Here is a 115343-nt window from a genome sequence, read left to right as displayed (position 1 = left end):
TCACTTGTTGCAATAACGCTTGCTTATTATGCACCGAATTGGGTTGAGATCTGGGGGTAAGAAGACCTTCATCGGTATAAAGTCTATCTGCAAATGCTTCAAACATCAGATCTATCCCAATTTTATGTGCCAACTCTCTATGTTTATCTTGCTCAGCGGTCGCAAGTATCATCACTTTTAATGATCGAGAGTAACGCGCAACGGCTTGCAAGACCCATTTCAATAACTGCGGGTTATTCATCATATCGTTATATAACGCACCATGAGGTTTCACATAACTCACCGATAGCTGCTGCACGTTGGCCATACCCTCTAACGCAGCAATTTGATAATGCAATGTGTTGGTAAGTGACTGTTCACTCATTTGCATCGAGCGACGTCCGAATCCTTGCTTGTCTGGGTAACTAGGGTGCGCACCTAAGGTCACTTGGTGTTGTTTCACTAATGACAAAGTGTGGGCTAACACATCAGGATCACCAGCGTGAAAACCACAAGCCACATTGGCAAGATCAATGTGTGGCATGACTTGCTCATCTAGGCCCATTTTCCAAGCGCCAAAGCTTTCTCCCAGATCGCAATTTAGCAACATGTTATGTCCCCTTGATTACTGGTTGGTTTTTACAGTCACAGGTAATGTACCTTCGGCTCGGGCATATCCAAGTAGTACCTTTGCTAAAGCGGTATAAGCTGGGCCTGAGACTTCGTGTTCATTACTGACATCTACATTATACGCATAGCTTGCGAGTACCGCGTCACTGAAGGGAGAAAAATCAGTTATCTCATACGGTGCCCTTAAGCTGATAAAAACACTCGGCTTGTTGAGTGCCTTTGCGCTTGCTAACAACTTCTTAAGAGCATTGGGTTGTTGGTTTTTATCTACCGCAAAATCCGTGAGCTTTTTAACGTCTTCCATACCGCCGATTTCAACCGCACTCTGCGGCGGGGAAGCATGTGCCCCAATCACCATGTCTGCTTGATTAATGGCTTGCTCAGCAAGTGTTGGTTCGAAGGCTTGTAAGCTAGTGCAGCTAACATTGAGTTGCGAGTTGAGCTTGACCAAAGCTTGAGATAGCGCTTCGCACTTTTGTTTATCCGGCATGATTAAATGGACACGTTTTATGCCCTTATTAAGGGGTAACGTACCTTGGTTTTTTACTTCCGTTATAGCGGCAAGTGCGAGCTCTGCTTCAAGTTTGCGATGGGCTGGATTGCCAAGTAAAGACTGGGCAATAGCAACACTAGTCGTGGTTTTGTTTTGTAATTGATTTGATTTAAGCGCAAGTATTCGCTGACTCGATTCCTTGAGTTGTTGAACATCAAGCTTTTTCGTAGCAACGGCTTGTTCAAGGCCCTCCATAAACTTGGCGAATTTTTCAATGTCTTTTTCAGTTCGTATTGCCATTGGCATTAATGCAATATCAACACCTGCATTGAACGTTTCAATGGTGGCATCAAGTGATGAAAAAAAGTCGCTGATCCCTGCCATATCTAGCGCGTCTGTAATAGTGACACCCTTAAAGCCCAATTGTTCACGTAGTAATTCGGTCATGATTTTATATGACATGGTAGCTGGGCGGAGCATTGTTTCACCCTGCGAGTTGATGACTTGGCTATTATCTAACGCAGGATACTGGATATGTGCCGTCATCACCATTGTCACTTCCGTCGCTTTGATGATTTCGCTAAATGGTAATAGATCTTGCTGTTGAATTTGTGACAACGAATGGTCAACGCGTGGCAAACCCGTGTGGCTATCGACATGGGTATCGCCGTGTCCAGGGAAATGTTTAAGCGCAGGGATAACGCCGTTTTGAGTAAATGCTCGCACTTGTGCTTCACCAAGCTTAGTGACTACTTTTGGATCTTCAGAAAACGAACGTACATTGATCACAGGGTTTTCAGGGTTGCTATTCACATCAACCGTGGGTGCAAAGTTGACATTGATCCCCAATGCCTCAAGTTCTTTTGCAATCACAGCGGCACTTTGAGCCGCGTATTTAACACCATGTTTGGGGTAAGTGGCGCCAATACTCATATTACCCGTAAACGAGGTGGCTTGTTCCCGATTAATACGCGCAACACGACCCCCTTCTTGGTCAATCGCAATGAACAACGGCAGTTTGCTAGCGCTTTGACTCACGGCATTCTGTAATTCATTGGTTAAACTCACTATTTGTTCGATATGTTGGACGTTTTCAGAAAATAAGATCACGCCACCGATGTTGTATCGTTGGATTAATGACTTGAGTGGAGCTGGTAGCCTAGTTACGGGTGTACGACACTGTTGGCTGTTGTCGTCTTCACAAAAGTAACGTAGGTCGAGCATGAGCTTTTGACCGAGCAGTTGTTTGATAGTTAACTCAGTGTTGTTATTTGCTTGAGACGCATTTGCTAGGCTCATAATGGCAGTTGCCCCGACGGTAAGAAGAGTAAATAATAAACGCACAATTCAATACAATTAATAGTGAAGTTGGTGGTACTTTACCACCTCATAGATATAAGTTAAATCAGCTTAAAATCATATAAATTTAGGAAAACTCATGGAAAATAATAAAATCAATTATGTTGAACTGGCTGCACACGACTTAGCTGCAAGCCAAGCATTTTTTGAAGCGGCGTTTGACTGGCAGTTTGAATCGTATGGCCCAGATTATCTGGCGTTCTTAAATGCAGGTTTAGACGGTGGTTTTTATCGTGCAGATTTACACTCATCACAAGCTACTGGCGGTGCGTTAGTGGTGTTGTATAGCTCGCAACTTGAAGCGACTCAGGAAAAGGTAGAAGCCGCAGGTGGTGTTATTAACAAAGCAATTTTCAGCTTTCCGGGCGGTCGTCGATTCCACTTTATTGAGCCCAGTGGCAATGAACTCGCTGTTTGGTCGGACCGATAAAATCAGTAACTACGAGATTAAGCGAGCTTTTTGCGTTTGTCAGTGAGCCATTGTTGGGTTCGTTTCCCGACCACTGAAATAAACAAACCCAGCAATATCGTCAGTCCCCCAACCGCTTCGAGTAAAGTCAATTGCTCACCAAGCATAAAGCTTGCGCTAGCTAACCCAACGACAGGAATAAGCAGGGCAAATGGTGTTACTTGTGCTGCGTTGTTACTGCGTAGCAACCAGCCCCACACGGCGAACGCAAGCAAAGTAGAAACGTAGCCGACATAAGCTAAAGCAAGCCAAGTTTGCGAAGAAGCTGATAGTAACAAACCGAGTGGATCGGGTGATTCAAGCAGCAACGATAACATTAACAACGGTAGTGGAGGAATTAAGCTAACCCACACTATAAAATGCAGTAAATTTACTCCCGACAGTCGTTTCATTATCAGATTAGATATGGACCAAAAAATAGCAGCAGATAGCAATAATATCAGGCCCCAAATTGAAGTGCCTCCTCCGGTGTTTAGGAAAAATAGGCCAAAACCAACAATGGCAATAATAATTCCAATACCTTGGTAACGGTCTAGCGACTCTTTAAAGAAAACCATACTGAGAATTATGGTAAATAGCACTTGTGCCTGTAACAACAAAGAAGATAGCCCTGCCGATACTTCTGATTGCATTGCGACGAATAGAAAACTAAACTTTAGAACCCCAAGAAATAGACCAACTCCTAATACATTCCAAAATGATGTTTTTGGTCGTGGAATAAATAAAACCGCGGGAATAGCAACGATTAAAAATCGCATCGCGGAGAATAAAATAGGTGGGAGCTCAACTAAACCTATTTTAATAATGGGGAAGTTTACTCCCCAAACAAACACAACCAGTAGCACCAATAAAACACTTTTCTTATCCATGGGTTTACCTTCTCGATTCGGTGCGTTGTAATGTAGTAATACAGTGAGCCAGCGTACTCTACTGGCTCAGTGTGTGTTGCTTTTAACCGGCGATAAACCGTAACCTAGCAATCACCACATCCCCTAAGAGCCTGTTTGGATCTGTTCAAGTTGGGTGACTTGAAAACCAGCGAATGCAGCCAAAAGAATACTTAAGAGAATGATGGCTAGTAACTGAGAGAATGTGACACACAGTACTATAAGGGCACCATCTTTAATTGAACTCCCATTGCTCTTTCTCAGTAGTAAACTCATCCATGTCGTGAAAAAAAGCGTTATCGCAATCGAAACAAAAGAGAAGATTTGAGTAAAGTGTAATTCTGCAAAATAAAAAGGAGCACTTACTATTGCCAACTGTGTAGACAGCAATAAATGAGCAATATAGAGTTCCGCTACATTAAAGGTCTTCTTTCTTAAAGCAAGTTTTGCTCCCAAGGCGCTAAAAAAAGGCAGCAAAAAGCTCTGATAAAGCAAGGTTGAAGATAAGTATTCATTAAATATGGACTGAAATTGTTGATCATTGTCTGAGTCAAGTAACGCCTCAGGTGGGATAAAGGTAATATCAAATAGAGCCAGTAAAATGAGTAAAGCTGTGAATATGAGAAAGGCATATTTTATCGGGTTAAAATACTTGGTACGTTCACCATTTAAATAGCCTTTTATAGTGGCAATTGGTTGAGTGGTCATGCCCCACATCAACTGTAAAAAAGGAGAGCGTAGCTCCAATATCCCTTCTTGAATTAGTCTAAATAACTCAGAAAACTGAATACGGCGGACCTTTTCTTGACTGCATTGTCCGCAAAAGGGCGTGTCCAATGGGGCTTGGCAATTCAAACAATGAGTCTGTCTCTCAAAATCCATCTTTAGTTTGTTCTTGTATTTATAGTGTTGCGTATTTAACCATAAAGATCCGATTTTGGTAACGGATATCTCGTATTCTTATCTATGGTTTTTTAACCTGTTTGAACGTTTAACTCGTTCTGCATTTGAGAGCTCTGAAAATGTGACTTTGGATGACTAGATTACCGATTTGGATACATGTTTGAACATGTATTTAAGGTGAACTTTTATGTTGAATAATACAGCAATGGTGATCGCTTACTAGTGACAGTATGCTTTATGTTGCAATGATCTTTCAGTTTTGTCTCAAGTGTGAGACAAAAATTTGGCTTACATTTAGTGTAAATTTGTTCAGATTTCTCTATAAAATGTATTGACATTCAGTGGCTGTACAAAGATAAATTGCGGCTCAAAAGTGTAAAAAAAGCAATGTTTTCATAATTCATTAATATCTGTGTTTTTTTACTGTGTTATTTATAAATTATTTTTACTTATCATATTGTTATATATAAAACACTTTTATGTTGATTGTTCTTTAATGTTAACTAAATAACAAGTTACAATCAAAATAGTGACATAGTGAAGTTTATATTTAATATATGTATCAAAATCATTAATTATCAGGTAGAAATTATGCAATCAAAATGGGTTAAAGGCATTTTTCCATTGGCTATTATCGCGGTATCAATACTTGCGTTTGCAGGGATCAATGCTTCTGCAAGTGATGAAGAGGAAAAGGTTCCGGTAGATTATCGTCCAACAGTATCTGTGGAAGTGATGAGTGCTAAGGATCATCAGGTTATGATCACGGCTCACGGAGAAGTAACTCCGTTGGAAAGTATCAAATTAGCTGCTCAGGTTTCCGGTGAAGTAACTTACTGGCATCCTCATTTTGTTGAAGGGGGAATCGTCGCTGAAGGTGAAGTGCTCTTCAATATTGAAAAAGATAATTTTGAAGCAAACTTGCTAGAGGCGGAAGCTGAGCTTGCAAGTGCAAAATCCAATCTGATAGAAGAGCGAGCAAAAGCTGCCGTTGCAGAGCAAGAAGCAAAGAGCGCAGACCCAAGCAAAATTACGGATCTTTATTTGCGAAAACCTCAATTGCTGAGCGCCAAAGCTAGAGTGAAGTCGGCAGAAGCAAAAATAAAACGCGCGATGCGAGATCTAGACAACTGTGTCGTCAGGGCGCCTTATAATGCGCTAGTAGTATCAAGAAAAGTTGGTCAAGGGCAATTTGTTAGTCAAGGTCAAGAAGTTGCTGTATTACACAACATTGAGGTCGCTGAAATCAAGGTTCCGATTGCAGGTTTTGACAGTACGTTTTTGCCTAATGAAATTCAGGGACTTCCTGCTGTAGTTAAAACAAAAGAACTGAATAGTGTTACAAGGCAGGGCAAAGTCGATCGAGAGCTGGGGATCATAGATTCAGAAACACGTATGCGTCATTTAGTCATTCGAGTGACCAACCCATATGGTTTGAGTTCAGAAGCGCCGCCAATTCAATTCGGTCACTATGTCGAAGTTAATTTTGCAGGAAAATCCTTAAAAAATATTTACCGATTACCTCAAGAATTGGTACAAAATCGAACAGTGTGGATAGTCAATGACGATGGCTTATTAGAACCTAAAAAAGTCAATGTGCTCAGAAGTGAAGGCGAGTACTTTCTGGTAAGTGAAGGGCTAAGTGATGATGACAGGTTAGTGAAAACGTTACCTGAATATCCTTCAAAAGGGATGGCAGTCAAAGTAGCAAAAACTGATACAGATAGTCAGTTATAGGCGATAAATTATGACCCACAGTATGCAGACACAACATAAAGAAGAAACGGGATTAATAGCCTGGTTTGCCAATAACTCGGTGGCAGCTAACCTTTTAATGTTTTTTATTATCATCATGGGACTTATTAGTTACTTTACGATCCCACGTCAGATGTTTCCCAACGTTGAGATTAACTATATCCATATTGACGTTGCTTATCCCGGAGCCTCTCCACAGGAAATTGAACAAAGTATTCTGATAAAGATCGAGGAGTCACTCAAGGGCATCACAGAAATTAAAGAAAGTATCACTGAGTCAAATCGAGGCAGCGGGCGGATCATGCTCGAAGTGGATCCAGGAGCAAGCGTGCCTGAAGTGCTCGATAAAGTAAAATTGAAAGCTGATGGAATAGCTACTTTTCCAGCCGCGATGGAGCCGCTCACAGTCTATCAAGTTGAGTTCCGTCAAGATGTTGTGGAGTTAGCATTAGCCGGAAACTATGAATTATCAGAATTAAAGCCGATCGCGAAGCAAATTGAGGATGAGCTATTGCACCTTGATAATATCTCGCTGGTAGATTTGAGCTCGCCCAAGGATGAGATTTCTATTGAAATTCAACCAGAAATATTACGTCAGTATAATTTAACAATAGCGGACGTTTCTCGAGCAATCAGGTTGTATTCTGCGAATATATCAGCGGGGCAAGTTAAAACTGACGCCGGTATAATCTCTGTCAGGGTAGAAAATCAATTTTATAGTGGTGATGAGTTTAGAGAAATTCCTGTGAAGGTAAGCGCAAGTGGTGCGAAAGTACTACTTCAAGATATCGCAACTATCAAAGATGAATTTGTCGAAGGTGAACGCTATTTCAAATATTCTGGGGAAAACGCGTTACTGCTGGCTGTAAAGGCAACCAGTGAGCAAAGTATTGTTCCTGTTGCACAGTCAGTAAAAAGCTATATAGAACAAAAAAACAAAACCCTACCTCAGGGTATGCAAATGAAAGTATTGGTGGATTTCACCTACTATTTGGACGAGCGTTTGAATATGATGCTGACTAACTTATTTCAGGGAGCCATTTTGGTTGCCTTAATGTTGGCCGTCTTTTTACGTATTAAGCTTGCCTTATGGGTAATGATAGGTTTACCTGTTTGTTTTTTAGGTGTAATCATGATGATGCCCGTGATGGGAGTAACAATAAATGTTCTGTCTTTGTTTGCATTTATCATGGTACTGGGAATTGTGGTGGATGATGCTATCGTCATTGGCGAAAGTGCAAGTACTGAGATTGAAAATCATGGTGGTGGCGTACAGAGTGTAGTAAGAGGAGCAAAACGAGTTGCTACGCCTGCAACTTTTGGAGTGTTGACGACCATCGCTGTATTTGCGCCCTCTCTGTTTTCTTCTGGCCCTGAACGTGCGATTTTTTATTCTATCGCGATGGTTGTGATTCTGTGTCTTGTATTTAGTTTGATTGAGTCAAAGCTGATCTTACCAGCCCACCTAGCGCATACTAAATTTACACCAATAAAAGAAGGAGGTTGGCGAGACCGCTTTAATCGTTCTTTCTTTGGTTTTGTTAATGGTTCATACAAGCGTTTCGTCACAAAGTGCGTTGAATGGCGATGGAGTGTACTTAGTGCTTTTGTCGGCTTTCTTATTGTAAGTTTTGCGCTGGTCAGCGCAAATTATGTGCGCGTAGTGATGGAAGCAAAAGTACCGCATGATTTTCCAACTATTCAAATAGAAATGAATGATACGGCATCCGATAAGCAAACCATAGCTGCGCTTAAATCAATCGAAGCGGTGGTTTTAAACATTGAAAAAGAGACTGAAGCTGAGTTCGGACAAGGTATGATGAAGGATATGCTGTCATTTAATCAAGGACGTACCAACGCGCGCATGGTTATTCCTCTGGTCGATGAAGCACTACGTCCATATGATACTTTTGAGCTAGCGCGACGCTGGCGAGCTGCAATGCCAACCATCCCTGGTATGAAGTCCATCACTATCCATGATAGCTTAGGTGGCGGCGGCAGTGATGGTGAGTTTGGTTACTTGTTATATGGGTCTGACATAGATACGTTAACCAGCGCTGGGCGGGCACTTATCGGGAAATTACAACAGGAAAAAGGGTTATATGATATTAGTTCCACTATTGACCCGGCTAGCATAGAAGTACAGATGGTGATGAAGCCTGTGGCTTATAACCTAGGACTCAATTTATCTGATATTGCAAGTCAGGTGGGTAACAGTTTCTACGGTGGAGAAGCTCAGCGAGTGCTGAGAAATGGTGAAGAAATTCGGGTGATGGTTAAATATCCAAGGCTTACTCGCGAGGCATTTTCTTCTCTTAAATATACGGTCATTACCGCGCCTAACGGAAAAGAAGTTATGCTCGGAGACGTAGTGGAGTTGACGGAAAAACCAGGAGTCAGCTTTATTCGACGTCAAGAGGGGTATCGCACCGTGTATGTTTGGGGCGCCATTGATGAAGAGCTGGTTGAACCAAACGAAATAATTGAAAAGGTTGATGACGAGCTACTCCCTCAACTATTAACGGAGTTTCCCTCCGTTAAGACCAAACTTGGCGGCAATATTGAGGAGCAACAAGCGCAGACTAATGAACAAATGTTGTTTTTCATCGCGGGTATGATTATTGTTTACATGCTGCTTGCGATTCCATTAAAAAGTTATGGTCAGCCAGCCCTTATTATGTCTGTTATTCCTTTTGGGTTTGCGGGGGCGATTTGGGGTCATTTACTGTTTGGTATAGATTTAAGCATGATGTCAATTTTTGGTCTGATAGCCGCTGCTGGTGTGGTCATTAATGATTCATTGGTGATGACAGACTATGTAAATCAAAGACGTAGAGCTGGGGTAGCTACTTGCGATGCTGTAGTTGAAGCGGGCTGTGCTAGATTTCGTGCCATTTTCTTGACTTCAATTACTACATTTGTCGGGATCTTACCCATTATGTTTGAAACCAGTCTGCAAGCCAAAATGGTAGTGCCAATGGCTGTTTCGCTAGGTTTCGCGGTGTTATTTACGACTTTAATCACACTTATTCTGGTGCCCTGCCTTTATCTAATTATGGAAGATATGTCTCTTCCTTTTAAAAAGTTAAGACAAAAAGTATTTGGGAAATCAGGAACTGATAGCAGTACATCTATAGTTTAACCTTTCCAGCGTAAGAAAATCACGCTATTAACTATTTAAAGAACGAATCATTTAGATACTATTAGAAGCCTGCGATCGCAGGCTTTTGCTTATCTAAAATCATATTACAACCTATAAGCTGCAAAGTTTTATCACATTGAGTGAGTCTAGAGGAGGCATTTAAGCATTTTCAGAGAAGTTAGAGTCGCTCAATCGTTACTTGCGAATTGTACTTTGATGAGAGAAGGGTCGTTAACTAGAAATACGTCAAAAGAGCTGTGCTGTAGCATGTCGCTTATCCCGTATATGGACTCCACCTGTTTAGCAACAGTTTTTTGTAAGTAAGTGAGATGCGCGCGTATATACGGTTTTTAAATGAAGGAGCTACCTTCTAACGTTTGATGTTTTCGCACCTCCTGTCCTTTTCGAAATAATAGCTTTATCAGCTGTCGGGATAAACAGGGTTTCAGAAGGTCGGTCTTACCTATTTACTTTGCATTGTTGCTGAACAATTCTTGTTATTTTTATTGATTATTGGCCTAAACTGCTTGAGGCTTATAACTTGTACTGTGATACAACAAAGCTCAAGCTGTACGAACGGTTTTATTGATTAAAGCAACACAGGCGCATTTAATTCCTACCCGTTTTACCAGTGTAATAAGCCATCGTTGCTTGTGTGTTTTAGGCTCTGCGAGTAGCCGAGATATTACTGCCAATGCACCTTGGTATAACACGCTTCTTAAGGCTCTATCTCCACCAAATTTATCTGTTCCCAATATAACAACTTTGCCCCGCTACTATGCTGTTTTGGAGTAGCACCAACATAAATAGCTGCATGGCGACCATTCTTAAAACTTTTTCCATCCCCTAAACAAGACACTAATCCTGCTGCACCAATATGACTAAACCCTTCCAGTTCCATTAACCTCTTGCAGGACTATAAGTTCGGCCTGTTTGCGAGTAATTATACGGCCTAGATGTCAATCGCGCATATTGTGTTTATCAGGTTACCGGTATCTTATTGCCCCCTGAACTCCGCAGGTTTTCAATATACCGGTTTTACCTGTTATGTCATCTACTCACTTACCTCCGTAATTCGCTGTAGAGTAGCCTTTAGAGAAAACCTCTGTAAGTGTGTTGGATTTAAGTGTTTTTTGTAAAAAAAATGATAATCGTGTTTGGGCGGTTATATTGTTCAGCATTTGCATTGTGTCTAAAAATTAAACATTTCTAGCGCTTTATCTATGAACATGCATTTATTTCAGAGGGTAATATCATTATTTTTTACCTCAAAGTTGCATCTTGGAAATTAAAGTTAGCTTTCTATTGTAGTAATTATTTAAAGTAGCTGTCGTCACATTGAAACATAAATTTACAAAAAGTTTAAGAATTCTTTATTGGTTTCTTTGGTTTTTTTTGTTTTTTAATATTTTTGTAACCTTTCGTCCTTGCTTTCGTCTTGCAATTGTTTTGATTTTTATTTTGATCAAGCTGTTGTTTTTATAGCTTATTTTTGTCTTTTCTTGTGATGAGTAATTCATAACTCTGCTTTAGCTCAAGAAAATTAACTAGCGCTTTTTCATTCTTTTTTATATTGCCAAAGTTAATTTGTGTGTATTTGTGTATCTTTTTTGTAACTTTTCTGCGTTTTCGGCTGCGTGGTTAGACCAGTTGTTTTTATTCTGTCATTTTTTTGTTATTAATTATTTTTATTTTGGGTATTATTATTTACATCTATTGGTGTATTATGAATATTGTGTGCTTTAGGTTTCCTGTTGTTTGCTGGTTTGTTTATTTTAATTATTTCAATATTGCTAAAAGTTAAACCGAGGTGTGCAGCAGGGGGCTTTTAAATTAGGTTTGTTTTTTCATAAATTTTATCGGCTCAAACTTAGTGATCCGATGCTAGATGTTTGGTTATTCGAAAAAAATAGGAAGTTCGAAAATGATTTATAGTTTGTATAAGCGCCATTCGTTACGAATTTTTGTGGCGACGCTGCTTAGTATAGTTTGTGCGCTGGCAAGTGTAGGTATTATTTCCTTAATTGATTCAGAAATTAGTAATATGTCTGGAAAAGAGGAGGCCACCTCTAGTTTATCTATGCTTGGTCAATTACTTGAGCCCTTTGTCAGTTTGCAACCATATCAAATTTTTATAGCTGCTATTCTTGTAGTCTTTTTCCTCGGTATTTTTTCTCAATACTTACTGGCTAGATTAAGTAACGGTGTTGTTTACGACCTACGTAAGACAATGGTGAGAAGAATTCTTGGAACACCTTATGAGCAGATTGAAAAAGTTGGCGGCCACCGCGTTTACGCAACGATAACAGATGATGTAAATAGTATCTCCGAAGGTCTGATGTTACTGCCTGTGGTGGTTTACAACGCAACGCTCATATTGTTGTACTTGGTGTATATGTTCATATCCTCATGGCAATTATCTTTGGTTGTTATCGGTGGCTTGGTGGCACTTATGCTGGTAGCGGCTGTCATGATTATGTTTGGAACTAAATACCAAAAAATTGAGAGGAATAATGAAGATGACCTGTTTGCTGGATTTAAGGGCCTAGTAGACGGTGGTAAAGAGCTCAATGTAAATTCAAGTCGAAAATGGTTTTTCTACAATAAAAACTTGTTACCTACCTTTGAAGCGATTAGACAAATCAACACAACAGTAACCATGATCTACGTCACACTTAGTAAATGGGTTGACTGTTTGTTGTTCTGTATTATGGCCATTATATTATTTGGAGCGCAACACTTTATTGAAAACATCGCATTATCAACGATTGTTTCTTTTATGCTTATCGTATTACTACTTATGCCACCTCTGGCTGCGCTAGCGAGTAGTTTGGGTAGTGTTGGTAAGCTTTTCGTTGCTTACAAGAAGCTTAATTCACTTGAGTTATCAGAGCCAGACAATTTCATTCAATCGAAGAAAGAATCGAGCGAAGAGTTTAAAGACTGGAAGAGTCTTTATATTTCTGGAATATCTTATCAATACCCTCTAAAAGAAAATGAAGAATACGGCTTTGGTATCGGCCCAATTGATTTAAAAATTAATCGAGGCGATTTAGTATTTTTAACTGGTGGTAATGGTAGTGGTAAAACGACGTTTGCTAAAATACTATGCGGATTGTATACCCAGAATGAAGGTACTATTAAAGTCGATGAGAAAGAAATATCACCTGATATAAATAAAGAATCTTATTGTGATTTGTTCTCTACAATATTTTCTGACTTTTATTTATTTGACCAAACGCTGGATAAAGACGGTAACCCAGGGCGTGATGATGTAATTGAGCAATATATTGATAAGTTGAGACTAAATGAAAAAGTTAGTTCTAAAGATGGTGTTTTAACAACCACAGATCTATCACAAGGGCAAAAAAAGCGTTTAGCGCTGTTACTTACCTACATTGAAGATTCATCGATCTTATTATTTGATGAATGGGCTGCTGATCAAGACCCTTACTTCAGAGACTTCTTCTATACCTCTTTGCTCTCTGATTTAAAAGAGCAAGGAAAAACTGTCATCGTTATTTCTCATGATGATCGCTATTTCCACTTAGCCGACCGCCGCTTTAATTTTGAACAAGGAATGATTGTTTCACCCCAAGACTTTGAACCAACAACGGTTAATAAGTCGGATGGTCAAAGCTTTGAACCTTTGAAATCTTAATTAAAAAATCCAGTAATCTTAGTAGTGGCTTTTAATTAATTTAAATTAAAAGCCTTAATGCAGTGCTTATAATCTCTAAAGCTTTTTGATTATAACGTGCTGGGTTAATTATGGTCTTGGTCATTAACTAAATAAATAGAATCTATATGCCATATTATGCTTATGTCGCTCCATCAAATGAGAGAGAAGTCGAACTGTGTCGGGTCTGGCAACTTGTACTTGAGCTTGAACAGGTTGGGGTAAATGACAATTTTTTTCAGATAGGCGGTAACGCCAATAACGCTATCAAACTCATCAACACAATTCGAGTCGAAATGTCAATGGCTGTGCCGTTGGCCGTTCTGTTTGAGCATAGTACAGTCGCAAAAATGGCTGCTTTTTTAAACCACCCAAAAGAATTTGTTGATGTGACGTCGGTACAACAACAAGAGTACTGGGCAAGCCAGCTATCAGGGGTTGAAACCTTAGAGTTGCCTACGGACTGTGTCCGCCCTTTAAATTTCGATGACCGAGGCCAATACGTCGAATTTGAATTAGATGAGGCATTATCGACTCAACTTAGCGCTTTGGCACAGTCTCAGTACACGACCTTGTATACGGTGTTGTTAAGTGGGTTCTATGTGACACTTACCGCGTTATCGGGTCAGAGCGATATTGTGATTGGTACACCTTCGGATAGCCGATTTGATCAGCAGAGGCAATCTACGAACGAATTTTTCGTTAACTCATTAGCGCTACGCGCTGATGTGCAAGGTAAGCAGTCACTGCAAGCGTTAATCTCACATGTTAAACATGTCGTGAATCAAGCGAGAGTACATCAAGGATTATCGTTTGAAAAAGTGCCTGAGCTGCTGGGCGTTGAGCGCGACACGTCACGTCACCCAATTTTTCAAGTGATGTTCGATCTAGCTAGCGTTGATAGTGGAGCGATTGACCTACCAGCTCTGCCCATAGAAGGATCTGAAGCTAGCACGACGCAAAGTTCAACAGATCTTGATTTAAGCCTGTCGTTAATTGATAGCGGCAAGGTAATCCGAGGTAGTTTTAACTATGCGGTGAGTCTGTTTGAAGCATCGAGCATCGAACGTATGCGTGATATGTATTTCAGAGTACTACAGGCGTTGGTCAATGATGTCACGCAAACCGTTGCTCAAGTGGATGTGTTATCAGAGCAAGAGCGTCATCAGTTGTTGTACCAGTGGAATGACACGGATGCCGCTTACCCGCAGGATAAAACTCTGCAAGCCTTATTTGAAGAGCAAGCGGTACAGACGCCAGAACAAGTTGCAGTGGTGTTTGCAGGAGAAGCACTGAGCTATGGCGAATTAAATGAACGAGCGAATCAATTAGCCCATGCGATACGAGCCGAGTATGAGGTCTCGACTGGAAAAGCACTCAGCGCAGATACCTTTATAGGTTTGTATGTTGCACGCAGTGTAGAGATGGTGGTGAGTATCTTAGCGGTACTGAAAGCTGGAGCTGCGTATGTACCGATTTCACCTGAATATCCGAGTGAGCGAGTCGAGTTTATTTTATCGGATACACAAGCGAGCTTGGTGCTGACACAATCACAGTATCAACAAACGCTGAGTGCACTGACAACAGCGAGTTTGATGTGTGTTGATGATAGAGATACCTATGCAGCTCATAGTACGGCGGTTCCAGCAGCGATAAATGACGCTAGCGACTTGGCGTATGTAATTTACACCTCAGGCACCACGGGTAAGCCGAAAGGGGTGATGATTGAGCATCGCTCGGTGGTCAATCTGATAGACAATCAGTATCGCGAATTAGACTTTACAGCAGATGAAGTGGTTATCTGGCTAGCCAATTATATTTTCGATGCATCAGTTGAGCAGTTCTTTTTACCACTTCTGAATGGCAGTCGACTGGTTGTACCAAGTGACGATGAAATCACACAACCGGAAAAAATCATCCAACACCTAATCACTCATCAAGTGACACACCTAGATGGCACGCCGAGTTATCTACAAGCGTTAGGCCACCCGGGTTCAAAGAGCGCTATTCGTAGAGTGATTGCCGGTGGCGAAAGTTTGATTAGTGAATTACGTTCACTTTGGGGTGATTTACTCATTAATGAATATGGGCCGACAGAAGTTACGGTGACATCGATTCAATGTCTAGATTCAAGCAATGCCAAGTCCCTTAACACGATAGGAACCCCGATATCGAATACACGAGCTTATGTGGTCAATGACGCAGGTCAGTTGGCAGCGATGAATACGCCAGGAGAGTTGTATTTAGGTGGTGTGGGCGTAGCGAGAGGGTACCTCAATAGAGACGACTTAACGGGGGCGAGCTTTATAGACAATCCATTTGCCAGTGAAGCAGATAAAGCTAAGGGTTATACCCGCTTGTACAAGACAGGGGACTTAGTTCGTTGGCAGGAGAATGGTCAATTAGAATATTTAGGTCGTAATGACAGTCAGGTAAAAATCAGAGGTTATCGAATAGAGCTGGGCGAGATAGAAAGCGCACTCAATGAGGTTGCGGACATAGCTCAAGCGGTGGTGATAGACAAAGTCACAGGCAGCAATAAATATCTAGCGGCTTATGTTGTCGTTCAGGCAGGAAAAACCTTATCAATTGACAGTGTACGTGAGCAGCTATCGGGACGATTACCGGACTATATGGTCCCCAGTACGTTTACAGAATTAGAGCAGCTCCCATTAACAATCAATGGCAAGCTAGACAAACGGGCGTTACCAGAGCCCGCTTTAGTCGATGGTCGTAATTATGTAGCACCTCGTAACACGCTAGAAACGCAATTATGTGAGCTGTGGCAAGCAGTGTTGGAGCTTGAGCAGGTTGGTGTACATGACAACTTTTTCCGTATTGGTGGCAACTCGATTAATGCCATTAAACTCACAGCAAGGATTAGAGAAGCATTATCTATGGATGTGCCTCTGGCCTTGTTATTGACTCATAAAACCGTTGCTGGCATTGCCGCTCATTTAAATGATCAAAACGAAATGTTGGTCATCCCACACCGTACCTTAGAGCAGGCGCCACTGTCGTTTGCTCAGGAAAGCTTGTTATTTATCGAGCGCTTCGAACAGGGCAGCCATATTTATCATATTCCAAGCCTCGTGCAATTGAGTGCTGATGCAGATATAGACAAGTTGGTTGAAGCGATAAATGTGGTTGCCACTCGTCACCCAGTGATGAAGAGTGTTTATCGCACTGATGAAGCTGGCGCAGACTACCAGCTTGTACTGGCTCAAGACATTGAACTTGAACGTCACGTACTAGACAGTGAAAGTGCGTTGTTGGCCAGTTTATCAGAGGCGGTAGCCACACCATTCGACTTAACGACAGAAATGAGTTTGAAGCTCCATCACTTTGTTGTTGAGGAAGATAATACGTCGAAGGGATATTTGCTGATGCTGTGGCATCACATTGGTTTTGATGGTTGGTCGATAGATATCTTCATGTCAGAATTGAATGAAACCTACGATGCGTTAATAGCCGACAGAAACCCAGAACTACCAGAATTAGAGATCAGTTATGCAGACTATGCGAGCTGGCAGAGAGACCATTTATCTGGTGAAGTGCTTGTTCAGCAGCAAGATTACTGGCAAACGCAACTGTCTGGGTTTGAAACGCTAGTTTTACCAACAGATCATAGTCGTCCCCCGCATATTGATTATCGTGGTCAGGATGTTGCCTTTGAATTAGATAAGGCATTATCAGAGCAGCTTAGAGCGGTGGCGCAATCACAAGAAACGACCTTGTACACTGTCTTATTGAGTGGCTTCTATGTGACGTTGGCTGCGCTGTCTGGTCAAGATGATATTGTCATTGGTACACCTTCGGATAACCGTCATCATGCGCAAACACAATCCTTAATCGGGTTCTTTGTTAACTCACTGGTGCTGCGCGCAGGTGTAAATGGCGCACAGTCACTGAGTGCGTTGATTGCGCAAGTACATGGTGTGGTGACGCAAGCGAAAGTACATCAAGAGTTACCGTTTGAGAAATTGGTTGATTTGTTGGATGTTGAACGAGACCCGTCGCGCCATCCGGTTTATCAGGTGATGTTCTCGGTTCAAGATTTTGACTATGACAAATCACAGTTCTCTACTTTACCTTTCGACACGACAACGCTGTTGAATGAACATAAACTATTTACCCCAGCTAACTATGATTTACGCTTGTTTTTGAGTGATAAGCATGAACAAATCAGCGGCTATGTTAACTATGCCGTGAGCTTATTTGAGGCGGCGAGCATCGAGCGGATGCTAGAGATGTATCGTAAAGTGCTTCAGGCGTTGGTCAGCGATGTCACGCAAACCGTTGCACAAGTAGATTTATTATCGTCCGAAGAGCGTCACCAGCTATTACATAGGTGGAATGATACGGATAAGCCTTATCCACAAGATAAAACCTTATCGGCTTTATTTGAAGCACAAGCAGCGAAGACACCAGAGCAAGTGGCATTGGTGTTTGAAAATGAAACTCTGAGTTATGGTGAGTTGAACGAGCGTGCCAATCAGTTAGCACACGCGATCCGTGCTAGGTATGAGTCTGCCAATGGACAAGCGCTGAGTGCTGATACGTTTATCGGCTTGTATATGGACCGCAGTTTAGCAATGGTAGTCAGTATCCTCGCGGTACTGAAAGCCGGCGCTGCGTATGTGCCAGTTTCACCAGAATATCCGCAAGAGCGCGTCGAGTTTATTTTATCGGATACGCAAACCGATTTAGTGCTGACGCAAACCCAGTATCAAGCGGAACTCTCGACACTGACCACTGCGAGTTTACTGCTGGTTGATGATGCCGAGGTATTTAGTGGTCAAAGTTCAGCGACCCCTGAAGCGATAAGTGATGCCAACGACTTGGCTTATGTGATTTACACTTCGGGCACCACAGGTAAACCGAAAGGGGTCATGATTGAGCATCGCAATGTCGCTCACTTGGTGACGGCACAGCGTCAGCACTTTGAGTGTGATGCTTACCAAAATGCATTATGGTTTGCGGATTATGTCTTTGACGCCAGTGTGTCTGAATTATTTGTCAGTTTACTGTCGGGTCATACGTTATTTATCAGCAGCACAGAAACGCGTAAAGATCCAAGCAAGTTAGCAGCGCTGTTATCGAAAGAAAACATTCAGTTAGCGACGTTGCCGCCTGCAATTTTACATCAGTTAGATGCCGGGTGTTTTGCGTCATTTGAGTGCTTGGTGATGGCGGGTGAAGCGCCAACCATTGAGTTGTATGAGAAATTTAACGCTATCCCACGATTGCTAAATGCTTATGGTCCAACAGAGAGCACGGTTTGTGCGAGCGTTAACCGTTATCAGCAGGGAGATAGCGCGACGAATATCGGTCATGCAATTCCGAATAGTCGTTTATATGTCTTATCAGATTCAGGCAATCTAGCCCCAATTAATGTTGTTGGAGAGTTGTACATCAGTGGTGCGGGCTTAGCGAGAGGTTACCTCAATCGAGACGACCTAACGGCAGAGAGTTTCATAAATAACCCATTCGCGAGCGAAGCAGATAAAGCCAAAGGGTATACCCGCTTGTACAAGACTGGAGACTTAGTGCGCCGTCTGGCGGATGGTCGACTGGAATTCTTAGGTCGAAATGACAGTCAGGTAAAAATACGAGGTTATCGTGTTGAATTGGGTGAGATTGAAAGTGCACTTAATGGGCTTGCAGATGTTGCCCAAGCGGTAGTGGTCGATAAAGTCAAAGGCGGGAATAAATACTTGGCCGCTTATGTTGTTGCAGAAGCAGGACACACATTGTCTCTTGATGGGGTAAGAGCGCAGCTATCTACACAATTACCGGATTATATGGTCCCAGCTGCGTTTACTGAGCTTGAACATATTCCGTTAACAATCAATGGCAAAGTAGACAAACGCGCATTACCAGCGCCAAGCTTTGTTAGCGAAGATGAATATGTAGCACCACGCAATGAGTTAGAAGCGCAATTATGTGAATTATGGCAAGACGTTTTAGGTGTAGAGCAAGTTGGTGTGCACGACAACTTCTTCCGCATTGGCGGCAATTCCATCAATGCGATTAAGCTGACTGCGGCGATTAGAGATGTGCTATCTGTAGATGTCCCGCTGGCCTTGTTGTTTGAATATAAAACGGTAGCAGGGCTTGCGGCGCAGTTGGGTGAACAAGACGAACTATTAGTTATTCCACGCAGCACCTTAGCGCAAGCGCCGTTGTCATTTGCGCAGGAACGCTTGTTGTTTATCGAGCGTTTTGAACAAGGCAGTGACGTTTATCATATTCCAAGTCTCGTAAAGTTAAACTCTGACGCTGAGCTAGATAAGTTGTTAACAGCGATAAATGTGGTTGCCACTCGTCACCCAGTGATGAAGAGTGTGTATCACACCAATGATGCCGGAGAAGATTATCAAGTTGTACTGGCTCAAGACATTGAACTTGAACGTCACGTACTAGACAGTGAAAGTACGTTGTTGGCCAGTTTATCAGAGGCGGTAGCCACACCATTCGACTTAACGACTGAAATGAGTTTGAAGCTCCATCACTTTGTTGTTGAGGGAGATAATACGTCGAAGGGTTATTTATTGATGCTATGGCATCACATTGGTTTCGATGGTTGGTCGATAGATATCTTCATGTCTGAACTGGATGAAGCGTATGACGCGTTAATAGCCGACAGAAACCCAGAACTACCAGAATTAGAGATCAGCTATACAGATTATGCCAGTTGGCAGCGTGATTACTTAACAGGTGAAGTACTTGAGCAACAACAAGGCTATTGGCAAACGCAACTGTCTGGGTTTGAAACGCTAGTTTTACCAACAGATCATAGTCGTCCAGCACATATTGATTATCGTGGTCAGGATATTGCCTTTGAATTAGATGAGGCATTATCAGAGCAGCTTAGAGCGTTGGCGCAATCACAAGAAACGACCTTGTACACTGTCTTATTGAGTGGCTTCTATGTGACGTTAGCAGCGCTGTCTGGCCAAGATGATATCGTTATCGGCACACCTTCGGATAACCGTCATCATGCGCAAACACAATCCTTAATCGGGTTCTTTGTTAACTCACTGGCGCTACGCGCAGGTGTAAATGGCGCACAGTCACTGAGTGCGTTGATTGCGCAAGTACACGGTGTGGTGACGCAAGCGAAAGTACATCAAGAGTTACCGTTTGAGAAATTGGTTGATTTGTTGGATGTTGAACGAGATTCGTCACGCCATCCGATTTATCAGGTACTGTTCGATTTGGCGAGTGTAGGTACTGGCGATAATAGCGCATCCAACTTACCGTTTGCTGCGCCTCCACTGGATTCTGAACAAAGCTTATACAGTCCAGCGAAATTTGACTTGAGTTTATCTTTGGTTGATAGCGTCGACGCTATACACGGAAATTTCAACTATGCCGTGAGCTTATTTGAGGCGGCGAGCATCGAGCGGATGCTTGAGATGTATCGTAAAGTGCTTCAGGCGTTGGTCAGCGATGTCACGCAAACAGTTGCACAAGTAGATTTGTTATCGTCCGAAGAACGTCACCAGTTATTACATACGTGGAATGACACCAAAGTGGATTATCCACAGAGTGCGACAATCAATACGCTGGTAGAAGCACAATCAGGACAAACACCTGACAATATAGCTCTGGTATTTGGCGACAACGAACTCACATATCGAGCCCTAAATGAGCGGGCTAACCAACTTGCACATCATCTAGTTGAACTCGGGGTTGGTGCAGACACCTATGTTGCAGTTTGCATCGAACGCTCTTTGGATATGGTGATTGGCATGCTGGCTATCTTGAAAGCTGGCGGTGCATATGTTCCCTTAGATTTGGGGGCACCTCTTGAGCGCCTTGAGTATATGCTTGAGGATAGCGGCGCTAGTTTTGTATTAACGACTTCAGAAATCGCAGCGGTAATAGAATTTCCTGTGAAGGTCGGTGTGGTTTGTATTGATATGCAGGACACATGGGTAGCAAACCCTGTATCTAACCTGAGATCACGCGATGGAATTACGCCGCAGAATTTAGCCTATATTATTTATACCTCGGGTTCTACTGGTAAGCCTAAGGGCGTAATGGTCGAACACCGCAACGTTGTTAACTTTTTTACGGGGCTAGATTCAAGTATTGGCAGTGAGCGTGCTCAAGAAACCTGGTTGGCGGTGACGAGTATCAGCTTTGATATATCTGTATTAGAACTGTTTTGGACATTGTCTCGAGGTCAGAAAGTGGTGCTCCAGCCTGGTCGTCCAGTGACGTTGAGTGATGGTACAACACCTGAGATCCAGCGTATTTTGGCACGACGTACTCAACACGGTCTCACGTCTCAAGAGTTGATTTTACAACATGGCGTTACACACCTTCAGTGCACGCCATCATTTATGCAAGAGTTAATATCGGATAGCTCAGCCCACAGTGCCTTAACGCAATTGGAAAAAGTGTTGCTCGGGGGGGAAGCGCTTTCACCTGAGTTAGCAAATGCGGTAATAGGCAGAATAAGTGGTTCGCTTTACAACATGTATGGACCGACAGAAACAACCATCTGGTCTTCTGTTGAGAAAGTTACTTCAAGCCATATCACGATCGGATATCCAATTGCGAATACACAACTGTATGTGATTGGCACTGAAGGTCAACTTTTGCCGGCAGGTGCTCAAGGAGAGCTTTACATTGGTGGGGAAGGTGTCTCACGCCGTTATCTAAATCGCCCAGACTTAACTGCAGATAAGTTTATTGATTCACCATTTACGGCAGAACAAGGTGCGCGCCTTTATAAAACGGGAGACTTGGTTCGTCGACTGAAAGATGGCAGGTTGGAATACCTTGGGCGCAACGACAGCCAAGTCAAAATTCGTGGTTACCGTATTGAGCTTGGCGAAGTTGAAAGTGCTTTAGTTGCGCTATCAAACGTGAAACAAGCAGTTGTTGTTGATAAACAACAGGCAGGTCAAAAATTTCTCGCCGCGTATATTGTGCCGGAGCAAGGTGAAGTTGTTGATATAGAGCAAATTAGAGAAGAAATATCTGTATCTCTACCTGAATATATGGTCCCAAGTGCTTTTGCCTTGATTGCCTCAGTTCCGCTAAACGTCAATGGGAAAACAGACCGCCGGGCTTTACCAGAACCTAATTTCGTTGACGCAGGTGGGTATGTTGCACCACGCAATGAGTTAGAAGCGCAATTATGTGAATTATGGCAAAACGTATTAGAGCTTGAGCAAGTCGGAGTCAATGACAACTTTTTCCGCATCGGTGGCAATTCAATTCGCGCTATTAGATTGACGGCGGCGATTAGAGATGTGTTATCTGTAGATGTACCACTGGCCTTGTTGTTTGAATATAAAACGGTCGCAGGACTTGCCACTCAGCTGGTTAAGCAAGATGAGATGTTGGTCATTCCACAAAGTAACCTTGAACAGGCACCATTGTCGTTTGCTCAGGAACGTTTGTTGTTTATCGAGCGTTTTGAACAAGGCAGTGACGTTTATCATATTCCAAGTCTTGTAAAGTTAAATTCTGACGCTGATCTAGATAAGTTGTTAACAGCGATAAATGTGGTTGCCACTCGTCACCCAGTGATGAAGAGTGTTTATCGCACTGATGAAGCCGGCGCAGACTACCAACTTGTACTGGCTCAAGACATTGAACTTGAACGTCACGTACTAGACGGTGAAAGTACGTTGTTGGCTAGCTTATCAGAGGCGATAGCCACACCATTCGATTTAACGACTGAAATGAGTTTGAGACTCCATCACTTTGTTGTTGAGGGTGATAATACGTCGAAGGGCTACTTGTTGATGCTTTGGCATCATATCGGTTTCGACGGCTGGTCAGCAGATATTTTTATGTCCGAGTTGGAAGAAGCTTACCATGCTTTGCTTGCAGATAGAGCTGCCGAACTACCAGCGTTGGAGATCAGCTATGCTGATTATGCCAGTTGGCAGCGTGATTACTTAACTGGCGAAGTGCTTGAGAAACAACAGGGCTATTGGCAAACACAGCTATCTGGATTTGAGCACCTCACTTTACCGACAGATTACGCTCGTCCGGCAACCATTGACTATCGTGGTAAAGACATAGAATTTGAACTGGATGTGGCTTTATCAGAACAGCTTAGGGCGTTGGCACAATCTCAAGACACGACGCTGTACACCATATTGTTGAGCGGCTTCTACGTGACGTTAGCGGCGTTGTCTGGCCAAGATGATATTGTAATTGGTACACCTTCGGATAACCGCCATCACGCGCAGACACAATCGCTAATTGGGTTCTTTGTTAACTCGCTGGCACTGCGTGCTGAGATAAATGGCGAACAATCACTTAAGACGTTAATCAAGCATGTGCACAATGTTGTGACTCAAGCGAAAGTGCATCAAGAATTACCGTTTGAGAAACTCGTTGATTTACTGGATGTAGAACGAGATCCATCACGTCATCCGATTTATCAGGTGATGTTCTCAATGGAGCAATTCAATGAGCTTGATATGGCAGCGAAGTCATTGCCGTTTATGGATACCGATCTTGGTTTAGAAAGACATGTTTATAATCCCGCGAAGTTTGACCTCAGCCTATCCTTGGTCGATGGCGACAGGACAATACAGGGTAATTTCAATTACGCATTGAGCTTGTTTGAAGCGGCGAGTATCGAACGAGTATTAACTGTATATCGTAAAGTGTTACAAGCATTCGCCAGTGATGTAACGCAAGCAGTTGTTCAGGTGGATGTACTTTCAGTAGAAGAACGTTATCAGTTACTGCACCAATGGAATGATACGGATTCGGATTATCCAGAAGATGAAATGGTGCACACTCTGTTTGAAGCACAAGCAGCGAAAACGCCTGGGCAAGTGGCGTTGGTTTTTGAAGATGAAGCGCTGAGTTATGCCGAGCTGAATGAGCGTGCTAATCAGTTAGCTCATGCGATCCGATCGGAGTATGAATCAGCAACTGGCAAAGTATTAAGCGCGGATACCTTTGTTGGCGTATACATGAAGCGTAGTGCCGAGATGGTGGTGAGTATCTTAGCTGTGCTTAAAGCGGGCGGTGCTTATGTGCCAATTTCACCAGATTATCCAAAAGAGCGGGTCGAGTTTATTTTGTCTGACACGCAAGCTGATTTGGTGCTGACGCAATCACAATATCAACCTGAGCTAGAGACGCTAACGACAGCAAGTTTGATACGCGTAGATGAAGCGCAAGTGTATAGCGGTTACAGCAAGAATAACCTAGCAACGAGAAACCAAGCGAGCGACCTGGCCTATGTTATTTATACCTCAGGGACAACGGGTAAGCCAAAAGGAGTATTAGCTCCACATCAAGGCGTAGTGTCATTAGTTCAAGACACAAACTACGTTGAATTGTCCAGCTCGGATGTGTTTTTGCATTTATCCGATCCTTGTTTTGATGCGGCAACGTTTGAAATCTGGGGCGCGTTAACACTAGGTGCTAAAGTGGTTATCTACCCAGGAACTGAGAGTATTACCCCAGATGAAGTGAATCGCTTATTGAAAACGCAAGCGGTTTCCGTGCTTTTTCTAACAAGAACGTTATTTGATAACCTTTATTTGCAGAACGACACTATGTTCGGCAAGTTACGTTATCTACTGACAGGTGGTGAAGCGTTAACGCCAAGTTTAATAAGAAAATTGGTAAATCAGTCATCTCGTCCGAAACATATATTGAACGTCTATGGCCCGACTGAAAGTACCACGTTTACAACGGCTTACCAGTGTGGGAGTTTCTCAGGTAGTGTGCCATTAGGAAGAGCAATAAACACGAGAAAAGTTTATGTCCTGACTAAGCACAAGACATTAGCGCCAGTTAATGTTGTTGGTGAACTTTATATCAGTGGTGCGGGGTTAGCCCGTGGTTATCTCAATCGGCCTGAATTGACAAATGATTGCTTTATAGACAACCCGTTTGCAAGCGAAGCAGATAAAGCCAAAGGTTATACCAAACTCTATAAGACAGGGGATTTGATGCGCTGGTTGCCTGATGGCAATTTGGAATACATTGGCCGTAATGATGATCAAATTAAAATTCGTGGTTATCGTATTGAACTGGGTGAAATTGAGAATGCATTAAACCGACTTCCAGGTATTGCTCAGTCGGTAGTGATAGATAAAGTCAAAGGTGACAGTAAGTATTTGGCGGCTTATTTGGTGGCAAATAGTGGACAGACTTTGTCACTTGATGGGTTAAGAGAGCAGTTATCTGAACAGTTACCGGATTATATGGTCCCAGACGCGTTTACAGAGCTTGAACATATTCCGTTAACACTAAACGGTAAGCTAGATAAACGCGCGTTACCGGAGCCTAACTTTGTCAGAGCAGATGAATACGTTGCACCACGTAACGAGCTAGAAGCTCAATTATGTATGTTGTGGCAAACGGTGTTAGAGCTTGATCAAGTTGGCGTGCATGACAATTTCTTCCGCATTGGTGGCAACTCCATTAATGCAATTAAGCTGACTGCGGCGATCAGAGAAGCGTTATCGATAGACGTGCCATTGGCCTTGTTGTTTGAATATAAAACGGTAGCAGGGCTTGCGGCGCAATTGAGTAAGCAAGGTGAGATGCTGGTGATCCCAAGGAACACCCGTGCACATGCGCCGTTGTCATTTGCTCAGGAGCGCTTGTTGTTTATCGAGCGTTTTGAGCAAGGCAGCGACGTATATCATATTCCAAGTCTCGTAAAGTTAAATTCTGACGCTGATCTAGATAAGTTGTTAACAGCGATAAATGTGGTTGCCACTCGTCACTCAGTGATAAAGAGTGTTTATCGCACTAATGATACGGGACAAGACTGTCAAGTCGTATTGACACGGGACATTGAGCTTGAGCGACATGTACTAGACAGTGAAAGTACGTTGCTATCTAAGATATCTGAGACGATAGCCTCACCGTTTGACCTCACTTCAGAAGTAAGTCTGAAGCTCCATCATTTTGTTGTTGAGGGAGACAATACGTCCAAGGGTCACTTATTGATGCTGTGGCATCACATTGGTTTTGACGGCTGGTCGTCAGATATCTTCATGTCTGAACTGGATGAAGCGTATTACGCGTTAATAGCCAACAGAACCCCAGAACTGCCAGAATTAGAGATCAGCTATGCAGATTATGCCAGCTGGCAGCGTGACTACTTAACTGGCGAAGTACTCGAGCAACAACAAAGCTATTGGCAAACGCAGTTATCTGGAGTCGAAACTTTGGTGCTACCGACGGACCGTGCGCGTCCTGCTCGTATTGATCACCGAGGTCAGAACGTTGCGCTAGAACTTGACGTGACGCTTTCAAACAAACTCAGAGCGTTGGCGCAATCACAAGAAACCACACTGAACACAGTGTTGTTGAGTGGCTTTTATGTGACGCTGGCAGCGTTATCGGGCCAAGATGATATCGTTATCGGCACACCTTCAGATAACCGTCATCATGCACAAACACAATCCTTAATCGGGTTCTTTGTTAACTCACTAGCGCTACGCGCAGGTGTAAATGGCGCACAGTCACTGAGTGCGTTGATTGCGCATGTACATGGTGTAGTGACGCAAGCGAAAGTACATCAAGAGCTACCATTTGAGAGAGTGGTCGATCTGTTGGATGTTGAACGTGACCAGTCACGTCATCCGATTTATCAAGTGATGTTCTCCTTCGAACGATTTGGTGAGCAAAAAGTAATAAACAATGCATTACCATTTCAGCCAACAGCGTTTGATAACGAGGAGAACTTGTACAAGGTTGCGAAGTTTGATCTTAGTCTCTCTTTGGCTGATAACGATAGCGTGATAAGAGGGTACTTTAACTACGCAGTGAGCTTGTTCGAGGTGTCGAGCATCGAACGTATACGAGATATGTACTGTAAAGTGCTTCAGGCGTTGGTTAGCGATGTCACGCAAACGGTTGCACAAGTAGATGTGTTGTCGGCCCAAGAACGTCACCAGTTATTACATACGTGGAATGATACGGAAGCAGCGTATCCGCAAGATACAACGCTACACGCTTTGTTTGAAGCACAGGCAGCGAAAACACCAGAGCAAGTGGCATTGGTGTTTGAAGGTGAGAGTCTGAGCTATGGCGAATTAAATGAACGTGCGAACCAGCTAGCCCATGCGATACGAGCCGAGTATGAGGTCTCGACTGGAAAAGCACTCAGCGCAGATAGCTTCATTGGGTTGTATGTTGCACGCAGTGTCGAAATGGTGGTGAGTATTCTTGCGGTACTGAAATCAGGCGCGGCGTATGTACCGATTTCACCGGACTATCCAAGTGAACGAGTCGAATTTATTTTATCGGATACACAGGCGAGCGTGGTGCTGACGCAATCGCAGTATCAAGAGAAGCTCTCAGCACTGACATCGGCGAGGGTGGTGCGAGTTGATGATGGTGAGGTTTATGGCGGTCAGTGCAAGGCGAATCCAGAAGCGGTGAGTCATGCCAGCGATTTGGCTTATGTAATTTACACCTCAGGGACAACGGGTAAGCCGAAAGGGGTGATGATTGAACATAGAAGCATCGTCAACACCTTGTTCTCAATGTCGAATGTATACAACATCAGTGAACAGTATCGTAGGTCATCATGCTTTAGTAACTATGTTTTCGATGTATCAGTCTCGGAAATCTTTAACAGCCTGTGTTTTGGTGGCGAGCTGCATATTTTCTCGGAAGCAGTACGGACCAATGTAACAGCACTGCAAACTTACATGATAGAGAAGGCACTGAACTTTGTGTTCTTACCGCCGGCGATTTTGTCAGTGTTGCCACGTTGTAATTATCCAAGTCTACAAGCGCTGATTTTCGCAGGAGAGCCATGCGATAAAGAAGCGGGCCAGTATTGGTCGAGTCATTATGCATTGCATAACTACTATGGCCCAACGGAAGCGACGGTATACGCGTCGGGTAAACAGGCACAAGCGCGGAATGTGAATGAGATAGGGCGTCCGTTGTCGAATATGCGATTGTATGTGCTGGATAAAGCGGGTGCGATAGTACCAGTCAATGCACCAGGGGAGTTGTATATCAGCGGCATAGGCTTGGCGAGAGGATATCTGAATCGTGATGAGCTGACGGCGTCCAGTTTCATTGAGAATCCATTTGCGAGTGAAGCAGAGAAAGCGCAAGGATATGACCGTTTGTATAAAACGGGAGATTTAGTGCGTTGGTTAGCGGATGGTCACCTTGAATACTTAGGTAGAAATGACAATCAAGTAAAAATTCGTGGCTACCGTATCGAATTGGGAGAGATAGAAAGCGCCTTAACGGGGTTACCAGAAGTAGCTCAGGCGGTTGTTCTGGTGCGCGAGCATGAAGGTAAAAAGCAACTGGCGGCATATTTGGTGGGCAGTGAAGGAGTGGTTTTAGATGTTGAGGCATGTAGAGCGAAGCTAGGTGGGGTATTGCCTGCATATATGCAGCCGAATAGTTTCACGGTATTGGCAGCGATGCCATTGACGGTGAACGGAAAAGTAGATAAGCGAGCGCTGCCAGAGCCACAGTTTGTAAATGAAGACGAATACGTGGCGCCACGTAATGCGCTTGAAGCACAGCTATGCGAAATCTGGCAGGAAGTGTTAGGCCTAAAACGCGTTGGCGTGAATGATAACTTCTTCCGTATTGGCGGTGACTCTATTGTGAGTATCCAGCTGGTCACAAAATTGCGAAAACTGGGTTTTGATATTCAGGTAAAGGCAATTTTTGATGCACCGGATGTTGCACGATTGGCATTACTACTGAGCAAAAGCACGGAAAAGGTTGAAACTAGAACTGAGCAAGGCTTGTTGGAAGGGGAGTTTGGATTACTTCCTATACAAGAGTGGTTTTTTGATAAGGCATTACCAAAAGCTGGACATTGGAACCAAGCTTTCATGGTGAAGCTGCCGAGCAATATCACACAACAGCAAGTCGAAGTTGCTGTGCGTCAGCTGGCTGCTCATCACGATATGTTGCGATGCGAGTTCAAGCTGCAACATGACAAAATGATTCAGCGTTATTCTAGTGATGTATGTGCAACGATGGCACCGTTACGAGCACTAGATGTTTCAAATCTTGATGAGCTGTCAATTAGTCAAGTTTTGACGTCTTGGCAAAGCAACTTTAACGTTGTTGAGGGGCCTCTTTGGCAAGCTGGATATTTGACAGGTTATGCAGATGGTAGTGCGAGGCTATTTTTCGCATTCCATCACCTTATTATTGATGCTTATTCCTGGAGAATAATTGCTGAAGATATCAAGCAGCTATTGCAAGGAAAAAGCTTGGACAAAAAAGGATCAAGCTATCGTCAATGGGTTGAAACGGTGAAGTTCTATTCAAGGACCCATCAGCATGAAGTCGCGTATTGGAATCGCGTTGCTGATTGTCAGACAAAATCACTACCGCATCATGAACTTCGAATTAATGAAGTTGTGTTACCAGAATCATCAACAGACGTTTTGTTGCATCAAGCAAACCTTGGTTTCAATACAGAGATCAATGACCTGCTGCTCAGCGCTTTGGCGGTTGCCTTAGCAAAAACTTTTAAGCGCAATGATAACAGCATCATGTTGGAAGGCCATGGACGTGAAATGATCGATGAATCCATCGATATTTCACAAACCGTAGGATGGTTTACTACAGCCTATCCGATAAAGCTTGTGAGTGAGCTCAACTTGAAAGAAACCATTGTCAAGACAAAGGAAATGCTGCGAGACATTCCTAATAAAGGTCTGGGCTATGGTGCACTTGTACAGTCTGGCTCGTTATCAAGTGAACTTCCAAAAATTATTTTCAATTACCTTGGGCAATTCAATTCAGGTTCTAAATCTGGGCTCCCAGAAGATTGGAGTTTAGTGAGTGAAGACTGTGGAGAAATGATCTCGCGTGAAAACACGGAAGAAGTTCTACTCAACATTAATGGTTCAGTGTCGAATGGGAGTCTTGGATTTCAGATACAAAGCCAGTTAGATGCTACCCAAACAGAGCTATTCATTCAGAATTTTGAAAGCGCGTTATTGATGATTACTCAAGAAGCTGCGGAGCAGGCGCTTAAGGGTGGGATCAAAACGCAAAGTGACTTTGGTTTTAAAACTGCTTCAGACCGACAGTTACAAAGCTTGTATAAGAATAATGTATCAAATACCAAAAAAGTCGTTAAGCAAAAGATGAAGATTTAGAGGTTATCCAAAATGTTAGAAGTATTTAAGGAATTGAAAACGAGTCAAATGGCGGTTTGGAAAGATGGTGAGGATATCGAACTGTCTTTTGTGAGCGAACCAGATATGAAGCTCATTGAGGTCATTAAGGAACAAAAAGCAGAGATTTTAGCGTTTCTGCAGGATAACTGTATTTTTTCAGAGTCTGATTTTGAACAGTTTGTGTCAGGTGATGATAATGATTTGAAGGAAATCGAAACATATTGCTTAGCGACGAGTTTGCAACAGGGCTTTGTTTATCATTATTTAAGCCAGCCTCACGATGATGCATATCGTGTACAACTTTTAATGGATTACCAGAGAGGCTTTGATGTTGAACTTTACCAACAAGCTTGGCGTCTTGCTTCAGCGCGTTATCCAATCCTAAGAACCTCTTTTAACTGGGATGGTGACATACTTCAGGTGGTTTCAAAGTCACCGAGCATCGGGCCTGAAAACTTTACTTTCAAAGATATCAGCATGTTGCCTTTGGAAGTAAGAGAGCAAGCGATTTTGGAAATCCAGCGCGAAGATCGCCAGATACCGTTCGATCTTTCTCGGCCAGGGTTGATCCGCTTTACCCTAATCAAACAAAGTGAAAACTTAATCACCGTATTAAAAACCGAGCATCATAGTATTGGCGATGGCTGGAGTGCGATGGTACTTATGGATACGGTGCATGATTTTTACGATGCGCTTGCTCGAGGTGAGTCACCAAAAATTGAAGCGGAGACGGCATACCTTGAAGCACAAGCTTATTACCTGAAGCACCAAGATGACATTCAACACTATTGGGATTCCAAAAAACCTCGGCTAAATCATGTTAACGATTTAAACCCATTACTTAGTGTAACCACTGATTTAGAAAGAGAAAAAGTGCTTGATAAGCCGAATGAGCAGATCCTGACGATCCAAGGAACACAACTGGAACGACTCAAATCGATGTGCCAACATCAGGGGGTGACATTAAATGTTTCACTGCAGTTTGCGTGGCACAAGTTAATTCAAACCTACACTCAAGACGCACAAACCATTGTAGGCGTTACAGTATCTGGTAGAGATATTCCTGTTCGGGATATTGAGTCAAGCGTGGGTCTATACATCAATACTCTGCCTTTGTCTGTTGATTGGGAAAAAGAGGCCAGTGTAAAAGAGGTGCTTACTGCGATACAGCAGGGCATCTCTGAGCTGAACACCTATAGTAGTGCATCACTGGCAGAAATTCAGGGTAGCGCAAGCCGCCTATTCCACAGTTTATTTGTGTTTGAAAACTACCCCAGCAGCGATGCCTGCGATGATGCAGGCATCGCTTCGACGGCTGAATTCCGTCATGCGGTTGAAAAAGTGGATTATCCTCTTTCAATCAAAGCATATGAGCAGCAAGGTAGTTTGCTAGTAGGGTTAAACTATAGTGAGTCTTTACTTACATTGGAGCGGGCAAATCAATTACTCAGCCAGTTTGAGATGATATTGGCAGAGATCAGTGACGACCCTAATCAGAACCATCAATCGATTTCATTATTAACGGATCAAGAGCGTCACCAGTTATTACATAGGTGGAATGATACGGATAAGCCTTATCCACAAGATAAAACCTTATCGGCTTTATTTGAAGCACAAGCAGCGAAGACACCAGAGCAAGTGGCATTGGTGTTTGAAAATGAAACTCTGAGTTATGGTGAGTTGAACGAGCGTGCCAATCAGTTAGCACACGCGATCCGTGCTAGGTATGAGTCTGCCAATGGACAAGCGCTGAGTGCTGATACGTTTATCGGCTTGTATATGGACCGCAGTTTAGCAATGGTAGTCAGTATCCTCGCGGTACTGAAAGCCGGCGCTGCGTATGTGCCAGTTTCACCAGAATATCCGCAAGAGCGCGTCGAGTTTATTTTATCGGATACGCAAACCGATTTAGTGCTGACGCAAACCCAGTATCAAGCGGAACTCTCGACACTGACCACTGCGAGTTTACTGCTGGTTGATGATGCCGAGGTATTTAGTGGTCAAAGTTCAGCGACCCCTGAAGCGATAAGTGATGCCAACGACTTGGCTTATGTGATTTACACTTCGGGCACCACAGGTAAACCGAAAGGGGTCATGATTGAGCATCGCAATGTCGCTCACTTGGTGACGGCACAGCGTCAGCACTTTGAGTGTGATGCTTACCAAAATGCATTATGGTTTGCGGATTATGTCTTTGACGCCAGTGTGTCTGAATTATTTGTCAGTTTACTGTCGGGTCATACGTTATTTATCAGCAGCACAGAAACGCGTAAAGATCCAAGCAAGTTAGCAGCGCTGTTATCGAAAGAAAACATTCAGTTAGCGACGTTGCCGCCTGCAATTTTACATCAGTTAGATGCCGGGTGTTTTGCGTCATTTGAGTGCTTGGTGATGGCGGGTGAAGCGCCAACCATTGAGTTGTATGAGAAATTTAACGCTATCCCACGATTGCTAAATGCTTATGGTCCAACAGAGAGCACGGTTTGTGCGAGCGTTAACCGTTATCAGCAGGGAGATAGCGCGACGAATATCGGTCATGCAATTCCGAATAGTCGTTTATATGTCTTATCAGATTCAGGCAATCTAGCCCCAATTAATGTTGTTGGAGAGTTGTACATCAGTGGTGCGGGCTTAGCGAGAGGTTACCTCAATCGAGACGACCTAACGGCAGAGAGTTTCATAAATAACCCATTCGCGAGCGAAGCAGATAAAGCCAAAGGGTATACCCGCTTGTACAAGACTGGAGACTTAGTGCGCCGTCTGGCGGATGGTCGACTGGAATTCTTAGGTCGAAATGACAGTCAGGTAAAAATACGAGGTTATCGTGTTGAATTGGGTGAGATTGAAAGTGCACTTAATGGGCTTGCAGATGTTGCCCAAGCGGTAGTGGTCGATAAAGTCAAAGGCGGGAATAAATACTTGGCCGCTTATGTTGTTGCAGAAGCAGGACACACATTGTCTCTTGATGGGGTAAGAGCGCAGCTATCTACACAATTACCGGATTATATGGTCCCAGCTGCGTTTACTGAGCTTGAACATATTCCGTTAACAATCAATGGCAAAGTAGACAAACGCGCATTACCAGCGCCAAGCTTTGTTAGCGAAGATGAATATGTAGCACCACGCAATGAGTTAGAAGCGCAATTATGTGAATTATGGCAAGACGTTTTAGGTGTAGAGCAAGTTGGTGTGCACGACAACTTCTTCCGCATTGGCGGCAATTCCATCAATGCGATTAAGCTGACTGCGGCGATTAGAGATGTGCTATCTGTAGATGTCCCGCTGGCCTTGTTGTTTGAATATAAAACGGTAGCAGGGCTTGCGGCGCAGTTGGGTGAACAAGACGAACTATTAGTTATTCCACGCAGCACCTTAGCGCAAGCGCCGTTGTCATTTGCGCAGGAACGCTTGTTGTTTATCGAGCGTTTTGAACAAGGCAGTGACGTTTATCATATTCCAAGTCTCGTAAAGTTAAACTCTGACGCTGAGCTAGATAAGTTGTTAACAGCGATAAATGTGGTTGCCACTCGTCACCCAGTGATGAAGAGTGTGTATCACACCAATGATGCCGGAGAAGATTATCAAGTTGTACTGGCTCAAGACATTGAACTTGAACGTCACGTACTAGACAGTGAAAGTACGTTGTTGGCCAGTTTATCAGAGGCGGTAGCCACACCATTCGACTTAACGACTGAAATGAGTTTGAGACTCCATCACTTTGTTGTTGAGGGTGACAATACGTCGAAGGGTTATTTATTGATGTTATGGCATCACATTGGTTTCGATGGTTGGTCGGCAGATATTTTTATGTCTGAGTTGGATGAAGTATATGGTGCGTTGCTTTCGGAAAGAAAAATCGAATTACCCGTACTGGAGATAAGTTACGCAGATTATGCGAGTTGGCAGCGTGATTATTTAAGTGGCGAAGTCCTAGAGCAACAACAAGGCTACTGGCAAACACAACTATCTGGGTTTGAAACGCTCGTTTTACCAACAGATCATAGTCGTCCAGCACATATTGATTATCGCGGTCAGGATGTTGCCTTTGAATTAGATGAGGCATTATCAGAGCAGCTTAGAGCGTTGGCGCAGTCACAAGAAACGACCTTGTACACAGTCTTATTGAGTGGCTTCTATGTGACGTTAGCAGCGCTGTCTGGTCAAGATGATATTGTTATTGGTACACCTTCGGATAACCGTCATCATGCGCAAACACAATCCTTAATCGGGTTCTTTGTTAACTCACTGGCGCTACGCGCAGGTGTAAATGGCGCACAGTCACTGAGTGCGTTGATTGCGCAAGTACACGGTGTGGTGACGCAAGCGAAAGTACATCAAGAGTTACCGTTTGAGAAATTGGTTGATTTGTTGGATGTTGAACGAGACCCGTCACGCCATCCAATTTTTCAAGTAATGTTTGATGTTGTCCATTTCAGTGAAGAGTCAGATAAAACTAATGACCTACCTTTTAACGCGCCAGAATTTGCATCTGAACAAAGCCTATATAGTGCAGCAAAAACGGATTTAAGCCTTTCGTTAATTGATAACGGCAAGGTAATCCGAGGTAGTTTTAACTATGCGGTGAGTCTGTTTGAAGCATCGAGCATCGAACGTATGCGTGATATGTATCTCAGAGTACTACAGGCGTTGGTCAATGATGTCACGCAAACCGTTGCTCAAGTGGATGTGTTATCAGAGCAAGAGCGTCATCAGTTGTTGTACCAGTGGAATGACACGGATGCCGCTTACCCGCAGGATAAAACTCTGCAAGCCTTATTTGAAGAGCAAGCGGTACAGACGCCAGAGCAAGTTGCAGTGGTGTTTGCAGGAGAAGCACTGAGCTATGGCGAATTAAATGAACGAGCGAATCAATTAGCCCATGCGATACGAGCCGAGTATGAGGTCTCGACTGGAAAAGCACTCAGCGCAGATACCTTTATAGGTTTGTATGTTGCACGCAGTGTAGAGATGGTGGTGAGTATCTTAGCGGTACTGAAAGCTGGAGCTGCGTATGTACCGATTTCACCTGAATATCCGAGTGAGCGAGTCGAGTTTATTTTATCGGATACACAAGCGAGCTTGGTGCTGACACAATCACAGTATCAACAAACGCTGAGTGCACTGACAACAGCGAGTTTGATGTGTGTTGATGATAGAGATACCTATGCAGCTCATAGTACGGCGGTTCCAGCAGCGATAAATGACGCTAGCGACTTGGCGTATGTAATTTACACCTCAGGCACCACGGGTAAGCCGAAAGGGGTGATGATTGAGCATCGCTCGGTGGTCAATCTGATAGACAATCAGTATCGCGAATTAGACTTTACAGCAGATGAAGTGGTTATCTGGCTAGCCAATTATATTTTCGATGCATCAGTTGAGCAGTTCTTTTTACCACTTCTGAATGGCAGTCGACTGGTTGTACCAAGTGACGATGAAATCACACAACCGGAAAAAATCATCCAACACCTAATCACTCATCAAGTGACACACCTAGATGGCACGCCGAGTTATCTACAAGCGTTAGGCCACCCGGGTTCAAAGAGCGCTATTCGTAGAGTGATTGCCGGTGGCGAAAGTTTGATTAGTGAATTACGTTCACTTTGGGGTGATTTACTCATTAATGAATATGGGCCGACAGAAGTTACGGTGACATCGATTCAATGTCTAGATTCAAGCAATGCCAAGTCCCTTAACACGATAGGAACCCCGATATCGAATACACGAGCTTATGTGGTCAATGACGCAGGTCAGTTGGCAGCGATGAATACGCCAGGAGAGTTGTATTTAGGTGGTGTGGGCGTAGCGAGAGGGTACCTCAATAGAGACGACTTAACGGGGGCGAGCTTTATAGACAATCCATTTGCCAGTGAAGCAGATAAAGCTAAGGGTTATACCCGCTTGTACAAGACAGGGGACTTAGTTCGTTGGCAGGAGAATGGTCAATTAGAATATTTAGGTCGTAATGACAGTCAGGTAAAAATCAGAGGTTATCGAATAGAGCTGGGCGAGATAGAAAGCGCACTCAATGAGGTTGCGGACATAGCTCAAGCGGTGGTGATAGACAAAGTCACAGGCAGCAATAAATATCTAGCGGCTTATGTTGTCGTTCAGGCAGGAAAAACCTTATCAATTGACAGTGTACGTGAGCAGCTATCGGGACGATTACCGGACTATATGGTCCCCAGTACGTTTACAGAATTAGAGCAGCTCCCATTAACAATCAATGGCAAGCTAGACAAACGGGCGTTACCAGAGCCCGCTTTAGTCGATGGTCGTAATTATGTAGCACCTCGTAACACGCTAGAAACGCAATTATGCCAAATCTGGCAAAGTATTCTGGGTCTGGAGAAAGTTGGCATCCATGACAATTTTTTCCGTATTGGCGGTGACTCTATTGTCAGTATCCAGTTAGTTTCAGAGTTGAGAAAACATCACTTTAATTTGCAAGTCAAAACCATTTTCGATGCACCTACTGTAGCTAAATTGGCGCAGCAACTCAGCCAAAATCAAACTGCGGCGGAAATACAAACCGAACAAGGTACGTTAGAGGGCAAGTTCGAATTGCTTCCCGTTCAGCAAGCATTTTTCGAACAGCCATTAGCCAAGCCGGAGCACTGGAATCAGGCATTTATGCTGAAGATCCCAGGTGAGATCACAGAAGCAGAGGTTAGTAGCGCAATTAATAGGCTAGCGTTGCAGCATGATATGTTGAGATGTCGGTTTGAGAAAGGTTCATCAGGTTATGAGCAATGCTATTACAGTGAAGTTTCTATTGCACAAGGACCATTTAGAACATTAGATGTCTCTACGTTGAATACTGATGAGCTTGACGAAGTATTAACCGCATGGCAAAGCAGTTTTGACTATGAAAATGGCCCTTTGTGGATGGCAGGGTTTTTAACCGGTTATGACGATGGCAGTGCGCGCGTGTTTTTTGCATTTCACCATTTGATCATTGATACCGTTTCGTGGCGAATAATTGCTGACGACATGCAGCAACTATTGACGGGTAAGCAACTATCGGCGAAAGGCAGTAGCTATCGTCAGTGGGTTAAAGCGTTACAACTGCACGCAGAATCAATCGAGCTTGAAGTTCCATATTGGCAAGATGTGATGGATGGCTACGAAACTTTAGCCGATGAGCAACGGAGCCATTTCTGTAAAGTTAGTATATCTAAAGCTTTGACTACCAGTTTACTGTATAAAGCAAATTCAGCATTTAATACCGACATCAACGAGCTGTTGCTAAGTGCACTTGCGGTCGCTTTGAAGGACACGTTTGGACGTCAGTCCAACCACATAATATTGGAAGGTCATGGTCGTGAATCGATCGATGATTCGTTAGATATTTCTCATACGGTTGGTTGGTTTACTAGCTTATACCCAGTTAAATTGAGCTGCCATTCAGCCTTAGCCGATACCATCATTAATACAAAAGAAGGAGTTCGTCGAATTCCTGATAAAGGCATTGGCTTTGGCGTGTTGTGTCAAGCGGATAAATTGGCGAAACACTTGCCATCAATTTGCTTTAACTACTTGGGGCAAATGGATCAACCTGAGCAGCAGGACGAAGGTTATTGGCAAATCGCATATGACAGCTGTGGAGAGACGATCTCTCGTGAAAATGCAGATGACTTAGTGCTTAATATAAACGGTGCGGTTCGTGGTGGACAGTTGCAGTTTGGGATCAACAGCTTGCTAACCGAAGCGCAAACAGCCGCTTTTTGTAATCACTTTGAGTCTGCGTTGGCATTGGTGATCCAAGAATGTGAACGAACAGCGCTGAAAGGCGGAATCAAGACACCGAGTGATTATCAAGCGAAGTCATTGACCGTAGCTCAATTGCAGGGGCTGGCAATTCAGAATATAGAAGAAATTTATCCAGCGACGAGTTTACAGCAAGGGTTTATTTTCCATTATTTGAATCAGCCGCAGGATGATGCCTACAGAGTTCAGCTTTTACTTGATTATCATCAGCAACTAGACCTTGAGCTATATCAGCAAGCCTGGCGGCTTGCTTCGATTAAGTTTCCCATATTGCGAACGGCATTTGATTGGAACGGAGAAGTCATTCAGGTTATTTCTTCTGATCCAAGTATTGATGAGGGTAACTTTGACTACATCGATATCAGCGGGCTTGCGCCAGAGCAAAGAGAAGAAGCCATACAATCAATCCAACAACAAGATCGTGAAAAAGGCTTTGATTTAAGCAAGCCGGGATTGATTCGCTTTACCCTTATTAAACAAGAGGCGTCTTTATTTACTCTTCTAGAAACTGAACATCACAGCATTGCTGATGGATGGAGTGGCGCGATCTTACTGAACGCGGTTCATGATTATTATGACGCGTTGGTTCGCGGTGAGACGCCGGAAGTACAAGTCGAAACGGCGTACACTGAGGCACAAACCTACTATCAGGCACAGCGGGGCGAAACCGAAGCCTACTGGGATAAAGCCAAAAAGGGATTTGCTGAACCAAATGATATTAATTCGTTATTAAGTGCACGTGTTGACCTGACAAAAAGCCGGGAGCTTCAAGAACCAGATGAACTTAAGCTAGTTATTACCGGTGAAGAATATCAGCAGCTTAAAAATGTCTGTCAGCAACAAGGTTTGACTGTGAATGTTGCCTTGCAATTTGCTTGGCATAAGCTGATGCAAGTCTACACTCGTGATGAACAAACGATAGTCGGTACAACGGTTTCTGGTCGAGATATTCCAATTGACGGGATTGAGTCCAGCGTCGGGTTATACATTAATACCTTACCGTTAACGGTTAATTGGCGAAAAAATGCAACCGTTTTGGAAGTTTTACAGGAAATTCAATCGGATATCGCTGCACTAAATAGTTATAGCAGTGTGTCATTAGCTAAGTTACAGTCGAATGGAGAGCGGTTGTTCCATAGTTTATTCGTTTTTGAGAACTTCCCTTCTTTTGCTGGGGAAGCACTAACGGGAGTTGCTGGTAGCGTTGAATTCCGTCAGTCGGTCGAAAAAAATGATTACCCGTTATCGATAAAAGCTTATGAATTAGATGGCAGCCTGGTTCTGGGATTAAACTACTGCAAAACTTGGCTACGCAGTGACAAAGCTAATCAATTGCTGAGTCAAATCAAGCAGATCCTCGAAGTTGTCTCACAACAGCCTCTGATTGCCCATGAGCAAATTAGTTTGCTGTCGAAAGATGAAAGTCAGCAGTTGCTAAACACGCTACAGCATACAGAAGTGGCGTATCCGAAAGATCAGATGATACATCAATTGTTTGAAGAACAAGCGAAACAATCACCTGACAACATCGCATTAATATTTGAACAGACAGAATTGACATACGCAGAAGTGAACCGCAGAGCAAACCAGTTGGCGAATGCTATTCGTAATAACTATGAGCAGTTGCACAATGCTCCCCTTGCTCCAGATACCTTAATTGCGTTGTATCTCGATCGCAGCCTAGAAATGGTGATTAGTATTCTAGCGATACTCAAGGCCGGGGGCGCGTATGTGCCAATGTCTCCGGATCACCCTAACGATCGGGTTCAGTTTATGCTGGAAGATACACAGGCCTCAATCGTGTTGAGTCAGCGCCATCAATTAACTGATTTAACCGAGTTAACTCAACATCTAGATGCAATACCTATGCTATTAGCAGTCGATGATGCGAGTGATTTTGAGTGCTTTGACGAAGCAAACCTAGAGACGATAAATCAGCCATCAGATCTTGCTTATGTCATTTACACCTCAGGGACAACGGGTAAGCCGAAAGGAGTGATGGTGCCACATACGGGAGCTGTTAACCGTATAGACTGGATGCAAGCACAATATCCATTAGCTGAGACCGATAGAGTTTTACAAAAAACACCTTACATCTTTGACGTTTCTGTATGGGAGCTACTTTGGGCGAATTGGGTTGGGGCGGCTATCGTCATTGCGTCACCGAATATTCATCAAGATCCTGAGTTGTTAAATGCACTGATCAAGAATAGTGGTATTACCACACTACACTTCGTACCTACAATGCTTACGGAGTATTGTAAATACATACAGCAGGATTCGGAAGGTTTACCATCTTCTGTAAATCGCGTTTTCTGTAGTGGTGAAGCACTGACTATGGCACATGTACGTGACTTTGAAAAAATCAGCCCACGGTTAGAAAAATTGATAAACCTATATGGTCCGACGGAAGCATCTATCGACGTCAGCTACTTTGATTGCTGCGATATTCAGAATGACATCGTACCTATCGGAAAAGCGATTCAGAACACAACTTTACTGATTTTAGATGAACAGCTTCAGTTAGTTCCCATCGGTGTTCCTGGAGAATTGTATATTGGTGGTGTTGGCCTAGCACGGGGCTATTTAAATCGTGATGAGTTGACCAAAGAGCGCTTTATTCGTAATCCATTTACGGACGCTAACGCGCGCGGAAATGCACACGATCGTTTGTATAAAACCGGCGATGTGGTTCGCTGGTTACCTGATGGAAATATAGAATATTTGGGCCGCAATGACAGTCAAGTGAAAATCCGTGGCTTTAGGGTTGAGCTTGGTGAAATTGAAGCCAGATTAAGTGCGCAAGAAGAAATTAAGCAGGCTGTTGTCGTTGTTCACAAGCGTGACAACATGAGTTTGCTCGCAGCGTATCTAGTCGCTGAAGGTGAGCAACAAATAGATTGGGAGGTGTTTAGAAACCGCCTTGCAGGGGTGTTGCCAAACTACATGATCCCAAGTTCATACACGCTAATCGACTCTGTACCTTTCACTATCAATGGCAAGCTAGATATTCGTGCGCTACCTGAGCCTGAACTAGCGCAAAAAGCGGATTATCAAGCGCCAACAAATGCCCTTGAGACTCAGCTCTGTAAGATTTGGCAGGCACTATTGGGGTTAGACAAAGTTGGTATTGATGAGAACTTTTTTCGTATCGGGGGCGACTCCATCATCAGTATCCAGTTGGTCGCGAAGTTACGCCAAGCTGGTTTTAGCCTACACGTAAAAGCCATTTATGATGCACCGACTATCCAAGAGTTAGCTGTGCTATTGAGTCAATCCGAACGAGCTGAACTTAAGACTGAGCAAGGTATCTTGTTGGGGGATTTCCCACTGTTACCCATTCAGCAAGACTTTTTTAATAAGTCATTAGCAGTGCCCAATCATTGGAACCAGTCGTTCATGGTTAAGATTCCAGCGTCGATTACGTCTGAGTTTATCGAACTGGCAATCGCTAAGTTGGCATTACAGCACGATATTTTACGATGCACCTTTAGTCATAATGAACAAGGGTACTGCCAGCGTTATCACGACGAAGGTTTTGAGTTAGCACCGTTAAAAGCATTGGATGTCTCGACACTCGCAGCGTCAGAAATTTTCGATCGATTAAGCCAGTGGCAAAGTCACTTTGACATTAATCGTGGTCCGCTATGGCAAGTTGCTCACTTAACAGGGTATGCGGATCAATCAGCTAGATTATTCTTCTCTTTCCATCACTTGATTATCGATGCCGTTTCTTGGCGTATTGTCGCAGATGATATGCGTCAATTACTTACAGGTGCAGAGTTACCACCTAAAGGTAGTAGCTACCGTCAGTGGGTTGAAGCCGTGTCTGACTACGCAAATGATCACCAAAACGAAATAGCTTACTGGCAGGATATTGAGCGTAACCAAGTCAGTTTACCGACACCGAGCATGCCAAGGTTTAGCTCGATAAGTTTGTCTGCTGAGAAAACCCATGTGTTATTACATCAGGCAAACTCAGGTTATAACACTGAGATCAACGACCTTTTGCTAAGTGCGTTGGCCATCGCATTACAAGCCACATTCGGTCACGTATCAAATTCCATCACTTTAGAAGGACACGGACGAGAAGTCATTAATGAGCAACTTGATGTGTCTCAAACATTGGGTTGGTTTACGACCAAATATCCCGTACAGCTCAACTGCAAAGAAGTTCTTGGGGATACGATTGTCAGTACCAAAGAAATGCTACGCAAAATCCCGTGTAAGGGGCTTGGATATGGTGCATTAGTTCAACAGGGGGCGCTATCAGGCAAGTTACCCCCCATCATATTCAATTATTTGGGACAACTGGACGCCAACCATGGGGCGGGCGACGTTGAAGATTGGCAAATAGTAGATGATGCGTGTGGAATGGAAATATCCCCAGAAAATAATGAAGAGTTGCTCCTCAATATCAATGGTGTCATCCAAAGCGGCGTATTGGAGTTTACGATTCAGAGCCAGTTATCAGAACAGCAACTAGCCCTTTTTACAGAGCAATTTAACGCTGCACTACTTTCGGTGATTCAACAAAGTGAAGACGCTGAAATAAGTGGCGGTGTGATGACTCCGAGTGATTTCGCTGTGGACGATTTGTCGCTTAACCGCCTGCGTAATTTAGAGTCTCAATTTGAACAAGATAACAATGCACCAGCATCAGCAGAAAATAAGACAATTTTAGAGATATAAATCATGATGACCCTAATTAGTAAATTAAAAAGTTGTAATATCGCAGTTTGGGCAGAGCATGACAAAATTAAGATGTCATATGGTGAGACCGCGCCAGATGCCAGCTTAATTGAAATGATAAAAAGTGAAAAAGCGTCACTATTAGCATTTTTACGAGATAATCAAATTGATTCAGAAAGCGCATTTGAACAGCTGACGAAAAATAAAAAAGAGCCATCAGGGATCCAAGGAATCTATCCGGCAACGAGCTTGCAGCAGGGTTTTGTTGCACATTACTTGAATCACCCGAATGATGATGCTTATCGGGTTCAAGTATTATTAGACTATCATTCGGCGCTGAATGTGGACCTATACAAACAAGCTTGGCGATTCGCTTCAATGCGTTACCCAATCTTAAGAACGGCTTTCGATTGGCAAGGCGATATATTACAGGTTGTAGGTAGAGCGCCAAGTATTGGCGACGACCATTTTTCAATGGTAGATATTAGCCATTTGTCGGAGGCTTTGCGTGAAGAGGAAATAGAAAAGATCCAACGCGAAGATAGAAAAAAGCCTTTTGATTTAAGTAAACCTGGTCTCGTTCGTTTCACGTTAGTAAAGCATCATGCCCAGCTATTTACCGTGTTGAAAACAGAGCACCATAGTATTGGTGATGGTTGGAGTGGCTCTGTCTTATTACAAACTGTGCATGAATACTACAATACTTTGGTACAAGGAAAGACCCCTAAAATTGAGGAAGAAACTGCATATCTGCAAGCTCAAGGTTACTATGCGAAGCACAAGCAGCAAATTGAGTCATATTGGCACAAGGTAAAACAAGGGTTTGGAGAGGCAAATGACATCAATCGACTGTTAGATAGTCGACTTGATCTCGCTAAGCCGGCTGAAGTTCAATCATCTAAAGAGTTAGGGATACTGATTGAAAGTGAATCGGTAAGCAAGCTTAAAGCACGCTGCAAAGAGTTAGGGATCACTTTGAATGTCGCGGTGCAGTTCGCTTGGCATAAGCTGTTACATATTTACACTAAGGACGACCAAACCATTGTCGGCACGACGGTTTCTGGTCGTGATATTCCTATTCCTGATATTGAATCAAGTGTTGGTTTGTACATTAATACATTACCAATGGCTATCGACTGGCCGAATGCAGCAACGATCAGTGAAATGTTGCAGGCGGTGCAGCAGTCGGTAGCTGCGATAAATAGTTATAGCAGCGTCTCTTTAGCAAGCCTTCAATCTCATGGAGAACGACTGTTTCACACTCTATTTGTGTATGAAAACTTTCCTGTACCAGTTAATGACGATGAGGGAGTTGTAGGTATTGAAGCCGGTGTGAAATTCCGTCAGTCGGTTGAAAAAGTTGATTATCCACTCTCTGCGGTAGCCTATGAACAAGGCGATGAATTATCTATAAATATTAAATATGACGAACAATCTATCAGTGATGAGCACGTAAATCATCTGCTATTGCAACTAAAGCTTATACTCCATGCGGTTCAAGCAGATCCAAATGCAAAGCACCTAGAAATCGACCTGATAAGTGATAAAGAGCGGACACAGATATTAACCCAGTGGAATGGTAAGAACCTGTCTTATCCGCAGAATAAAACCATGTATCAGCTATTTGAGGAGCAAGTAGCACGAACGCCTGAACACATTGCCTTAGTTTACGAAGGACAGCAACTTAGCTATCGTGAGCTAAATGAGCAAGCAAATCAGTTGGCTTATGTAATAAGAGATTGTTATCAAAGCGAATTGGGTAAGGCGCTATGTGCTGATACTTTAGTCGCGTTGTATTTGGATCGTAGCTTAGAGATGGTCGTGAGTATCCTCGCAGTGTTAAAAGCAGGGGCTGCGTACGTTCCTATTTCGCCGAACTATCCAAAAGAACGTGTGGAGTTCATTTTATCAGATACACAAGCTGCGCTAGTTTTGACACACCAAGCGTATCAAACAGAGTTGGCGAATTTATCAAATGTACCGCAACTGTATATTGATGGAGACATGAGCAACTACGCAGACGTTTCTAATTTATCACCTATCAGTTCAGCGTCAGACTTGGCTTACGTCATTTATACATCAGGCACCACTGGCCAGCCTAAAGGCGTAATGATCGAACACCGTGGGGTAGCGCATTTAACAGCTGTCCAGCAACACATCATCGGTTCCGGTTCATATCAAAGAACACTGTTGTTTGCTGATTATGTGTTTGATGCCAGCGTATTTGATCTATTTGTCAGCTTGTTTACTGGGGAAACGGTATATGTTTGTAGCGATATTGAGCGAAAGGACCCTCGAAAGCTAGCGTCATTACTGACGAAAGAAAAAATCCAACTAGCGACGTTGCCGCCGGCGATTTTGCATCAGTTAGAAGCAGCAGATTTAGCCTCTTTCGAATGTTTATTGATGGCGGGGGAAGCACCGACTATAGAGTTGTATGAGAAGTTCTCGGCTATTCCTAACATCTTTAATGGTTATGGTCCAACAGAAAATACGGTATGTGCGAGTCTTAACCGCTATCAAAAAGGTGACGGCGCAACCAATATTGGACAAGCCATTCCGAACAGCCGTTTGTATGTCTTAACCGAAGTCGGAAGTTTAGCGCCTGTTAATGTCGCTGGTGAACTGTATATCAGTGGAGCAGGGTTGGCTAGAGGTTATCTCAATAGAGACGAACTTACAGCTGAGCGTTTTATCGACAACCCATTCGCGAGTGAAGCAGATAAAGCAAAAGGGTATACCCGATTATACAAAACGGGGGATTTGGTTCGTTGGTCTGCTGATGGTCGACTGGAGTTCTTAGGACGTAATGATAGTCAAGTGAAAATCCGGGGTTATCGCATCGAGTTGGGTGAAATTGAAAGTGCATTAAATGGACTTTCAGAAGTTGAGCAAGCGGTGGTGGTCGACAAAGTCAAGGGTGGAAATAAATATTTGGCGGCCTATGTTGTGGCGGAGGCCGGACAAGCGCTATCTCTAGAAAGAATACGAGAGCAGTTGTCTGTGCAGTTACCTGAGTATATGGTCCCTAGTGCCTTTACTGAGCTTGAGCATATTCCTTTAACAATAAATGGCAAAGTAGACAAGCGTGCACTCCCAGAGCCCAGCTTTGTCAGCGATGGCGAATATGTCGCGCCGCGTAACGAGCTAGAAACCCAATTATGTGAACTATGGCAGTCGGTGTTGGGGCTTCAACAAGTTGGTATTAATGACAACTTTTTCCGTATCGGTGGTAACTCAATTAATGCTATTAAGTTGACCGCAGCGATAAGAGAAGCGTTGTCAGTAGATGTACCACTTGCCTTATTATTTGAACGTAAAACAGTTTCTGGGCTTGCCGCAGAATTGAGTGAGCAAGAGGACATGCTGGTTATACCTCGCTGCACTTTTGAACACGCACCGCTGTCATTTGCTCAAGAGCGCTTGTTGTTTATTGAGCGATTTGAGCAAGGTAGCAATGTTTATCACATTCCAACTTTAGTGCAGTTACGCGCAGATGCCGATGTCGACAAGTTGGTTGCAGCAATTAATGTGGTGGCAGCGCGTCATCCTGTGATGAAAAGCGTGTATCTCATGGATGAGTCAGGTGAAAACTACCAAGTTGCACTGGCGCAGGATATTGTACTTAAGCGTCATGTTATGGATAGTGACAGCGCCATGTTATCGAGCTTATCGGATGTGCTGAGCACACCATTTGATCTGACTTCAGAGATGAGCCTGAGATTGCATCACTTTAGTGTGGAAGATCGACAGTACTTATTAATGCTTTGGCATCATATTGGTTTTGATGGTTGGTCGGTTGACATTTTTATGTCGGAGCTGGATAAAGTTTATGGTGCATTGCTTGAGGGAAGAGTTGCGGAACTTCCTGTGCTGGATATCAGTTATGCTGATTATGCAAGCTGGCAACGAGGTTACTTGACAGGTGAAGTGCTGGCACAGCAACAAGGCTATTGGGAAAACCAGCTATCTGGTTTTGACACTCTGGTACTGCCTATAGATCACCCTCGTCCGTCGCATATTGATTATCGTGGCCGAGACGTGTTGTTTGAACTTGATGTAAAACTATCAGAACAGCTTAGGACGTTAGCGCAATCACAAGAAACGACGCTCTACACCGTGCTATTGAGCGGTTTTTATGTGGCGTTAGCCGCGTTATCGGGCCAGGGTGATATTGTTATTGGTACGCCATCGGATAATCGTCACCATGCACAAACGCAATCTTTGATCGGATTCTTTGTTAATTCATTAGCCCTACGCGCTAAAGTGCAAGGTGACCACTCGTTGAAAGCGTTGATCACACAAGTCCACGATGTCGTGACTCAAGCGAAAGTGCACCAAGAATTACCATTCGAGAAGTTAGTCGATTTGTTGGAAGTTGAGCGAGATCCATCACGCCACCCGATCTATCAGGTGATGTTCTCATTCGAACGATTCGGTGAGCAAAAGGCTACGGATAGTTCGCTGCCATTTATGCCTGCAACGTTTGAAAATGAGCAAAATCAATACAGCACTGCGAAGTTTGATCTTAGCCTGTCTTTAGTGGACAGCGAAAAAGCGATACAAGGTAGCTTCAACTACGCTGTGAGTTTGTTTGACGCTTCCAGCATTGAACGTATGCTAGCAGTATATCGCAGAGTGCTACAGGCACTAGCGAATGACGTAACACAAACAGTTGCCGATGTGGATGTATTGTCTGCTGAAGAGCGTCATCAATTATTGCACCAATGGAATGATACGGATGCGGCGTACCCACAAGATAAAACGCTGCACACTTTGTTTGAAGCGCAAGCCAACAAAACGCCAGAGCAGGTTGCTTTGGTGTTTGACGGTGAGACACTGAGCTACGCTAAGTTGAATGAACGCGCGAATCAGTTAGCCCACGCGATACGAGCGGAGTATGAAGCATCAACAGGTAAGGTACTAAGTGCAGATACCTTTGTTGGCGTATACATGAAACGTAGCGCCGAGATGGTGGTGAGCATCTTAGCAGTACTCAAGGCGGGCGGTGCATATGTGCCTATTTCGCCAGATTATCCAAAAGAGCGAGTCGAGTTTATTTTGTCTGACACGCAAGCTGACTTGGTGCTGACTCAGTCGCAGTATCAAGCGGATCTAGATGAGCTAACATCTGCAAGTTTAATGTACGTGGATGAAGCGCACTTATACAGTGCTCAAAGCTCCGCTAACCCGGAAGTAATAACTACTGCCGACGATTTGGCCTATGTGATTTATACCTCTGGGACAACGGGTAAGCCTAAAGGCGTATTAACACCACATCGTGGTGTAGTGTCATTGGTCCAAAACACAAACTACATTGAACTGTCCGATTCAGATGTGTTTTTACACCTATCCGATCCTTGTTTCGATGCCGCTACATTTGAGATGTGGGGAGCCTTAACGCAGGGGGCAAAGCTGGTTATCTACCCTGGCACACAGCGAATTACTCCAGATGAAATGGATAGTCTACTGAAAGCACATGAGATCTCTGTGCTTTGGCTAACTCGAACGCTATTTGATAACTTTTACCTGCAGAACAATACAATGTTCGGTAACTTACGCTATTTGCTGATTGGTGGTGAAGCGTTAACGCCAAGTTTAATTAGAAAACTGGCACAACAGTCATCTCGTCCTAAGCACATATTAAACGGTTATGGACCGACGGAAAGCACTACGTTTACAACAACCTATCTGTGTGAGAATTTCTCCAGTAGTGTGCCGTTAGGTAAGCCAATCAACACGCGTAAAGTCTATGTTCTAACTAAACGTAAAGAGTTAGCACCAATAAATGTTGTTGGCGAGCTTTATATTGGTGGAGCAGGCTTAGCCCGTGGTTATCTCAATCGCCCAGAACTGACACGTGACTGCTTTATAGAAAACCCATTTGCGAGCGAAGAGGACCAAGCTAAAGGTTATACCAAGCTCTATAAAACGGGAGACTTGGTGCGTTGGTTACCTGATGGCAATTTGGAATACATTGGCCGTAATGATGATCAAGTTAAAATTCGTGGCTTCCGCATAGAGCTTGGTGAAATTGAAAATGCGCTTACTCAACATGCTGGAGTGAAACAAGCGGTTGTGATTGTCAAAGAACATAATGGCAACAAGCAACTGACAGCATATTTAGTGCCAGAAAAAGGGGTGGCACTTGAGACTGAAGACGTTATGGAAAGCTTACGCAATAAACTACCGTCTTACATGCAGCCACATACGTTTACGCTATTAGAGTCAATTCCTTTGACTGCTAATGGCAAGCTAAATACGCGAGCTTTGCCTGAGCCAAAATTAACCAACCTAGAAAATCATGAAAAGCCAACTACGCCTATGGAGCAAAAGGTTTGTAGCATCTGGCAAGAAGTACTTGGACTAAGTGCAATTGGTATTCATGACAACTTCTTCCGTATTGGCGGGGATTCAATAGTCAGTATCCAATTAGTTAATAAACTTCGTAAGGCAGGGTTTGCATTACAGGTGAAAGATATTTTTGATGCGCCTACAATATCGAAATTGGCTCAGCTATTGAATCGAGCTCATGCATCTGTCGAGATTGCGACAGAGCAAGGCAAATTACATGGTGCATTTCCGCTATTGCCAATCCAAAACTGGTTTTTTGATAAGGACTTAGCAAGCCCAAATCATTGGAACCAATCATTTATGTTAAAAATTCCTGGGGGTTTTACCGAAAATGAAATCACCAGTGCGCTTGAAAAACTGGCCTTGCAGCATGACATGTTGCGGTGTTTATATTCCCAAGGTGACTCAGGGATCCAACAAGTGTATATGGATAACGTTGAGAACTGCATGGCTTCTCTTAAAACGTTGGATGTCAGGCTAACTACTGAAACAGAGCGCCACGAAATATTAACACAGTGGCAGTCTCAATTCGATTTACTTCAAGGTCCATTGTGGCAGGTTGCACATTTAGAAGGATATTCTGACAATAGCGCTCGTTTATGTTTTTCATTCCACCACTTAGTGATAGACGCGGTATCGTGGCGGATCATCGCAGAAGATATACGTCAGCTATTGGAAGGTAAAAGCCTGCCAGCCAAAGGCAGTAGCTATCGACAGTGGGTCAACGCTATCCAGCAGTATCCATCCTCACACTCTCACGAGTTAGCGTACTGGCAGCAGGTTGTAGGACAAGGTGAGGCACTAGTTGCAGTCCAACCGGCAAAGTTTACTCACTTTGGATTATCAGAGCAGCTAACAGATCAACTGCTTCATCACGCGAATAAGGGTTTCAATACCGAAATTAATGATTTGTTGCTTAGCGCCCTATCTATAGCACTAAAAAATACCTTTGCTCGTGAAAGCAATCATATTGTACTAGAAGGTCACGGTCGTGAGACGATAAGTGAAAAATTAGATGTTTCGCAAACCGTTGGCTGGTTTACCAGTATATATCCAGTAAGGCTGGATTGTATGTGTTCAACCAGTGAAACAATTATCAATATTAAAGAAATGTTACGAAACATTCCGAATAAAGGCGTTGGCTTTGGTGCCTTTGCGCAAACAGGTAAAGTTTCGCGTGAGCTATCTGGAATATCTTTTAATTATCTAGGACAACTCAGTCACCAAAGTGAAACTCAGCCAGCTAAGGATTGGGACATTGTTAGCGAGGACTGTGGCGATGAGATGGCAGCAGACAATGAAGATGATTTGTTATTGAACATTAATGGTTCTGTGCAAAATGGCGTTTTGAGCTTTGGTATGTTAAGCAAATTAGCGGATATGGAAACGGACCGCTTTGTTCAGCACTTTAACGCTGCTTTGGCCGATGTTATTCAAGAATGTCTGTTGGCCGCGCAAGATGGCGGAATAAAAACGCCTAGTGACTATGGTTTACCGTCTTTGTCGATTGAGCGTTTGAATAATTTGGCGTATGACAAAATTGAAGAAATATTCCCAGCTACCAGTTTACAAGAAGGCTTTGTGTATCATCATTTGAGCCAGCCTCACGATGACGCTTATCGTGTACAAGTGTTATTCGACTATCATACAGCACTGGATTTGAACTTGTATCAACAAGCGTGGCGGTTAGCCTCGGTGCGTTACCCTATTCTTCGTACAGCGTTTGACTGGCAAGGTGATGTCTTACAAATCGTCACTGCGCAACCAAGCATCAATCAAAACAGCTTTGCATTCTTTGACATTTCTCATTTGCCAGAAGAAGAACGTGTGCAAGCTATTGATAACATTCAGCTTGAAGATCGTCGAGTTGGGTTTGATTTAAGTCAGCCAGGACTCATCCGTTTTATCATCATAAAGCAGAATGATGACCTGTACACGGTGTTAAAAACTGTACACCACAGTATTACAGATGGTTGGAGTGAAAGTATTTTACTGCAAACGGTCCATCAATATTACAATGAGCTTTCGCAAGGAAAAGAGCCTGAAGTTGAAATTGAACGTGGCTACATCGAGACGCAAAAATATTATAAAGAACAAAAAGGCAAGCACAAAGCTTATTGGGATGACGTTAAGCAGCGTCTAGTCGGAGCAAATGATATCACACCGTTGTTAAGTCAATCAGTTGATTTAACGAAAAATACTCTTGTTAGTAATCCAGTAGAAAAAAGTGTTGTAATTGAAGGTGAATACTTCCGGTCGTTGAAAGCCATGTGTCAGAACTTGGGTATTACACTAAATGTCACGTCACTGTTTGCATGGCACAAGTTGATACAAGTTTACACTCAGGATGAGCAAACCATAGTTGGTGTTACTGTTTCTGGTAGAGATATACCGGTCACTGGTGTTGATACAAGCGTCGGATTGTTTATTAATACACTGCCGATGACCGTTGGTTGGAGTGAAAACGGGACAATTGAAGAAACTTTACTTGAGGTCCAACGTACAATTGCTGCGCTGAACAGTTACAGCAGTGTTTCTCTGACTGAACTTCAGCCTACCGGTACCAGTTTATTTCATAGCTTATATGTTTATGAGAACTATCCAGTTGCTGAAACCGATGAGCAAAGTGTAAATAGAATTGAAAATAGTCTCGCGTTCAGAAAGGCCGTTGAGAAAGTGGATTATCCGCTTGCGTTAAAGGTTCATGAACAAGAGGAAGCGTTAGTTATTGCATTAAATTTTGATGAGTCCAGTTTGTCATCAGAAAAAGCAGAGACATTGCTAATGCAAATGGCGCGTATTGTAGAAATGCTCGCGTCTAATACGCAACATCCACATCAATCCATCGAGCTAGTGAGTGACGAAGAGCGTCACCAGCTATTACATACGTGGAATGATACGGATAAGCCTTATCCACAAGATAAAACCTTATCGGCTCTGTTTGAAGCACAAGCAGCGAAGACGCCAGAGCAAGTGGCATTGGTGTTTGAAGGTGAAACACTGAGTTATGGTGAGTTGAACGAACGTGCCAATCAGTTAGCACACGCGATCCGTGCTAGGTATGAGTCTGCCAATGGACAAGCGCTGAGTGCTGATACGTTTATCGGCTTGTATATGGACCGCAGTTTAGCAATGGTAGTCAGTATCCTCGCGGTACTGAAAGCCGGCGCTGCGTATGTGCCAGTTTCACCAGAATATCCGCAAGAGCGCGTCGAGTTTATTTTATCGGATACGCAAACCGATTTAGTGCTGACGCAAACCCAGTATCAAGCGGAACTCTCGACACTGACCACTGCGAGTTTACTGCTGGTTGATGATGCCGAGGTATTTAGTGGTCAAAGTTCAGCGACCCCTGAAGCGATAAGTGATGCCAACGACTTGGCTTATGTGATTTACACTTCGGGCACCACAGGTAAACCGAAAGGGGTCATGATTGAGCATCGCAATGTCGCTCACTTGGTGACGGCACAGCGTCAGCACTTTGAGTGTGATGCTTACCAAAATGCATTATGGTTTGCGGATTATGTCTTTGACGCCAGTGTGTCTGAATTATTTGTCAGTTTACTGTCGGGTCATACGTTATTTATCAGCAGCACAGAAACGCGTAAAGATCCAAGCAAGTTAGCAGCGCTGTTATCGAAAGAAAACATTCAGTTAGCGACGTTGCCGCCTGCAATTTTACATCAGTTAGATGCCGGGTGTTTTGCGTCATTTGAGTGCTTGGTGATGGCGGGTGAAGCGCCAACCATTGAGTTGTATGAGAAATTTAACGCTATCCCACGATTGCTAAATGCTTATGGTCCAACAGAGAGCACGGTTTGTGCGAGCGTTAACCGTTATCAGCAGGGAGATAGCGCGACGAATATCGGTCATGCAATTCCGAATAGTCGTTTATATGTCTTATCAGATTCAGGCAATCTAGCCCCAATTAATGTTGTTGGAGAGTTGTACATCAGTGGTGCGGGCTTAGCGAGAGGTTACCTCAATCGAGACGACCTAACGGCAGAGAGTTTCATAAATAACCCATTCGCGAGCGAAGCAGATAAAGCCAAAGGGTATACCCGCTTGTACAAGACTGGAGACTTAGTGCGCCGTCTGGCGGATGGTCGACTGGAATTCTTAGGTCGAAATGACAGTCAGGTAAAAATACGAGGTTATCGTGTTGAATTGGGTGAGATTGAAAGTGCACTTAATGGGCTTGCAGATGTTGCCCAAGCGGTAGTGGTCGATAAAGTCAAAGGCGGGAATAAATACTTGGCCGCTTATGTTGTTGCAGAAGCAGGACACACATTGTCTCTTGATGGGGTAAGAGCGCAGCTATCTACACAATTACCGGATTATATGGTCCCAGCTGCGTTTACTGAGCTTGAACATATTCCGTTAACAATCAATGGCAAAGTAGACAAACGCGCATTACCAGCGCCAAGCTTTGTTAGCGAAGATGAATATGTAGCACCACGCAATGAGTTAGAAGCGCAATTATGTGAATTATGGCAAGACGTTTTAGGTGTAGAGCAAGTTGGTGTGCACGACAACTTCTTCCGCATTGGCGGCAATTCCATCAATGCGATTAAGCTGACTGCGGCGATTAGAGATGTGCTATCTGTAGATGTCCCGCTGGCCTTGTTGTTTGAATATAAAACGGTAGCAGGGCTTGCGGCGCAGTTGGGTGAACAAGACGAACTATTAGTTATTCCACGCAGCACCTTAGCGCAAGCGCCGTTGTCATTTGCGCAGGAACGCTTGTTGTTTATCGAGCGTTTTGAACAAGGCAGTGACGTTTATCATATTCCAAGTCTCGTAAAGTTAAACTCTGACGCTGAGCTAGATAAGTTGTTAACAGCGATAAATGTGGTTGCCACTCGTCACCCAGTGATGAAGAGTGTGTATCACACCAATGATGCCGGAGAAGATTATCAAGTTGTACTGGCTCAAGACATTGAACTTGAACGTCACGTACTAGACAGTGAAAGTACGTTGTTGGCCAGTTTATCAGAGGCGGTAGCCACACCATTCGACTTAACGACTGAAATGAGTTTGAGACTCCATCACTTTGTTGTTGAGGGTGACAATACGTCGAAGGGTTATTTATTGATGTTATGGCATCACATTGGTTTCGATGGTTGGTCGGCAGATATTTTTATGTCTGAGTTGGATGAAGTATATGGTGCGTTGCTTTCGGAAAGAAAAATCGAATTACCCGTACTGGAGATAAGTTACGCAGATTATGCGAGTTGGCAGCGTGATTATTTAAGTGGCGAAGTCCTAGAGCAACAACAAGGCTACTGGCAAACACAACTATCTGGGTTTGAAACGCTCGTTTTACCAACAGATCATAGTCGTCCAGCACATATTGATTATCGCGGTCAGGATGTTGCCTTTGAATTAGATGAGGCATTATCAGAGCAGCTTAGAGCGTTGGCGCAGTCACAAGAAACGACCTTGTACACAGTCTTATTGAGTGGCTTCTATGTGACGTTAGCAGCGCTGTCTGGTCAAGATGATATTGTTATTGGTACACCTTCGGATAACCGTCATCATGCGCAAACACAATCCTTAATCGGGTTCTTTGTTAACTCACTGGCGCTACGCGCAGGTGTAAATGGCGCACAGTCACTGAGTGCGTTGATTGCGCAAGTACACGGTGTGGTGACGCAAGCGAAAGTACATCAAGAGTTACCGTTTGAGAAATTGGTTGATTTGTTGGATGTTGAACGAGATTCGTCACGCCATCCGATTTATCAGGTACTGTTCGATTTGGCGAGTGTAGGTACTGGCGATAATAGCGCATCCAACTTACCGTTTGCTGCGCCTCCACTGGATTCTGAACAAAGCTTATACAGTCCAGCGAAATTTGACTTGAGTTTATCTTTGGTTGATAGCGTCGACGCTATACACGGAAATTTCAACTATGCCGTGAGCTTATTTGAGGCGGCGAGCATCGAGCGGATGCTTGAGATGTATCGTAAAGTGCTTCAGGCGTTGGTCAGCGATGTCACGCAAACCGTTGCACAAGTAGATGTGTTGTCGTCCGAAGAACGTCACCAGTTATTACATAGGTGGAATGATACGGATAAGCCTTATCCACAAGATAAAACCTTATCGGCTTTATTTGAAGCACAAGCAGCGAAGACGCCAGAGCAAGTGGCATTGGTGTTTGAAAATGAAACACTGAGTTATGGTGAGTTGAACGAACGTGCCAATCAGTTAGCACACGCGATCCGTGCTAGGTACGAGTCTGCCAATGGACAAGCGCTGATACGTTTATCGGCTTGTATATGGACCGCAGTTTAGCAATGGTAGTCAGTATCCTCGCGGTACTGAAAGCCGGCGCTGCGTATGTGCCAGTTTCACCAGAATATCCGCAAGAGCGCGTCGAGTTTATTTTATCGGATACGCAAACCGATTTAGTGCTGACGCAAACCCAGTATCAAGCGGAACTCTCGACACGGTCCACTGCGAGTTTACTGCTGGTTGATGATGCCGAGGTATTTAGTGGTCAAAGTTCAGCGACCCCTGAAGCGATAAGTGATGCCAACGACTTGGCTTATGTGATTTACACTTCGGGCACCACAGGTAAACCGAAAGGGGTCATGATTGAGCATCGCAATGTCGCTCACTTGGTGACGGCACAGCGTCAGCACTTTGAGTGTGATGCTTACCAAAATGCATTATGGTTTGCGGATTATGTCTTTGACGCCAGTGTGTCTGAATTATTTGTCAGTTTACTGTCGGGTCATACGTTATTTATCAGCAGCACAGAAACGCGTAAAGATCCAAGCAAGTTAGCAGCGCTGTTATCGAAAGAAAACATTCAGTTAGCGACGTTGCCGCCTGCAATTTTACATCAGTTAGATGCCGGGTGTTTTGCGTCATTTGAGTGCTTGGTGATGGCGGGTGAAGCGCCAACCATTGAGTTGTATGAGAAATTTAACGCTATCCCACGATTGCTAAATGCTTATGGTCCAACAGAGAGCACGGTTTGTGCGAGCGTTAACCGTTATCAGCAGGGAGATAGCGCGACGAATATCGGTCATGCAATTCCGAATAGTCGTTTATATGTCTTATCAGATTCAGGCAATCTAGCCCCAATTAATGTTGTTGGAGAGTTGTACATCAGTGGTGCGGGCTTAGCGAGAGGTTACCTCAATCGAGACGACCTAACGGCAGAGAGTTTCATAAATAACCCATTCGCGAGCGAAGCAGATAAAGCCAAAGGGTATACCCGCTTGTACAAGACTGGAGACTTAGTGCGCCGTCTGGCGGATGGTCGACTGGAATTCTTAGGTCGAAATGACAGTCAGGTAAAAATACGAGGTTATCGTGTTGAATTGGGTGAGATTGAAAGTGCACTTAATGGGCTTGCAGATGTTGCCCAAGCGGTAGTGGTCGATAAAGTCAAAGGCGGGAATAAATACTTGGCCGCTTATGTTGTTGCAGAAGCAGGACACACATTGTCTCTTGATGGGGTAAGAGCGCAGCTATCTACACAATTACCGGATTATATGGTCCCAGCTGCGTTTACTGAGCTTGAACATATTCCGTTAACAATCAATGGCAAAGTAGACAAACGCGCATTACCAGCGCCAAGCTTTGTTAGCGAAGATGAATATGTAGCACCACGCAATGAGTTAGAAGCGCAATTATGTGAATTATGGCAAGACGTTTTAGGTGTAGAGCAAGTTGGTGTGCACGACAACTTCTTCCGCATTGGCGGCAATTCCATCAATGCGATTAAGCTGACTGCGGCGATTAGAGATGTGCTATCTGTAGATGTCCCGCTGGCCTTGTTGTTTGAATATAAAACGGTAGCAGGGCTTGCGGCGCAGTTGGGTGAACAAGACGAACTATTAGTTATTCCACGCAGCACCTTAGCGCAAGCGCCGTTGTCATTTGCGCAGGAACGCTTGTTGTTTATCGAGCGTTTTGAACAAGGCAGTGACGTTTATCATATTCCAAGTCTCGTAAAGTTAAACTCTGACGCTGAGCTAGATAAGTTGTTAACAGCGATAAATGTGGTTGCCACTCGTCACCCAGTGATGAAGAGTGTGTATCACACCAATGATGCCGGAGAAGATTATCAAGTTGTACTGGCTCAAGACATTGAACTTGAACGTCACGTACTAGACAGTGAAAGTACGTTGTTGGCCAGTTTATCAGAGGCGGTAGCCACACCATTCGACTTAACGACTGAAATGAGTTTGAAGCTCCATCACTTTGTTGTTGAGGGAGATAATACGTCGAAGGGTTATTTATTGATGCTATGGCATCACATTGGTTTCGATGGTTGGTCGATAGATATCTTCATGTCTGAACTGGATGAAGCGTATGACGCGTTAATAGCCGACAGAAACCCAGAACTACCAGAATTAGAGATCAGCTATACAGATTATGCCAGTTGGCAGCGTGATTACTTAACAGGTGAAGTACTTGAGCAACAACAAGGCTATTGGCAAACGCAACTGTCTGGGTTTGAAACGCTAGTTTTACCAACAGATCATAGTCGTCCAGCACATATTGATTATCGTGGTCAGGATATTGCCTTTGAATTAGATGAGGCATTATCAGAGCAGCTTAGAGCGTTGGCGCAATCACAAGAAACGACCTTGTACACTGTCTTATTGAGTGGCTTCTATGTGACGTTAGCAGCGCTGTCTGGCCAAGATGATATCGTTATCGGCACACCTTCGGATAACCGTCATCATGCGCAAACACAATCCTTAATCGGGTTCTTTGTTAACTCACTGGCGCTACGCGCAGGTGTAAATGGCGCACAGTCACTGAGTGCGTTGATTGCGCAAGTACACGGTGTGGTGACGCAAGCGAAAGTACATCAAGAGCTACCATTTGAGAAATTGGTTGATTTGTTGGATGTTGAACGAGACTCGTCACGCCATCCGATTTATCAAGTGATGTTCTCCTTCGAACGTTTTGGTGAGCAAAAGGAAGCAGAGAATTCGTTACCCTTCATGCCCGCAGCGTTTGATAACGAGCAAAGTCAATATAGTACAGCGAAGTTTGATCTTAGTCTTTCTTTGACGGACAGTGAAAGTACGATCCGCGGTGGTTTTAACTACGCCGTGAGCTTGTTCGAGGTGTCGAGCATCAAACGTATACGAGATATGTACTGTAAAGTGCTTCAGGCGTTGGTTAGCGATGTCACGCAAACGGTTGCACAAGTAGATGTGTTGTCGGCCCAAGAACGTCACCAGTTATTACATACGTGGAATGATACGGAAGCAGCGTATCCGCAAGATACAACGCTACACGCTTTGTTTGAAGCACAGGCAGCGAAAACACCAGAGCAAGTGGCATTGGTGTTTGAAGGTGAGAGTCTGAGCTATGGCGAATTAAATGAACGTGCGAACCAGCTAGCCCATGCGATACGAGCCGAGTATGAGGTCTCGACTGGAAAAGCACTCAGCGCAGATACCTTCATTGGGTTGTATGTCGCACGCAGTGTCGAAATGGTGGTGAGTATTCTTGCGGTACTGAAATCAGGCGCGGCGTATGTACCGATTTCACCGGACTATCCAAGTGAACGAGTCGAATTTATTTTATCGGATACACAGGCGAGCGTGGTGCTGACGCAATCGCAGTATCAAGAGAAGCTCTCAGCACTGACATCGGCGAGGGTGGTGCGAGTTGATGATGGTGAGGTTTATGGCGGTCAGTGCAAGGCGAATCCAGAAGCGGTGAGTCATTCCAGCGATTTGGCTTATGTAATTTACACTTCGGGGACAACGGGTAAGCCGAAAGGGGTGATGATTGAACATAGAAGCATCGTCAACACCTTGTTCTCAATGTCGAATGTATACAACATCAGTGAACAGTATCGTAGGTCATCATGCTTTAGTAACTATGTTTTCGATGTATCAGTCTCGGAAATCTTTAACAGCCTGTGTTTTGGTGGCGAGCTGCATATTTTCTCGGAAGCAGTACGGACCAATGTAACAGCACTGCAAACTTACATGATAGAGAAGGCACTGAACTTTGTGTTCTTACCGCCGGCGATTTTGTCAGTGTTGCCACGTTGTAATTATCCAAGTCTACAAGCGCTGATTTTCGCAGGAGAGCCATGCGATAAAGAAGCGGGCCAGTATTGGTCGAGTCATTATGCATTGCATAACTACTATGGCCCAACGGAAGCGACGGTATACGCGTCGGGTAAACAGGCACAAGCGCGGAATGTGAATGAGATAGGGCGTCCGTTGTCGAATATGCGATTGTATGTGCTGGATAAAGCGGGTGCGATAGTACCAGTCAATGCACCAGGGGAGTTGTATATCAGCGGCATAGGCTTGGCGAGAGGATATCTGAATCGTGATGAGCTGACGGCGTCCAGTTTCATTGAGAATCCATTTGCGAGTGAAGCAGAGAAAGCGCAAGGATATGACCGTTTGTATAAAACGGGAGATTTAGTGCGTTGGTTAGCGGATGGTCACCTTGAATACTTAGGTAGAAATGACAATCAAGTAAAAATTCGTGGCTACCGTATCGAATTGGGAGAGATAGAAAGCGCCTTAACGGGGTTACCAGAAGTAGCTCAGGCGGTTGTTCTGGTGCGCGAGCATGAAGGTAAAAAGCAACTGGCGGCATATTTGGTGGGCAGTGAAGGAGTGGTTTTAGATGTTGAGGCATGTAGAGCGAAACTAAGCGTGGTATTGCCAGCATATATGCAGCCGAATAGTTTCACGGTATTGGCAGCGATGCCATTGACGGTGAACGGAAAAGTAGATAAGCGAGCGCTGCCAGAGCCACAGTTTGTAAATGAAGACGAATACGTGGCGCCACGTAATGCGCTTGAAGCACAGCTATGCGAAATCTGGCAGGAAGTGTTAGGCCTAAAACGCGTTGGCGTGAATGATAACTTCTTCCGTATTGGTGGTGACTCTATATTGGCAATGAAGTTAATCAGCGAGATAAATAAGCAACTTAACCTGAACTTACCTATTTCGCTGCTCTTTATTTATAGCAGTGTCGCTTCAATACAGAAAAATCTAGAAAATCGTTTGCTTAAGCCACTAAATAGCTTAAATGGAAGCTTAGACTACTTGTTTATGGTGCATCCAAGTAGCAGTGGTTGTGAGGTTTATCAGCCGCTAGCAAGGGAACTAGAAGGAGTATATTCGTGTATCGGGATAGATAACTACAATCATAGCAGTGATCAAAAAACGGGATCATTGAAAAAAATCGCTGAGATTTATATCAGCAAAATGATTGAAGAATATCCAACCAAGAGCATGAGAATTCGATTACTTGGATGGTCTTCTGGCGGTCAAATTGCACTGGAAATGGCTTATCAGCTCGAACAACTTGGTTATACAGATATTTGTGTATATTTAATCGACACATTACTGAAAACTGGGCAGTTGAAAGAATTTTATCAGCAAAAAGACATGATTCAAATACAGGAAGATTTAAGAAGCAGCTTGTTAGCTGATAAATACGAAGAAAAGTATATATCTAGTATCTTATTAGCGCTACCTTATGAAGCAAAAATAGATGCAGATGAAGTCAGCGGTTTGCTAAGTCACACCAAAGTTTCATTATTGAAAGCGGGTAAATTAAATACTCAATTGAACGATGAAGTTGGCGTTAGATTTAATCAACTAGTTCAGAAATTGCCTGATAATAACCTATCTGAGTATGTGAGGCAGAACTTAACAGTTAATTTAATAAAAGACAGGGATCATCATGATATTTTGCAAGAAATTAACCTGATCAAAGGGATGCTGGTCGAACATTAAATCCATATTAGATTTAGCTTGGTACAAGGATGTACTTTAAGGCGACATAATCAATCAACGTGTGTTGAGACAAAGCGTCAAGATAGCAACATCAGAAACTACTAATTTGGTACTTTCTCACTTCAGCACAATGCAATTCTACAACCATGAAGAGAAAACGTGGTTGAACGTGTTAAGGAGCGCTCCAGTGATAAATAGCGCTATCAGCGTGAGTGAGAAAAGGTCTATGTTCCCAAACACAAATAACAGTACTGAATCTCTAAACGTTTTATGATGTGATTTTCTTAACCCTATGGCAACGATGATACTGATAATAAATATAGGCAGTATCATCAAACCAGACATCTTTGGATAGTAGTGTAGTCAGAATAGATTTATTGGTCCTGCGAGAAATCCACAGTGAGAGTAAATTAGCATTTGCGTTATGTAGATTTTACAAAATTAAAAGTGTTTTTCCTAAGCGTCAGTTTTACGGGAATAGCACTGACTAATGCCATCCAAAAGTTTTGATAAAGCACGGTGCTCTTAAAAATGCTCTATCGCTTGATTAAGCTCTGCCTGTCCCTCATTTTCAGCAAAATATAAGCGAGCTTTTTGCGTTTGTCAGTGAGCCATTGTTGGGTTCGTTTATCTATAGCTGAAAAAGCAAACCCAGCAATCACAATATACCCTAAGAACCTGCTTGGAGCTGTTCAAGTTGGGCGACTTGAAAGCCAGTGAATGCAGCCAAAAGAATACTTAAGAGAATGATGGCTAGTAACTGGGACAATGTCACACACAGTAGGATAAGGGCACCATCTTTAATTGAATTCTCTTTGCTTTTTCTCAGCAGTAAACTCATCCATGTTGTGAAAAAAAGTGTTATCGCAATCGAAACAAAAGAGAAGGTTTGAGTAAAGTGTAATTCTGCAAAATAAAAAGGAGCACTTACTATTGCCAACTGTGTAGACAGCAATAAATGAGCAATATAGAGTTCCGCTACATTAAAGGTCTTCTTTCTTAAAGCAAGTTTTGCTCCCAAGGCGCTAAAAAAGGGCAGTAAAAAGTATTGATAAAGTAAGGTTGAGGATACGTAGTCGTTAAGTATGGATCGAAATTGTTGATTATGCTCTGAGTCAGGTAAGGCGTTGGGGGGGATCACAGGAATATCAAATAGAGCCAGTAAAATGAGTAGAGCTGTGAATATGAAAAAGGCATACTTTATCGGATTAAAGTACTTGGTACGTTCACCATTTAAATAGCCTTTTATAGTGGCAATAGGTTGAGTGCTCATGCCCCACATCAACTGTAAAAAAGGAGAACGCAGCTCTAAAATCCCTTCTTGGATTAGCCTAAATAACTCGGAAAATTGAATACGGCGGACTTTTTCTTGACCGCATTGTCCGCAAAAGGGCGTATTTAAAGGCGCATGGCAATTTAAACAGTGAGTTTGGTTTTCAAATTCCATCTTTGTTTGTTGTTGTATTTATAATGTTGCGTATTTAACCATAAAGTATCTATTCTAGTAACGACTTTGTCGTTATCATTTATATGAAATCTATTAATTCAGTTGCCAACTTAGCGACATACAACCTTTGGAGAGATTAACTAGGCGAGAAGGTAATCGTCACTTGATACGTATGCTCAATCACCCCATTGTTTAGTTGCCACTCCATTGCTTCGGCAATTCGAGTGATTAAATAATTGCCATGACCTAAGCCAAGATAAGTGGACGATTGATTTTGACTGATAGGGTTTGCAAAGATTAGCCGGTTGTCTTGTTGAGTTATAACTAACGTTTGATGACTACCATGGTGTATTGCATTGTTGATAAGGTTCTGAATCAATAACGTAACTAAGTGGATATTACCGATAACGGTTAATTCACTGGGCACTTTTAGCCGAATGTCAGGTTCAGCTTGTCCATATGCCATGTACGAGTCGAGGATCTGCTGCTCTAAAATTGGCAGAAGCTTAATTTTTTCTAAGACCAAGTTTTCGTTGCGAGCTAAAGCAAGCAAAATCTCGACTGTATGAGTCAGCTTGTGCGTCGCATGCTCTATGGCGTTAAGCTCAGGATGTTTACCTGAAGAGTTGCCGTGATTATGTAAAGCAAGTGCATTTTTTAATATACTAATTGGCGTTCTTAACTCGTGACTAAGGTCTTTAGTAAAGTTTTTCTCTCTCAATAATGCGTGTTGTAAACGTCCCAATGTTTGATAAAACTGATGAGTTAAATCATGGGATTCAATGTAAGCTCTCTCATTGCAAAGTTGTTTAATTTCAGTATTGTTTTCCGTAGCAACAGCTTTACTCAAACGTTGAATAGGTGAGGAAATATGTTTAGCTATGAGCCAAGTACAGGCGGTCGAAAACAGCATAAATACGAGTAAACAGATCAGCGCAAAAAATACTAAAACGTCGCCGAATTCACTCAGATGTGTTGCTTGGCTAGCATTAAATACTAACCATTGTTCAGGCTTTTTATGGGAAGTAGGTTCGAGTGGGATTGCATATTTTTTTCTTTTCCAGTGCTGATAACCCAGATTTCATCATCATGAGTGAGCTTTTCTGTGATGCTGTTTGGCGTTGTTGGTAGTGACTCAGAAATGCGTAAATAGCTAGGTAACGCAGATCGTTCTTGCAAAATAGCTAGCCGCTGAATTTGTATTTCATGTTGTAGAACAAAGGCCGCGAGGTGATCTTGACTAAATGACCACAGCTGATTCGCAACGAGCAAATAAAAACTGTGCACTAGTAAAATGAGTAAACTAATCCATAGCAGCAGCTTGTTTCTAAGACTGAGCATGATTATCTCGTAGTTGATATCCAACATTACTGACAGTGTGGATCAAATCGTTTTCAACCACTTTCTCTAGCGCTTTACGTAAATTGTAGATATGTGATTTGAGAGAGCCACTAGAAGGCGGGTCATGTGGCCAAATCTGTTCAATAAGGGTGGATTTTGTCACCGCTTTTGGATAGGCGCTAGCAAGGGCTGCCAAGATGTCAAAACCTGTCTGTGTGAGGGGAATTTCGGTGTTATTCCACGATACTTGCCGAGATTTGTGATCTATGTTCAGCTGGCCAATTTGAATACTTTGATTGACGAATAACTTTTTGCGTCTTGCGAGCGCTTCGCATCGTAAAGCAAGCTCTCTAAAATCGAATGGTTTAGTCAGATAGTCATCGCTTCCACTGTTAAAACCAGATGATTTATCTTCAAAACTGTCTCTTGCTGTGAGCATCAGTATTGCGGGATGGTAATTGGCATTGGTGCGGATATCGCGGCAGACATCAAAACCATTACCATCAGGTAAATTGATGTCCAATACGATAACGTCAAATTCATTTTTTAACACCAATTGATAAGCTTGTTTAGCGGTAATTGCATAGTCAACCAGCCACCCTAAGCCGTCAAAAAACGTAGCCAATTGACGGCTTAACTCAGGGTTGTCTTCTACTAAAAGAATTTTCATACACTTTAACAATGGGTTAGCTCATTTTGATGTCTATGCAATTTATATCATGACAGGAGACACGAGGGAATCCCAGCGTCACTCACTTGATGGTTCATTGATGCCGTGTTGATAGTCAATAGTTTCAGTTATTTTTCTTTGCAATAGCTCGGGGCGCTCAAGGTGGATATTATGGCCGACATCCGAGAGTAAAATATGGCTTTGCTGTTCTACATTTTCGAGTAAGGCAGTGTGTAGTTTTAACCATAACTGTTTTCCTTGCTGTGTTTCCTCAAAGAAAAGCGGATTTGTAGGTACTTTCATGGATGTAAACAAAGTGACTTTTGTTGAAGGCGGTAGTGGGGTGACTTGTCTGTCTGCCGCGTCCAGTTCGGAGATCAAATGGTTATAAACAGTTTTCAATCTATGTGGTAAAAAGGATCGTAGCTTCTCATCATCTTGTTTGATGCGCTTTTCGTCAAACTGTTTAAACCAGACTCGCTGCTGCATTACGCTCGGATCAAGCAAAATCAAAGCATCGATGTTTTGAGGATATTTTTTTACATATTCTGTTGCTAGTAACCCCCCCAGTGAGTGACCGACAATGATCACCTTTTGCTGGAGGCGTATTTTAGTGATCAGTTTATTCAGACAAGCAATATGTTGCTCTATTGACAGCGACTGATTGTTGTTATCAAACAAAATACTCTCATGAAAAGAACTTTGAATCGTCGCTGGCAGTTCATCGATTATCGGTTGCCAGTCTCGCTGTTGAACGCTGAATCCCGGCAAGAAAATGACGTGATAGTCGTTTTGATAGTGAACTTTTATTGATGAGCTGGCTGCAGAAGTGCAACCAAGTAATAGCAGATAAACATAACAAATAGTTTTTAACAGTGATCTCATAATGACGAACCTTAATTATTATTTTTGAAATACTTAGCAACGAAATAAGGGGTGAGTGTCCTTTTTCGTTAGTATCGAATAACTAAAGTCAAAAATCGGTCAAACAAAGCGTTTTTCTAATCAGAAAAAGTGGAGCCTGTAGGCTCCTAACTAATGTTGATTTTATGCAGGGAAGAGTGCCCTATAGGCGTTCATTACGGCAAGCGAAGTAAATGTGGCTGTGATGGCTGTTACAGCGAAAAAAATAATCGTGGTCAACAATAAGTAAATAGTGTCACGTGCTGTGTGCTGTTGCGACTTTCTTAACCGTAAACACACAACGACCATTACTATAAATATTAGTACTGAAGCAAAATATACTATATTTGAGGTCCCGCCAAATAGGCTAATGGGAGAAAGCAAAAAGGAAAAATGTGAATACAGTAGCAGTTGTGCTATGTACAATTCAGCGAGATTGTAGGTGTTATTTCTAAAAACCAATTTTACAGGTATCGCGAACAACAAGGCGAATAAAAAGTTTCCATACAGCAACCCGTTATTAATTATGACTTCAAGCATATGGCGGTCACTTTCATCATCCGACTTTGCTAATTCCACGGCAGTAGACACATGGTCAATACCTAATAAGTTGGAAATAATGATATAACTCAGTGCAATGTATAAGCAGTATTTAAATGGGTTGTAGTATTTGGTTCTTTGTCCACCTAAATAAGCTTTAATCGTTTCCGTTGGGCGTACGGTCATGTCCCACATTAGCTTTAAGAAAGGCGATTTCATTTCTATAATGCCTTCTTGGAAAATTCTGAATAGCTCGGAAAACTCTATTCGTCGCGCTTTCTCTTGCCCGCATTGAGCGCAGAATGGCGTGTGTAATGGGGCTTTACAGTTTAAGCAGTGAGTTTGTTGCTGGAAGTTCATCGATTATCCGTTGCCGTTGTTGATGACAGAATAATTGTTGATTGTAACCAAACTTTAGTAGGTCGCGCCAGTTATCTTCGCTTTGGATAAGTATGCTTTCTGATTATCCACAGTTGAGGTTGATTAATTTCATATGCGCTAGCTCGCTTTTGACGAACTGACGCAAATTAAGGTGGTGTCTACTACGTTTCGGTGAGTGACAGATACGTAATCACCGCTATCACTGTTATGATCGTTGTTGCGATGGCGAAACAAACGAAAAAGCCGAGTGTGGCCAAAATTAAATGTAGGATATCGCGCACAGTATGCTGTTTTGATTTTCTGAGCTGAAGACAAATTACGACATTGATAATAAGTATGATGCCTCCCGTGATCAAGATTATGTCGACTGGGTTACCAAGTAATACTAAAGGTGAAAATAAGAATGAAAAGTGAGAGTAGATAAGTAGTTGTGCAATATATAGTTCTGCAAGGTTATATGTGTTTTTTCTAAAGGCCCACTTTATTGGGATAGCGAATATCAATGCGAATATGAAGTTTCCATACATTATTGATATATTGCCTAATTTTTCACGGATCTGACTTGCAATGGCACTTTCATCAGATGAAACCGTCATGTCTTGAAGTAAATAGTCAACGCCAAGTAGATTATAGGCAATAATAAAGCTTAACGTAACATACAAACAGTATTTAAACGGGTTGTAGTATTTTGTTCTCTGCCCACCGATATAAGCTTTGACGGTCTCTGTAGGGCGCACCGTCATATCCCACATTAATCTCAAAAACGGAGACTTTAGTTCCAGAAGCCCTTCTTGAAATATTCTTAGTAGCTCTGCAAATTCGATTCGCCTTGCTTTTTGTTGTCCGCACTGAGTGCAGAATTCGCTGTGTAAAGGAGCTTGGCAGTTTAAACAGTCGGGTTGGTATTGGAAATTCATGCTATTTTTATTGTTATTTTTCATTGTCTTCAGAGCGCATTGTACCTGATATGTGTAATCACTTGCTAGAGCCGAGCTGGTAATTTGAAAAGTCTCTGTCTTTTAATATTCCTTAAGGTTTTCTTAATTTTCGCTTTTTAAGGTAGTTACATCAAAACGAAAAAGGTGTGACGACGATGGGCGAAGCAATAACACAACTTACGTCTGCAAGCCGATTAGTATTGGCAACTCCAGAAGCGGCAAACAGACAAAGATTAGAGCAAGCCATACATTATGGTTTCGCAAAAGCCTTTAATGCCGATGTACATGAATATTACCCGTTACTTAGTCAATTAAATTACCGAGGCGGAGATTGCTTCTTAGGGCTACGCTCGGCAGCAGATTCATCTTTGTTCGTAGAACAGTATACGGACCTATCAATTGAACGCTATTTTGCCAATACACCCACGCGGACAAACATTGCTGAATTAGGTAATTTATATTCAACATGCCGAATGGCGACGCTTGGTCATTTTATCATTGTTGCTCAAGCCTTGTTGGACTCTGATTGCCAATATTTAGTGTTCACCGCTACCAAGCAAGTTCGAGCATTAATGAAACTGTGCCAGGTGAAGATCACAGAGTTAGTACAAGCCAGTGACGCTATTGCTACGGCAAAAGATTATGGCAGCTACTATCAATGTTCACCTATCGTCTGCGCCGTCAATTTGCAAGACGTGATTGCAGTGATTGCACAAAACCAACTGTACCAGCACATTCAAAACGACTTGGTCTATGAGGCTAAAGAGTTAACTGAGTGCTTTTGTTATGCGTGATTTATTATCTCAATTGCCGCACAACGGTGCAGACATTGTTCTCAGACAAGAAGTACAAAACTTGACGCTGAGCGCGGTGAAGTCACATGTAGCAAGGCTAGAAAAGTTCCTCGGTGACCTGTCAGGGAACGGTGTTGCGATGATGATAGACAACTCCATAAGCTGGATTTTGTGTGATCTTGCGCTTAGTGCTTCTAACAAAGTTTCGATACCCATCCCACATTTTTTTAGTACCAGTCAGGTGCAGCATACACTCAGTTTGACAGCAGCTAAGTGGCTGATCGCAGACACTCAACTTGAAAACTATGCCTTGGTATCTAAGGTCTCTGTTGGTGGGCAAGTACTGTTTTTGTACGATACTAACTTGCAAGGTGATGAGTGCTACTTTCCAAACACGAAAAAAGTGACGTTTACTTCAGGCTCTACAGGAGCACCTAAAGGCGTTTGCTTATCGCTACCAAATCAGTTGGCAGTGGCCAAAAGTTTATGTGAAGTGATTTCGTTACCACAGCCTAAACACCTTTGTTTACTTCCGCTTCCGGTGCTGCTTGAGAATATTGCCGGGGTCTACGCACCGTTATTAAGTGGTGGTTGTGTTGAAGTGGCAGCACTTTCCAGCTTGGGTTTCGAAGGCAGTCGATTGGCTAATCCGAGTCTTTTGTTGAACAAAATTAGTCAGGCAAAGCCGACCAGCTTGATTTTGGTTCCAGAACTACTTTTGGTGTTAATCCAAGCTGTTCAAAAAGGTTGGTTGCCTCCAAGTTCACTAAAGTTTATTGCTGTCGGTGGAGCTAAAGTAGATGTCTCGGTATTACAGCAAGCTGTTCAGCTTGGTCTACCGGTGTTTCAGGGGTATGGGTTATCCGAAGCAGGATCCGTTGTATGTCTTAATGTGGGACAACAAGACGGCAGTGTCGGCAAACTACTACCGCATCTTACGGCCAAAGTAGAAGATGGCGAATTACATATTAAAGGCAACCCTTTTTTAGGGTATTTGAAAGGCGAATCACTCTCACAAAACGGCTGGTTGGCAACCGGTGATTTGGTCTCTCATCAAGACGCACAGTACTTTATTGAAGGCCGTAAAAGTAACCTGATCATCACTAGCTTTGGCCGCAATGTTTCACCAGAGTGGCCTGAATCTTTGCTCCTTGCCGAAGCTGGCATTATGCAATGTGTGGTCATCGGCGAAGCAAAACCATTTTTAACGGCTCTGATTGTGAGCGGCCCTAACTTTTCTGAACAGCTGCTTGAGCAGGCGGTTGCCAGAGTTAACAAACAATTACCAGATTACGCTCAAATCAAGAAAACCTTACTACTAGAGGTTCCCTTTACGCAACGTAATGGCTTGCTGACTAGTAATGGCAGACCAAAACGTAAAGCAATTTCAGAATGTTACCACTTACAGATCGCCAACTTATACGTTGATGCGAACAAAGCAATCGCATAAGCAGGAGCACAACATGAATTTTTTTGACCGACTTCAAGCCCAAACACAACAAGAACGTGCTTATTTACTCAGCGCACCAATTATCAATGCGGTTTTTCATGGCGAAATTACGCTAGGCCAATATGTGTCGTTTCTACAGCAGGCTTTTCATCATGTTAAACATACAGTCCCTCTACTGATGACATGCGGGGCCAAGCTAGACGACAGCAAAGAATGGTTAAGGGAGGCAATAGGGCATTACATTGAAGAAGAGATGGGGCACCAAGAATGGATCTTGAACGATATCGCCGCGTGTGGAATAGACAAAGAAGTGGTGCGACACAGCACTGCGAGTTTTGCAACAGAAATGATGGTTTCTTATGCCTATGATTCGATTTCTCGCATTGATCCGTTGTGTTTTTTTGGCATGGTCAACGTGCTCGAAGGTACATCAATTGCCCTTGCTGACAATGCAGCAAGCCAAATTGCCAACAAACTTAACTTGCCGCGTAGTGCATTCTCTTATTTGACATCTCATGGCGCGCTTGACATCGAACATATCGATTTTTTTAAAGGGCTGATGAACAAAATTAGTTGTGACAAAGAGCAGGCGTTGATCATTCACAGTGCTAAGCGCTTTTATCAACTATACGGCGATGTGTTCCGTTCAATTGAGACTCAGCCAAATGTAATGAACTTTTCGGAGGCAAGCTAATGTCAGTACAGCGCTTAGCTATAGTCACGGGTGCCTCTAAGGGGATCGGTCGAGCCATTTGCAAGCAGCTAATAGCAGATGACTGGCGGTGTCTAATTGTTGGTCGAGATACTGAACGCTTGAAGCAAGTATTGGCCTCGGTTTCTGGCAATCATGATTACATCGCCATTGATGTTACTGAGCAAGGAGCGGCTTCGCAAATAGCAAGAAAAGCCTCAACCATGGGTGGGGCTAGTTTATTGGTCAATAACGCTGGAGTGAATACCTTAAAGCCGTTTGCAGCAATGACAGCTTTGGAGATTGATCTTCAGATCCAAACTAATTTGTTAGCACCTATGTTACTAAGCCAAGCGTGTTTATCTCAATTAAGTCGTCATCAGGGCACGATCGTAAATGTGGGATCGGCTTTTGGTTCAATCGGCTTTCCGTACCAAACGGCATACTGTGCGAGTAAATTTGGTTTGCGCGGCTTTTCTGAGGCGCTAAGTCGGGAACTTGATGGCCAGATCGATGTGAAGTGTTTAGCACCTAGAGCGACTACGACAGAGATGAATGACGATACAGCCGTTGCGGTAAATGAAGCATTAGGTGCCAGCATGGATCCACCTGATGTCGTAGCCTGTGCATTCATGAAGCTATTAAAAAGTCATCACAAGCGACTCGCGGTAGGATTTCCTGAAAAGCTTTTTGCCCGTTTAAATGGCTTGTTACCTGAAGTGGTTGACAGTGCTCTGATTAAAAAGGCGAAAACCATTGTCTCCATACTTTCAACTAAGGAGTCTGTGTAATGAAAACATTATTCTCACTTTGTATTTTAACCTCGTTATTATTAACAAGTACTCAAGCACTGGCTGCGTTTGATGACGATTTACTTCGCATTCAAAAACAGTGGGCAGTGGTAAATTATGAAGCAAAAGATGATAATCAACAGCGCAGTTTTGATGAGCTTATTAAACAAACCAACACGTTTGTACAGAATTATCCTCAGCGAGCTGAAGCCTATATTTGGCAAGGTATTGTGAAATCAAGCTACGCTGGCGCGAAAGGTGGTTTAGGCGCGTTAGGGCTTGCAAAAGAGGCTAAGGCATCGTTAGAAAAAGCATTGGAGCTTGATAAAAGCGCATTGTCTGGATCTGCATTAACGAGCTTAGGAACGCTTTATGCGCAAGTACCGGGATGGCCGATAGGTTTTGGCAGCGATAAAAAAGCAGAGCAACTGTTTAAAGAATCATTGGCAATCAACCCCCAAGGAATTGATGTAAACTATTTTTACGGGCAGTTTCTGTATGCCGAGCGTAAATATCAAGCCGCGCATGATTATCTGATCAAAGCCCAGCAAGCACCGCGTCGTCCAGGTCGAGACAAAGCGGATGACTACCGCCAGAAAGAAATTGCAGCTTTATTGGCTAAAGTCGATAAAAAGCTAAAAAAGAGAAAATAGAAGAAGCGATGAGATTACTATTAGTTGAAGATGATACATTGCTTGCGCAAGGATTGATCATTTCGCTGAAAAAAGAAGGGTATGCGGTTGAGCATGCCCCTACTTTGCAAAACGCAACTCAATGGGTGAGGAATAGCCAGTTTGACTTGGTTATTTTGGATTTAGGGTTACCTGACGGTGATGGCATTGAAGTGCTGAAAAAACTTAACAAAAAACAGCATGAAACCGCGGTGTTAATTCTAACTGCGCGAGATAGCCTAGAGGATAAAATTGCCGGACTTGATCTTGGCGCTGATGATTACTTAGCCAAGCCTTTTGAACCAAAAGAGTTGTTCGCAAGGTTGCGTGTAATTGGTAGGCGCTTTACGAATCAGGCTAACAGCAAGTTAAGCTGTAAAAATGTCGAGTTAGATCTTGCCAGTCACCAAGTCTTAGTGGCTAACGATGTAATTATCTTACCTCGCAAAGAGTATATGTTGCTTAAAGCTTTGATGGAAAACCAAGGTCGAGTATTGTCCAAGTCTCAGCTAGAAAATAAATTGTACGATTGGGGAGAAGAGCTTGGTTCGAATGCCATCGAGGTCCATATACATCACCTTCGCAAAAAAATGCCCGATGGTTTTATCAAAACGCTCCGAGGTATAGGGTATGTGGTTGATAAGGCCAATTAAGTGAGTCGGTTTAAGGCTCCTCCAGGACGTTCGATAAATCGCAAGCTGACACTGATTTTGGTATCAGTTTTGGTATTGTCTGCATTTATGGCGTTATTGCGTGGGTATAACAGCAGTATGGAACAGGCTGATTCACAACTTGATGCCCATTTACAATCCATTGCAGCTTTATTGCTAAATGCTCAGTTTCAACGTCAGCAAGTAATTGAATTAACAAATGATAACGACCTTTATTATTTATTATATTATGAGCAGAATTTGGTGCTTGGCAGTAAAGCTTTGGTGCAAGGCTTGCCTGTTTTAACGTTGCAGTCGGGATTTTCGACACAAAATGTCAATGGCATGAGATTAAGAACCTACACTGAGCAAAAAGGCGCCAATCGAGTTGTAGTGGCTGAACCCATTCAAAAGCGTTTTGCTTTGGCAGAAGGGTTAATCATATCAGCCATGACACCATTAATTGTGGTAATGCCGCTGTTGGCTGTGTTTATAGCTTGGATGATTTACAACGCCCTGTTACCACTACGTAAATTGTCAAAAGAACTGCGTCAGCGCAGTGCCAAAGACTTTTCACAGTTAACTACGCATAGCTCAGCTGCAGAAGTTGCTCCGGTTATTGGCACCATCAATGCGTTGTTTGAAAAAGTAGAAGTGGCGTATTTGAAAGAGCGTTATTTTGCCTCTGATGCAGCGCATGAACTAAAAACGCCCATAGCAAGCTTGAAAATTCATTTACATAACTTGGCGAACGATGTATCCCACGGTAGCATCGAAGCGCTTGAGCAAGGGTTGTCAGAACTCAATCATGTGGTTGAGCAAATGCTAACACTCGCTAGAACGGAGCCAGAAGTTTGGCACCAGCAGTTTAGCTTGCAAAATGTGGATGAGCTAACACAAAACTTAGTCGCCCAGATGTACTCAAAAATAGAGAAAAAGCACTTGTCTATCAGCCTAGATGCCGAAGATTTGCAGTTAATGGGGTGTGAGTTCACGCTGACAACGTTGTTTTCAAATTTACTTAGTAACGCCATCAAATACACACCAAAACAAGGAGAAATCCGAATTCGAATTTTGCAACACAAGCGATATATCTTGTGGCAAATCAATGACTCCGGCGTCGGAATGTCTAAGCAGCAAATCGAAAGAGTGTTCGATCGTTTTTATCGAGTCGGTGGAGATAAGCACCCGTCAGGCGAGAAAGGAGCAGGGCTTGGAATGGCAATTGTGAGCCACATTGTAAAAATCTATCAGGCTGAGATCACGCTACAACCTAGTGAATTTGGCGGGCTATGTGTTCAAGTCAAGTTTCCAAGGAGCGATAATGACGAGTAATAAGAGGCTGCTTAGTTACTGGTTAGGAATGCTTGTTGGTGGTTTTTTTACTGCACCCAGTGCTGCGATAGAGAGCATAACGATCGTGTTAAAAGATCACCTATTTCAACCGGACAAAGTGGAAGTGCCTGCAAATACCAAAGTCCGACTGATTATTGAAAACCAAGACACACAAGTCGAAGAATTTGACAGTTTCGATTTAAACCGCGAAAAGGTGTTATTTCCTAATCGTAAAAGTGTCATTTATATAGGTCCTTTAATGCCCGGTGAATATAAGTTTTTTGGTGAATTTTCACCTAGTACTGCACAAGGTATCGTGGTGGTTAAGGAGGAAAAAGGTGCTTCTTAACACGGTTGTCGTCACCATTAATCAGATTTTACCTGTTACGGTGATGTGGGTGCTGTTGATGCAATGCAGTAAAACAACGCTGTCGGTAAAATCTACGGTATTAGCAGCCATGCTCGGATTGATAGGTTGTCTATTCTTTTGGCGAAGCGGCTCACAAATATCGTCAAGCTTCGACTATCGGGGATACGAGTTGTTGCAAATTGGACTGCTCTTAATTCTGTACTGTTTGGTGTTGATCAGTACATGTTATTCCTCGACACGATCCAGCATTTTGGCTCTAGCCATTGCATGTAGTTTGTATGTTACACATTTGGCGAGTTTCTTTATTTCCTATCATAAGGAGCATGGTGGTCAAATCATGTTGATAGCGATGACCTTGGGAATAGGGATCTGTTTGGGGTTTTCTACGCTGCTGTATTTTTGTTTAGATTGGTTTAAAGCGCATCGAGTTTACGGCTTGTTGGTTGTACTAGTGGCCTTACATGCCGCAAGTAAGGTTAGCCAAGCGGTTGATTTAGCAAGCCAGATTGATGTTATTGCGGTTGGTGCTGTGATGCTGGATTTACGTCATATCATTGATGAATATAGTGTTTTTGGTAGGATGTTAAAAGTCCTGATTGGCTATGAAGCTACTCCGAGCAGTTACATGCTACTGGGGTTTATTACCGCTTTTGCGGTGTTTACTAGTTTAGTTTATTGGAGAGCTGCACATGAGTCATAGGCTAACCCTGTTATTGCTCGCTAGTTTTCTGGCGTTTGCTCATGTTGCTAGAGCTGATGGTATGGTGGTGGACAAAGTGTATCATCCTTACGTTTTGCCGCTTGAAAGAGAAATTGAGTGGCGCTTATTATCACGGAAAACTGAACAAGGAAATGTGCTTGGACAACGGCTAGGGTTAGGCTGGAGTATTTCTGAAACAGTCACGATTGAGGGATACGCCATTGGTGAGCGTGATCACCAAGATAATTTTGAGTTAGCAGGATATGAGCTTGAAGCGCGCTGGCAAATGGTAGAGCAAGGGCGATACTGGGCGGATGTCGGCATGCTGTTTGAGCTGGAGAAACAACACAAGAACGCCGCGTACGAGGCGACAGCCGGGTTTTTATTTGAAAAAGAGTTTGGCCGAGCGAGTGTCACACTGAACGCATTTATTGTGCGTGAATGGGGGCAAGATATTCATGACGAATGGGAGTCAGAATTCCGAGCGCAATACCGTTATAGACTATACAGTGTATTTCAGCCTGCAATTGAGCTCTATATGGGGGAAAACTTTGTTGGCATAGGGCCAGCGTTTATAGGACTGCACCGCTTTGATGGACAAAAACAGCTGAAATGGGAAGCTGGATTTATAACCGAAATCAGCCAGTCTGGTAATGATCACAGTTTTAGATTGGCGTTGGAATTTGAGTTCTAATATGACGTTTTCTTTTTTTACAAGTCGGATGAGTTGGACGGTTTGTAGTTGTTATGCACTCAGCCCAGTAAATATAAGCTCTACACAGCGATTAAATAACAAAAATTTGTAATCATATGGTCACAGTGTTGATTAAAAATACATTGACTTAGGGTAACAACCCTATATTATAACCATAGACAGAATTTGGGTCAGTGTTTATAAATCTCCATTACGTTGTTGTATAAGTTTTTGCTTGTAGTAGTACCGTCCTGAAGTTTTATCCACTCAGCAAATTTAGGTCTATGCGCCCACAAGGGCATAGCACGTTAGCAATAGTGGTTATTGTTAGCAAACTTTGTTTTTTTTCAGGATATTAGTATTATGTCTAGCACTCTTACAGGTACCGTTAAGTGGTTTAACGAGTCTAAAGGTTTTGGTTTTATCGCTCAAGAAAATGGCCCTGACGTATTCGCACATTTCAGCGCTATTAAAGGTGACGGTTTCCGTACTCTTGCTGAAGGCGAGCGTGTAGAGTTCACCGTGACTCAAGGCCAGAAAGGTCCTCAAGCAGAGAACATCACAAAGCTATAAGCAACGTTGATGAAGAAAAAAGCAAGCTAAGGCTTGCTTTTTTTGTGTCTAAAATTTGGCATAGACATTATGATTAGTGCTGTTACTATTTTAGGTATCTCATCAATACATTAAGGAAAGATATATGAAAGTTAGCGAGCTCGTAGCTTGGCAGTGGCAAGGATATGCTAAGTATCATCGTAATAAATTTAATCTTATTCTGCATATATTGTTGGTGCCCATTTTTATAATCGGTTTTGGCTTATTGCTTTCGTCAGTTCTATTAGTGAACTTTTGGCTTGCGATTGTGTCTTTGGGCTTGATGGGGGGGTCTATTATTATGCAGGGCGTTGGTCATGGGAAGGAAAGCTTGCCAGCTGAACCTTTCACCGGACCATTAAATGTTGTTTCGCGCATCCTTCTGGAACAACTTTACACATTTCCCAAGTTTGTCATTACAGGTAAGTGGTATAAAGCGTTACGAACAAGTGCGCAGACATCGTCGTAATTGGTATTTACATTAAGGACAGAGAGTGCAGTATTCAGCAATTAATTTTTCAGAAAAGCTTAGTAAGTTTAGTGAGCATTGGTCACCTAAAGTGATTGCACAGATGAACGACTATCAGCTAAAACTAGCTAAATTTCAGGGTGAGTTTGTATGGCATGACCATCCTGATACCGACGAAGTTTTTATTGTTATTGAAGGCTGCTTAGATATCGAATTCCGTGATGGAAAAGTGTCTTTAGCAGAAGGAGAAATGTACGTGGTTCCTAAAGGTGTGGAACACAAGCCTGTGGCGTATCAAGAGTGTAAAGTATTACTAGTCGAACCACGGGGAGTTGTTAACACTGGCGAGGCTGATAGTAGTCTGAAAGCAGAAAACGATGTTTGGATTTAGTTGAACTACAAAAAGTCGAAAACTATTTCATACTGTGAAAGCGAAGCTTAAAGAGTAACCTCGTTAAATCAGAAGGAACAAACGATGCACCTAGATCTTAAACAACTGACTGAAGATGATATTGAGCTGTTTCTCATGCTTTGGCAATTTTATGAGTATCACCAATCACACTTTTCTCTGGAAGATGTTGAAGGCAATGGTAAATTTGATGTCGATGAGTCGTTTTTGGCAGGAATGATTAAAGGCGATCAAGGTTGCAAGGTTTATCTGATAACAGCTGACAAGTGTATCGCAGGGTTTGTGTCAGTTGAACCCACTGAAGTGAATCATGAAGTGCTCCCAGAATTGTCAGATATTTTTATTCTACCCAAATACCGTAAAAAAGGGTTAGCTCGTTATGCGATAGAAGCGTTGATGAGTAAGCACCCTAAGTGGCACGTCTCGGTCTATGAAGATGACAGAGAAGCCCTAGGGTTTTGGGAGCACATGTTTGTTCAATTGAACGTTGAATTAGCGACTACAGTTAAGCCTTTGGCCGTTGAAGGCCTGTATGAGTTTGTCATTACTAACTAATGTGATGACTGCATGATGTAAAAGCCTTTCAGACCGCAACAGTAAATGCACCGAATCGTTTAGAAAAGCCGCTTACTGATGAGTTTAAACTTTACTTATCGAATTAGCATGCGATAAAAGTACAGTAAGCGGTTTTGTAGTCAGGGCAAGCATCTAAATGCCCTGCAATTGGGGACAAGGGTTTTGATTCCGCACCGCCGGCTATTAGATGAGTTCTATTTTGATTAATTTGTTTATTAGGTTTTATTAAGTTTTTAGTGTTAATTTCATCATTATTTTTCTTATCGTTTTTTAAATAAACAAATGGAATGTATTATCATATAAAAATATTTAAAGCTTTATTTATTAATGAGGATTGGTATTAGTAAGGTGCTTATTAATAAGTGGTTTTAAATAGCCTTTTATTTTTTCTCTGTCTTCAAGAGGAAGCCAATTTGTATGAGCATGAATAAACTCTTTGGTTTGGTAGGCAGTTACAATATGTTGGTTTAATTGTTTAATAAAATCTTCACTTTTTGGTGTATTATTACACATCCAGTAGCCAATTATGTACTTCGGTGCTTTTGCAATGTCGTATGCCCTAAACTCGGCTGGCTTTTTGCTGATACGATGATAGATTTCGGCGGGATATCCAAGCAAAAAATCGGCGCGTTTTTTTTCGAACATGTCGTATATGGTATTGTGATATTCTATGGGGCTACGCATCAGTTTATTTTTCGGCTTAACTTGCGCTAATTGTTCATCAAGGAAGACTCCGTAGGATGACGCAGAAGCGAGCACGATTACTGCATCGTCATGTTGCTCAAACAGAGTGTTTAATGAGCGTAATTCTCCATGTTCGTTGAGTAAAGAAGCGGCCAGTGGTCTTGCTGATGCTCGCTGATAAAGCTTTCTGCTTAAATAAATGTTGATAGGTAAACTAAATAGAAATTCCTTTTCTCGGTCTGGGGTTTTTACTTTATTGGTAACACATGACACATTCGTGCCTTCACGCATTTTCTTGACTGCGCGATTGAAGCTAGCGGGCAGAGCAACAAAAGTGTTTTCAGTAAAGGTATCAATTACCAAAAAATTAGTCGCATTTGCTATGGATGTCGGGGCTAATTCACGAGAGTAAACCTTTAAATCAATTTCATCTTCGACGTAAAGGTTTACGGCTGCTGCCTCAAAAACTACCAAAGCCAGACTAATCAGTAACAGCGTAATCTTCAATTTTCTTGCTCGCCAGAAGTTAGCATACGTATTAGTTCATCAAGATAAGCGGTAGTTTGTTTTTTTGCGCTTTCAGGCAGCCAATCTGTGTGTGCATTATAGAAAAGGTCGCTGGCATATATTTTCAGCATTAAGCTGTCAAAAAGTTCCAAAAATTCTCGGCTTTGTTGGTTTTTATTGCACATCCAGTAGCCAAGGGTATAACGGGGAGCATCGGCGACATCATAGACGATGTAATCGGCTTCTTCACTTTGCAACTGCCGATATACTTCAGCTGGATACCCCAGCAGGAAGTTGGCCCGTTTTAGTTTAAACATGCGGTACATATCGTCATACGGATTACTGCCAACAATAGGAACCTTATTTTTTGTCGGGACATCTTTGAACTGTTCATCGAAAAAAGGTCCATAGGACATCGTTGGGGTGAAGACGATGGTTTTGGAGGAGTAGTGCTCAAATAGCGCTGGCAGTGATTTGACCTGACCATTTTGGTCAAGTAGGTTTTCATCTAAAGGTGGCTCTGAGGCATGTTGGTAGAGTCGCCTAGTGATGTAAACGCTAACTGGAAGGCTAAACAAAAACTCAGCCAAGCGTGCTTTTGTCTTTACCCTGTTTGGCACACAAACACTATGGTAGGAGTTTCTCATAGCATTTATAGCCCGTTGATAACTCGCTGGGACTATTTCCACTTTACCCTGAGGGAGTGCGTTCAAAATAAGTAAATTAGTGGTGTTGGCTATATTGGTCGTCGGATTACCCCCCTGATAAATAACGAAGTCTTTTTCATCGTCAATGTACAGCTGTACAGCGGCAATGTTAAACGCGCATAGCAAAAACGAAAAAGCGAGTACTAACTGAACAAAACTAGCCACTAACCGACAACCACAACATCATTCTTTAATCTAATAAGAATAGGTTATAAATTGAACAGTTGGTATGTGGTAACCTTTCTCTTAGGAGAGGTGCGATTAATATTACCTATGCTCTGGTATTTGCCCTAACAGGTTAAGCTTTTCAATCAATGGGTTACTTGTTTTTGTCATAGACAAGATTATGGTAGCTAAGTGGCATGTGACAGAGCGCAATATCATCACTGATCGTAAGAAATATACTTCGTGGTGATACATTTCTTGATTAAACATCGGCTCAAGTCGGTACTGAATGCGCTTAATTGCGTCTTTAGCTTGAAGTTAGCAAAGCGAGATTTTGTTGAGCGACGTCATGGAGCTTCGCTAATTGTCCAGCTAGGATTAATCAGATCTATAAAAGAACAGGAGCTTCAAAAATGAGCGATTACTATCATGGCATTTCTGTTGGAACAGAGCGTCACGGCGATGATATTTATTTTTGTTTAAAACCCACAGGTAAATTGACGCACAAAGACTATGAAGTGATCATCCCGATGATTGAGCGGGCGATTGATACTATCGACAACCCGAACATTCATGCCTTCATTGATGGGACTGAGTTTGTTGGTTGGGAGCCAAGAGCTTTGTGGGATGACTTTAAATTCGGCTTAAAACACGGTAGTGAGTTTAAAAAGATCGCAATTTTTGGTCATAAAGATTGGCAGAAAGTTGCTGCATCTATTGGCAATTGGTTCGTGTCCGGAGAGGTGAAGTTTTTTGAAGATAAAAATGCGGCTTTGCAATGGCTTAAGGTGTAATACAGGGTAGAGATAAGATCACCAGCGGTAGAGGAAAAATCCACTACCGCCTTTTTATTTGCAATAAACCAATCTACTTTCGTTTTACGTATGTTGAAAACTCTACTGATAAAGTAGCGTTAAAAGTGGCTTAAGTGTAACGGAACAGGTTATGCTGTTTATGTTGAATGTGATCCGGTTTTAGGTGATTTTGCCGTTCAACGAAAGTAGGGCTAAGTAAGGATGGTGTAAATGAAAACGATATTAATCACAGGCGCCAATCGAGGAATCGGTTTGGCTTTGACGAAAACCTACTTGCAAGGAGGTTGGCATGTTATAGCAACCTGTCGAGAGCCGCAGTATGCCACAGAGCTCAACGAGCTTATGCCGACATTTCCTGAGTTGCAGGTTTTTGCGCTGAATATGATTAACTATGAGCAGATGGAAGAGCTCAGCGAAAAACTTGCACCGGTTAAATTAGATATAGTGTTAAACAATGCAGGGGTGTACGGCCCCAAAGAGTACGGCTTTGGTGAAGTCGATATTGATGAGTGGCGAGAAGTATTGGAAGTCAATGTGATAGCACCAATGCGTTTAGCTGAGTTGTTTTACACGCACTTGATGCAGGGAGAAGATAAAATTTTTGCCGTTCTGTCTTCGAAACTCGCGAGTAACACACTTAATACTGAGGGGGGCGGTTATATTTATCGTTGCACTAAAGCCGCACTTAATTCTATCGTAAAAAGCCTATCCAATGATTTGCTACCAGAGGGGATCAGAACCGCAGCACTCCACCCAGGCTGGGTAAAAACGGATATGGGGGGACCGGATGCACCGCTTAGCACCGAGGAATCCGCAACGGGTTTGAAAAGTGTTTTAGATCATTTTAGCGACGCGCAAAGTGGTGGCTTTTATGATTATCAAGGAGAAGCAATACCTTGGTAAGTTACAGCTTAGCCTTACTACATGTTTGCAAACCGCTGACATACACATTGTTGATGATTTCGACATGGTTGAAAGTGAAGCGGTGAATGCCCACGAGCTGGTACCCCAAGTGCTGGTAAAAACCGTTCGCTTGGTTTTCAATCCAAGTATATAGCCAAAAGCACTCGCCAAACTGAGCTTTTACTGCTTCCATTAGCTGCTGGCCTATTCCTCGTCCTTTAAAAGCTTGATGCACATAGCACTTTTCTACTTCAAATCCAAAATCTCCGAGTTCACAATCAGAGGCTAAGTTCACCATGACATAGCCGCATAAGTAGTTACCTGAAGTACAAACCAAGATCCGTTTATTTGAGTTACGAATACAGTGTGCGAAGTGCTCTGGTGTGAACTCAGTTAACACGTATTGTGCTATTTCTGGCTTGATCCCATCTTTGGCATAGGTTTCAAGCCAAACTTGAATACTTAGCGCAGCTATCAATTCACAGTCTTTCAAGCTTGCTTCACGAAGGGTAAAAGGTGCCACTAATAATACCTGTCCATAAACTGAGCGTAATGGTAGTACGCCATCTGAGCGTATCTGCGAAAATGAGGCATTGGAAACTTCGGCAGTGGTTTTCGATAAATCGGTAGTTCTGGAGTGCGATGAGACATTAATTGTTGAGCTAGCCGCAAGCTTGCCTGGGCACTAAAGGCAACGCCTGAACCGCAATACCCCAAAATATAGCCGGTGTTGTTTTCGCGATAAACATGAGGAATATCATCTAAAGCGGCAGCGATATAACCACTCCAAAAATAGTTTGTTTCTGCATTAAGATGTGGAAAGCAATCGTGTAGTGCATGTTGTAAATTTGCTTGGTAACAAGGTTCGTTTTGGTGTTTACCAAATACGGCTCCACGTCCGCCAAACAAAATACGATTATCGGGAAGCCGGCGATAATAGTACTTCAACCTGCGTGTATCCATTATCACTTGCTCAGTAGCTAAACCATACTGCATCAGCTGCTCATCAGAAAATGGCTGAGTAACGATGATGCTGCTTAGAATAGGTAAATATCGGCCATGCGTAAGTGGCGAAAAGGCCTTGGGAGCATAGGCGTTCCCAGTATAAGCGACTTTTTCTACCGAAACGGAAAAACCATTGACGAGCAGGTGTTGCGTCTGTCCTGTGTCTTTGTGCTCAGTCACGAGGCTATTTTCAAAAATTTTGACCCCAGCGGCTAATGCCATACGTTTATAACCAAGTAATAACCGCAACGGATGGATCCCAAATGCGTTGTCAAAGCGCAGTGCACCATGAGCTTGATTATTAGCCATGTACTTTTCCGCGAGCTGCTGTTTGTCGAGCAAAGTATGGCCTGAACTGGCCATAGTTTTTGTTAAATAATCCGCCTGATTTTTGAGCAGCGAAAAAGCTTTTTCGTTATGGGCAACTTTTAGGTAGCCTTGTTGTTGAACGTTGCAGTCAATGCTGTGCTCTTGAATGAATGCACTCACGCGCTCCACAGCTTGATGATATTCCTGATAAATCCCTTTGCTGCATTCTAAACCATAGCGCTCACTAAGCTGAGCATAGCCAAGTCGCCCTGAGCTGGGTAGAACAAAGCCTGCATTTCTTGCGCTGGCACCAAAGCCTACTTGGTTGGCTTCAAACAGCACCACTTCTTGGTTAAATTGCGTTGCTAGATAGTACGCCGTTAACAGTCCAGAGAAGCCACCACCAATCACGGCAATATCAGCATGTATATTGCTGTTCACAGGAGGGTGAGACTTGCCTAACTCACATGTAGCTGCCCAATAACTGCTCGCAAAACTTTGCTTTTGACAGTGTTGATGAACTAAGGGATCGTAACTATCCATATTAAAACTCGATAACCATTTCGGCGGCTTGGCAATGGCATTCAGTTCCGCAGATTGTGCACACATAGCCATTATAGAGACAATCATCCAACCATTTGTCATTGTGAACCTTGATTAGCTTGCCACCTGCTTTGGTAAAATATTTAACGGCGGCATTGCCCGGGCTTTGCTTCCACAAGTGCGCTATACCAGCTGTTGCGCCTTGTGCTTTTAGCGCAGCGATTGCATGTTGGAGCAGTTTTGGGCCGATGCCTTTTCCCTGTGCATCAGGCGCAATGGCAATGCATTTAAAATAAGCCATTTCACCTTGTTTAACTGGCCACAAATCAGGAGAACACCACTTGTCGATTAACCACTGCCCGGGTGCATAACTTGTTCTAAATCCGAGTAACTTACCAGTTTCATCTAACGCAACAAAAGACGCATTGATATCGCTTTTCAGTCCTTTTTTGTACATTTCCGATATGCTTTTTTGGTCAAGATAATTATCGCCATGTACCAAATTGGCAAGAGGGATAACTTGATCAAAGTGTTCGGGGGCTAAAGGGATTATCTTCATGGTAGGAACCTGCATTGATGAGCATTATTTTTGCGCTATCACGACAGTCACTCAACAAAATACCGCGTATATTTTCAGTGTGTCGTAACATTTTGAATAAATTAACATAATCAAATTCATAGTGGTAGACACAAGGCTATTTTACGGAACTTTGTGATCCAGAGTTAACAATTTAACGGTTGACAGCGATGTCATTGTGTAATAGTTGTTAACTAGATGTTCCGTATTTGGTTCACTAACAAACATGTAAAGGTCTATTATGAAACTAAACAAAATGACAGTGTTGTGTGCGGGAATTTTGGCGTCATACCAAGTTGCTGCGATGAATCCACAACCCGACCCAGAAAATCCCGGCGGTTACGTCGTTGCTCAAGCGGAAATTGATGCAGCAAGAGACGCGAAAACTGCTGATACCATGTATGCTGCTTGGGCTAAAGCATTAGAAACCACCGACAATGCAATTGTTGAAGCAATTGCGCCTGGACTCGCCGCTAACCCCGAAAACGTGAAACGTGCGGAGCGTGTTTTTGGCCAACAAGAATGGAATTTTTTAACCCAAATGGCAGCACCGGAATATACCTACACACGTTTTCTCAAAGCGATTGGTAAATTTCCTGCGTTCTGTGGTACCTACACGGATGGTCGTGACTCTGATGCGATTTGTAAACGCTCTATCGTGACGGCATTCGCCCACTTTGCACAAGAAACTGGCGGGCACATCTCAAAAGACAATGTTTCTGATAATCCACAAGGATTAGAAGAATGGCAACAAGCTTTGGTGCATGTGCGTGAGATGGGCTGGTCAGAAGGGCAGGCTGGTTACACCACGGGCTGCGGTAGCAACGATTGGCAAAACCGGCGTTGGCCATGCGGTGAAGGAAAAGGATATTTTGGTCGTGGCGCTAAGCAACTTTCATATCATTTCAACTATGGGGCTTTTTCGGAAGTAATGTTCGATGGTGATGCCACTGTGTTGCTTAACAATCCAGGTTTAGTGGCTGACTCATGGCTAAATTTGGCATCGGCGATTTGGTTCTTTTTAACACCGCAAGCGCCAAAACCAGCCATGTTGCATGTTATAGACAGAACTTGGGTACCGTCTCAGCGTGAAATCGATGCTGGTATTGGTTATGGTTTTGGTACGACGATCAATATTATCAACGGTGGGATTGAGTGCGGTGAGCAAAATAAAAACAAAGGTCAACCAGTTAATCGAATTCGTTATTGGGAAGGCTTATCCAGCTACTACAACATTAATATAGAAGCGGATGAAGAGAACACTTGTTGGCAGCAAACACCTTTTGGTAGTTTGAACTTAAACGGTGCGACTGATGTGTTGTATACCAATTGGGAAGGGGATTGGGCATATTATGCGGACCGTCCTGGGGGCTACTCGTTTGAGTGTAAATTAGTTGGTTATCAAACGGCTTATTCTGCACTTGTTCCCGGCGATTATGAAAAGTGTGTAACTAACTTTTATCAATCTCACGCAAGCTGGCCTAATGTGCGCGTAGTCGCGGAGTTGGACATTCCTGATGACGAACCACCCGTCGGGGGCGTTGCGGCATGGGATGCTGGTAAGGTGTATTTAAAAGGTGATGAAGCCAGTTACAACGGTAAAGTCTGGCAAGCTAAGTGGTGGACTAGAGGCGATACTCCGGTTGAAGGTGGTGCTAGCCCTTGGGCATTAAAAAAATAAAGTTTTCTATTTATTAACAATCAAAAAGCCGCGGTGAAGCGGCTTTTTGATTTGACCAAAATAGCAGTTGACCAGTGATTCGGGACGATTTGAGTTATCCGATTTACCCCTTCTTTGTATGGAAGGCGACTAGCCAGCGGTTCTGATAACGTGAAGTCATTTTACTATTGTGGCTTGGTGTGCATAGACGTTCTCTGCATCTCACAGCGTAATAACGATTCATTCAACTTTTCGAGTAAGTCTCATGAGGATAGAGAGCAAAGGTGTATCACTTTATTTGCTGGCAACGCTGTTGCGAGTTAGAATTACACGGTTAATTTCTTAACCTGAGAGTGCCTTGTGCCAATTACACGCCAACTGATCCTTGCTTTGTGCGAGTGTGTCGAGCAAACCTACAATCCAAATCTTCATTCCGATAAACTATTGACTCAATTACTGCAAAGTAACCCCCATTGGGAGCTGGATGAACGCCAATATGTCGTAGTTAACTTTTACCATATGGTGCGTTTTAGAAGGCTTATTGATTACTTGCTTGAACATCACTCGTTTGGTTCCGAAAGCATAGCCAAGTGGGCTGCATGTAGCTTGATAGTAGGTCAGACTTGGCCTGAATGGTTTGATCATAGCGAAATTGATGAACAATCGATGCAGTCATCGATTGCTCGAGCTGAAGCAGACTTAAAGCTTTCTTACCCAAACTGGCTTTATGAGTTATGTGAGCAGCAAATCGGTGAACAATGGCCTGTTATTGCCGCTGCTTTGAACCAACCTGCCGAGCAGTATTTACGGGTTAATACACTAAAAACTACCTTGCCAGAGGTCATTGCATTATTAGCTAAAGACAACATACAGGTTGTAGAAATAGCACTTCCTTCTCATTCAGCGCTTAAGGTGGAATCGAATAGTCACTTGTTTAGATCATCGGCATTCCAGTCTGGCTTTTTTGAGATGCAAGACGCCGGATCACAGCAAATAGTGCCTTTTTTACAGGTTAAACCGGGCCAAAAAGTCGTAGATGCTTGCGCAGGTGCTGGTGGGAAAACACTACATCTTGCTGCGTTGATGGAAAATCGTGGTCGTCTACTGGCGATGGACATCCATGAACATAAACTCGATACCTTAAAACAAAGAGCAAAACGCGCGGGTGTTCATGTTATAGAAACTCGAGCAATTCAGAGTAGCAAAACAGTAAAAAGGCAAAAAGACAAGTTTGATAGGGTGTTATTAGATGTGCCTTGCTCGGGATTGGGCGTGTTGCGTCGTAACCCTGATACCAAATGGCACTTGAATTTAGAAAATATAGACACATTAATAGCCTTACAAACCGAAATTCTGCAACGTTACAGTCAAATGTGTAACGTCGGTGGCAAATTAGTCTATGCGACTTGCTCGATTTTACCAGCCGAGAATGAACATCAGGTTGAACGGTTTTTAGAGAATAATCCAAATTGGGAATTAGAAGAGTCGATGACGCTATTGCCAGGAATTAGCTCTGAATTTGACGGTTTCTATGCGGCAAGATTAGTCAGAAAAAATTAATTAGGAAGTACAATGAATCCAATAATCGCTTTATTGAAAGAGCAACAAATTTCTGATGAGCAAATTCAATCTGTATTTGCTCAGCTTACAGAAAACCCGATGATGGCAATGGCGACGATAAGTCAATTAGGTATTCCACCGGAAAAACTACAGCAATTGATGGGGTTGGTGATGCAGAATCCTAACCTGATCAGAGAAGCGGTTGAAGAGCTTGGCTTAGATTTTTCTAAAGTCGAAGCCGCAAAAGCGAAGTTGGATCAATAAGTATCTTCATAAACCCCGTAGTAACAGTGAAAGAGGAACGTTTATTTTCACTGTTTCATCATATGTAGTAGCTCATATCTGGACAATTGTAAGTTAGAGTCGGCGGGCGACTCTGTGCCAGTAGCAGACATAGGTTAAAAATGCTCCTCTATGTCTGCTTTTGAAAGTAAGCCGTTCGCTGCGCACTAACCCACTCTAACAAACAACTCTAATTACTACTTTTAATTCATAAGATTAAATTTTAAATATAATTAAATTTGACTTTTATCTATCTTCTGTGTGAAAAGTAGACTAATGTAAACTTCCCCAACTAACTTAGTGGGGACTACTTGTACCTCTCCCGATTTGGCGCTTCGGCATGCACAAATTGCCCTCTAAGTAATTTCTACATTAGAGGTGTTATCATGAATAAAAAGTCACTCAAGGTAGAAGTGCCTTTCTCTCAGCAGTCTCCCGTATACAATAACGAGCAAAATCAAGTTAAAGAGCCTCAACTTAACTCTTTCATGGAGCTAGATGTTGTTCCAACTGCGATTATTTATTGTGAAGCTAATTTCACGAAAAGTGATGGTAAAACAGCGAATGGGCTTATAAGACAATCATCTAACTTTAGAATACTCTCCGTCATTGATAGCGAAATGGCTGGTTTAGACTCTGGGTATGTTTTAGATAATAAAAGAAATGGCATCGCGATTTACTCAAGCTTAAATGAAGCATTTCAAATGGCAAATGAACCTGTCAACTTTTTCATTTACGGTTTAGCGCATTCAAATGGTTTGTTATCCACTATAGACCGTCAAGTTATGTTAGAAGCTATTGCATGTGGTATGAATATAGTCAATGGATTGCATCAATACTTAAGCGATGACCCTGAATTCATAGCTGCAAGCAAAAAATATGGTGTTTCACTTTATGACATCAGAAGACCCGTAAATAAAAGCAAACTACAAGTTTTTAGAAATATTCTTAAGGAAGTTCTCTGCCCAAGAGTTGCTATCATGGGAACGGATTGTACAATAGGAAAACGCACCACAGCAGTAACATTAAGTAATGCGCTGACAAGATATGGCTTAAAAGTCGTCTTCATTGCAACAGGTCAAACCGGTATTATTCAAGGTAGCCCATATGGTTTAGTTATGGATTCTATACCTGCTCAATTTTGCCCTGGAGAACTAGAAGCTGTCATCCATCGTGCTTATAAAATTGAACAGCCCGATATCATCATAATTGAAGGTCAAGGCGCTTTAAGTCATCCCGCATTTTCGACCAGTGCAATGATCTTAAGAGGAAGTGCACCTCATGCTGTCATCTTGCAACACGCACCGCATAGGAAAGGGCGGGTCGATTTTAAGGATATGCCAATGCCTAAGCTTTCATCTGAAATAGAGTTGATTGAAAGCTTTGCGAAAACAAAGGTTATCGGCATATGTATTAACCATGAAGCAATGGATGAAATGGATCTCGAAGAATATACATACCGTTACTCTAAAGATTTCTCGGTCCCCGTAACTGATGCATTAAGCCGCTCAAGTATGTTTTTAGTTCAAATGATATTAATAGAGTTTCCTCATCTCAGAATAAAAATACCTACACTACAATGAGTAATCCTCGGCTGCAAATTGACGGTAACAAAATAGCAGAAAATGCAGCGCTGTTAATAAAAATGCTCAAACCTCTAGCAATCGATGTTGTGGCTGTTACTAAAGTATTTATGGGTCACCCAGTTATTGCTCGGCTCTTAATAGATGCAGGTGCAACTATCCTAGCCGATTCAAGAATTGAAAATATTGAAAGAATGCGACGAGCCGGTATTTCAGTGCCCATAATGTTGATAAGACCTCCGATGTTGAGTCAATTAGAACGGGTTTTGCTGAACTGTAATATAAGCCTGAATACAGAGATTTCTACCATACAAGCGCTTTCTGCATCCGCAAAAAAGCTCGGAGTATTCCACCAAGTCATAATCATGGTAGAGCTTGGCGATCTAAGAGAAGGTGTTATGCCACACCATCTTATTGAGATAATCAAAGAAACACGTTCATTATCAAACATCAGTTTACAAGGCATTGGTGCTAATTTGGCATGTAGATATGGTATCGCACCCGACAACCACAATATGAAATATTTGGTCAAATTAGCCTCTGATATAGAAACGCACTTTAAACTTAAGCTAGACATTATTTCAGGCGGAAATTCAGCAAATTTATTGTGGGCGTTTAGTTCAGAAAATATCGAACGTATAAATCAATTACGGTTGGGTGAGTCTATTTATTTTGGAGTAGAAGCGCTCAATAAACGCCGTATTAGCGGCGCACATACTGACACAGTAAAACTCATTGTTGAAGTGATTGAATCTAATCAAAAACCATCCGTTCCTTGGGGCAAGCGTCATAAAAATGCTTTTGGAGAACAAGATGACATTATTGATAGAGGTGACGTTGCCCAAGCAATACTTGCCTTAGGTAGGCAGGATGTTGACCCTCATGGATTAATCTCTCCAGAGGGATTAACAATCATATCGGCTAGCAGTGATCATATTGTAATTGAAAGCAATAACACGCCTTTGGAAATAGGACAGGAAATTGAATTTAAAATTGACTATGTAGGGTTATTGTCCGCAATGACCTCACCGTTCGTAAAAAAGTATTTTACTTAGCAAAACTAAAGCTATTCAACTTGGAGCACTTTTACAATGAAGCAATTATCAACCAATCACAACCCTTGGGGTGGTGGAAATAAATCACCACCAATTCTAAATAAGCTCTTTAAGACGTTTTTCAATTCTATAAACAACACCCCAGATAAAAAACCAGTTACTTTTGTGCTTATTTTATCTATATTTATCGTTTTATTAAGTCTATGGAGTTCAATTTACACCGTACCTAGTGATTCCGTCGCTGTTATCCAACGATTCGGAAGGTTCTCACACATTGAACAGCCAGGTTTGCACTTTAAACTACCTTTAAATATTGATATATCAACCATCGTCGCAGTTAAACGGCAACTCAAACAAGAGTTCGGGTTTTCAACCAGTAATAATGATCAGCGCAATCAACCATCACGACACTCTCTAGGTTTAAAAGAAACACAGATGGTAACAGGTGATTTAAACGCAGCACTTGTTGAATGGGTGGTTCAATATCGTATTGATGCACCAACTAAATTCCTGTTCGAAGTTAGAGAGCCCTCTGAGACATTAAGATATGTCTCCGAATCGGTTATGAGAGAAGTCGTTGGTGATAGAACCGTTGATGAAGTCATCACGATAGGCAGGCAAGAGATAGAATCTGAGGCATTAAGCAAAATGCAGGCTCTTTCAACAAAATATGCAATGGGTATTAGAATTGACCAAGTCCAACTGAAAAATATAAATCCACCACAACCTGTCCAAGCCTCCTTTAACGAAGTAAATCAAGCTCAGCAAGAAAAAGAAAAATTTATCAATGAAGCGCGTCGTGATTATAACAAAGTGATCCCACTAGCTTTGGGTGAAAAAGACCAAAGGATAAGAGAAGCTGATGGTTATAGATTAAAGCGCATAAATGAAGCCAAGGGCGATGCAGCACGCTTTCAGGCGCTCTACATTGAATATCTAAAGGCGCCAGAAGTCACTGTAAAAAGGATATATCTAGAGACAATGGAACAAGTGCTCCCAAATATTCACTCAAAAATTATTCTTAATCACACTGAACATAACGTATTGCCACTATTGCACTTTGGTAATTCAAAACTAGGAGAGCCAAAGTGAATAACCTACTCAGATTTTCAACAATTTTTATAGCCGTGGTTGTGTTTATCTTTGCAAGAAATAGCCTATACACCGTCAGTGAGGTCGAGCAAGTAATTATCACTCAGTTTGGTAAGCCTATTGGTGAACCAATAACCAATGCAGGTCTAAATATAAAAATCCCATTTGTTCAACAGATAAATGTAATGGATAAACGTGTTTTAGAATGGGATGGCAGGCCATCAGATATGCCTACAAAAGATAAACTTTATATTTCAGTAGATTTGTTTGCAAGATGGCGAATTGTTGATCCCTTACAGTATTTTCTTAGATTGAAAGATGAGCACAGTGCCCAGTCTAGGTTAGATGATATTTTAGGAAGTGAAACTCGAAATGCCGTTGCAAAACATGAACTTATTGAAATTATTAGAACCAATAAAGAGCGAATCGCATTAAGGGAAGGATTATTAAGTACCTTTGAAGAAGAGCTAAAAATTGGCACTTTGGTACCAATAAAGAGAGGTCGAAAATTTGTAGAGCAAGAGATATTTGATTCTGCTTCACAGAAAGTGTCAGTATTTGGGATCGAGCTGTTAGATATCCGATTCAAAAGAATTAACTACAATGCTAGCGTTCGTCCAAAGATCTATGAGCGCATGATAAGTGAAAGAAGGCAAATAGCAGAGCGTTTCTTATCAGAGGGTAATGGCGAAGCTGCCAGAATTCGGGGAGATAGAGTCAGAGACCTAAATAAAATTCAATCAGAAGCTTATCAGCAAGTAGAGGAGATCAGAGGAAAAGCTGATGCCTTAGCTGCACAAATTTATGCACAGGCTTACAATCAAGCACCTGAAGCTATCGCCTTTTATGCATTTACCCGCACAATGGCGTCTTACCCGTCCATTATTTCTGAAGATACAACACTTGTTCTTTCATCAAATAATGAGCTTTTTAAATTTCTAGATAAAACGAACTTAAACAACTCTGTGAATACGCCTCAAAATGCGAACCACTAAAGGTAAGCAAATTCAAAGTGAAGAACTACCTAAAGTACATATAGATTGGTTCGTAAAACCTGTTACTCGATTTATAAAAATTGAGACTGCATCAGGTGGCGCCCTTTTGATTGCAACATTTATGGCAGTAATTTTTGCGAATTCTAGTTTTAGCGAGCCATATTTTCAATTTTGGGCAACTCCAGTTGGTTTCAGCTTTGGTGAAATCGAGCTTAAGCGTTCTATACATAAATGGATAAACGATGGTGCCATGACCATATTTTTCTTTTTAGTCGCACTAGAACTAAAAAGAGAACTTATTCTAGGTGAGTTGAGTAGCCCAAAATTGGCTATGCTCTCAATTTCTGCTGCCATTGGTGGCATGGTTGTTCCTGTATTGATTTTTGCGGTACTACAATCTGATACCCCCTCCTTAAATGGTTGGGGTGTGGTTATGTCGACTGATACAGCTTTTGTTTTAGGGTGTTTAGCATTACTTGGTAAAAGCATTCCAAAGGTATTAAGGGTATTTATGCTGTCCCTTGCTGTGGTCGATGATATTGGTGCGATTTTAGCTGTCGCAATTGGTTATAGCAGCACAATTGACTGGATATACATTGGTTTTGCTGTTGTTGGTTTAATCATTGTGAAAGCAATGGCTCATGTGGGCATTAGAAGCTTTTTGATATATTTGGCAATTGGTGGGGTGATATGGTTAGCTATCGATTCGTCAGGCTTTCACCCTACTATTGCAGGCGTAATCCTCGGGCTTATGACTCCAACAGTAAAATGGGTTGATAACGAACGTTTACACAGCATAATAACATTTATTACTTCATACCCTTTATCACAAATGAGTGAAGGTAGTGTTCCATACAAACAAGCTTTAAAAACTGCTGAAGCAGCAGCAAGAGAAGCTCTATCCCCTGTTGAACGGCTAGAGAATATTCTGCACCCATGGGTTGGTTTTGTAATTATGCCGCTTTTTGCATTATCAAATGCTGGAATTATTATAAAAGAAGCTAATACTTTTGATTTTCTAGCAATTACTATATTTATAAGCTTAGTACTTGGTAAACCTCTTGGAATAATTTTATTTAGTTGGTTTGCTGTCAAAACACGTATTGCAGTCTTACCAGAAAGCTTGAATTGGCACATGCTATTTGGTGGAAGTTTACTAGCAGGGATTAGTTTTACTATGGCATTGTTTATAGCCGATTTAGCATTACAAGCAACCTATGTAACAACTGCAAAACTCGCCATAATTATAGCGTCAATCACATCAGCCTTTATTGGCTGCTTGTTTTTAAAGTTTAGGACACGCTTGTGACGAGGGAAACAAGCGATGTTATTTTAACAGTTAGGTTGTCTGGGACAAAATTCTCAGTTCTCTAGAACTGATGAAATTAGTGCTTCTGAGATGAACCTCAAATGAGTAAGTTTTAGCCTTTTACAAGAAAGCTTCAAATCTGAGCACTGAGATTTACCACATTACTTTTATTTCATTAAGAATTTTTTTGAAACTAAATTAAGCGATTTTTTAAAATTTAAATGACTACTTTTTACTTAAAGTAGACCTTTTTAGCATTCACGTTAACTCACAATGGGGCATAAACGAGTTAGTCCGAGCGTCTCTCAATGGCATATATGCGACGGTCATATTCGATTTAATTCTATTATTCGAGTCTGATCGATCAAGGTGAGACTTATTCACATCATAGTTATTTGCGCATACAAGAGCTTAATTTTTTCGTTCGTTTTGTCACAACGTTATTCAATGATCTCATAGTGGCGCGCAACATTAACGGTTACTTTTCCCCAATTTGATGCTTTGACTCTTTTTTGGTGATACTCAAAAGCATGTTTATCTTTAAATTCTTCATAAACATCAAAACGAAGCGGGTTTTCTGAGCTTTCAGTCACGCTGAATGTAATACAGCCCGGCTCCTCTAGAGTAAGCCGTGTATGATTTAGCAACTCACGTTTGACTATTTCAAGGTCGGATACCGGAACTAAAATAAAGCCTTTTAGTGTTACTTTTGACATAAATTTCCTTATTGCGTATACGCAGCTAAATGACAGAGGTGCGGGGATTTTTACTAAGTTAGCAAAAAAGCTCGTTGTATTAGGTCTCACTTTACTTGTGTATCAAACCATCGAACTGAACTTAGTCAGTTGTCATGTTTGGAAAAGTAAAGGAGAGGTACTGTCCCAAATTACGGGGCCAGCTTACTCAATAGGTTGCTTTTAGCTGCTGGCCATTCGCTAGCTATGATAGAGTAAACGACAGTGTCTCGATACGAACCATCTTTCATAATTTGGTGATTTCTCAAAATACCATCTAGCTTGGCTCCCAATCGCTCAATGGCATTTCGAGAAGCATGGTTAAAAAAGTGTGTTCTAAATTCAACAGCAATGGCTTGTGATTGCTCAAAGAGGTTGCTTAATAGCAGTAGCTTGCACTCGGTGTTAATCGGTGTTCGTTTGGCAGAATCAGCATACCAAGTGTATCCAACCATTGCTCGTCTGTTGGCATGGTCAACGTGGTAATAGCGGGTGGTGCCAACCACGTTACCAGTAGACTTTGATCTTACTGCATAAGCGATATTGCCATGTTCCATTTCTGCAATGGCATGGCTGACGTAGCCAGCCATTTCTTCGGTTGAAGGTACGTTAGCAAACCACAATTTCCATGCTTCACCATCTAGTACCGCGTCTTTTAAAGGCTCGATATGGCATTCTTCAAGTGGCTCAAGAACCACGTACGTACCTTCTAATTTTTGTTTTTTGATCAACATGTTAATCTCACTAGATTAGCTTGTTAGGTTGGATTGCCAAATAACCATCGAATAGATGATTCAAGTAGCGCTGCACCATGAATTAAGTTGTGTCCTTCAGAGCCAAATTCAAATTTGTAGTCATAGCCTTTAAGCTTTAGCGCCAATTCCATTTGCTTGTTACCTAAAGCTCAGTTTCCATAACGCGTGTCTATCTCGTTAGATCTACTTTTAAATAGCAGTAGAGTGCTCCGTCTAGTTAGCGACGATATTTTCATCACTTTAGAGTAGGCAGCTTATTCACCGCTCTTGGTCTGAGTCGGTTTAGGTATTGTATAGATATCTCTGCTGAGCCCATCGTTAAAGACCTTCCTGTTAATTTTAACGCCACCTAGTTTCTCAACCAAAGCGCGTGCGGCAAGGTTTTCATCATTCATGTAGGTTTCAACGGATTTCCAGTTAAATTCGTTATATGCATGTAGCAAGGCGGCATTTGAGGCTTCTGTGGCGATGCCTTTGCCACGCCCTTCTGGCGACACCCACCAAGTTAACTCTGTAGGCCATTCTTTACCTTGCCAAAAACCACATGTGCCAACATAACTGTTGTCGGATTTTAACTGGATCACCCAAACACCAAATCCCAGCAAATGCCAAGACCCTAGATCTGCCTTTAATCTGGCCCAAACTTGCTCTTTTCCTATCGGACCACCGTATGCCTTTGAAGCTTCAGCATCGGTGTAAAAATTTTCGTATACTTCAAAACACTCCATGCTAGGCGGAACGAGTCTTAATCGTTCAGATTCAATGGTAGGTATCATGATATTCCTTATTGGTAACTACACAGCCCTGTAGTCAGACATTAGTGTGTTTAATATGCTGACATTGTTAGTACTATCAAAAGCCACATTAATTAATCTAAACTGCAAATAAGCAAATTTACCCAACAATGCTTCGAAATTTACATTATTAAATGACTTAGAGGCAAGCATCTCAAAGCAGCCATAAAAAGACTTAAGACTAGTCGGTATTAACTGGGTGATAGTAACGTCATGTTTGGAAGTCGATATTTACACGATAAAAGAGGCGTGTAAACAATAGATTATGAATTCAGCGTAGTACTTCTGTAAAACCTTGAACGCAGTAATAGTAATCGAGTATTAGCGCAAAAAGCGATATCCCGGTTTCTGTATCTGGCGCATTGCAAGAGCAGTGATTATTGCGATTATCGTATTTAATACCAGTCTTATACTGTTGATTATTTATGTTCGAACAGAAGCGGCGTTAACGGCCACTTCTCTAACACTGCATCTGAGCTGATGGTAGACAGTACATTAGTACTGGAGATACGTGCTGAGTAAACTGTGCTGCCCATGCTTTTTTGCTCTATCGGCCAACTGATCAATTCTTTCCCAGTATTAATGTCCCAAATCGACATAGGTGATTTTGAGGTTGTGGTTAACAAATGCTGTCCATCGGGCAGAAAAACGGCTTCGCGGAAAAACTTAAAGCGCTGCGGATAGTGCAGCTTTACAGGCGGTTTATCACTATTGAGAAAGATGATTTGTTGGGTGTTGAGTGCGTCTGAAACGAAAATCGTGTCCACGTTATGATTGACGGCTAAGCTAGTAATGCGGTTATTAAATGCAACATTCTTGATGACCTGTAGTTCATTGCTAGTTAAATAGTTGACGTTACCGTCTAAGCTTGCTGACAAGAGTTTTGTACCATCATCACTGAAATGCAGACGGGTGATACTGCTATCGTGAACGTGTTGGCTAGAAAATGTATTGCTGGCAAAGTCAAATACCATTAAACGCCCATCATTGTATCCCACAGCAACTTTATGTTTATCGGTGGACCAAGCTAACGACGTGATTTGAATGTATGTTTCAACTTCAGGCAAGGGGTGCTGTTTAATAATTGCACCATTGGCGAGATCCCACCAAATTAGCGTATTTCCTGCACTGGTAAGAAGTTGGGTATTATCTCCCGCAAAGTCGGCGTGCTGAAAAGAAAGCGAGAATTTACTCCCGTCAATTTGTTGTATTTTTTGAAAAGTTTGGGTGTCCCAAATTTGGATGAGGTGGTCATTTAGCATCAACCAAACTTGGCTTGCATCATGATTAAATTGGGCCTGAACAATGGATTCCTCAATCAGTTGGTGCTGAACTGAAGGCTCAGTTTCTATTTTTGGGCTACACGCGCTGAGTAGTATCACACTGGCTGTAACGAGCAAGTACCTAGAAAATTGAATCGTTATCTGTTGATACATGATTAAATAACCCCGCGCGGCGAAAAAACACAAACTTTTTCTCATTTAGCCTCAGCTAAACGCAAAAAAACATCTGAAGTCAACATTTTTTCCACACCCTCTGATTTATCCTACTTTCGTTATCGGTTAATAAGCTTAAAGAGTTTAGTTTTTTAGAGGAGCAAACTAGTGAAAGGTATCTTAACCTTGATTCTACTCGGAGCTATCTGGGGCGCTTCATTTTTATTTATGAAAGTTGCCGCAGGTGTACTTGGTCCAGCTGTATTGATTGAAGTGCGTGTACTATTGGGTGCATTGACTTTAGCGACCGTGGGTTGGGTACTCAAACGCAAACTGGAGTTTATGAAGTATAAAAAGCACTTCTTTATTATGGGGCTTTTTAGCTCGGCTTTACCTTTCCTTTTAGTGGCTTATGCAGCGCAAACTTTAGATGCCTCCTTGTTAGCCATCTTGAATTCTACAGCGCCTATTTGGGGCGTGATTGTCGGAGTTATTTGGTTTAAAACTCGGGTCAAACCAGCAGTATGGGTAGGTTGTGGGCTTGGAGTAGCGGGGGTAGTGACGTTGGTTGGCTTTGACAGCACAAACCTCACTGCGGCCAACGCACTACCGCTACTTGCAGCAATCTTATCACCATGCTGTTTTGGCATAGTCTCACACTATGTAAAGAAGGCACCTCAGTTGCCGCCATTCACGTATGCTCATGGTAGCCTATGGAGCTCGGTTATTTTTGTGCTACCTTTCACATTATTTATGCCCATCAATGAACCACCTACGGTTTCTATTATCACTGCGGTGTTGATCCTTGGGGTAATATGTACCGGTGTCGCCCATATTCTTTACTTTAATTTGGTAGAGGAGATGGGACCATCTTCCGCGCTCACCGTGACTTTTCTTATCCCCATTTTTGGTATTGTCTGGGGTCACATATTCTTAGATGAAGTTATTGGGATAAATACCATATTGGGTGGAATGCTGGTACTGCTGGGGGTGTGTTTTGTAACCAGTGTGGTGGGTAAATTACGGCTTCCTAAATCTGCAGTTTCCTAGTTGATATGGGTTGGAGAGGCGTAGAGCCTCTCTTTTTTTTCACTGCTATTTAGTGAACCTGAACCTAGGATAAGCGACATGCTACAGCGCGACTCTTTTTACGTATTTCAGCGTTGAATTCGTCTTGTACTACATAAAAATAGTAGCACCGTATGATTGAGTTGGTTAATGTTTTGATTAAATTGACCTTTCTATATCCATTATCCCGCGTTCAGGTTAGTGAATTTCTTCTTAATTTCCGTAACCTGTTCGAATCCTATTCCCCAATTGTCAGTGCTTATCTGCTCAATTAACACAAATGTCGTTTCTGGCTTTTTATCTAAAACATCAACCATCAATTGTGTGGTGCCTTTAATGAGCGCTTGCTTTTGCTCATTGCTGATGGGTTCGTCGGTGATGCGAATGTTGATATATGGCATATTTAATTCCTTATAAATCAGTTGTCTGCGTACATTTTGTTGACGATCAGCCACTGTCCGTGTTCTTTAAGCAGACCTAAAAAATCGATATAGGTTCTACCAAGTAAAGGGCATAGGGCTTTGACCATTGCTTGTTGATTGATAATGTCTATTGATAAAACTCGGTATTCCCAAGCAAGCCCAAGAGCTGCCGGAGCCTCTCGTGTTTCCACCAATGACAGCCAGCTCAGTAAATCACGTCTTAAATCAGGAGCCTTTAGCACGGTATCAGGATGAAATATCCGTTTTAACTTTTCACTGTCTCCATGGTGCAACCCATCAAAATAAGTTTGCACCAGATCAGAAATAGCATCGATATCCCTGACCATCTTTACGCGGTCACCGCTAACGATTGTTCTGCTTGAATCGCAGCTTGGAATGTGGGGCGTGATTGTACTTTATCTATCATCACCAACGTTTTAGTAGGAATGATGATTTCAAGGTCAAAAAACGCGTTCCAGCGGGCATAAACACTCAGCATGATGTCAGCAGCTGAAGGCGTAGTGCCGCCTAAAAAAGGTTGCTCTGCTAACTTATTTTCGACTACTTGCCAGAGCGAGTTAATATGCTCTGCTGCAGCAGCAAGATATTGCGCCTTGGCTTCACGATTGGAAATATGGTTTGCCCCAAAGAACACTTTTGAGTAGGCACTGTGCATGGTCGCATTGGCAAACATAATGTCTTCAATCGCTTGTTGGCGTGCTACTGGTTCTGTTGGAAATAAGTCATTATCGTGGTTTTCTAATAAATACAGCATGATCGCTGCACCTTCAAATAAGGTGACTTCATCATGTTTGAGAACTGGCACGACACCAACGGGGTTAATTGAACGAAAATCTGCTAAGCCTCGGGTATTGACCAAATCAAACTGTAAGTTGAGTTCACGCATAACGGCATGTGTTGCAAGTGAGCAAGCGTCTGGGAAAAAATAAAGTGTATACATGCTTCAATCCTTAAGATATTTGTGGTTGATTTCTATTTAACCTCAACGGCGGATAAGCGAATTTGCTCAATAATGCTATTTTGTCCACTCTACTCGTTGTCTTCACTTGTAATAGCCAGCTATTACCACGCAAAAACGCCTTGATATTGAACAAAGTCTCATCATTGGGTTAGAAGAATCATCCGTTATTAAATAGTTATACTTCCAAAACGTTCATCCGCAGGTGAGGTTATTTGCTTTGACTGTGTTACCAAAGAGGTACACTGGCAGTTTACGATGCCGCTCTTGTTTGATATATAGTGATAATTCGAACTGAAAGTTTCCAGTATGGAAACAATTAAAGGGCTCAAGGAAATGAATAAACTACGCTCAATTGAAATGTTTTCTCGGTTGGTCGAGTTAGGCAGTTTTACCCGGGTGGCAGAGCAATTTGGCACATCTAAGTCAATGATCAGCAAAGAAATCAGTCGTCTTGAAGATGATCTCGGTGTGCGTTTACTACATCGAACTACCCGTAATCTACAGCTGACTCATGCGGGAGAAGGATATCTGCAATATGCTCGGGAAGTGCTGAACAAGCTAGCTCAAGCCGATGCGTTTGTACGGGATATTCATCAACGACCAAAAGGTAAATTAAAGATCAATGCGCCGATGACACTAGGGTTAACGGATCTGGCAACGGTGTTTTCCGACTTTATGAAAGCCTATCCCGATATCAGTTTAGAGATCCATTTGGGTGATGAAGAAATCGACTTAGTGGAGCAAGGCTTTGATCTAGGTTTTAGAGCCAGTAGCCGGGAATTTGACTCGAGCTACGTGGGTCGGCCATTGACCACTTTTAGTTATATTACCTGTGTCTCCCATGATTATTTTGACACCCATCCAGCGATTGAAACTGCCCAGGATCTGTTAGCGCATAACTGCTTTGAGTACAGTTACTTTAAAGGCAAAAACGTTTGGCCTATCGGTGATGGAGTTGCAATAAATGGGAGTCTCAAAGCCAATAGTGGCTTGTTGATCCTCGAGGCGATTAAAGCAGGACATGGCGTGGGTATGTTACCCGAATTTGCCTGTCAAAAAGCATTGGATAGTGGTCAGGTGATTGAAATACTTAAAGAAGTTAAAAGGCCAACGCTAACGCTTTATGCCCTGTATCCCGTCCGGCATTTGGTTCCAACCAAAGTTATTACCTGTATTGAATTTGTACAAAACTGGTTTAATGAAAACTATCCCCCGTCTTAATAGTGCCCTACCTGTTGTTAACGGGTTGAGTGCTATGGTAATAAAAATGTAAACTAGAGTATATATTCTACTTGCTCCTTTTTGATTTGGCTTGCTCAATGTCGGCCATTTCAATTGTTTAAACCGCTAATACCTATTAGCTAACTCGTTGAACGGGAGAGAATATATGTCGTTATCAAGGATTACCCGGCTCAGCACCAAGACGCTGACTGCGGCGTCAATTGCGTGTGTGTTTAATGTAAGTGCTTTACCAGCTTGTCCAAACCCAGGTTGGTTAGAGCAAAATTATGACAAGCCAAATGTTCCAAGAACAAATTATCGTAATAGCTTCAATAAGTTAATTACCTGGCTACCTGCTTTCCATATGGTTCATGACCAAATAATTGCTGAAGGAATGCCAGCTACCGTAACCGCTAAGTTTGACTATGGGGCGGTTGCTCATAAGGACTTAGAGCAGGAAACGGTCCGTTTTTATCTTCGTGGACAGCATGATACCCAGTGGCGTGATTTAGGTACGGCCGTTACTAACCGCGATGGCAAAGCAACGGTCACCTTGCCAGCAATGAACGCCGGACAGTACCGAATTTATGCCGCGGTACCAGCTGATGGCACTGGCACTGAGGGTTTTGTCACTGTGATCCAGCCAAACACACCCGCAGTGTTGTTTGATATTGATGGTACGTTAACCGAGTCGGATGCCGAAGCGGTAGGTGACTACACAGGTATTGATCGTGCTGATGAAAAAGAAGGCGCCTACACTTTAGTCCGTCGCTATCTAGACTTGGGTTATCAACCCGTTTACCTGACCGCTCGTGTTTACTGGTATGCCAAAGGCACGCGTGATTGGTTAAAGTGGGTTGGCTTACCACAAGGTTTTTTGCGGACCTCGTTGAGTAATGAAACCAGCATGTTTCGTACTGCAGAATACAAAATTGAACAGATCCAGCAGCTACAGCGGCAGGGACTTAATATCGTTCGCGCATACGGAAACGCTAAAACGGATGCCGAGGCTTTTATCCGTGCAGGACTTGGTGCAGAAAATAGCTTCACCATCGGTGGCGATGCGGGTTACTACGGTACAACGGCGATCACCAATAATAGCTACTATGACCACATTACAGAGTTGGTGGATAATTTTCCTGAAGCTCAGTGTGAGTAATAAAACCCCTTTAGCAGTAAAGAACTTCCGTTGCCGCTGCTATTAGGGGGGCAGAGAAGTTGTTATGACTTCTCTATTTGTGTGTTGTATTGATTCAACAAAACGTCATGTAAAAAAGCTTAATAAAGATGAACTGTCGGTCTATATTCAGACAGTTCATGCACCTTCTGTGCAGGGACCATAAAGACAAACAATAAGGAAAGCAACTCATGAAAACACTCATTGTAGTTCTACTACTTGGCCTAGCTAGCACAGGTGCTGTAGCGCAAAGTACGGGAAGCGCGGTGGTTCCTCACTATACCTTTTCTGGTCAAAATAATTCAAACACTCTTCTTTATCTAACGAATACCACAAACTCCATGCTCGAAGTTGATATAACTGTCAGATCAGGGATTAGTTATGTGGTACATGATGACGGCAATATTATTGGCGGAAGTATTCAAATATGGAATACGCTGTATGCTAGTGAGCCAACATCTGGTCCAGGCCCTTCGGCAAAGCTAACAATGCGTCCAGGTGGAACATCCGAAATTTGGCTTAAGCCAAAAGCGGTAAATAACGGCTATACAGGAACCATTAAAATCGACTGGACTTCACCTGAAAACGTGTCTGAAGCGATGTTTGCTCATGCAAGAGTGGTACTAAAAGAAGGTACCACATCAGAAAGTAGTTACTCAGTTCATGTAAATAATGGCCAAAGTTTCTAAAGTCGTTCATTCGCGCAGGGCTTCTATTCAACTCTGCGCGAAATCAAGCGTCTTTTTTGTTGTTAACCAAGACTAAATAGCAGCAATATAAGTTAATCTAAATAGCGCCTCATTTGTGAAATCAGTCCTTGGTCGTTAAATTCTAAAACCAAAATAGTTCTGCCTTTAAAGTGTTTGAGTTTATCTTTTTTGTAGTACTTTGAATCTTCGTTCACCACAACGACGGCGGTGTTAGTCCCCAAAATGATATCTTCAACAGTTTCTGAGAGAGAAACCATGGTTGAGCGTTTGTTCTCAATGCCCTTTCGTAGTTGCTCAAGCCCAGTGAATGAAACGTCATAGGCGATGTGATGATCTGTGTAGTCGGGCGTAAAGTAGGCGAGGTACTTTTCCACAGCCGCCTTGTCTCCAGTTGGACTTCGGGCTTGCTCTGATGCCGCTACAAAGGCATGGATCTGCTCTGAAGTCGGCATCGCTTTGGAGGAGTTGCTTAGCAGTGCAGCCAAAAGTAGCAATGTGCTAAAAATAACGTGTTTTTTCAAGTGATATCCCCTTATTCGGTTATGTTTTATCTGTTGCAATTAAGTTTTGTTCTGATGTTATTACTAGTTGGCTATCTTTACTTACTTGTCTAAAAATAAAGGAAATAAAGTCTTTTAAGTTTATTGGGATAAACGAAGTTTGAGCGTGACAACCGTTGTCTGATGATGGATCTAAAAGCGGAATAGAAACACCATAATAATTACCACGAGCTGAGGCCATACCGGCATGCAGATACTTAGATCTGCTTTGGTAGTAACTATCAATAAATTTAACGAGGTGCTCTGGATGGTAAGTACTAAAAAGTTTTACCACTCTTTTTCTAATTGAGAACACGGTTTGATTACAGGTTTTGCAACTGCTAGTGTCATAGGGAAATAAGTTTGCTAACACTTCCAGTGACGAAATGTAGAGCACGGTTGCTGTGTCTACTAAGTCGGTGCGCGAAAATTGGTAGTCCTGCAAAAGGTATGCGGCGTTGTTAAAGTGAGCACAGGCTTCAATAAATGATGGCTTTACTTGACCGAGAATAATGTCGTTGATGAGTGCTTGCTGCTCATCACTTAATCTTAACTTAGCATCTTCTATGGGGTGATCATCTAGCCATTCGGGATCGCCTCGATATGAGTTGTCAGATTTCACTGACGGAAAAGCCGCAACGGCGGTTGGGCCATGCGATTTGACGAAAGTGTTAAATGACACCGACAGAAAGTCGCAAACATCATTGATGAGTCGCCCTGCGACGACTAAAGCATCTTCTTTATCGAAGGCCAAAGCACGTATCGTAAGCCGATTAAATCCATTTTCATGCTGTGAAATAACATAGTGAGACTCTGAAACACTAGCAATCGGGTATTCAATAGTTTCTAAGCAGGCAGCGATATAGAATGTGCGGGCTTTAGAAATATTGATATTGGCAGCTAGTTCATAGAGTTTTTCTTGGACGTCCTTGGCGGTTTCTGTAAACAGACTACGAATAATTAGTGCCTTGATCACACCGCGTTTTTTATAGGTTACCCACACGGTTTGGTTAGGGAGTCCATTGCCAAGCTGCATGTGCCCAAGTTGTACATAGCGGGCTTGAGTGTCTTTTTTAGGCGAAAAATGCCACACACAACGGCCAAATTGAGCTCTAAGCTCTGCGTAAAGCGCTCTTAAATAGCGGTTAGATTGCTGGTTTGAGGTATGATTTAATTCAATTTGCATGATGGATTCCTTTACCTAACTTGGCTAAGGTAAAGGAAATTAAATGATATTTCAATTAGTTGCGTTTCATCATAGGCAGTCACTCAACAGCAAATAGTGAATTTTACTCTACCTCTTGTTCAAACGTCACTTCACCTTGCAGGATTGTCATAAGTACTTGAGTGTTAGTGATTGCGTTTGGCTTAAGCTTAGTGATGTCCTTATTCAACACCACAAAATCGGCATATTTGCCCAACTCAATTGAACCCGTTACCTTATCTAGCCCCAAACTTTTTGCGGCATTAATGGTGTATGCATCAATTGCGGCGTGAACATCAGGTAACCCAGTTTTTGTCATTTTCAAACTATTGGCAATTCCGACTAACGGATTAATATCATGTACGTTCCAGTCACTGCTTAATGTGATGTTGGCACCAGTTTTGTAAATTTTTTGGATGTTGAGTAGATTATGTGCTCGCTGTTTACCAATGAGCCATTCAGCCCAACTATGATCGCCTTGAGCGATGTATTCTGAACCAACTTGAAAGTCGGCGCTGACGTTGAGCGCCTTAAATCTTGCGATGTCTTGCTGATCTACAGCCTCAACATGGGTTAGCGTGAAGGGTTTACGAGAACCCGCTTTTCTAACCATTTCAACGGCATTTAGCGACTCGTTAACTGCGCCATCACCGATGGCATGAATATGTGCGCTAAAACCTATTTTATCCAGCGCAATCAGCCAGTCTTTCATTTTATCTGGCTCAATATAATTCAAGCCAAGAGGTGCATTGGGAATGTATGTATCGAGGTAGGGGGTTAGCATTTTTGCAGTGCCGTTGGTGATAATCCCATCGCTATATAACTTTACTTGGTTCGCCAACAGTCTTTTCGAATGGTCATTTGAGAACAGGCTTTTTAGTACTGGGAGTTGCTTTTCCATGGCTATGCTTGGATAGATCCACGGCCGCAGTGACACGCGTACAGTCAGCTCATTATTTTTCTCGGCTGCTTTCCATACTTCATACCAGCCGCGTCGCCAATAAAGCCTTCCATCGCCAATGGTAGTGATGCCATGAGCCGAAGCTTCAGCCAGACCGGATTGAAGACCTTGATAACTGCGCTCAAACTTATTAGCGCTATTGTTCCATGCTTGTTCCATCATGATGTCACCAGCATTGTCGAGTAAAATACCATTTAGTTGATTGGTATGTGTTTCTCGTAATAACCAACCGCCCTGTGGATGCTCAGAAGCCGGATGGATATTTGCGCGTTTAAGCGCGACGGAATTGACCCACATCGCATGGGAAGTTTGCTCCATCAAGATCACGGGTTTGGTCGGGAAGAGTTTATCGAGTACAGCAATAGGGCTATAGTAATTATCAGCACTGAGAATATTTTCTAGGGTAAAACCATATCCAATCAGCCACTGACTATCATTGGCTTGATACCGACAGCGATTGAGAAATGGTATTTGATCTTTTAAGTTACCCTCAGGGCTCAATTCGCAGTCACCTCCAATTTCAGACATGGCTTCAAAAACATGATTATGATTGTCGATAAAGCCGGGAAGTAAAAAAGCACCCTCAAGATCAATGACCTCAGTATTGTCATCAAGGTAGGTTGTGGCTTCTGTTTTATCACCGATAAATACAATGCGTTTATCTTCAACTACGAGGGTATTGGCGGATGGGTGCTGGTAGATATTGGCATTGGTGATGACCAGCTCTGCTCTGGCAGTTTGCAAGGCACAATAAAAGCAAAAAACAATAAAGATAAGTAAAGGTTTCATAAGCCAGTGGTAAAACTATAAGATGATTGCCTAAGTATAGTGGTACGGAGAGGTTTGCAAAGAGCTCACTAATAATAGAACAGCCATACTTTTGTTCAGGAACCTAAGATGATGTCACAGCTTTGATTGGCCTTTCTTTACGCTATTTCGCCTGCAGCTAGCCTAGTGCGGTTAAGCCGTGGCGTATCCCAGCTTTTTAAACGGAATTCATCGTAAAGTCTAAAAGCTGGGCATCATTGAGGTGTTCGGGTTAGTTTAATTTGGTCTCAATACGAACTTTGCCATCTTCATCTTTAAATCTGAACACAAAATCATCTTTACCGTCGCCGTTGATATCAACGAAGCGAATATCGTTGGTGAGCTCTGGGAGTTTGTATTTAATTTTGGTGCGACGTTTGTCCAACAAAGTATCACTATTGCCGTAATAAACTGTAAGTGTTTTACTGCCCGACTTGTAGACAAGGTCTTGCTTTCCGTCGCCATTTATATCACTAGAAAAAGAAGGATCAGTGCCTCCTTTGTTGTTTCGATCGAAAGCGACTTCAATTTCTTCACTACGGTTTGGCTTTTCTTGAAACTGTCCATTTGATAACTGTTGGTAAATATCGATCTCTATATCCATCTCTATTTTTCCATCGCCAAAAACCGCAGAAGTCAGCGCGCCTATGCCAAAGTCCATAGTTCCTGCCATAAGGTCCGCTAGGCCATCGCCGTTGTAATCTTCTGTCACATTTACAACAGCGTGTGCACTGGCAGTTAGTAACTTAGTACCCTCGGCGTCTATTCCACTTTTTGAGCCAAGGTGTAACTTATGTTCAGCTGTGGTATTCAGGCCTTTCTCTTCTTCCGAATCGGATACGGTTTTAGAAATCATATCAAGATAACCATCGTTATTAATATCGGCGATAGTTTCGATAGATTGCCTGTCGATGTTATCCCAAGCGAAAGAGAGCGGTGAAATAGAGTCAGCATAGCCCGACTGAGAGCCATAAAGCACGTCGATGCTGGTTTTTGTTTTTATCAATACATCATTGAACCCATCGCGATTAAGGTCAAAACTTATTGGCAGATTAGGTAACTTAAACTTTAAGCTGTTTTTGTCACTAAAGGTGATTGATAGTGGGTAATCAAAGCGGTGTAAATCAAAGCCACCCTGTGAGTTTTGAATCGCTAAGGTACTTTGCTCTATCCCAGGTAAAAATAAATCGCTCAAGCCATCTTGGTTCACATCTGCCACGAAATCGAGTTTCTTAAAGTTTTCTGATTTTACTAGATTAAAAATTGAATTGATTGCAACTAGTTTTTTCGGCGTTTGAGACGAGACTAGGTATACTCCATCGGCTGCTAAAACCACCGCTTGAGTTTTATCTGTCTTAGTAAAACTACCATAGTCAAAGCCAAGTGCATTATCAGGGAGTTTTATTTCTTCAGAAGTCATGTTTTTCAGATCAATCACTTCTAGCTGTTTATTTTTTGCATGAGCCGTAAATGCAATGGGACCATCAGTGGTGTATAGGCCACTACTTCCGACTAGCTTTAGATCCAGTGAAGCCATTGCACTACCAATGGGCAGAGCTGACAACATAGCGATGACTAAGGGCTTAATTAGTGTGGAGTTTTTTTTATCGTTCATTACTTCCGAAACCTGCTGTTTTTATTTTGGGGAAATATTGCAGGCTAACTCATTGATTGTAAAGTTGAGAACTGTTAGGAAATGTGTAGTCTAGTGTTAATTCAGAATCGTGTTGAAAAAAGGTCCGGATGAGTGATAGTAGTATTGTGTTGCTAAGGTTGCTGTTTGTAAATGGTTTTATTTATCAGTACTTAGAAACGATAAAAGGGCCTAAAAAGGCCCTTTGGTGAAGTATCGTTCAAGTTAGTGTGATTACTTTAACCCCTTAAAGCAATCAACCAATTGTTTTGCAACTACGGCTTATCTCGTTAAGTTTCTAAGCTAGCGAGAGGAAAAAACCTGCAATTGCTGCACTCATAAGGTTAGCCATAGACCCTGCTAACACTGCTCTGAGCCCTAGGCGTGCGATATCCTTTCTACGACTTGGCGCCATACCGCCCAGTCCGCCTAGTAAGATGGCAATCGACGATAAGTTAGCAAATCCACATAAAGCGAATGTGACAATCGCTTGTGTATGTTCACTTAACGTATCTCGATAATTCATATAATCCAGGTAGGCTACAAATTCGTTCACTACCAGTTTTTGGCCGATAAAACTACCTGCCGTAATCGCTTCAGACCAAGGTACCCCGATCAGCCAAGCAACAGGGGCAAATACATAGCCTAAAATTTCTTGTAAGGTCAGTGTTGGATGGTCAAATAAGCCACCAACGCTACCTAATAAACCATTTAGTAGTGCAATCAATGCCACAAAAGCTAATAACATTGCACCTACATTTAGCGCCAAATGCATACCACTTGACGCACCCGATGCTGCCGCATCAATAACATTCACCGGCTTTTCATCGCCGCTATCAACGTCTTCTAGATTTTCTTTTGGGGTTTCTGTTTCTGGCACAATCATTTTTGCCATCAAGAAACCACCTGGAGCAGCCATAAAGCTTGCAGCTATTAGGTATTTAAGTTCAACACCTATGGCAACATATCCCGCCATTACTGAACCAGCTACCGTTGCAAGACCGCCAACCATAACCGCAAAAAGCTCTGATTGCGTCATTTTAGGGATAAAAGGCTTTACCACTAATGGCGCTTCAGTTTGACCAACAAAAATATTGGCCGTGGCAGACAGAGACTCAGGACGAGAAGTCTTAAGTAGCTTCTGAAGTCCACCACCCAAAATTTTGATCACCCAGTTCATAATGCCAAGGTGATACAACACAGCAACTAACGCCGAGAAAAAGACGATGACAGGTAAAACCTGAATGGCAAAAATAAATCCCAATGACTCTTGTTTTGCCAAGGACCCGAATAAAAAGCCGATCCCATCACCTGCATAGCTAATCACTTTGGCAACTGCACTAGACATTGCCGCTAACGCATTCTTACCTGCATCAATGAAAAGCACAAAGCCACCAATCAGTAGCTGCATTAAAAATGCAACCCCAACGGTTCGCTTGTTGATTGCACTGCGATTTGTCGAAAACGCAAATGCGATGCTCAGTAGTGCTAGCATACCTACTAAGCTCATTATTGTTGTCATGCCTATTTCCCGTTTATTCTTGCAATAAGTATTTTATTTTACTTTTAATAATATCAATCGCAACGCGATTCATACCGCCACGGGTTACAACCAAGTCGGCATTGTGTTTAGACGGCTCGATAAACTGATAAAACATCGGTCTTACCGTTGCCTGATATTGTTCCACTACAGAGGCCACGCTTCTGCCTCTGTGCTCGATATCTCTTTGCATTCTGCGTAGCAAACAAATATCTAATGGGGTATCAATAAATACCTTTATGTCAAATTCTTTGCTTAGTTCAGGGTCACTTAACAGAAGAATTCCCTCAACAATCAAAATCTTGGCCGGGTTTACTGTTCGAGTTTCATTACTACGTGTATGCTGGGCATAGTCATAGGTCGGTACTTGTACCGACTCTCCTTGGCGTAACTTGCCAAGGTGTTCACGCAATAAGTTATGCTCGAAAGCATCCGGGTGGTCGTAATTTGTTTGTGTACGATGTTCAAACGGCAAATGCGATTGATCGTTGTAATAAGCGTCTTCTTCGATTACCGCGATGGCACCGGATTCCAGCTCATTGACTAATTCATTGTAAATCGTTTGACTGAAAAGAGACTTACCGGACGCAGAAGCGCCGGCGATAGCTATAATTGTTCGTGTCACTAAAGTTCACACCCAGCAGTTGTTTATGTTGGAAGATCACAATAGCAAAAAAGACACGATTAATCTCTTTTGCCTCGCTTAGGGCGAAAATGTAACGGTTTTGCTGTACACAAAACAGGACTTATGTCCGCTATGTTAACAAGCAAAGAGCGCAACTTTTCATAAATTTTATTACTGTTTTATTACAGCGGACTTATGTCCTGTACGATTTTTTGAACCAACAATAAAGTATCCATCCGTTGGAGGAAAGGTGTATTTATTAACAAATGTTAACTCCAGCAGTATAAAGAGGTAAGTATGGCAAGAGCAATTATTTTAATGGCGGATAGCCTAGGCATTGGCGCAGCACCAGATGCAGAACAGTTTGGTGACAGCGGTGCAAACACTCTAGCCCACTTACTGAAAGCCTATAAACAAGAGAAAGGGCAAGCATTATCGCTACCAAATCTCGCTAAATTAGGCCTTATTGCTGCATGCGAAGCTGCCGGGAAAGAAACCTGCGAAATCGCTGAACGCGTTGAACCTCAAGCTGCTTGGGGTTACGCAAAAGAATTATCAAGTGGTAAAGACACGCCGTCTGGCCACTGGGAAATGGCAGGAGTGCCAGTGTTATTTGATTGGGGGTATTTCCCAAACACTAACCCTTGCTTCCCTCAAGAGTTTGTTGATGAGTTGTGCAAGCGAGCTGAAATCCCGGGAATTTTGGGAAACTGCTACGCATCTGGCACAACCATTTTAGAGCAACTAGGTGAAGAACACGTGCAAAGCGGAAAACCGATTTGCTACACCTCAGTTGATAGCGTGTTTCAAATAGCCGCTCATGAGCAATCGTTTGGACTAGAAAAGCTTTATCAAGTATGTGAAATCGCACGGGCACTGCTTGATGAAATGAACATAGGAAGAGTGATTGCGCGGCCATTTATAGGCACTTCAAGTGCCGACTTTATTCGTACCGGTAATCGCAGAGATTATTCTGTATTACCGCCATCACCGACTGTGCTTGATAAGTTGGCGCAAGACGGTGGTGAAGTAATCAGCATAGGTAAGATCTCAGACATCTATGCACACCAAGGTATAACACAAAAACATAAAGCGCCTGGGCTGCAAAATTTGTTAGCCAAAACCAGCGAAGTGATGGATAGCGCGCCACCACATAGTATTGTGTTTACCAACCTAGTCGACTTTGATGAAAAGTTTGGACACCGTCGTAATGCTGTCGGTTATGCGCAAGCCCTTGCGGAGTTTGATGCATTTTTACCTGAGATTTTAGGTAAGCTTCAGCAAGATGACGTGTTAATTATTACTGCTGACCATGGTTGTGATCCAACAGCCGCTGGAACAGACCATACCAGAGAGTACGTACCAGTGCTGGCGTATACTTTGGGTATGAACAATACTCCGTTGGGAGAGAGAAACAGTTTTGCAGACATAGGCCAAACCCTTGCCCAGTGGTTTGATTTACCAGCTACCGATTACGGTACTGGCTTTAAGGCCGAGCTTGTAAAGCAAAATTAAAGGAAACACTATGAGTACACCACATATTAGCGCTAATCCAGGGGATTTTGCTGAAACCGTATTAATGCCAGGCGATCCGCTGCGCGCTAAATACATTGCTGAAAACTTCTTGGAAGACGCCCGTCAAGTGACGGACGTGCGAAATATGTTTGGTTTCACAGGTACTTACAACGGTAAACCTGTGAGCATTATGGGATCTGGTATGGGGATCCCTTCAATGTCTATTTATGCCAGAGAGCTTATCGTCAGTTTTGGCGTGAAAAACCTTATCCGTATTGGTACCTGTGGCGGTATTAGTCAAGATATCAAAATTCGTGATGTGATTTTTGCTCAAGGCGCAAGTACAGACTCGAATGTAAATCGTGCTCGTGTTCGTGGTTATGATTTTGCTGCGATTGCCGATTTTGGTTTGCTAGAAAATGGCGTTAACGCCGCACGTCGTCTTGGTATTGAAGCGAAAGTCGGTAATGTATTTACTACTGACACTTTCTATCAAGCAGATGGTGATTTTTATAAAGAATTAGACAAGCTTGGCGTGATGGCCGTTGATATGGAAACGGCTGGCATGTATGGCGTTGCAGCTGAGTACGGCGCTAAAGCAATGGCTTTATTCACGGTAAGTGACCACGTGATCACAGGTGAAGCTACGCCGCCAGAAGAGCGTCAAAGCACCTTCAATGAAATGGTGAAAATAGCGCTTGAATCGCTATAAAGTAAAAAAGTTCCTTGGTAACGTAATCGCAGAGTTTTGGAGACACGCCTAAAACAACGCGAATCACACCCCAAAAAAGCCGCTCCTCCGCGGCTTTTTTTTTGTTTGCTATTTGGCTTATCTGAGAGGTAAATACTTCTGAAAAATTAAACAATTATAATCTGATCTATCAACCAATACTGAATTGTTATTGTGTTATACGCAATAGCTTGGTTGCTAAGCTGGGCTTGAAAGTTCATACTACGCTGGTCTTTGGTATGTATTTTGAGCTGTATGAACACCTTTTTTCTGCTGTTATTTTCTACGATTTTCACTACTGCTGACTATGAAAACTTCAAACAAGCCATCGCAACCGAGCCAGATCGAGCGTTTGAAATCTATAACCGTGTTATTTCCGAGCCATCATTGGATGTATTGACACGTTACCGACTTCATAATGGAGTGATTCAAGCCGCGACTTATTCAGATAGAAATGAAGAGTTACTTGAGGCGGTTGCTGCATTACAATCTACTGAATTTAAAGATTATTTATTGCATGATCAATATAAGCTGGTGACTAATATTGGCCTAGGCTATTGGCGCAGAAAGCAATTGGATAGTGCAACGGTACATCTACAATGTGCCCTTGCGAAGACAGATGACCAAATTTTAAAAATGGTGATAAAACTCAACTTGTCTGTGATTTTTAGTGAAAAAGAGCAGCCTGCTCAAGCATATGCTTTGTTATCTGGCGTAGAGCCTACGGCTGTTCCTGAATATGCCAAAGGAGAGTTGCAAGTTGCACTTGGTAATTCCGCCGTGGCTGGCGGCGAAGTTGAGCGTGCAATTGCTCATTATCACGAATCGTTGGTGTATTTTAAGGAGCAAGATAAAGCAATACCGCGCGCCATTGTTTATTTAAACCTTCTTGGGTTGTACTTAATGCAATCTAATGAACAAGGCTATCAGCTCGCCCTTACCGAGATAAAATCCCACCCTGAACTTGCCAATACAATAACCGCTTATCTAGTGTGGATAGATATGCTACATCAAGGCAATGTGGATAAAATGAACACGGAACAGTTAACAGCATTAGCCAATAAAGCGACACAAGAAGGCATGTTCGACCATCTAAAGTTACAAATTTCTCATTTCAAACTGCCCGTTGCTTACCTTGAACCCAGAAAATTACAAGTTTCTGCCACACCGCTACCTAAGCTGCTTGGTAAACAGTGGTGCGACAATCTTTGACATCATGACTAACTTTGCCATGTTTAAGTGTACGAACTTATTTTCGACAATAAACAGAGGCATAGTAACCAATGGCAGCATGGACTAAGGGGACAGTAAGCGAAGTAATCGATTGGAATGACACCCTATTTACGGTCAAAATAAAGGCTGATATCGCGCCTTTTGTCGCCGGACAATTTACTAAACTCGCATTAGACAATGGTGATAAACGTATCGCTAGAGCGTATTCTTTTGTTAATGCGCCGTCACAATCTCATCTAGAGTTCTTATTGGTCGAAGTACCCGGAGGCAACTTATCGCCCCCATTACACCGATTGTGTGTGGGTGACACTGTTGATGTAGCAACACAAGCCAATGGCTTCTTTGTACTAGATGAGTTACCAGACTGTCGAGTGTTGTGGATGATGAGCACAGGGACTGCGATTGGACCATTTATTTCTATGCTACGGGCAGGTGAGTTATGGCAACGTTTTGAGCAGATTAACTTAATCCACGGGGTTAGAAAAAACAGCGATCTATGTTACCAAGATGAACTTACTGAAATTCAAAACACACAGCAGACTTTTAACTACTTACCGTTGGTCACTCGGGAGTTACCTGAGTTGGGCCTAAGAGGCCGGATCACAGAGTTAATTCGCGACAATCAGTTACTGCAGCACTTTGGCTATCAATCGTTTCCTGAACAAAGTCACTTTATGCTTTGTGGCAATCCTGACATGGTAAAAGAAACCTCAGGGTTGCTTAACAAGTTGGGTTTTGAACGGCATCGGCGAGCCAAACCTGGCCATATCACGGTAGAACAATATTGGTGAGGTGGCTTCATGATAGCGACTTTTAGAAATAGTTTATTGATATTGTGTTTGATTTTCGCAACCACCTCATGGTGTCAGACGGTGGTCAAGGTGGTTGACGCTGAGCTTGTTAATGGCACGCCGCAAAACCGCTATTTTTTGGCGGTATTACAATTAGCGTTAGATAAGTCTCAATCGAAATACGGCGAGGCTTGGTTAAAAAAAGTGGACCTTCCTATCAATCAATCTCGTCAGTTTCGAGAAATTGCCAAGGGTAATACCGATGTGTTTTGGACTATGTTTAGCTTGGACAGGGCAGAATTAGCCACACCAGTACCGATCCCAATTGCATTTGGTAGCTATGGTATTCGCGTTTTAGTTGCTAAACCGACCCTAGTTAATGAGTTTGCCGAACCAATGAGCCTCGAAGTGCTAAAAACTTATCCTGTCTATCTTGGTCGTGATTGGCCTGACGTAAAGGTTTTTAAAAATAATGGCTTTAAGGTTCAAACATTCCGAGACTCCAGCGAAATACAAGCTCAATTAACTCGAACACCGGAGGCGATATTTCCGCGAGGATTGATTGAATTACCCGCTGAATTGGCGTTATTACAACGGAGTGAGTTGGCGTTTAGTCAGCACCATCTAATTGTTTATCCTGCACCTATGTATTTCTTTATAAACAAGAAAAATATTGGACTTTACCAGCGCCTCGAATACGGTTTAAGTAAAGCAATGGAAGATGGCAGCTTGGCAAAATTGTTTTTCCAAAGCGAGCTGTTTATGGATGTGAAAAGGCATTTTAGCCACGCTCAGCAACTGTCAGTTCATTATTTAGATGTTGCTGATTGGTCGCCAAGTGCAACACAAACTGAGCGCTTGCAACAGCAAGTGTTGCAAGCGCTCAAGTAAACGAAAACTTAACTATTTACCAGCTCGTTAAAACTTTGATTGTCAGCGAGCGTCGCAAAAGCTGGCTCATGCTGTAATTCGTTTTTAAGATTGGGGGCGTATTCCAGTGCCATTTTTATATCTGCCATTGCGTCAGCATGTTGATAAAGCATGGCGTAAGCGCAGGCGCGCTGCCAATAAGCGTAGCCATAGTCACTATCAATTTCCAATGCCTGATTACACAAAGAGATAGCAACGTTAGTTTGACCCAACTCAAGTAGTGCATCAGCTTTGTAGGCAATGGCTTCAACATCTTCGGGTTTACGCTTCAAGATCTCGTCATAAATTTCGATTTTTGAATTCATATCGCTTTCAAGGTTTGCACGCATCCATAACGAGTGAACTTCATTGGTGATAGAGATTTTTTTCTGGTT

General features: G+C 42.6%; 73 protein-coding genes (2 of these 73 cut by a window edge). 41 read left to right on the top strand and 32 right to left on the bottom strand.

Translation table 11 applies throughout. The features are described from left to right. Window positions 1–589, bottom strand: the 5' portion of a protein-coding gene (locus ACSLBF_RS19225; protein WP_440057016.1) for a 5-oxoprolinase subunit PxpA. 140 nt of this gene lie to the left of the window's left edge; 589 of the gene's 729 nt are visible here — the first part of the coding sequence; its start codon is at window positions 587–589; its stop codon lies beyond the left edge, outside the window. 15 nt (window positions 590–604) lie between these two features. Next, window positions 605–2401, bottom strand: a complete 1797-nt coding sequence (locus ACSLBF_RS19220) for a glycoside hydrolase family 3 N-terminal domain-containing protein (RefSeq protein ID WP_440057015.1) — start codon at window positions 2399–2401, stop codon at window positions 605–607. Window positions 2402–2540: 139 nt separating this feature from the next. Between ACSLBF_RS19220 and ACSLBF_RS19215 the strand changes: the two genes are divergently transcribed. Continuing rightward, on the top strand, window positions 2541–2891 hold the full coding sequence (locus ACSLBF_RS19215) for a VOC family protein (RefSeq protein ID WP_440057014.1): 351 nt from the start codon (window positions 2541–2543) through the stop codon (window positions 2889–2891). A gap of 17 nt (window positions 2892–2908) precedes the next feature. Here ACSLBF_RS19215 and ACSLBF_RS19210 read toward each other — a convergent pair whose 3' ends face one another. Further along, complete coding sequence (locus ACSLBF_RS19210) at window positions 2909–3799, bottom strand: EamA family transporter (protein WP_440057013.1); 891 nt, start codon at window positions 3797–3799, stop codon at window positions 2909–2911. 123 nt (window positions 3800–3922) lie between these two features. Beyond that, a complete protein-coding gene (locus ACSLBF_RS19205; RefSeq protein ID WP_440057012.1) occupies window positions 3923–4699 on the bottom strand; it encodes a DUF3667 domain-containing protein in 777 nt (258 codons plus the stop codon). 612 nt (window positions 4700–5311) lie between these two features. Here ACSLBF_RS19205 and ACSLBF_RS19200 point away from each other — a divergent pair. Together ACSLBF_RS19200 and ACSLBF_RS19195 are read left to right on the top strand one after the other, a co-directional pair. Further along, window positions 5312–6457, top strand: a complete 1146-nt coding sequence (locus ACSLBF_RS19200) for an efflux RND transporter periplasmic adaptor subunit (RefSeq protein ID WP_440057011.1) — start codon at window positions 5312–5314, stop codon at window positions 6455–6457. Between the two features lie 10 nt (window positions 6458–6467). Then, window positions 6468–9617 carry an efflux RND transporter permease subunit gene (locus tag ACSLBF_RS19195; RefSeq protein WP_440057010.1) on the top strand — a complete coding sequence of 1050 codons (3150 nt, stop codon included), beginning with the start codon at window positions 6468–6470 and terminating at the stop codon, window positions 9615–9617. 718 nt (window positions 9618–10335) lie between these two features. Here the strand turns inward: ACSLBF_RS19195 and ACSLBF_RS19190 are convergent. Beyond that, window positions 10336–10518, bottom strand: a complete 183-nt coding sequence (locus tag ACSLBF_RS19190) for a transposase (protein WP_440057009.1) — start codon at window positions 10516–10518, stop codon at window positions 10336–10338. A gap of 1023 nt (window positions 10519–11541) precedes the next feature. On the opposite strand from ACSLBF_RS19190, the gene ACSLBF_RS19185 reads away from it, so the two are divergent. From ACSLBF_RS19185 to ACSLBF_RS19165, 5 genes are all read left to right on the top strand, one after another. Further along, window positions 11542–13278, top strand: a complete 1737-nt coding sequence (locus tag ACSLBF_RS19185; protein ID WP_440057008.1) for a cyclic peptide export ABC transporter — start codon at window positions 11542–11544, stop codon at window positions 13276–13278. A gap of 146 nt (window positions 13279–13424) precedes the next feature. After that, the gene (locus ACSLBF_RS19180) at window positions 13425–30413 is read left to right on the top strand and encodes an amino acid adenylation domain-containing protein (protein ID WP_440057007.1); all 16989 of its coding nucleotides are present in this window, start codon (window positions 13425–13427) and stop codon (window positions 30411–30413) included. Between the two features lie 12 nt (window positions 30414–30425). After that, window positions 30426–42896 carry an amino acid adenylation domain-containing protein gene (locus ACSLBF_RS19175; RefSeq protein WP_440057006.1) on the top strand — a complete coding sequence of 4157 codons (12471 nt, stop codon included), beginning with the start codon at window positions 30426–30428 and terminating at the stop codon, window positions 42894–42896. 3 nt (window positions 42897–42899) lie between these two features. Next, window positions 42900–55544, top strand: a complete 12645-nt coding sequence (locus ACSLBF_RS19170; protein ID WP_440057005.1) for an amino acid adenylation domain-containing protein — start codon at window positions 42900–42902, stop codon at window positions 55542–55544. Continuing rightward, on the top strand, window positions 55529–61000 hold the full coding sequence (locus tag ACSLBF_RS19165; protein WP_440057004.1) for an amino acid adenylation domain-containing protein: 5472 nt from the start codon (window positions 55529–55531) through the stop codon (window positions 60998–61000). The genes ACSLBF_RS19170 and ACSLBF_RS19165 overlap by 16 nt, the downstream gene beginning before the upstream one ends. 670 nt (window positions 61001–61670) lie before the next feature. Here ACSLBF_RS19165 and ACSLBF_RS19160 read toward each other — a convergent pair. From ACSLBF_RS19160 to ACSLBF_RS19130, 7 genes are all read right to left on the bottom strand, one after another. Next, window positions 61671–62447 carry a hypothetical protein gene (locus tag ACSLBF_RS19160; RefSeq protein ID WP_440057003.1) on the bottom strand — a complete coding sequence of 259 codons (777 nt, stop codon included), beginning with the start codon at window positions 62445–62447 and terminating at the stop codon, window positions 61671–61673. A gap of 136 nt (window positions 62448–62583) precedes the next feature. Further along, window positions 62584–63360 carry a sensor histidine kinase gene (locus ACSLBF_RS19155; RefSeq protein WP_440057002.1) on the bottom strand — a complete coding sequence of 259 codons (777 nt, stop codon included), beginning with the start codon at window positions 63358–63360 and terminating at the stop codon, window positions 62584–62586. A gap of 83 nt (window positions 63361–63443) precedes the next feature. Then, entirely contained in the window at window positions 63444–63788 is a 345-nt protein-coding gene (locus tag ACSLBF_RS19150; RefSeq protein ID WP_440057001.1) for a hypothetical protein, read from the bottom strand. Further along, complete coding sequence (locus ACSLBF_RS19145; protein WP_440057000.1) at window positions 63775–64458, bottom strand: response regulator transcription factor; 684 nt, start codon at window positions 64456–64458, stop codon at window positions 63775–63777. Before ACSLBF_RS19145 ends, ACSLBF_RS19150 begins: the two co-directional genes overlap by 14 nt. Window positions 64459–64536: 78 nt before the next feature. Then, window positions 64537–65343 carry an alpha/beta fold hydrolase gene (locus tag ACSLBF_RS19140; RefSeq protein WP_440056999.1) on the bottom strand — a complete coding sequence of 269 codons (807 nt, stop codon included), beginning with the start codon at window positions 65341–65343 and terminating at the stop codon, window positions 64537–64539. A gap of 162 nt (window positions 65344–65505) precedes the next feature. Then, window positions 65506–66261: a DUF3667 domain-containing protein gene (locus tag ACSLBF_RS19135; protein WP_440056998.1), complete on the bottom strand. Its 756-nt coding sequence runs from the start codon at window positions 66259–66261 to the stop codon at window positions 65506–65508. A 182-nt stretch (window positions 66262–66443) separates the two neighbouring features. Next, window positions 66444–67223 (bottom strand): DUF3667 domain-containing protein, encoded by a 780-nt coding sequence (locus ACSLBF_RS19130; protein WP_440056997.1) that lies wholly within the window; start codon window positions 67221–67223, stop codon window positions 66444–66446. A gap of 152 nt (window positions 67224–67375) precedes the next feature. Between ACSLBF_RS19130 and ACSLBF_RS19125 the strand changes: the two genes are divergently transcribed. The 14 genes from ACSLBF_RS19125 (at window position 67376) to ACSLBF_RS19060 (ending at window position 77390) form a co-directional block, all read left to right on the top strand. Beyond that, window positions 67376–68014 carry a thermostable hemolysin gene (locus ACSLBF_RS19125; RefSeq protein WP_440056996.1) on the top strand — a complete coding sequence of 213 codons (639 nt, stop codon included), beginning with the start codon at window positions 67376–67378 and terminating at the stop codon, window positions 68012–68014. Then, window positions 68007–69464, top strand: a complete 1458-nt coding sequence (locus ACSLBF_RS19120) for an AMP-binding protein (protein WP_440056995.1) — start codon at window positions 68007–68009, stop codon at window positions 69462–69464. The genes ACSLBF_RS19125 and ACSLBF_RS19120 overlap by 8 nt, the downstream gene beginning before the upstream one ends. A 13-nt stretch (window positions 69465–69477) precedes the next feature. Continuing rightward, window positions 69478–70158, top strand: coding sequence for a TenA family transcriptional regulator (locus ACSLBF_RS19115; RefSeq protein WP_440056994.1), 681 nt, complete (start codon window positions 69478–69480; stop codon window positions 70156–70158). After that, window positions 70158–70946, top strand: coding sequence for an SDR family oxidoreductase (locus ACSLBF_RS19110; protein WP_440056993.1), 789 nt, complete (start codon window positions 70158–70160; stop codon window positions 70944–70946). Before ACSLBF_RS19115 ends, ACSLBF_RS19110 begins: the two co-directional genes overlap by 1 nt. Further along, window positions 70946–71599, top strand: a complete 654-nt coding sequence (locus ACSLBF_RS19105; RefSeq protein ID WP_440056992.1) for a tetratricopeptide repeat protein — start codon at window positions 70946–70948, stop codon at window positions 71597–71599. The genes ACSLBF_RS19110 and ACSLBF_RS19105 overlap by 1 nt, the downstream gene beginning before the upstream one ends. An 8-nt stretch (window positions 71600–71607) precedes the next feature. Next, window positions 71608–72270, top strand: coding sequence for a response regulator (locus tag ACSLBF_RS19100; RefSeq protein WP_440056991.1), 663 nt, complete (start codon window positions 71608–71610; stop codon window positions 72268–72270). After that, window positions 72271–73602, top strand: coding sequence for an ATP-binding protein (locus tag ACSLBF_RS19095; RefSeq protein ID WP_440056990.1), 1332 nt, complete (start codon window positions 72271–72273; stop codon window positions 73600–73602). A gap of 28 nt (window positions 73603–73630) precedes the next feature. Next, window positions 73631–73951, top strand: coding sequence for a cupredoxin domain-containing protein (locus ACSLBF_RS19090; protein WP_440057044.1), 321 nt, complete (start codon window positions 73631–73633; stop codon window positions 73949–73951). Then, the gene (locus ACSLBF_RS19085; protein WP_440056989.1) at window positions 73941–74672 is read left to right on the top strand and encodes a hypothetical protein; all 732 of its coding nucleotides are present in this window, start codon (window positions 73941–73943) and stop codon (window positions 74670–74672) included. The genes ACSLBF_RS19090 and ACSLBF_RS19085 overlap by 11 nt, the downstream gene beginning before the upstream one ends. Further along, window positions 74662–75366, top strand: coding sequence for a hypothetical protein (locus ACSLBF_RS19080; protein WP_440056988.1), 705 nt, complete (start codon window positions 74662–74664; stop codon window positions 75364–75366). The genes ACSLBF_RS19085 and ACSLBF_RS19080 overlap by 11 nt, the downstream gene beginning before the upstream one ends. A gap of 363 nt (window positions 75367–75729) precedes the next feature. Then, a complete protein-coding gene (locus tag ACSLBF_RS19075; RefSeq protein ID WP_440056987.1) occupies window positions 75730–75939 on the top strand; it encodes a cold-shock protein in 210 nt (69 codons plus the stop codon). A 124-nt stretch (window positions 75940–76063) separates the two neighbouring features. Then, complete coding sequence (locus ACSLBF_RS19070; protein ID WP_440056986.1) at window positions 76064–76426, top strand: terminase; 363 nt, start codon at window positions 76064–76066, stop codon at window positions 76424–76426. 25 nt (window positions 76427–76451) lie between these two features. Then, a complete protein-coding gene (locus ACSLBF_RS19065; RefSeq protein ID WP_440056985.1) occupies window positions 76452–76817 on the top strand; it encodes a cupin domain-containing protein in 366 nt (121 codons plus the stop codon). 84 nt (window positions 76818–76901) lie between these two features. Next, on the top strand, window positions 76902–77390 hold the full coding sequence (locus ACSLBF_RS19060) for a GNAT family N-acetyltransferase (protein ID WP_440056984.1): 489 nt from the start codon (window positions 76902–76904) through the stop codon (window positions 77388–77390). Between the two features lie 345 nt (window positions 77391–77735). Here the strand turns inward: ACSLBF_RS19060 and ACSLBF_RS19055 are convergent, their stop codons facing one another. Both ACSLBF_RS19055 and ACSLBF_RS19050 read right to left on the bottom strand, forming a co-directional pair. After that, window positions 77736–78602, bottom strand: a complete 867-nt coding sequence (locus tag ACSLBF_RS19055) for a hypothetical protein (RefSeq protein WP_440056983.1) — start codon at window positions 78600–78602, stop codon at window positions 77736–77738. Further along, complete coding sequence (locus tag ACSLBF_RS19050; RefSeq protein ID WP_440056982.1) at window positions 78599–79474, bottom strand: hypothetical protein; 876 nt, start codon at window positions 79472–79474, stop codon at window positions 78599–78601. Before ACSLBF_RS19050 ends, ACSLBF_RS19055 begins: the two co-directional genes overlap by 4 nt. Before the next feature lie 413 nt (window positions 79475–79887). On the opposite strand from ACSLBF_RS19050, the gene ACSLBF_RS19045 reads away from it, so the two are divergent. Together ACSLBF_RS19045 and ACSLBF_RS19040 are read left to right on the top strand one after the other, a co-directional pair. Beyond that, a complete protein-coding gene (locus tag ACSLBF_RS19045; RefSeq protein ID WP_440056980.1) occupies window positions 79888–80268 on the top strand; it encodes an STAS/SEC14 domain-containing protein in 381 nt (126 codons plus the stop codon). Between the two features lie 231 nt (window positions 80269–80499). Next, complete coding sequence (locus tag ACSLBF_RS19040; RefSeq protein ID WP_440056979.1) at window positions 80500–81192, top strand: SDR family oxidoreductase; 693 nt, start codon at window positions 80500–80502, stop codon at window positions 81190–81192. A gap of 1 nt (window position 81193) precedes the next feature. On the opposite strand, the gene ACSLBF_RS19035 is transcribed toward ACSLBF_RS19040, so the two are convergent. Genes ACSLBF_RS19035 through ACSLBF_RS19025 form a run of 3 tightly spaced genes read right to left on the bottom strand, consistent with a single transcriptional unit; the run spans window position 81194 to window position 83608 of the window. Further along, on the bottom strand, window positions 81194–81715 hold the full coding sequence (locus ACSLBF_RS19035; protein WP_440056978.1) for an N-acetyltransferase family protein: 522 nt from the start codon (window positions 81713–81715) through the stop codon (window positions 81194–81196). Further along, the gene (locus ACSLBF_RS19030) at window positions 81715–83049 is read right to left on the bottom strand and encodes an NAD(P)/FAD-dependent oxidoreductase (RefSeq protein ID WP_440057043.1); all 1335 of its coding nucleotides are present in this window, start codon (window positions 83047–83049) and stop codon (window positions 81715–81717) included. The genes ACSLBF_RS19035 and ACSLBF_RS19030 overlap by 1 nt, the downstream gene beginning before the upstream one ends. 1 nt (window position 83050) lies before the next feature. Beyond that, a complete protein-coding gene (locus ACSLBF_RS19025) occupies window positions 83051–83608 on the bottom strand; it encodes a GNAT family N-acetyltransferase (RefSeq protein ID WP_440056977.1) in 558 nt (185 codons plus the stop codon). A 274-nt stretch (window positions 83609–83882) separates the two neighbouring features. Between ACSLBF_RS19025 and ACSLBF_RS19020 the strand changes: the two genes are divergently transcribed. From ACSLBF_RS19020 to nhaA, 8 genes are all read left to right on the top strand, one after another. Further along, window positions 83883–85307 (top strand): chitinase, encoded by a 1425-nt coding sequence (locus ACSLBF_RS19020; RefSeq protein WP_440057042.1) that lies wholly within the window; start codon window positions 83883–83885, stop codon window positions 85305–85307. Window positions 85308–85646: 339 nt separating this feature from the next. Further along, window positions 85647–86846: an RsmB/NOP family class I SAM-dependent RNA methyltransferase gene (locus ACSLBF_RS19015; RefSeq protein ID WP_440056976.1), complete on the top strand. Its 1200-nt coding sequence runs from the start codon at window positions 85647–85649 to the stop codon at window positions 86844–86846. Window positions 86847–86858: 12 nt separating this feature from the next. Then, complete coding sequence (locus ACSLBF_RS19010; RefSeq protein ID WP_440056975.1) at window positions 86859–87110, top strand: DUF2999 family protein; 252 nt, start codon at window positions 86859–86861, stop codon at window positions 87108–87110. Between the two features lie 404 nt (window positions 87111–87514). Further along, a complete protein-coding gene (locus ACSLBF_RS19005) occupies window positions 87515–88711 on the top strand; it encodes a DUF1611 domain-containing protein (RefSeq protein WP_440056974.1) in 1197 nt (398 codons plus the stop codon). Then, a complete protein-coding gene (locus ACSLBF_RS19000; RefSeq protein WP_440056973.1) occupies window positions 88708–89766 on the top strand; it encodes an alanine/ornithine racemase family PLP-dependent enzyme in 1059 nt (352 codons plus the stop codon). Before ACSLBF_RS19005 ends, ACSLBF_RS19000 begins: the two co-directional genes overlap by 4 nt. Before the next feature lie 36 nt (window positions 89767–89802). After that, window positions 89803–90858, top strand: coding sequence for an FtsH protease activity modulator HflK (gene hflK / locus ACSLBF_RS18995; protein ID WP_440056972.1), 1056 nt, complete (start codon window positions 89803–89805; stop codon window positions 90856–90858). Next, window positions 90855–91853, top strand: a complete 999-nt coding sequence (hflC, locus tag ACSLBF_RS18990) for a protease modulator HflC (RefSeq protein WP_440056971.1) — start codon at window positions 90855–90857, stop codon at window positions 91851–91853. Before hflK ends, hflC begins: the two co-directional genes overlap by 4 nt. Continuing rightward, the gene (gene nhaA / locus ACSLBF_RS18985) at window positions 91840–93162 is read left to right on the top strand and encodes a Na+/H+ antiporter NhaA (protein WP_440056970.1); all 1323 of its coding nucleotides are present in this window, start codon (window positions 91840–91842) and stop codon (window positions 93160–93162) included. Before hflC ends, nhaA begins: the two co-directional genes overlap by 14 nt. Window positions 93163–93602: 440 nt before the next feature. Here nhaA and ACSLBF_RS18980 read toward each other — a convergent pair whose 3' ends face one another. From ACSLBF_RS18980 to ACSLBF_RS18960, 5 genes are all read right to left on the bottom strand, one after another. After that, on the bottom strand, window positions 93603–93878 hold the full coding sequence (locus ACSLBF_RS18980; RefSeq protein ID WP_440056969.1) for a putative quinol monooxygenase: 276 nt from the start codon (window positions 93876–93878) through the stop codon (window positions 93603–93605). 170 nt (window positions 93879–94048) lie between these two features. Continuing rightward, window positions 94049–94630 carry a GNAT family N-acetyltransferase gene (locus ACSLBF_RS18975; protein ID WP_440056968.1) on the bottom strand — a complete coding sequence of 194 codons (582 nt, stop codon included), beginning with the start codon at window positions 94628–94630 and terminating at the stop codon, window positions 94049–94051. Between the two features lie 23 nt (window positions 94631–94653). Continuing rightward, window positions 94654–94782 (bottom strand): hypothetical protein, encoded by a 129-nt coding sequence (locus tag ACSLBF_RS18970; RefSeq protein ID WP_440056967.1) that lies wholly within the window; start codon window positions 94780–94782, stop codon window positions 94654–94656. A gap of 123 nt (window positions 94783–94905) precedes the next feature. Next, window positions 94906–95427: a GNAT family N-acetyltransferase gene (locus tag ACSLBF_RS18965; protein WP_440056966.1), complete on the bottom strand. Its 522-nt coding sequence runs from the start codon at window positions 95425–95427 to the stop codon at window positions 94906–94908. 437 nt (window positions 95428–95864) lie between these two features. Further along, window positions 95865–96881 carry a WD40 repeat domain-containing protein gene (locus tag ACSLBF_RS18960; RefSeq protein WP_440056965.1) on the bottom strand — a complete coding sequence of 339 codons (1017 nt, stop codon included), beginning with the start codon at window positions 96879–96881 and terminating at the stop codon, window positions 95865–95867. A gap of 168 nt (window positions 96882–97049) precedes the next feature. Here ACSLBF_RS18960 and ACSLBF_RS18955 point away from each other — a divergent pair, with 168 nt between their 5' ends. Next, the gene (locus tag ACSLBF_RS18955) at window positions 97050–97931 is read left to right on the top strand and encodes a DMT family transporter (RefSeq protein ID WP_440056964.1); all 882 of its coding nucleotides are present in this window, start codon (window positions 97050–97052) and stop codon (window positions 97929–97931) included. Window positions 97932–98131: 200 nt separating this feature from the next. Here the strand turns inward: ACSLBF_RS18955 and ACSLBF_RS18950 are convergent, their stop codons facing one another. From ACSLBF_RS18950 to ACSLBF_RS18940, 3 genes are read right to left on the bottom strand one after another with little or no spacing between them, the layout of a single operon-like run. Continuing rightward, a complete protein-coding gene (locus ACSLBF_RS18950) occupies window positions 98132–98350 on the bottom strand; it encodes a tautomerase family protein (RefSeq protein ID WP_440056963.1) in 219 nt (72 codons plus the stop codon). A gap of 17 nt (window positions 98351–98367) precedes the next feature. After that, window positions 98368–98718, bottom strand: coding sequence for a nuclear transport factor 2 family protein (locus ACSLBF_RS18945; RefSeq protein ID WP_440056962.1), 351 nt, complete (start codon window positions 98716–98718; stop codon window positions 98368–98370). A gap of 2 nt (window positions 98719–98720) precedes the next feature. Beyond that, complete coding sequence (locus ACSLBF_RS18940; protein WP_440056961.1) at window positions 98721–99332, bottom strand: glutathione S-transferase family protein; 612 nt, start codon at window positions 99330–99332, stop codon at window positions 98721–98723. A gap of 354 nt (window positions 99333–99686) precedes the next feature. Here ACSLBF_RS18940 and ACSLBF_RS18935 point away from each other — a divergent pair, with 354 nt between their 5' ends. From ACSLBF_RS18935 to ACSLBF_RS18925, 3 genes are all read left to right on the top strand, one after another. Then, entirely contained in the window at window positions 99687–100574 is an 888-nt protein-coding gene (locus ACSLBF_RS18935) for a LysR family transcriptional regulator (RefSeq protein WP_440056960.1), read from the top strand. A 166-nt stretch (window positions 100575–100740) separates the two neighbouring features. After that, window positions 100741–101733: an LNS2 domain-containing protein gene (locus ACSLBF_RS18930; protein ID WP_440056959.1), complete on the top strand. Its 993-nt coding sequence runs from the start codon at window positions 100741–100743 to the stop codon at window positions 101731–101733. Between the two features lie 209 nt (window positions 101734–101942). Then, complete coding sequence (locus tag ACSLBF_RS18925; RefSeq protein WP_440056958.1) at window positions 101943–102440, top strand: hypothetical protein; 498 nt, start codon at window positions 101943–101945, stop codon at window positions 102438–102440. A gap of 92 nt (window positions 102441–102532) precedes the next feature. Here the strand turns inward: ACSLBF_RS18925 and ACSLBF_RS18920 are convergent, their stop codons facing one another. The 6 genes from ACSLBF_RS18920 to udk form a co-directional block, all read right to left on the bottom strand. Continuing rightward, window positions 102533–102982 (bottom strand): nuclear transport factor 2 family protein, encoded by a 450-nt coding sequence (locus ACSLBF_RS18920; RefSeq protein WP_440056957.1) that lies wholly within the window; start codon window positions 102980–102982, stop codon window positions 102533–102535. 19 nt (window positions 102983–103001) lie between these two features. After that, window positions 103002–104186 (bottom strand): hypothetical protein, encoded by a 1185-nt coding sequence (locus ACSLBF_RS18915; RefSeq protein WP_440056956.1) that lies wholly within the window; start codon window positions 104184–104186, stop codon window positions 103002–103004. A 103-nt stretch (window positions 104187–104289) separates the two neighbouring features. After that, a complete protein-coding gene (locus ACSLBF_RS18910; RefSeq protein ID WP_440056955.1) occupies window positions 104290–105954 on the bottom strand; it encodes an amidohydrolase in 1665 nt (554 codons plus the stop codon). Between the two features lie 250 nt (window positions 105955–106204). Continuing rightward, window positions 106205–107587, bottom strand: a complete 1383-nt coding sequence (locus tag ACSLBF_RS18905; protein ID WP_440056954.1) for an FG-GAP repeat domain-containing protein — start codon at window positions 107585–107587, stop codon at window positions 106205–106207. A gap of 316 nt (window positions 107588–107903) precedes the next feature. Beyond that, window positions 107904–109127 (bottom strand): NupC/NupG family nucleoside CNT transporter, encoded by a 1224-nt coding sequence (locus ACSLBF_RS18900; RefSeq protein ID WP_440056953.1) that lies wholly within the window; start codon window positions 109125–109127, stop codon window positions 107904–107906. Window positions 109128–109140: 13 nt separating this feature from the next. Continuing rightward, window positions 109141–109770 carry a uridine kinase gene (udk, locus tag ACSLBF_RS18895; protein WP_440056952.1) on the bottom strand — a complete coding sequence of 210 codons (630 nt, stop codon included), beginning with the start codon at window positions 109768–109770 and terminating at the stop codon, window positions 109141–109143. A 297-nt stretch (window positions 109771–110067) separates the two neighbouring features. On the opposite strand from udk, the gene ACSLBF_RS18890 reads away from it, so the two are divergent. The 5 genes from ACSLBF_RS18890 (at window position 110068) to ACSLBF_RS18870 (ending at window position 114930) form a co-directional block, all read left to right on the top strand. Then, window positions 110068–111285 (top strand): phosphopentomutase, encoded by a 1218-nt coding sequence (locus ACSLBF_RS18890; protein ID WP_440056951.1) that lies wholly within the window; start codon window positions 110068–110070, stop codon window positions 111283–111285. Between the two features lie 10 nt (window positions 111286–111295). Further along, on the top strand, window positions 111296–111997 hold the full coding sequence (gene deoD / locus ACSLBF_RS18885; RefSeq protein ID WP_440056949.1) for a purine-nucleoside phosphorylase: 702 nt from the start codon (window positions 111296–111298) through the stop codon (window positions 111995–111997). Between the two features lie 273 nt (window positions 111998–112270). Beyond that, window positions 112271–113227, top strand: coding sequence for a tetratricopeptide repeat protein (locus ACSLBF_RS18880; protein WP_440056948.1), 957 nt, complete (start codon window positions 112271–112273; stop codon window positions 113225–113227). 71 nt (window positions 113228–113298) lie between these two features. Beyond that, entirely contained in the window at window positions 113299–114039 is a 741-nt protein-coding gene (locus ACSLBF_RS18875; protein WP_440056947.1) for a ferredoxin--NADP reductase, read from the top strand. A gap of 9 nt (window positions 114040–114048) precedes the next feature. After that, window positions 114049–114930, top strand: a complete 882-nt coding sequence (locus ACSLBF_RS18870; protein WP_440056946.1) for a hypothetical protein — start codon at window positions 114049–114051, stop codon at window positions 114928–114930. Window positions 114931–114938: 8 nt separating this feature from the next. Here the strand turns inward: ACSLBF_RS18870 and ACSLBF_RS18865 are convergent, their stop codons facing one another. After that, a protein-coding gene (locus ACSLBF_RS18865) for a tetratricopeptide repeat protein (RefSeq protein ID WP_440056944.1) crosses the window boundary here: on the bottom strand, window positions 114939–115343 show its 3' portion. 474 nt of this gene lie beyond the right edge of the window; only the last 405 of its 879 coding nucleotides appear in the window; its start codon lies beyond the right edge, outside the window; the stop codon is at window positions 114939–114941.

Source organism: Pseudoalteromonas sp. T1lg65 (assembly GCF_051930985.1).
Taxonomy (GTDB): Bacteria; Pseudomonadota; Gammaproteobacteria; order Enterobacterales; family Alteromonadaceae; genus Pseudoalteromonas.
The sequence above is the reverse complement of the archived record's forward strand: the minus strand, read 5'-3'. Positions and strand labels throughout refer to the sequence as shown.

Bases quoted from the DNA above. Each gene is read 5' to 3' on its own strand.
- ACSLBF_RS19160 (WP_440057003.1), bottom strand. From the start codon at position 62,447: ATGGAATTTGAAAACCAAACTCACTGTTTAAATTGCCATGCGCCTTTA.
- ACSLBF_RS18890 (WP_440056951.1), top strand. From the start codon at position 110,068: ATGGCAAGAGCAATTATTTTAATGGCGGATAGCCTAGGCATTGGCGCA.
- ACSLBF_RS19210 (WP_440057013.1), bottom strand. From the start codon at position 3,799: ATGGATAAGAAAAGTGTTTTATTGGTGCTACTGGTTGTGTTTGTTTGG.
- ACSLBF_RS19140 (WP_440056999.1), bottom strand. From the start codon at position 65,343: ATGAGATCACTGTTAAAAACTATTTGTTATGTTTATCTGCTATTACTT.
- ACSLBF_RS19070 (WP_440056986.1), top strand. From the start codon at position 76,064: ATGAAAGTTAGCGAGCTCGTAGCTTGGCAGTGGCAAGGATATGCTAAG.
- ACSLBF_RS19125 (WP_440056996.1), top strand. From the start codon at position 67,376: ATGGGCGAAGCAATAACACAACTTACGTCTGCAAGCCGATTAGTATTG.
- ACSLBF_RS19000 (WP_440056973.1), top strand. From the start codon at position 88,708: ATGAGTAATCCTCGGCTGCAAATTGACGGTAACAAAATAGCAGAAAAT.
- ACSLBF_RS19090 (WP_440057044.1), top strand. From the start codon at position 73,631: ATGCTTGTTGGTGGTTTTTTTACTGCACCCAGTGCTGCGATAGAGAGC.
- ACSLBF_RS18900 (WP_440056953.1), bottom strand. From the start codon at position 109,127: ATGACAACAATAATGAGCTTAGTAGGTATGCTAGCACTACTGAGCATC.
- nhaA (WP_440056970.1), top strand. From the start codon at position 91,840: ATGCGAACCACTAAAGGTAAGCAAATTCAAAGTGAAGAACTACCTAAA.
- ACSLBF_RS18970 (WP_440056967.1), bottom strand. From the start codon at position 94,782: ATGGAATTGGCGCTAAAGCTTAAAGGCTATGACTACAAATTTGAATTT.
- ACSLBF_RS19135 (WP_440056998.1), bottom strand. From the start codon at position 66,261: ATGAACTTCCAGCAACAAACTCACTGCTTAAACTGTAAAGCCCCATTA.
- ACSLBF_RS19220 (WP_440057015.1), bottom strand. From the start codon at position 2,401: ATGAGCCTAGCAAATGCGTCTCAAGCAAATAACAACACTGAGTTAACT.
- ACSLBF_RS18960 (WP_440056965.1), bottom strand. From the start codon at position 96,881: ATGTATCAACAGATAACGATTCAATTTTCTAGGTACTTGCTCGTTACA.
- ACSLBF_RS19045 (WP_440056980.1), top strand. From the start codon at position 79,888: ATGAGCGATTACTATCATGGCATTTCTGTTGGAACAGAGCGTCACGGC.
- ACSLBF_RS18925 (WP_440056958.1), top strand. From the start codon at position 101,943: ATGAAAACACTCATTGTAGTTCTACTACTTGGCCTAGCTAGCACAGGT.
- ACSLBF_RS18945 (WP_440056962.1), bottom strand. From the start codon at position 98,718: ATGGTCAGGGATATCGATGCTATTTCTGATCTGGTGCAAACTTATTTT.
- ACSLBF_RS18935 (WP_440056960.1), top strand. From the start codon at position 99,687: ATGAATAAACTACGCTCAATTGAAATGTTTTCTCGGTTGGTCGAGTTA.
- ACSLBF_RS19185 (WP_440057008.1), top strand. From the start codon at position 11,542: ATGATTTATAGTTTGTATAAGCGCCATTCGTTACGAATTTTTGTGGCG.
- ACSLBF_RS19105 (WP_440056992.1), top strand. From the start codon at position 70,946: ATGAAAACATTATTCTCACTTTGTATTTTAACCTCGTTATTATTAACA.
- ACSLBF_RS18905 (WP_440056954.1), bottom strand. From the start codon at position 107,587: ATGAACGATAAAAAAAACTCCACACTAATTAAGCCCTTAGTCATCGCT.
- ACSLBF_RS19120 (WP_440056995.1), top strand. From the start codon at position 68,007: ATGCGTGATTTATTATCTCAATTGCCGCACAACGGTGCAGACATTGTT.
- ACSLBF_RS19155 (WP_440057002.1), bottom strand. From the start codon at position 63,360: ATGCTGTTTTCGACCGCCTGTACTTGGCTCATAGCTAAACATATTTCC.
- ACSLBF_RS19030 (WP_440057043.1), bottom strand. From the start codon at position 83,049: ATGGATAGTTACGATCCCTTAGTTCATCAACACTGTCAAAAGCAAAGT.
- ACSLBF_RS18965 (WP_440056966.1), bottom strand. From the start codon at position 95,427: ATGATACCTACCATTGAATCTGAACGATTAAGACTCGTTCCGCCTAGC.
- ACSLBF_RS18870 (WP_440056946.1), top strand. From the start codon at position 114,049: ATGATAGCGACTTTTAGAAATAGTTTATTGATATTGTGTTTGATTTTC.
- ACSLBF_RS19200 (WP_440057011.1), top strand. From the start codon at position 5,312: ATGCAATCAAAATGGGTTAAAGGCATTTTTCCATTGGCTATTATCGCG.
- ACSLBF_RS18930 (WP_440056959.1), top strand. From the start codon at position 100,741: ATGTCGTTATCAAGGATTACCCGGCTCAGCACCAAGACGCTGACTGCG.
- ACSLBF_RS19115 (WP_440056994.1), top strand. From the start codon at position 69,478: ATGAATTTTTTTGACCGACTTCAAGCCCAAACACAACAAGAACGTGCT.
- ACSLBF_RS19080 (WP_440056988.1), top strand. From the start codon at position 74,662: ATGAGTCATAGGCTAACCCTGTTATTGCTCGCTAGTTTTCTGGCGTTT.
- ACSLBF_RS18880 (WP_440056948.1), top strand. From the start codon at position 112,271: ATGAACACCTTTTTTCTGCTGTTATTTTCTACGATTTTCACTACTGCT.
- deoD (WP_440056949.1), top strand. From the start codon at position 111,296: ATGAGTACACCACATATTAGCGCTAATCCAGGGGATTTTGCTGAAACC.
- ACSLBF_RS18915 (WP_440056956.1), bottom strand. From the start codon at position 104,186: ATGCAAATTGAATTAAATCATACCTCAAACCAGCAATCTAACCGCTAT.
- ACSLBF_RS19190 (WP_440057009.1), bottom strand. From the start codon at position 10,518: ATGGAACTGGAAGGGTTTAGTCATATTGGTGCAGCAGGATTAGTGTCT.
- hflK (WP_440056972.1), top strand. From the start codon at position 89,803: ATGAAGCAATTATCAACCAATCACAACCCTTGGGGTGGTGGAAATAAA.
- ACSLBF_RS18875 (WP_440056947.1), top strand. From the start codon at position 113,299: ATGGCAGCATGGACTAAGGGGACAGTAAGCGAAGTAATCGATTGGAAT.
- ACSLBF_RS19145 (WP_440057000.1), bottom strand. From the start codon at position 64,458: ATGAAAATTCTTTTAGTAGAAGACAACCCTGAGTTAAGCCGTCAATTG.
- ACSLBF_RS19195 (WP_440057010.1), top strand. From the start codon at position 6,468: ATGACCCACAGTATGCAGACACAACATAAAGAAGAAACGGGATTAATA.
- ACSLBF_RS19205 (WP_440057012.1), bottom strand. From the start codon at position 4,699: ATGGATTTTGAGAGACAGACTCATTGTTTGAATTGCCAAGCCCCATTG.
- ACSLBF_RS19025 (WP_440056977.1), bottom strand. From the start codon at position 83,608: ATGAAGATAATCCCTTTAGCCCCCGAACACTTTGATCAAGTTATCCCT.
- ACSLBF_RS19130 (WP_440056997.1), bottom strand. From the start codon at position 67,223: ATGAAAAATAACAATAAAAATAGCATGAATTTCCAATACCAACCCGAC.
- ACSLBF_RS19075 (WP_440056987.1), top strand. From the start codon at position 75,730: ATGTCTAGCACTCTTACAGGTACCGTTAAGTGGTTTAACGAGTCTAAA.
- ACSLBF_RS19165 (WP_440057004.1), top strand. From the start codon at position 55,529: ATGGACCGCAGTTTAGCAATGGTAGTCAGTATCCTCGCGGTACTGAAA.
- ACSLBF_RS18910 (WP_440056955.1), bottom strand. From the start codon at position 105,954: ATGAAACCTTTACTTATCTTTATTGTTTTTTGCTTTTATTGTGCCTTG.
- ACSLBF_RS19150 (WP_440057001.1), bottom strand. From the start codon at position 63,788: ATGCTCAGTCTTAGAAACAAGCTGCTGCTATGGATTAGTTTACTCATT.
- ACSLBF_RS19215 (WP_440057014.1), top strand. From the start codon at position 2,541: ATGGAAAATAATAAAATCAATTATGTTGAACTGGCTGCACACGACTTA.
- ACSLBF_RS19180 (WP_440057007.1), top strand. From the start codon at position 13,425: ATGCCATATTATGCTTATGTCGCTCCATCAAATGAGAGAGAAGTCGAA.
- ACSLBF_RS19010 (WP_440056975.1), top strand. From the start codon at position 86,859: ATGAATCCAATAATCGCTTTATTGAAAGAGCAACAAATTTCTGATGAG.
- ACSLBF_RS18940 (WP_440056961.1), bottom strand. From the start codon at position 99,332: ATGTATACACTTTATTTTTTCCCAGACGCTTGCTCACTTGCAACACAT.
- ACSLBF_RS19060 (WP_440056984.1), top strand. From the start codon at position 76,902: ATGCACCTAGATCTTAAACAACTGACTGAAGATGATATTGAGCTGTTT.
- ACSLBF_RS19100 (WP_440056991.1), top strand. From the start codon at position 71,608: ATGAGATTACTATTAGTTGAAGATGATACATTGCTTGCGCAAGGATTG.
- ACSLBF_RS18950 (WP_440056963.1), bottom strand. From the start codon at position 98,350: ATGCCATATATCAACATTCGCATCACCGACGAACCCATCAGCAATGAG.
- ACSLBF_RS18980 (WP_440056969.1), bottom strand. From the start codon at position 93,878: ATGTCAAAAGTAACACTAAAAGGCTTTATTTTAGTTCCGGTATCCGAC.
- ACSLBF_RS19110 (WP_440056993.1), top strand. From the start codon at position 70,158: ATGTCAGTACAGCGCTTAGCTATAGTCACGGGTGCCTCTAAGGGGATC.
- ACSLBF_RS19040 (WP_440056979.1), top strand. From the start codon at position 80,500: ATGAAAACGATATTAATCACAGGCGCCAATCGAGGAATCGGTTTGGCT.
- ACSLBF_RS18975 (WP_440056968.1), bottom strand. From the start codon at position 94,630: ATGTTGATCAAAAAACAAAAATTAGAAGGTACGTACGTGGTTCTTGAG.
- ACSLBF_RS19020 (WP_440057042.1), top strand. From the start codon at position 83,883: ATGACAGTGTTGTGTGCGGGAATTTTGGCGTCATACCAAGTTGCTGCG.
- ACSLBF_RS19175 (WP_440057006.1), top strand. From the start codon at position 30,426: ATGTTAGAAGTATTTAAGGAATTGAAAACGAGTCAAATGGCGGTTTGG.
- ACSLBF_RS19005 (WP_440056974.1), top strand. From the start codon at position 87,515: ATGAATAAAAAGTCACTCAAGGTAGAAGTGCCTTTCTCTCAGCAGTCT.
- ACSLBF_RS19170 (WP_440057005.1), top strand. From the start codon at position 42,900: ATGATGACCCTAATTAGTAAATTAAAAAGTTGTAATATCGCAGTTTGG.